This window comes from Synechococcus sp. CS-1326, from assembly GCF_025128115.1.
In the GTDB taxonomy this organism is placed as follows: Bacteria; Cyanobacteriota; Cyanobacteriia; order PCC-6307; family Cyanobiaceae; genus Regnicoccus.
This window is the reverse complement of sequence record NZ_JAHLYV010000021.1, coordinates 55231-165492: the sequence shown is the minus strand read 5'-3', so window position 1 is coordinate 165492 and position 110262 is coordinate 55231. Positions and strand designations below refer to the sequence as shown.

Sequence of the window (110262 nt, the reverse complement as noted above, 5' to 3'; positions counted from 1 at the left end):
CGATCCCTGTGATTCCGCCTGATCTGCGGCCGATGGTTCAGCTCGACGGTGGCCGCTTCGCCACCAGCGACCTCAACGATCTCTACCGCCGGGTGATCAACCGCAACAACCGCCTGGCGCGGCTGCAGGAGATCCTGGCCCCGGAAATCATCGTCCGCAACGAAAAGCGGATGCTGCAGGAGGCCGTTGATGCCCTGATCGACAACGGTCGCCGGGGCCGCACCGTGGTGGGTGCCAACAACCGCCCACTCAAATCGCTCAGCGACATCATCGAGGGCAAGCAGGGTCGCTTCCGCCAGAACCTGCTCGGCAAACGGGTCGACTACTCCGGCCGGTCGGTGATCGTGGTGGGCCCCAAGCTGAAGATGCATCAGTGCGGTCTGCCCAAGGAGATGGCGATCGAGCTGTTCCAGCCGTTCGTGATCCACCGCCTGATCCGCCAGAACATCGTCAACAACATCAAGGCGGCCAAAAAGCTGATTCAGCGCGCCGATGATGAGGTGATGCAGGTGCTGCAGGAGGTGATCGAAGGTCACCCGATCCTGCTGAACCGGGCCCCAACCCTGCACCGCCTCGGCATCCAGGCCTTTGAACCAAAGCTTGTTGATGGTCGCGCCATCCAGCTTCACCCGCTGGTCTGCCCAGCCTTCAACGCTGACTTCGACGGGGACCAGATGGCCGTCCACGTGCCGTTGGCGATCGAAGCCCAGACCGAGGCGCGGATGCTGATGCTGGCCAGCAACAACATCCTCTCCCCCGCCACCGGCGAGCCGATCATCACCCCGTCCCAGGACATGGTGCTGGGCATCTATTACCTCACCGCCGTGGATCGCAAGGAAGCCAAACCGGAGTTCGGAGACCGAAGCCGCACGTTCGCCGGTCTGCCGGATGTACTCAATGCCTTCGACGAACGGCATCTGGCCATCCACGAATGGGTGTGGGTGCGTTTCAGTGGCGAAACCGACGACGACGACGAAGGCGATGCCCCCATCAAGCAGGAAACCCTCAGCGATGGCACCCGCATTGAGCAGTGGAAGTACCGCCGCGATCGCCGCGATGAGGAGGGTGGATTGATCAGCCGTTACATCCTCACCACGGTGGGTCGGGTTGTGATGAACACCACGATCATCGCGTCGGTAGGCGCCGCCTGATTTTCTGCCCGCCAGGCACAGCACGCTTCCTTGTTTTCAGCTCTCTTCATCTGCGCGACGCCATGACCACCACCCCCGCCAAATCCTCCGCTGATCTGGGCCGCATCGCTCCGCTGAGCAAGGAGGCGCCACGCTTCCGCAACCGGGAGATCGACAAGAAATCCCTGCGCAATCTGGTGGCCTGGGCCTACAAGCACCACGGCACAGCGGCCACCGCAGCGATGGCGGACGACCTCAAGGACCTGGGTTTCCATTACGCCACCCAGGCAGCAGTCTCGATTTCAGTCGACGATCTGCGCATTCCGGGCGACAAGGCCGCCCTGCTGGAGCAGGCGGAAGAACAGATCACCGCCACCGAAGAACGTTATCGCCTCGGCGAGATCACCGAAGTCGAACGTCACACCAAGGTGATTGACACCTGGACTGAAACCAACGAACGGCTTGTGGCGGCGGTTCGCCGGAACTTCAACGAGAACGATCCGCTCAACTCGGTGTGGATGATGGCCAACTCCGGCGCCCGGGGGAACATGTCCCAGGTGAGGCAGCTGGTGGGGATGCGTGGGCTGATGGCCAACCCCCAGGGCGAAATCATCGACCTGCCGATCCGCACCAATTTCCGCGAAGGACTCACGGTCACCGAATACGTGATTTCCTCCTACGGAGCCCGCAAAGGCCTGGTCGACACCGCCCTGCGCACCGCCGACTCCGGCTATCTCACCCGCCGGCTGGTGGATGTAGCCCAGGATGTGATTGTGCGCGAAGACGACTGCGGCACAACCCGGGGGATCCCGATCCACGCCGATGAGAAAGGTCGCTTTTACGCCAAGCTGGTCGGCCGCCTCGCCGCTGAGCCGGTGCTTGTGGGTGGTGGCAAGAACCAGGAGGTGCTGGTTGAGCGCGATGGCGAAATCGATATCGAGCTGTCGGCAAAGATTGAAGCGGCCGGTGTGAAAACCGTGGTGGTGCGCTCTCCGCTCACCTGCGAAGCAGCCCGATCGGTTTGCCGCAAGTGCTACGGCTGGGCGCTGGCCCACAACCAGCTGGTCGATGTCGGCGAAGCGGTGGGCATCATCGCCGCCCAGTCGATCGGCGAGCCCGGCACCCAGCTCACGATGCGCACCTTCCACACCGGCGGTGTGTCCACCGCCGAGAGCGGCGTGGTGCGGTCCCACAAAACAGTCGAGGGTGTCGTTGAGTTCGATGCCAAGGCTCGGCTGCGGCCCTTCCGCACACCCCATGGCGTCGAAGCCCAGATCGCCGAAACCGATTTCACCCTGCAGGTGAAGTTCGCCGGCAAACTCAAGGCCCAGAAACTCGACATCACCTCCGGCTCGATCCTGTTCGTGGCCGACGGAGAACCGGTGCCCGCCGACAGCGTGCTGGCCCAGATTTCCTCCGGCTCCTCCGTCAAGAAGAGTGTGGAGAAGGCCACCAAGGATGTGATCTGCGATCTGGCCGGGCAGGTGCGCTACGAGGAGGTGATTCAGCCCCGCGAGGTCACCGACCGCCAGGGCAACATCACGCTCAAGGCCCAGCGGCTTGGTCGCCTCTGGGTGTTCGCCGGCGACGTCTACAACCTGCCACCCAACGCCATGCCGGTGGTAAAGGCCAATTCCGCCGTCACCAACGGCGACGTGCTGGCGGAAAGCAGGCTGGTCAGCGAGCATGGCGGCGCCGTGCGGCTGCGCGAATCAGCCGGTGACTCCCGCGAAGTACAGATTGTCACGGCGAGCCTCACCCTCAAAGACTGCAAGCTGGTGGGTGAATCGACCCATTCCGGTGAAATCTGGCACCTGGAGGGGAAGGACAACATTCGCTACCTGCTCAAGACCATGCCTGGGAGCAAGATCGGCAACGGCGAAGTGATCGCTGAGCTGGCTGACAACCGCTTCCGTACCCAGACCGGGGGCATGATCAAATACGCACCAGGCCTGTCAATCAAGAAGGCCCGTTCCGCCAAGAACGGCTTTGAAGTGTCGAAGGGTGGAACGTTGCTGTGGATTCCCCAGGAAACCCACGAAATCAACAAAGACATCTCCCTGTTGATGATCGAGGACGGCCAGTGGATTGAAGCCGGGACTGAAGTCGTCAAGGATATCTTCTCCCAGACGGCCGGTATCGTCACCGTCACCCAGAAAAACGACATCCTGCGCGAGATCATCGTTCGATCCGGCACTCTTCACCTCGTTTCCGACAGCAAGGTGCTGGCCCGCTACAGCGATGATGGCAAGATCCACAACCCTGGCGAGGAACTCGCCCCCGGGCTCACCATCGACAAGATGGTCTACGCGGAAGCGGTTGAGACACCGGAGGGAGGCGCCCTGTTGCTTCGTCCGGTTGAGGAGTATGCCATTCCCGATGAGGCGCATCTGCCCGATCTTGGCAGCGTCAAACAGAACGGCGGACCTTCCCTGGGCCTCAAGGCTGTTCAACGTCTCACCTACAAAGACGGAGAGTTGATCAAATCAGTCGAGGGCATCGAGCTGCTGCGCACCCAGTTGATTCTCGACACGTTTGACACCACCCCGCAGATGACTGTCGATGTGGAAGCTGTGCCCGACAAGCGGGCCAAAACGATCGAACGGTTGCAGCTGGTGATTCTCGAAACGCTGCTGGTGCGGCGTGACACCCTCTCTGATGCCAGCCACGGCTCCACCCACACCGAGCTTCAGGTGGAGGATGGCGCCACGGTCAAGAGCGGTGATGTGGTCGCCACTACCCAGATTCTCGGCAAGGAGAACGGCCTGGTGCAGTTCCCGGATCCCCAGGAAGGCGAACCGGTGCGCCGGATGATCGTGGAGCGGGCCAACGACACCAGACAGCTGGAAATCGGAGACCGTCAGCCCAGTGTTGTGATCGGCCAGCGACTGGTGGATGGGGAGCTGCTGAGTGAGGGCGTCGAGGCACCCTGCTGCGGCCAGGTGGAGGCGATTGAGAACGGCATCGTCACCATCAGGCTCGGAAGGCCCTACATGGTTTCTCCCGACTCGGTGCTGCATGTGCGCGATGGTGAACTTGTGCAGCGGGGAGATGCCCTCGCCCTGCTGGTGTTCGAGCGCCAGAAAACCGGGGACATCGTTCAGGGGCTGCCGCGGATCGAAGAGCTGCTGGAGGCCCGCCGGCCACGCGAGTCCGCCGTTCTCTGCCGGAAACCGGGCACCGTCGCGATCAAGCTCGGTGAAGACGATGACTCCGTCAACGTCACGGTGATCGAGCACGACGACGTGACCACCGACTATCCGATTCTGCTCGGCCGCAACGTGATGGTGAACGATGGTCAACAGGTCACGGCCGGTGAAATGCTCACCGATGGGCCGATCAATCCCCACGAGTTGCTGGAGTGCAATTTCGAGGATCTGCTGAGCCGCAAGCCCTCGATGGAAGCGGCCCAGGAGGCCATCTCCAAGTTGCAGTTCCGGATGGTGCAGGAAGTCCAGAACGTCTACAAGTCGCAGGGGGTCACCATCGATGACAAGCACATCGAGGTGATTGTCCGCCAGATGACCAGCAAAGTGCGGATCGAAGATGCCGGTGACACCACCCTGTTGCCCGGCGAACTGATCGAGTTGCGGCAGGTGGAGCAGGTGAACCAGGCGATGGCGATCACAGGAGGGGCCCCAGCTGAATTCACTCCGGTTCTGCTCGGCATCACCAAGGCCTCACTCAACACCGACAGCTTCATCTCCGCCGCCAGCTTCCAGGAAACCACCCGGGTGCTCACTGAGGCCGCGATCGAAGGCAAGAGCGACTGGTTGCGGGGCCTGAAGGAGAACGTGATCATCGGCCGGCTGATCCCGGCCGGCACCGGCTTCAGTGGCTTCGAGGAGGAACTCCGCTCCGAGGCCGGTCCCCACCCCGACATCCTCGATGAGGAAGTCGGCGGCTATCGCCGGATGGCCAACCTGCGCCCTGATTACACCGTGGAGATGCCTGCGGCTCCCACCATCAACGCCACGGCGGTGCTGGACGACCCATCGGAAGCCCAGCTCGATGCCGTGCGCAGTCTGCGGGGGATCGAGGCCTCGAAGAGTTCCTTCGCGGCCTTCGCCCGCCCCGTGACCGAAGAGGGGCTGGAAGAGGAGTTGATCCCTGATCCTGCTGCACTTGAAGGGTTGCAGGAAGAGGGCCTGCTCAGCGAAGACTGATGGCGACCACTGAACCACGGGCACCACGGCCACCACTGGTGCCGAAGCTGGTGCCGCAACGGCGGCTGCCGCGCTTCGGCTTCCACACCCACACGGAGCGGCTGAATGGCCGCTTCGCCATGCTCGGTTTCCTGGCACTGCTGGCGGTCGAAAAGGTTCTCGGTCACGGGCTGCTGGTGTGGCCCTGAGTGGTCGGCCCCTGCTGGGCCAACGGCTGGAAGCACTGGAGAACCTGGCGGTGGCCCAGGGCCAGCCCCGGTACCGGGGCCGTCAGCTGCACGATGGGATCTACGCCAAGGGCGCCCGCAGCATTGATCGGATCAAGGGCCTGCCGAAGCTGTGGAGCGAACAACTGAGCCAGGACTGGCCGACCGCGGGCGCGGAACCGATCGGCCGTTCCACAGAGTTGAAACGCAGCGTGGCCCGGGATGGCACCACCAAGTTGCTGCTCTCCACCGCTGATGGTCTCAGCCTCGAAACGGTAGGGATTCCCAGCCGGGATCGTCTGACGGTCTGTGTGTCCAGCCAGGTGGGCTGCCCGATGGGCTGCCGGTTCTGCGCCACGGGCAAGGGGGGCCTGGAGCGTTCCCTCCAGGTGCACGAGATCATCGACCAGGTGCTGGCCATCCGTGAGGTGATGGAGCAACGCCCCAGCCACGTGGTGTTCATGGGCATGGGTGAGCCGCTGCTCAACACCGAAGCCGTTCTTGATGCCATCGACTGCCTCTGCACCGATCTGGGCATGGCCCAGCGCCAGATCACCGTGAGCACGGTGGGGGTGGCCAGCCAGATGCCGAAGCTGGCCAGCCTGGCCATGGAGCGACTGGGTCGCGCCCAGTTCACCCTGGCCGTGAGCCTGCATGCACCCGACCAAAGACTGCGCGAAGAGTTGATCCCCACCGCCCACGCTTATCCGATCACCGAGCTGCTCGATGATTGCCGCAACTACGTGGCCACCACCGGCCGGCGGATCAGCTTCGAGTACATCCTGCTGGGCGGACTCAACGATCACCCGCGCCAGGCGGCGGCACTGGCGCAGTTGCTGCGCGGCTTCCAGAGCCACGTCAATCTGATCGCCTACAACCCGATCGACGAGGAAGATTTTCAACGTCCAAGTCCGGAGCGGGTCGCAGCCTTCAAGGCGGCCCTTGAGCTGCGCCATGTAGCGGTGAGCGTGCGCGCCAGCCGTGGCCTGGATGAGAATGCCGCCTGCGGTCAGCTGCGCAGGCGGGTGTCTGCGGGGTGATTTCAGTCCCCGAAGTCGCCCTTGAGCAACCTTGCCGCCAACCAGAGACAAACGGACTTTGCAGCCACCTCTCAGCCTTTGCAGAAAGAACTTAGGCAGCAAAAGATCATTTTTGCATGGATAAAGTGCCCGCAGACTCCCTTGCCCTGCCACTCTTCACTCCACTGTGCTGCGATCACGATCGTTCCAGTGAAGCCATGGCAGAGTTCAATTCAGCACGGGGTAAACCCCAAACCAAACAGTGAACTATTCGCCGCAGATGCGTCAAGGAGTTGTGATGCTGGAGAGAAGAAATGTCGGGGGGCCGTGATTATCGCGATCAGGATTTCCAAAGTGCGAACCAGAACGCCAGCCCGTAGGTTCAAGTCAGCCACATCGCGTCCAGCCAAGGGAACCCTCAGCTGGAATCCCGCGCCGGATCAAACGCGCCGATCACCCCACTGCCGCTCCAGGGGGTGAGCCGCAGCATCAACAGGAAGGCCGGCAGTGATGCCACAGCTGTGAACAGGAAAAAGCTCGGCCAGCCCACCTGTTCAGCCACCACGCCCGCCGGGGCCGCCAGCACCGATCGGCTCAGGGCATAGACCCCGGAGAGCAGGGCGTATTGGGTGGCGGAGAAACGTGGATTGCACAAGCTCATCAACAGAGCCACGAACACCGCTCCCACCATCCCACCGGCCAGGTTCTCCAGGCTCACCGCCACCAACAATCCCACCACCCCGCCGCCGAAGCGTGCCAGCGCCCAGTAACTCAGGTTGCCGATCGCCCCGGCCACCGCGAACAACCAGAGCGAGCGGTTCATGCCCAGCCGCGCGAACAGCACGCCCCCCAGCACCGTGCCGGCCATGGTGGCGGCGATGCCCCAGCCGGCCTGCACCGTGCCGATCAGCTCCGGCGCAAACCCCTGCTGGATCAGGAACGGCACCGCCATCAGCCCCAACAGCCCATCAGGCCAGCGGTAAAGCAACACCAACAGCAGGATCAGCAGGGCCCGGCCGCCGCCCGTGCGGCCCAGGAACTCCCTGGCAGGCCCTACCACCGCCTGGCGCAGGCTCGACACCGGATGGACGATCGGGTCGAGCCGCGGCGCCGCCAGGGTGAACGGCACCACCGCCAGCATCAGGGCTGCGGCGGCCAGGAACGCCAGCGGCCAGCCGAAGCGACCGGCCAGCACAAAGCCACCGGCACCGATCGCCAGCATCGCCCCCCGGTAGCCCAGCGAGGCGGCGGCGGCACCGCCGCCGCGTTCAGCGGCCGGCAGCAGGTCGGTGCGGTAGGCATCCACGGCAATGTCCTGGCTGGCACTCACCACCGCCAGCAGCACAGCCATCACCCCGATCAGCGTCAGGCTGGCCGGGTCGGTGCTGGGCCGCAGCAGGGCCATCGCCCCGATCACCGCCACCAGGGTGAGCTGCAGCACGAGCAGCCAGCCCCGGCGTCGATCGGGCCAGGCCAGCGGCCAACGGTCGAGCAGCGGCGCCCAGAACATCTTCAGGGTGTAGGGCAGCTCCGCCAGCCCGAGCAGGCCGATCAGGCCGAGCGGCACGTTGCTGGCTGTCAACCAGCCCTGCAGCAGTTTGCTGCCCACCATGTAAGGAGTGCCGCTGGCCACCCCCTGGGCCGCGACGGCCACCAGCCGCCGCCTGGCCTGGGCATCAAAGCGCGCCGGGGCTGAAGCGTCGCGGTTGGGATCGGGCGGCACGGAGGGGACGCATCTGGGCGAACCCTATGCCTTCAGAATGACCTCAATCCCGTCGGCGGTCCGTGTCCTTCTTTCGCTCCACTCTTCTGCCGGCCGCGATCGTGCTGTTGTTCGGCCTTGCTCTGTTCGTGGTGAGTGCCCGTCTCTGGCTGCCTGGCGACATGCTGGCGCCAGCACCGCTCAACTGAGCTGGAACCACCGAGCTGAAACCACTGAGCTGGAGCAAGGAGAAACCCATGGCGGAAGCCAACCCACCGTTTTCCTCCAGCCCCGCCGAGCTGGGCTTTGATCCCGAGCTGCTGGCCGGCGAGCTGGCCGAAGAACTGGCCGGCGATCCACTTGAGGCCCTCGATTCGATCGAGCTCACCGATGCCGACATCGCGATCGAGTGCGACCTGGGGCTGGAATTGCTGCGTGCTGGTCGTCAGGACGATCGCCTGCAGGGTCTGCGAATCTTCTGTGAGCATCGCGATCCCCGGGCGATTCCACTGCTGCTCCCCCTGCTGGAGGCCAGCTGCCCGATCGTGCGGATGAGTGCCGTGTACGCGCTCGGACGCAACCCCGATCAACGGGCCGTGGAGCCGCTGCTGGGCCTGTTGCAGAACGACAGCAACGGCTACGTGCGCAAGGCGGTGGCCTGGAGTCTGGGCAACTATCCCGAGGCCCCGGTGCTCAATCCCCTGATCCGAGCCCTTCAGGTGGATGTGGCGGCGGTGCGGCTCTGGGCGGCCGGTTCCCTGGCCGACGCAGGCGGCACCGGCGTGGCCAAGGCCGACCAGGCGGCGGGCCAGTTGCTGATCAGCCTGCGGATCGACAGCGAGCCGGTGGTCCGCAGCAACAGTGCCTGGTCGCTGGGCCGGCTCTACGACCACCTGGTGGAACCTCGCCAGAAAGATCTGGTCGAGGCACTGGTGCTTGTGATGCTCCACGACACGGACACAACGGTGCGCGACGAGGCGCGAGTGGCCCTGGAGCAACTGGAAAGCCCCGCCGTGCTGGAGAGAATCCAGACCCTGGTGGAGGAGGGACTGCTCAGCTGAGCCAGGCTGGTCGCCACGGGCCTCGGACCCAGGAAATGCTGGCTAAAGTGCACTTCCACGCCTGATCTGGTTGATGTCCCAGCACACCATCCGTTTTCGCATCCGGCCCGATGGCCGCGTCGAAGAACTGGTGGAAGGGGTGCTCGGGGCAGGCTGCGAACAGCTCACCGAGCGGATCGAAGCCACGCTCGGTTCGGTACAGCAGCGTCGCAGCACCTCGGAAGCCTTCCAGTCCGAATCCAGGCTCGTGGTTCCAGCGTTGCCACTCCAGCAGCAAAGCCCCTGATTCCGTCCCCCTTCATCCTGGATCCGATGTCCCATTTCAGCATCGTCAAAACGGAACTGCGCAACCGTGGCGCCCTGCTTGATGCCCTTCGCGACCTCGGCCATGAGCCCGAGCAGGGTGAGCGCCAAGTCCGCGGTTACCGCGGCCAGACGGTCCTCGCCGAACTGGCCCTGCCCCAGGCCAACGGCGGCGACATCGGCTTCCGCTGGAACGAAAGCAGCGGCAGCTACGAGCTGGTCACCGATCTTGATCTCTGGAACCAGCCCGTGCCCGTCGAACGCTTCCTGGCCCAGCTCACCCAGCGCTATGCCCTCCAGTCGATCCTGGCGGCCTCCACCCAGGAAGGATTCCAGGTCAGCTCCCAGACCGAGCACCATGACGGCAGCATCGAACTGGTGGTGACCCGCTGGGACAGCTGAGCGGGGCATGGATCCTTCCCTCGCCTTCTCCGTCTCCGCCAACCCCAGGCCACGGCCAAGCGGCACAGAACCTCTGCTGGGTGGCAGCCTGAGGGAAAAGGCGGTGTGGGTGGATGAAGCGGTCTGCATCGGCTGCCGCTACTGCGCCCACGTGGCAGCGAACACCTTCCTGGTCGAGCCGCTCTGGGGACGCTCCCGCGCCATCCGCCAGGACGGTGACAGCACCGAAACGATCCAGGAGGCCATCGACACCTGTCCGGTCGATTGCATCCACTGGGTGGCCTACGAAGAGGTGGGCGCCCTGCAGGAACGGCTCAAGACCCAGGAACTCCAGCCCCTCGGCCTGCCATGTCCCTCACGGCTGAAGCGAACCCTGCCCCGCCCTTGAGGCTGCCGACCCGGCGGTTCGGACGCACGGGCCTGGCGATGCCTCTTCTCTCCCTGGGCGGCATGCGCTACCAGCAGAGCTGGAGCGATCTTCCGCCGGATCAGATCAGCACCGACAGCCAGGCGAACCTGCGGGCCACCCTCGAGCGGGCGGCTGCCTCAGGCCTGAATCACATCGAAACCGCCCGTCATTACGGCAGTTCCGAGCGGCAGCTCGGTTGGCTGCTGCCCCAGCTGAACGACCGACGACGCATCCTGCAGAGCAAGGTTCCTCCCCAGGAGGATCCGGCTGATTTCGAGGCGGAGCTGGAGTGCAGCTTCGAGCGACTGGCGGTGGAGCGACTGGATCTGCTGGCCATTCATGGTCTGAACCTGCCGGAGCACCTGGAGCAGACGCTCCGACCGGGTGGATGCCTGGCGGTGGTGCGCCGCTGGCAGGAGCAGGGCCGCATCGGTCATGTCGGCTTCTCCACCCATGCCCCGCTCCCCTTGATCCTGGAGGCGATCGAATCCGATGCCTTCGATTACATCAATCTCCACTGGTATTTCATCCGCCAGGACAACCTGGCGGCGATCGAGGCCGCCGCCGCCCATGACATGGGTGTGTTTGTGATCAGCCCCACCGACAAGGGGGGGCATCTCCATACCCCCTCCACCCGCCTGCAGGAGCTCTGTGCACCGCTCCACCCGATCGTGTTCAACGATCTGTTCTGCCTGACGGCCCCGGGGATCCACACAATCAGTGTCGGGGCGGCGAACCCGGCCGACCTCGATCTGCACCTGGAGGCGGTGCAGCTGCTGCCCCAGGCCAGCGAACTGTTGCCACCGATTCTGGCGAAACTCGAGCAGGCCAGGCTCCAGGCGCTCGGTGAAACCTGGCTGAGCAGCTGGCAGGAGGGTTTGCCGGAGTGGTCCCAGACCCCTGGAGGCATCAATCTGCCCGTGCTGCTCTGGCTCCACAACCTGCTGGAAGCCTGGGACCTGCAGAGCTACGCCCAGGCCCGCTACAGCCTGCTGGGGCAGGGCGATCACTGGTTCCCCGGCGCCAATGCCGATGCGCTCGATCAGACCGTGAGCGAAGCAGAGCTCCTCGCCGCTCTCGGCGGCAGTCCGTGGGCGCGGCGGATCCCCGACCTGCTGCGGGAACTGCGCCAGCAGCTGGGGGGTTCATCAACCCGGCGGCTGATGGCCGCCGAGTGAGCCCGCCGCGGCCAGGCGAACTCAATCATTCACTGCCCAGCGGAAGCTTGGCGGGCACCCCCACCGGCCTGGGGTAGGTCAGTGGACATGGCCCCACTGGCTTGAGCAAAACGGCATGGCGCACTCCCCGACCAGCCGGAAGCTCCCGTCGTTCCACCCGCTCGACGGTGGCCTGGAGCGGCAGCAGGGCCCGCGTCAGCGTCTGCTGATCGTCAAGCTCCCACTGGCCGCGATAGAGCAGGGCCCGCCCGGATGGTTGCAACAGAGGCACCAGATACTCCGCCACCACCGGCGCCGCCGCCACCGCCCGGGCCATGGCCCAGTCGAAGCGGCCGCGGCAGGAGGGGTCCTGACCGGTCGTCTCGACCCGCTCACAGCGGACGATGACGCGCTGTTCAAGGCCGAGGCCGGCCGCCATGGCGCGCACGGCCTCGGCCTTGCGCCCCACCGAATCCACCAGGGTGACCCGCGCTGCGGGAAGAGCGATCGCCAGGGCCAGGCCGGGGAAGCCACCGCCGGTGCCGACGTCGATCAGGGAAAGCGGGCCCTGCTCCCCCCGGAGCTGCTCCCGCCAGGGCCAGAGGCTGTCATAGAGCTGGGCGATCCAGTAGTCGTCGCCCTCAACCAGGCGTGTGAGGTTCAGGCGGCGGTTCCAATCGCGCAACAGCTCCTGCAAGGCGAGGAACTGGGCCAGCTGCTGCGCGGCAGGCTGCCAACCCAGGCTGGGCCAGAGCCCATCCCCTTGTCCGTGGGACAGATCTGCTTCGATCGAGAGGTTCGGCTCAGCAGCCATCCAGGCAGGCACTCAGGGAAGAGTTCTCTAGGATCTCGCAGTGTTGGTACAGGCGTGGTGGCAGGGAGAGACACCGAATCGACCCCTCCGAATCACTACCAATTGCTGCGCCTGGGCCCCTCCGCCACAGCTCAGGACCTGCGGCAGGCTTTCCGATCACTCAGCAAGCTCTACCACCCGGACACCACCAAGCTGCCGGTGGCCGAGGCCGAGGAGCAGTTCCGCCATCTGCAGCTGGCTTACCTCACTCTCAGCGATCCGGAGCGCCGCCGGGCCTACGACAGCCAGCTCCTGCCGGTGCCAGCCAAGCCCCTGCTGAAGCGGCGGGTGGAGCGCACCCAGTCGGTGCGGAGGGCCCTCTCGGGGGGCGAATGGTTCGCCCTGGTGCTGCTGGCGACGGCCCTGGTGCTCAGCCTGGTGCTCGGGGTGAGCCTCGCCTGGTGGCGAGGAATGGAGCTGGTCAGTCCGCCGATCAGCTGGCTGGAGGCCTCAGCGGTGCAGACTGCCCTTCCTTCGGACCACGAACCTGGGGATGACCGCCCTGCCCTCCTTGCAGACCCCGCTCTACAACCATCCCCTGCCGGCCCTTGAGCAGTGGCTCATGGTGCTTGGAGCCACCCGGGACAAGGCGAATCCCTGTCGCTGGGACCTGCACCACACCGCCTGGAGTGCCCTGATCGAGCTCGAGGTGGAGGAGCTCAAGGTGAGCTGGCACCAGGAAGGCCGCACCACGGTGCGGTTGTTCTCCTACGGGCTCTCGAGGGCCGACGTGGAAGCCGCCATCCTCGCCGGCCCCTGAGCCGATCGACTCCGCCGCTTCAGAGCTGGTCGAGCCCTGCCTCGATCACCTGATAGCACCGATCCAGCTGGGCCTCGCTGAGACACAGCGGAGGCAGCAGATAGACCACCTGGCCCAGGGGCCTGATGAACACACCGTGGGCCAGGGCATGGCGCTGCAGGCTGCGGCCCGCCCTGTTCAGGTAGCCCGGTGAATCCACGACAAGGTCGAAGGCGGCGATCGTGCCGATCAGCCGCGGCCGGCAGACCAGGGGATGGCGGGCCAGCTGGGCAAGCCGGGGGCGATGGCGCGCTTCGAATCCTTCGTAGCGATCGGGACTGGCACACAGCAGAGCCAGGCTGGCGTTGGCGGCGGCGCAGCCGAGCGGATTCGCCGTGAAGCTGTGGCCGTGATAGAGGGTGTGATCGGGGTTGTCGCTGATGAAGCCCTGATAGAGAGCCTCCCTGGCCAGGGTCACTCCCATCGGCAGGAAGCCGCCGGTGAGCCCCTTGGAAAGCGCGACCAGGTCGGGTTGAAGGCCTGCACCCCGGCTGGCGAAGAGGCTGCCGGTGCGGCCGAAGCCCGTCATCACCTCGTCGGCGATCAGCAGTGCCCCGGCCTGGCGAACCCGCCGCTCCACCTGCTGCAGAAACTGGGACCGCACGATCGCCATGCCGCTGGCTCCCTGCACCACCGGCTCCAGGATCACGGCGGCGGTCGGCACGGTCAGCAGCTCCTCCAGCCGGTCCAGGGCCGCCGCTTCCTTGGCTTCCACCGCCCCGTCGTCCCACCAGGTGGAGGGCCAGGGCGCCCGGGCCACCGCACACAGCAAGGGCTCGAACGGGGCGGAGAACAGACCACGCTCTCCCACGGCCATCGCCCCGAAGGTGTCGCCGTGATAAGCGCCCTCGAAGGCGATCAGCTGACGCCTGGGGCTCGCCTGGTTCCGCCACCACTGCCAGGCGATCTTGAGGGCCACCTCAACGGCGGTGGAGCCATCATCGGAAAAGAACAGCCGCTCCAGGCCACTGGCGGCGCTGAGGCTCTCCGCCAACCGCTCGGCCTGGGGGTGGCGGAAGTTGGCGAAGATCACCTGCTCCAGCTCCAGAGCCTGGGCAGCGATCGCCGCGGCGATGCTCGGTTCAGCATGGCCATGCAGGGTGACCCACCAGCTGCTGATCGCATCGATCAGCCGGCGCCCATCAGCCAGTTCCAGCAGGGCGCCATCACCGCGCAGCACCGCCAGAGGGGGATCGCTGCAGGCCACCTGGGTGGTGGGATGCCAGAGGTTGGGGTGCCAGGACAAGGGAGGGGAAGGGGTGATCTGGAGGGGGCGCTCAGCGGCAGCGCTTTTCGAGCCTGGCGGCCTCGGCGGCCAGCGGGCCGCAGTTCACCCAGCGCACCAGCGTCAGCTCAAGATCGGTGAACACCACCAGGATTCCGCCGCAGATCAGCGCCACGACGGCACTGACCACCAGATTGGAGCGCGTCATGGAGCCAGGCTAAGGGCCAGTGGATCGGCCAGGCGGTCGGCCAGACGTTCAGCCAGATTCGATTCCTGCCAGAAGGTGGCGAGGGCCGCAGCTGTCAGTGCCGGGAGCGGCGGCAGGCAGGCGAGAACCGGAACGCCCGTGAAGGCCTCCAGGGTGGCGGGGTTGTCGGGGTGAAGCGGCCCGTTGAGTACAAGACCGAGCAGGGGAATCCGCCGCTGGCGCAGCGCCTCCACCGACAGCAGGGTGTGATTCAAGGTGCCCAGGCCGCTGCGGGCCACCAACAGCACCGGCAGGCCCCAGCGGCGGATCTGCTCGATCTGGAGCAGGTCGCGGCGAAGGGGCACCAGCAGCCCCCCCGCCGTTTCCACCACCAGGGGGCCTTCCCCGCCGGGGAGGCTCAGTCGGTCAGGATCCAGCGGGCTGTTCTCCAGTTCGGCGGCCCAGTGGGGAGACACCGGGTTGGAGTAGCGGTAGGCCTCGGGCAGGATCCGCGCGGCGGTGGGCTCCGCCGCAACACCCAGCAGTTGGCTCACCCTGGCGCTGTCACCGCCATCCTCCAGACCACACTGCACGGGCTTCCAGTAACGCGCCCCCAGGCCCTGCACCAGCAGGGCACTCACCACCGTCTTACCCACATCGGTATCGGTGCCACAGACCACCAGCTGCTGCATCATCGAGATCGGCCATGAATCATCTCGCTGGCTTCTGGCCAACGACAAGCAGCATCTCCCAGGAGAGCAGCTTGCCGCCACCCTCCCGGTCGGGGAGGGTGGCCCAGTTGGCTTCCAGCCGTCGCCATTCTCCCGGTGCCAGGCCGGGAATTGGGCTGGCACCGGCCCCGAGCCCGCTGATCCGACGCAGAAAGCTGAGGCCGCTGGCGGCGCGGCGGCTGAATCGCAGCCGCTGCAGGCGGTGAATACGGAGATGGCCCTCAGCCACGCCGATCAGGTCAGCGGCCTCGGGCAGGGGCAGGGCGGTGCAGGCCACCTGGGCGCCGGCAGCGGCCTGGTGCCACTGGGGGAAGCTGCCGGCGGTGGGCAGGGCCAGGACCAGCCAGCCGGCCGGGCGAAGCATCCGGCACCAGTGCTCCAGCTGCTCGGCGGGATGCTCGAGCCAATGCAGGGCAAAACTCGAGGCCAGCAGGGCCGCCTGCCCCAGCTCGGGTGGCAGACCCTGGTTCAGATCCCAGCTCAGGGTGGGGGGTGGGCTGGCCGGATCGACGGCATCGGCGTCCAGCCCGCGTTGAAGCAAGGCGGGGCAGACATCCAGCCGCAGCAGCTCCAGGCCTGGACGCTGCTGGGCGATGGCGCGGCTGAGCAGGCCCGTTCCCGCCCCCAGATCGGCGCACGGGCCTTCCACCAGGGGCAACGCGCGGCAGAGGCGAGCCAGGCGCCAGGCCACCCCCCTCTGCAGGGATGCTTCCCGCTCGTAGCTGGCGGCCTGGCGCGTGAAACTGGCCCGTACCTGGTCCGGGATGGCCGCCGTTCCCATCACTCGGTCTCCAGCCAATTCAGCACCGGCTCCACCAGATTGGCGCCCAGCAGGCTGTGGCCCGCCGCCTCGATCAACCAGCGCTCGGCCTTCGGCAGAGCAAGACACAGCTGCTGGCGGGCGTTCGGCGCCACGATCCCATCCGCTCCAGCCTCGATGATCAACAACCTCGCCCTGGCTGGAAAGCCCGCCGGCAGCCCGCTCGTCCGACCCAGCAGCAGCAGATCGTGGCGTAACCGCTCCAGCGAACAGGCTGCCAACGGCTCATGGCCGGGCCCTGCCGGCAGCAGGGCAACTGGATCCGGGGCGGCGGCAGCGGCCAGAAAATCCTGAAGCACACGTTCGCCAGCACCGGAGGCGATCCTGGATTGCATCACCCGCAGAGCAGCCCGCCAGGCTCGGCCGGCCTCACCTGGCGGGACGAAGCGGCCGAAGCTGGCCAGCAGCACCACCGCATCGGCCTGCTCCAGCACGGCCCTCGGCAACAGGTGCAGGCCGAGCGAGTGAACCAGCACCGAACGTGGACCCCGGCCCTCTGGCCAGCTGGGCTCAAACGGTGGCAGGGGCCCGTAGCCCCGCTCGCCGCTCTGCCAGTTCCAGCCACGCCGCTGGGCGGCATCCCGCCAGGGCAGCCAGGCCCGGCTGTCCCCACCCCAGCCATGCATGGCGATCAGCTGCTGGCCGTACGCAGTGGGGGTGGTCATGGCGTGGTCCCGCTGGGGGGAGGGCCGAGGGCGAGCAGGAGGCGCTCCAGGCTTCCCGGCGGCAGGCTGCGACGCAGCACCAGCCGCAGGCAGGCACGCCCGGTGGGAACGGTGGGGGGGCGGATCGCCACGCTGAGCAGACCACTGCCCTCCAGCCGCTCCTGGAGGGCGAGGGCGGCGGCATCGTCACCGACCACCAGCGGCAGGATCGGGCCCTGCCCGGCTGGCCGGCTCCAGCCGGCCAGCTCCAGCGCATCACGCCAGCGCGACGCCCTCGAGAGAAGCTCCAGCCCCATGCCGGGCTGCGCCTCCAGCAGCTCAAGGGCGGCCAGGGCGGCGGCGGCCAGGGGCGGGGCCAGGGCCGTGGAGTAGCGAAAGGCGCCGGAACTCTGCAACAACCACTCACCAACGACCCCACTGCCGGCCAGGAAGGCGCCGCCGCTGCCGAAGGCCTTGCCGAAGGTGCCACTGATCAGGCTGATCCCCTCCAGGCCATGGGCCAGGCCCCGCCCACCGGCCCCCAGCACCCCGAGGGCATGGGCTTCATCCACCAGCAACAGAGCCCCGTAGGCCCGACACAGGGAGGAGATGGCGGGGAGATCGGGGCTTGTGCCCTCCATGCTGAACAGACTTTCGGTGAGCACCAGCAGGCGGCGGCGCGGTTGCGCCTGGCGCTGGATCTGCAGCCGTCGCTGCAGGTCGGCGCAATCGTTGTGGCGGAATCGCTGCAGGGTGGCTCCACTGGCACTCACACCAGCCAGCAGGGAGTGATGAATCAGACGATCAGCCAGCACCAGGCTGTGGCGATCGGCCAGGGCAAGCACCGCCGCCAGATTGGCCTGAAAACCGCTTGGGAAGAGCAGCACCCGCTGCCGGCCCAGCCAGGCCGCCAACCGCTCCTCCAGGGCGGCATGGACCGGGCGGCTGCCGGTGATCAGAGGCGAGGCGCCAGCCCCCACCCCGACGGCATCGATCGCCGCCTGGGCCGCTTCGCGCAGCTGGGAGTGGTGGCTGAGGCCGAGGTAGTCATTGCTGGCCAGATCCAGCAGCAGATCAGAACCGGGCGGATCCACAGGCCTGAGCAGGCCGGAGCCGGCAGGACTGAAGCTGCGCAGCTCACGCCGCCGCACGGCTGGAAGCCGGGCAAGGGCCTGGCTGAGGGGGGCGAGGGGATCCTGATCCACCCAGTCGGTCGCGGTGGAGCCGGCCGCCACGGTCGGCCCCACTGCGGACGGACCCGTTTCGGTGGCCTTCACACCCTTCACTCTGCCCAACCGGCACGCAGCCCATAGGATTCCAGCATGCTGATTGCCGGCACTGAGACTGATTCCACTGCGGCTGCGGGCCAGACCGCAGCGCTCTCCACCGACGAGGCCCCTGCCGATCGGCTGGTGGACGCGTCAGTGCCGGCTCTGGATCAGCTGTTTCCCTTTCCCCTCGACCCCTTCCAGCTGGAGGCGATCGACGCGCTCAACCAGGGGCATTCGGTAGTGGTGAGCGCCCCCACCGGCTCCGGCAAGACCCTGGTTGGCGAGTACGCCATCCATCGCGCCCTGGCCCATGGCCAGAAGGTGTTCTACACAACACCGCTCAAAGCACTCTCCAACCAGAAGCTCCGGGATTTCCGCCAGCAGTTCGGCAATGAGAACGTCGGCCTGATGACCGGTGACCTGAGCGTCAACCGGGACGCCCCGATCGTGGTGATGACCACCGAGATCTTCCGCAACATGCTCTACGCGGAAGTGGATCGCGGCGACGATCCCCTGGCTGATGTGGAGGCGGTGGTGCTTGATGAGTGCCACTACATGAACGACTCCCAGCGCGGCACGGTCTGGGAGGAATCGATCATCCACTGTCCACCGCCTGTCCAGTTGGTGGCTCTCTCGGCCACGGTGGCCAACGCCGGCCAGCTCACCGACTGGATCGAGCGGGTTCACGGGCCCACCACCCTGGTGCTGAGCGATCACCGTCCGGTGCCGCTGGCCTTCAGCTTCTGCAGTGCCAAGGGTCTCCACCCCCTGCTCAACGAGGAGGGCACCGGGCTGCATCCCAACTGCAAGGTGTGGCGGGCCCCGAAGGGCGACCGTCGCAAAGGCAAGAGCCCCAAACCGCCCCAGCCCGAAGCGGCACCCCTGCCATTCGTGGTGGCGCAGCTGGCCGAGCGCGACATGCTGCCGGCCATCTATTTCATCTTCAGCCGCCGGGCCTGTGACAAGGCGGTGCGCGACCTCGGTCGCATCTGCCTGGTGAACGAACAGGAGCAGGCCGTGATCCGCTCCAGGCTGGATGCCTTCGTGGCGACCACGCCGGAGGCCGTGCGCGACGGAGGCCATGCGGAGGCCCTGTTGCGCGGCATCGCCGCCCACCACGCCGGCGTGCTGCCGGCCTGGAAGGAATTGATCGAGGAACTGTTCCAGCAGGGCCTGGTGAAGGTGGTCTTCGCCACCGAAACCCTGGCGGCGGGCATCAACATGCCAGCGCGCACCACGGTGATCTCGGCCCTCTCCAAGCGGACCGAGCGGGGCCACCGGCCGCTGATGGGCAGCGAGTTCCTGCAGATGGCGGGCCGGGCCGGTCGGCGCGGGCTGGATGTGCAGGGCTATGTGGTCACGGTGCAGAGCCGTTTCGAGGGGGTGCGCGAGGCGGGGCAACTGGCCACCAGCCCCGCCGATCCGCTGGTGAGCCAGTTCACCCCCAGCTACGGCATGGTGCTGAATCTGCTGCAGCGCTATGAGCTGGCCAAGGCCAAGCAACTGGTGGAGCGGAGCTTCGGGCGGTACCTGGCCACCCTTGATCTGCTCGACGACGAAGCCAGGATCACCGAGCTGCGTCAGCAGCTCGACTCCCTGAGCGGACCGGCGGCCGATGTTCCCTGGGACGACTTCGAGGTCTACGAGAACCAGCGCGAGCGCTTGCGGGAAGAGCGGCGGCTACTGCGGATCCTCCAGCAACAGGCCGAGGAAACCCTGGCCCATGAACTCACCCTCGCCCTGCAGTTCGCCAGTGAAGGCACGCTTGTGAGCCTCAAGGCACCCCAGCTGAAGGGGCGGGTCACCCCGGCGGTGATCGTGGCCAAACTCCCCGGCTCCGGCCAGTTTCCGCTGCTGCTCTGCCTCACCGATGACAACGTCTGGATCCTGGTGCCCTGCCACGGGGTGGTGAGCCTGCACGCCGAGCTGAGCTGTCTGCAGGTGGCTCAGCTCCAGGTGCCCGAGCTGCGCCACGCCGGCGAACTGCGTCACGGCGATCAGCTCAGTGGCGGCCTGGCCCTGGCGGTGGGCTCGATGGCCAGCCGCCATGACATGGTCACGCCCCAGTACGACCTGGCCGGCGAAGTGAGAGGCCAGGCCGAACACGTACGGGCGCTGGAAGAGGAGCTGGAGCTGCATCCAGCCCATCGCTGGGGTGACCGCCGCCAGCTCAAGAAGCAACGGCGACGCATGGAGGAGCTCGATCTTGAGATCGAAGAGCGCCAACGGCTGCTGCATCACCGCTCCAACCGTCACTGGGACACATTTCTCTCGCTGATCGAGATCCTCCGCTTCTTCGGGTCCCTTGATGGAGCCGACGGCCTTGTGCCCACCGAAGTGGGGCGCACCGTGGCGGCCCTGCGCGGCGACAACGAGCTCTGGCTGGGCCTGGCGTTGATGAGCGGCCACCTCGATGAGCTCAACCCAGCCGAACTGGCGGCCGTGTTCGAGGCGATCAGCACCGAGGTGAACCGTCCGGATCTCTGGAGCGGTTTTCCAGCACCTGCCAAGGCCGAGGAGGCCCTGCATGATCTCGGCGGCCTGAGGCGGGAACTGCTGCGGCAGCAGGAAAGCGCCGGCGTGGTGGTGCCGGCCTGGTGGGAGCCGGAGCTGATGGGGCTGGTCCATGCCTGGGCCAGGGGAACCAGCTGGAGTGACCTGATTGCCAACACCTCCCTGGATGAGGGGGATGTGGTGCGGATCCTGCGCCGCACCGTGGATCTGCTCGCCCAGGTGCCCTACGCCGAGGCGATCAGTGAGCGGCTCAGGGCCACAGCCCGCCAGGCGCTCAAGGCGATCAACCGTTTCCCGGTCTGCGAGCTTCAGGATGTGCTGGCCAGCGCAGGTGCACCAGGCAACCTCCCGGCCGCTGAGCCGATCCCACCAGGCTGAGGCTCAGTCGTTATGGGATTCCTGCCGCGCCGGCCCGGGCTGCCCATCGCCGAAACGGTCGCCCACTGAGGCACCCAGCTGCTGGATCAGCCCCTGCCGCTTCGAGGCACCCTTCCCCTCCAGCTGAGCTTCACAGATCAGGAGCGGGCAGCCACCGGTGGCCACCACAAGCCCCAGATCAGGCACGATCTCCAGGATGGTCCCCGGTTCAGCCGGGCCGGAGTGAGCGGAGCAGGGTGTTCCAGGAGCCCGCACGCTCCAGGCCTGGGCCAGCTTCGCCGCCGGAGCGCTGAGTTGCTCGCCCAGCCTGGCCACCAGTGGTTCGGTGGCGAGCAGTTTCAGCCGCTGGCCCTGCCAGCGGCACCAGGCCCCGGGGAAAAGCCCCATCACCCGGCGGTGGAGCGGCAGGGCCTGGGCACTCCAGTCGATCTCGAAGTCCTGCTTGCTCAGCAATCGGGCGTAGTGGGGAGTCGTCTCGGGCTGATGCCACACCCCCAGGCGACGCAGCCGTTCCTGCTCAGGCCCTGGGCCAGCACGTTCGATCAACGGCATGGCCTCCACCAGCAGCTCGGCGGTGAGCTGGCTGAGCCGTCCCGTCAACTGCCGGGCGTTCTCCAGCAGGCCGATCGTCAGCCGCCGTTCCAGCAGGACAGGGCCCGTATCGAGACCCGCCTCCATCGCCATGATCCCAACGCCAGTCTGTGAATCGCCATCGATCAGGCTCCATTGGATCGGGGCTGCTCCGCGCCAGCGGGGCAGAAGGGAAGCATGGCCGTTCCAGCAGCCCAGGGGCGGTTGGGCCAGCACCGCCGGGGGCAGGATCTGGCCGAAGGCCACCACCACCGACAGATCCGCCCCCCAGGTGGCAAGGAGGTCCTGAAGATCCGGTTCGCGGCGGATGCGCTGGGGGGTGACCACCGAGAGCCCAAGCGCCATGGCTCGTTCCTTCACCGGAGATGGCACCAGGGCGCTGCCCCGGCCCCGGCGCCGGTCCGGCTGGGTCACCACCCCCACCAGCTGGTGGCCTGCAGCCACCAGAGCCTCAAGGCTGGGGACGGCATAGGCGGGTGTCCCCCAGAAGAGGATCTTCATCGGCAACAACCGTCCGGGTGGCTCAGGCGTCGCCGGTGATCGACAGGCCCTCCACCCACACATGGGGGCAGAGCCCATCGGGGGTGATCTTGCCGGGGCCCTCGAAACCGAGCAGGCTGTTCAGCACCGTACGGATGTCACCAGCCACGGTGGCGGCTTCGATCGAGCGGGGTTCGCCGCCCTGGATCAGCCACCCATCGAAAGGCAGGGAGAACGAGCCCTGGCTGGGCTTGACACCGGCATGCAGGGCGGAGAGTGAATCGATCCAGACCACCCCATCAGCCTTGTGCCGATCCAGGCCGCTGCTGCCGCCACTGCTGCCGCCACTGCTGCTGCCAGGGCCGATCTCAAGCCAGTTGGTCCCGACCGACACCTTGGCGCCCAGGCCGGCATGGCCGGTCGGAGCGACGCCAAAGGCCCGGGCCGTCGCCTCCGAATGGATGAACTGGCGGAGGACGCCGCCATCCACCAGGGCGAGCCGCTGAACCGGGGTGCCTTCACCATCGAAGGCGGAGGCACCGATGTTGCCGGGATGGAGGCCGTTGTCGTGGATCGAGAGGAACGGAACCGCCAGCTGTTCGCCCAGCGACTCGCGATTGCTCAGGCTCACCCCATCGAGCACGGCTCGCGCATTGAACAGGCTGCTGAACGCTCCGATCAGATCGAGGAACGCCTCGGGGCTGAACACGCAGGTGTAATACCCGGTATCGATCGGGGCGTAATCGAGGTGGGAGATGGTCCGCTCGGCGGCCTCCTCGATGCAGCCGGCCAGATCGAGCTGACTGGCGCCATAGGCAAGCCGCACGGCGCCGCTGCTGCGCGGTTTGCGGCCAGCCTGCTCGGCCCTGGCATAGAGGTAGACACTGGCGGTGCTGAGCCGCTGCTGCCGGCAGGCCCCAGCACTGTTCAGATAGATCCTGTCGCTGGAACGCTGGGCCAGGCCGTTGTAGGGAACCGTGCTGATCGCCTCGTGGCGGCTGAGCAGGACCCGCTCCGCCTCCTTGAGGGTGTCCAGCAGGCTGAGAATCCCGACCGGCTCCAGCAGTGGCTGATCGAGCGGTTGCAGAGCTGCGGTGGCCAGCGGCGAGAACGAGGGGGTTTCATCGGCGTTGCCATAGGCACTGGCTTCGTGGGCGATGCCAAGGGCCCTGGCCAGCCCTGCCGGCGAAAGATCGGAGGTGCTGGTGATGCCGACCAGGCCGTCGCCGTTCCAGACCCGCACCGTGATCGAGCTGCGCTGAGCGCCTTTGAGCTGCTTGGCCTCGCCCCGATCCACCTGCACTGAGGTGTCGGTGCTGCAGGCGGCCCCCAGGTCCCAGCGCTCGATCCCCAGACCTGCAGCAAGCTGCTCAAGCTGATGGCCCAGGCGGCTGGCGTCCAGGACCGCCACGGAAGCGGTGGAGCTGGTCATCGCCCCCCCACAGTGATCGAATCCACCTTGATGTGGGGCTGGCCCACCGTCACGAAGATGCTGCCGCTCACCGAGCCGCAGAAACCGGCCGCCAGTTCCAGGTCATTCGCACACATCGAGATGCGGGGAAGCACGTCCTTGGCCTCACCGATCAGGGTGGCGCCCTTCACCGGCTTGCCGAGCTGGCCGTTCTCGATCAGGTAACCCTCCTCCACGGCGAAGTTGAACTGGCCGGTGGGGCCGACGCTGCCGCCACCCATTGATTTGCAATAGAGCCCACGCTCCACCGAACCGATCAGATCGGCAGGGCTGTGGGGACCAGCGGCGATGAAGGTGTTGCGCATGCGACTGGCGGCTGCGAAGGCATGGCTCTGACGGCGACCACTGCCGGTGCGGGCATGGCCGGTGCGCAACTCTCCGGCCCGATCGGAGAGGAAGCGCTTGAGCACGCCGTTCTCGATCAACACCGTGCGCTGAGGCTCCATGCCCTCGTCGTCCATCGAAAGGCTGCCGAAGGCACCGGTACTGAGCCCCTCGTCGACGGCGGTGACCGCCGGATGGGCGATCGGGCAGCCCACCTGGTCGGCGAATGGAGTGGTGCCCCTCTCGAGCTGGGTGGTTTCAAGCAGATGGCCGCAGGCCTCATGGAAGATCACACCACCGAAGCGGTTGGCGAGCACCACCGGGTAACTGCCCGCCTCGACGTAGTCGGCTCGCAGCATCGCCTCGGCACTGGCACAGAGATCACGGGCCGACGCTTCCGCATCCCATTGGAGAAGATCGTCGGGTCGGTCCGTGCTGCCATAACGCCGGCCCTGGCTGGCCCGATGCTCACCGTCGGCAGCAAGGGCGTTCAGCCCGACCGACTGATGCAGGCGGATGTCCCGGGCGAAGGTGCCGTCACTGGCGGCCACCATCACTTCCTGCCAGTCGCGGGCATAGCTGCCCCGACGGGACTGGAGGTGGCTGCCATGGCGTTCCAGCAGGCCCGTTCCCTCCAGCAACCGGCCGGTGGCGTCCCCCAGGCTGGGACAGCCGGAGAGCCAGCTGTTCTTGGCGGTGCCGAAGTCCCGGAGATCACCAAGGCCCTCGAAGCCACCGTGGCCAGCACTGCCGAGCTCCAGGCCAAGCATGCCGAGTGCTTGCTCCAGAGCGGAGTTCAGGCCGCGATCACTGAGATCGTTGGTGGAGACGAAACCATCCTGATCACCGCGAAACACCCGGATGCCTGCCCCTTTCCCGAAAGCGGGGCTCACATTGGTGATGGTGTCCTGCTCAGCAAGCAGACCGATGTGGTCGGTGCTCTCCAGAAACACCTCGACAAGAGTGGCTCCGGCAGCACGGCCCGCAGCCAGCACCGTTTCAAGCCGCGATCGCCAGCTGAGGTCGAACGGCTCGATCTGGACAAGGGAAAGCGGCAGGGAAGCGACCAAAGCTGGCGACAGAGAGAAAGGAATGGGAGAAAAAATGGACGCTGAACTCAGCTTCAGCGCACGGCCGGCTGAAAATTCTCACTGCGGATCGGTGCCATCAGAAACAGCTTGGCCATCTCCAGGCCATTGCCCAACCAGAAGGGAAGTTTGCGGATCGCTTTGATCACTTGAATCGAACTGGATTGATCCGCTGCGTTGAGCGCATTGTTGTTGGTGACGATTCGCTCCAGGCGGGTATAGAACTTGGGATGCTCCACGTTCAGCACCACAGGGAACACCCTGGCAGAGGTTTCATTCGTCTTGGCGATCACCAGCTTGTCGTACTCACGGGCATCAAGGCCGAGGGCTTCGTAGAACTCCTTGCGAGCCACATCACGCACGTACATGGTGGCGAAGACAGCAAGCAGGAAGAACCGGCACCAGAGCCGTGCCTGAAAGCCCCGCACCGTGCTTGGCTGAGCCTTCATCAGAGCGTCAAAGAAATCGCCATGGCGATTTTCGTCCTGACACCAATTTTCGAAAAAATTGAAGATCGGGAAGATCTTGCTTTCCGGGTGTTGCTGAAGATGGCGATAAATGGCAATGTAACGCCAGTAACCAATCTTCTCAGAGAGATAGGTGGCGTAGAAAATGAATTTCGGCTGAAAGAATGTGTACGCTTTGTTGGCAGTCAGGAAGCCCAGATCGAGCTGCAGACCAAAATCACCCATTGACTTGTTGAGGAAACCGGCATGGCGGGCCTCATCCCTGGCCATATGGGCGAAGCATTCGGCCAGCAATGGATTCTTGGTTTTGATGCGGCGGCTCAGTTCCTTGTAGAGCAGGAATCCGGAGAACTCGGAGGTGCAGCTCTGCTCCAGGAACTCAACGAACACCTTGCGGGTGTCCGGATCAAGCTTGTCGGCGGCACCGACGAACTCCTCATTGCGGACAAAGTGATGGCGGTTGTAATCCTTGCGGAACTCCTCGCAGATCGCCTCCAGTTCCACCTCATTGGGACGGAGGTCCATCGCCGCCATGGCGTCGAAGTCGGTCGTGTAGAAGCGAGGGGTCAGGATCGTGTCCTTGACAGGATCCTTGAAGGCCGGTGACCCATCAGCAGTGCTGGTTGCCCCTGACTCACGCAGCGTGCCAGGGGCACTGGGGGCGGCGATCGGAGGCACCATGGGCACTTCTCGGCATAAGAGTGACTCCATCGTAGGAGGATGAAGCGCTGGATCGCCTGGATGTGAAGCAGCCCGGCGGGGTTGTGGCGGCCCGCTCGGCGGGGCTCAGTTCGGGCCGAGCCACTTCTGACCGTTGAGCCGGGAGACAACCCGGGACACCAGCAGAGCAAGGGTGGTCTTGCGCTCATCGATCAGGAAGGATTCCAGCAGGCTGGGATCGCATCCGGATTCCGCCACGCTGAAGGTCTTGGCTGCGTTGATCTGAGCCGCCGTGAAGCAGAGCCAGAAGCGTCGGCCACCGGGAAGCAAGCCGATCACCTGCCAGCAAGGGGTGGAGACCACGGGCATCGGCGCCTCAACGAAGCTCAGCTCCGTGACCGGGCCGCCATAGGCCTGAATCTCCTTGGCCAGGGCCGGCAGAAACAGCTGGGAAATGAATTCGTCAAATGGCTTGTCCTCCGGGGCGGGAGGCTTGACCTTGACGGCCGGAGCCGGCTTGACCGCAGGTGCGGGCTTGGCCTCTGCTACGGGCTTGGCCTCTGGTGAAGGCTGGGGGGCAGAACCGGCGGAATCACTCACGGGCGCAGATCTCAACCTCGTACCTTGCCGGAACTTTACGGCTGCCTCACCACTCCTCGCGCAGCAGATCCTCCCAGCCTTCGCCGACAGGGGTGGCCAGGCCTGAAGTGATCGGGCCGGTCGGGCTCGGGGCGGCGGCCTCGGTCCGCCGGATCACCCGGAATGGAATCGAGATGGTCGGGAGGGGGTCCTGGGGAGCCCGCTCCGGCACCGGCACGCCTGGAGGCGGTGCCGGCCTCTGCCTGCGGGTGGGGGGTGGCGGCGGCTGAAACGATTGCTCGTCTCGTGCTCGTCGCAATGGGATGACAGCCTGCTGGAGCGCCAGGGCAGCGAAACCGGCGCTGAAGGCGGCACCACCCCCGGCTGCCATCGCGATCCAGGCCCCGAGTGGCAGGGGGGGCAGGCGCCAGATCAACAGCCGCATCCCGTACGACGGGCTCGGATTGAGAGCCGCGATCAGCAGCACCAGCAGCAGCGGTGCCAGCAGGGGCAGGAGCAGGAGGCGTTGCAGCACGGATCGGGTGGGACGGAACGAAGCGGATGAGCCGCCGCCTCAGGGAGCGGCGGAGAGGCCGACGGGCCCCTGCCAGCGCCCCAGGGGGCCGAGTTGATAGCCCAGACAATCGAACACCCGGATCACCAGAAAATCCACCATCTCCTGCAGGGTGGTGGGGCGGTGATACCAGGCAGGAATCGGCGGAGCAATCCTGGCCCCGGCCTCGGCCAGGGTGGTGAGGTTGCGCAGATGCACGAGGTTCCATGGCATCTCCCGCGGAGCGATCACCAGGGGCCTGCCTTCCTTGAGATGAACGTCGGCCACCCGCTCGACCAGATCGAGGGCGACGCCGCTGGCGATCCGGCCCACGGTGCCCATGCTGGCCGGCAGGATCACCATGCCTCGGGTGGGAAAGCTGCCACTGGCGATGGCGGCGGCCTGGTCATTCCAGCGGTGGCAACGCAGCGAACCACCGCTGGCCCCGGTCCGCTCGCGCCAGAACAGGGCCTGACTGTCCGGGTCAACAGGGATCCGCACTCCCTGCTCCGCCAGCCATACGGCGATGGCGCCGCGACTGACGATCAGTTCAATCGACTCACCTTCCTGCAGCAGCAACTGCAGCGCCCTCTCGGCCAGGGGCATGGCCGAGGCGCCCGAAACGGCCAGGACCAGCGGTGGCATGGCTCAGCTCTCCCCGTCGCCGGGATCCCCCTTATCAGGCTCGCTCGGTTCACCGGGCCCGTCCTGATCGGAGGGAAGCAGGATCGCCAGATCGATCTGGTGACGCAACACATCCACTTTCTGGATCTCCACCTCCACCTGATCGCCCAGCAGATAAACGCGGCGATTCTTGCGACCCACCAAGCGGTTCTGGCGGGAGCGATATTCGTACCAGTCGTCCTTCAGCGAACTCACGTGAACGAGCCCCTCCACCCGGGAAGGGGGGATCTCCACGAAGAAGCCGTAGCTCTGCACACCACTGATCACGCCGGTGAGGGTCTGGCCCACCAGCGGCTCCGCTGTCCGGGCCTGGGCCATCGCGACCAGGTCGGACTGGAGCTCCAGCACGAAGCGGGAGCGGTTGTTGAGCCGTTGAATGAGGGCGCTGCTGCGGGAGGCCTCGATCTCTGTGAGTTGGCTGGGTGGGAGCAGGGGCCAGTCGATCGTGCCGTGGCAGAGATCCGAGGCCAGATCCACCCTGACCTTGTGCCGCACGCTGGGCCGGTCCTTGCCATCCGTGAGCAACACCACCAACAGGTGCTGATTCCAGAGATCGGCGTAGTGGAGCGAGGGAAAGCACCAGGAAGCAAAACCCAGTTCGGTCGCCGCCAGGCTGTTGGCCCCGGGTTGCTCACTGAGCTGAACCATCGGAAGCACATCGCTGAGCTGACGCTGCAGCACGCGGCTGCGATCGGTGGCGGCGAAGGCCACGGCCAGGGCCGCTGCCGCCGGAGCATTGCCGTCGTCGGCGAGCTCAAGGGGAATCTCCAGGGCCAGGGCGGCCTTGGCGACCTCATTCACTTCAGCTGGATCAGCGGCGGGATTGACGGCGAACAGACCTGGCAACTGCAGGGCTGCCAGATGCTCACCCAGGGCGCGACCGGCCGGGAGCACCAGCTCCCGCAGCAGACCCAGAGGATGGTGAAGCGACCATTGAACCAGCCAGCCACGGCGGCTTTCATCCGGCTCGGGCGTGGCCAGATCCCCCAGACAGTCGAGGGCAGGGAGGGGGAGATCCAGGTCGATCGAGCCGTTGGCCAGGCGGTGGCTGCGCAGCTGAGCGGCCAGATCCAGAAGCTGCTCCAGCATCGGCAGCTGATCCTTGAGGGGCTTCAAGGCCGCCGGTACCGTCCGGGCCTTCGGCTTGCGGTCGGCAAGGGCCTGAAGCACCGTTGCATCGACGCTGGCATCGGCCTGGATCGTGGTCAGGGCGAATCGGTAGTGGATCAGCTGACCATCGGCACTGAAATCAAGGGCGACGGAGACCGCCTCAGCCGCCACTCCCTGCTCGAAGCCGGCGGCCTTGCTGAGGGGTTCGCTGAGCAGCGGCAGCCAGCGGCGACCGAAGCAGAGCGCTTCTGATTTTTCACGCAGCCAGAGATCCAGGCTGCCGCCAGGGCTGAACCGTTCCGCCACGGCCGGGGCATGGACCCAGAGCCTCGGGCCCACCTCGCCCGCTTCGATGGAGAGGGCGGGAAGGATCGGTGCGGCCACCCCACTCCAGCCAGCCAGCAACAGGGTGGGGAGAGCCGTGAGATCGGTGCGCCCCTTCGTCGTGGGGGCGCGCAGGGTGGTCCGGGGGGCCGGGTCGGGATTGCGCAGACCGTGCTTGGTGAGCAGAAGGTCGAGATCGGCCTCTTCGCCGCCATTGATCGGCAGGCGACGGGTGACATGGCCGCAGGCGGGGAACTGGGCGACGGGATAACGATCCAACCGCACCTCAACGACCGATTCCCGGGCCGGATCGAGGAACGATCCATCCTCCGGTGGCAAGTCCACCGTGGTGAGCAGGCGGTCGTCCAGGGGAACAGCCACAAGCCTGTCGTCCTGCTGCTCCACCTGGGCAAGCAGCTGGCGGGTGGCCCGCTCCAGGATGCACTGAACACCACCTTCCGGTGAACGCCGCCTGCCCCCCTCGCGGGTGATGCGAACCAGAACCCGATCGCCATTCCAGGCGTGGTTGAGCTGGTGGTCGCGGATGTAGATGTCTTCGCCCCCATCCTCACGCAGGGCGAAGCAGAAGCCCTTGCTGGAGCAGCGCAGCCGGGCCTCGATCAGGCTGTCATCCTCTCGCCGCTGAACCCCCGTTTCATCCTGCTGAAGCAGACCGATCCTGCTGAGCCCGTCCAGGGCGATGTGAAGCAGTTGCTTGTCCGGTTTCAGGGTGAGGCCGAGGGCCTTTTCCAGCTTGGCCAGAGGCAGAGCCTCGGCGTTGGGGAGCTGGTCAAGCAGATCGGCGACCGTGAACTTCATCGGAGCTGGATTCAAGGGAGGTTTGGGGCGCTGTGGACGCCCATCAGGCGGTCAGATCAGCGGCAGGAAAACCCTGGAGTTTTCCAAAACGAGGATCCCGGGCGCGTTGCGATACCCACGACCATCGTTGCCATCCAACCACTTTACGAATCTTCCCTTGAGGCCCGAAGGATCAACCTGCCGCCGATCAGCAGAAAACCGAGCGAGGCGGCGAGCTGGAGAGCATCGGCAGGGATCAGGCTGGAGAGGGATCCACCCGCGAATGCCCCCAGCAGACTCGCCAGCACCAGCGCTCCCGCGCTGCCCAGAAACACCGCCACCGGTCTGGTGGAGGTGCCGCTGATCGTCACGATCGTGAGCTGGGTCTTGTCGCCGAGTTCGGCCAGGAAGACCGTGACGAAGGTGGAGGCAAGCAGTGGCAGATGCATCGGCCCAGGGGGTTCGAAGGATCAGGATCAGACTCAGGGATTGAGCAGGCCAACGCTGGCCTGGGCGCCGAGCCAGAGGCCCAGGCCCACCATCAGCGCACCGGAGATCCGCTCCAGTCGCTGGGGCGGCAGCAGCGCCGCCAGCCAGCGACCCAACAACACCCCCACCAGGCTCGAGCAGATCAGGGCAAGGGCCGCCCCGGCGAACACCAGCAGGGGCCGGCCCGACTCGGCAGCCAGCAGCAGGGCGGCGAGCTGGGTTTTGTCTCCGAGTTCGGCCAGGAACACCGTGGTGAAGGTGGTCAGGATGATCGAAAGCAGGGTGGCCTCACCCTTGGCAGGGGGGGCCTCCATCGGTTCGGACGTTTCGCCCTTGGCTGCGCTGTCGTCGCTCATGGCTGCCCGGTGGCCTGCTCGAACCGCCGCAACACCCTGCTGCGTCCGCCGAACTCCTGCCTGATCTGCTGACTGCAGCAGGCGATCGCGAAAGCATCGGCCTGCTCGATCGGCACGTCAAACAGCTCAGCCAGGCTGCTGACCCGGCAGAACTCGGGGCGTTCGTCGTAAATGCGGCAGCGACGTCCACCGGTGTCGAAATGGATGCACCAGCCATCGCTGCCCACCATCGCCAGATAGCGACTGCGCTGATCGGCACTGAGGGCTTCCAGGGCCTCGCTGCGGCGCTCCGGATCCAATCGACAGCAGGCTCCGCAGCCGCCGATGCACCTCCATTCACTTCCGCAGCCCATCAGCTCCACCGGTGATGCTGTGACAAGCCGTCACAGTGGCATGGGTGGAACCCGGGCGAGCGGGGCCGCTTCCCGTAACCTGATCCGCAGACCGTCCCGTTCGTGAGCTTGCCGTCCATGGGTATCGACATCCATCTGATCGCCAACTTCATGGCTCTGGCGTTGATCACCCTGGCTGGTCCGGCTGTGGTGTTCATCCTCTTCTATCGCCGTGGTGCCCTCTGACCTCTGAGGCTCAGGCGGCAAGGCCCAGGGCAAGGGCCGCCTCCTCGAACAGCCCCTTCAGATAGGGATGCCGCTCGGCCCCACCCTCCATCCCTGAATTCAGCCCAGAGCCGAGTCCGATCTCACCTGAGCTGATTTCCTCGCCGGCTTCATTGCGGATCTTCACGGCTTGTCCCGCCCGGCGACACCAGTAGGTGCGCTGCTTTCGGCGCAGCACCACCTCGCCCGAGCCGCTCGGTCGCAGGCCCACCACTTCAAGCTGGAGCCGCTCCTCCCCCTGCCAGTGATTGCTGCGCAGGCGGTAGGCCACATCCACCAGCTCAGGAACCATTCCCTCCCCTTGCCAGCGCCAGGCGATGGCCCTTTGGCCGATGTCGTTCTGGCTCAGCTTGAGTTGGAGATGGCCGCCACGCAACAGCCGCTGCTCCACCACCTGGCAGCGGGCACTCCAGAACACCGGCGCGGCGAAACCGGCTCCCATCGGCTCCAGCCGCTGCAGGCTTTTCCAGAACGCCCAGTTGATCTGATCGAGGCTGAGCCTGGCCTCAGGCTCCACCGCGATGCCGCTGCCCTGGCCAGAGAGCCAAGCCGCCGCCAGCGCATTGAGACTTTCGTGGAGCGAGGCCACCTTCTCGGCCCGCACCGTGAATCCACCGGCGGCGGGGTGGCCGCCGTGGCGTTCCAGTAGTTGGTGGCAATGGCGCAGGGCCGCATCGACGGCGAAACCGCGGGGTGCACGCACCGAAGAGCGCAGGCGCCCGTTGCCTTCGCTGGCCAGCAGGGCAACCGGCAGGCCATAGCGTTCCACCAGCCGGGCGGCCACCACACCGATCACGCCATGGTGCCAGTGGCCCTGCGCCAGCAGCAGGAAGGGGGGGCGCTGCGGCCCATCCGCCTCCACCAGGGCCACCGCCTCCGCTTCGATCGCATCGCAGAGTTCGCGGCGCTGACGGTTGAGCGCTTCACACTCCTGGGCCAGCTCCATCGCCCGATCCCGATCATCGGTGGTGAGCAGCTCGACGACCAGCTGGGGATCACCGAGGCGTCCGACCGCGTTGATGCGCGGGGCCAGTTGAAAGGCCACGGCGGTGGCATCAAGGGGGGTGTCCCCGACACCGGCGAGCCGTTGCAGGGCCTGCAGGCCGGGCAGGGTGGAGCCGTGAAGGCGTGGCAATCCATCCTGGAGCCAGCGTCTGTTCACCCCCAGCAGCGGCGCCATGTCAGCGATGGTGCCGATGCAGAACAGATCAAGGGCCATGGCCGTGGCGTCAGCACGATCAAAACTGCCGGCCAGGGCCACGGCCAGCACATAGGCCAGGCCGACACCGGCCAGACCGCGAAACGGCGAATCGGCCGGGGTACGGGCCGGGTGCAGCAGGGCCAGATAGGGCGGCTCCTCCGGTGGCAGGGTGTGGTGGTCGGTGAGGATCACCTCCACCTGCAGCTCGCGGGCACAGGCGAGAGCCTCCGTGGCGGCGATGCCGTTGTCGACGGTGACCAACAGGGAGATTCCATCGCCTGCCAGCCGTTTGACCATGGCGGGATTGAGGCCATAGCCATCGTCCTGGCGGCTGGGAATCGCGGCGACCGGCCTGGCCCCCAGCCGTTGCAGCACCCCCATCAACAGAGCCGTGCTGGTCATGCCGTCGGCGTCGTAGTCCCCACAGATGGCCACCGCCTCGGCCGTACGGCAGGCGCGGCGGAGGCGGTCCACGGCCTTGCCGAGATCGTTGAAATGGGTTCCGGGATCAGGTGCTGCTGCCGGAACCAGCAAGGCATCGATCGCTTCGGCGCTTTCGTAGCCGCGCCGCCGCAGCACGGCCAGTAGCTCCGGCGGCAAGCCCAGCCGGCTGAGGGCAAGGGCTTCAGCGCCCGCTCCGACGGCGTCGAGCGGCCTGGGCAACTGCCAGCACTGCTCGGGCAGGCGATTCAGCACCAGGTTCTCACCGGAATCGGAGCATTCTGGGCTGTTCCTCCCCATCAAGGCCTCTTACGCTGCGCGCAAGCGTGATCGATCCATCCAGTTTTCCCTTCACAACCCCGTCTGTCCCCTCGATGAGCCGCCAGCCCTTCCAGGCCACCCGCTTCCAGCTGTTGCTGGAGCGGCTCAATCACCTGGTGCTCGACTGGCTGCGCGGCAATTGGCGAGAACGCAGCCTGGCCTGGCTGGCTCTGCTGGTCGGGCTTTTTGCCGGCAACAATCTCACCACCTATGTCCTGTTCCGACTGGGCCTGCGGCCGCTGGTGGTCCTGGCCATGGTGGTGCTTGTCGAGCTGCTGGTTCGGCTGCGGAGCCACTGGGTGAAGGGGAAGCCTTCGCTGGGCTGGGTGCTCTGTGACAACGCCAGGATCGGCCTGGTTTACGCCGTGGTGCTGGAAGGCTTCAAACTCGGCTCCTGAGCGTCGGGCGCCGACCTGAGGCTTGAGGCGGAATGATCGGCAGCCACTTGCCGGTAAGAAGCCGATTTCCGCCCTGTGGACAGATCTTCAGCCTCGGACGCAGCCAGAATCCTGCAATCAGTACGTCTGTCTGCAATCCGGGCGGACTGGGTGCAGTGAAGGCTGAAGAGAGCTGTCCAAGCCGCCCAGGGGCTCAGCTGGCTTCGTCTTCGGCGGCGTCATCGATCGGATAAACGAATCCCTGGGCCCGGCCACTGAGCACAGCCTTGCCGAGCGAGAGAGCCTTCCTGGCCGCAACGGTGGCCTGGGCTTTCCAGTGGGCATGACGCTGGTTGCGCTTCCCCTTCGAGGTTTTCTTCTTGGGAGCGGCCATTCCCTTTCCTGATCCAAACAATGATCATCCGCTTCGGGGAGGCCTTTCGTCAAATCGTTAAACTGAACAGAAGTGCCAGTCCTGTGAGCAGCACATCTGCCATGTATCCGCTCTGGCCATCCGGCCAAGGCCCTGTTCCGGCGATTTCCACCGATCTCTCCAGCTCAGCCAGCTCCGGTGAACCCACCATCACACCCCCGCTGACCCCCCCGGTGCAGCCGGCAGCCGAGCCTTCCCGCCCCAGCCTGCTGGGGGGTCTTGGCCAAAGAAGCTCACCGCCACCCTCCTACAGCGAGCTGCTGCAGCTGATCCGCACCGGCAAGGTCAAGGAGCTCGATCTCTCACCGCGTCAGCGGGAGGTTTCCGTTGCCTTCACCGATGGAACCCGGGCGGACGTTGCCGTCTTCGCCAATGATTCGTTGCTGCTGAGCACCGCCCAGCAGGCCAACGTGCCGCTCAGCGTCCGTGACGAGCGCGCCCAGGATGCATCGGCCGGCCTGTTGGTGAACGTTCTGCTGGTGGTTCTGCTGGTCGGCGGGCTCACCCTGCTGATCAAGCGCTCATCCCAGGTGGCCAACAAGGCCCTTGGCTTCGGCCGCAGCCAGCCGCGCCTTCAGGAGGAAGGCACGATGACGGTGCGTTTCGAGGATGTGGCCGGCATCAATGAGGCCAAGGAGGAACTCCAGGAGGTGGTCACCTTCCTGAGGCAACCGGAGAGGTTCACCTCGATCGGCGCCAAGATTCCCAAGGGGGTGCTGCTGGTCGGTCCGCCCGGCACGGGCAAAACCCTGCTGGCCAAGGCGATTGCCGGTGAAGCGGGCGTGCCTTTTTTCTCAATGGCCGCCTCCGAATTCGTCGAGATGTTCGTTGGCGTGGGGGCAAGCCGGGTGCGTGATCTCTTCAAACGCGCCAAGGAGAAAGCCCCCTGCATCATTTTCATCGATGAGGTCGACGCGGTCGGGCGCCAGCGTGGGGCCGGCATCGGTGGCGGCAACGACGAGCGGGAGCAGACCCTCAACCAGTTGCTCACGGAGATGGATGGGTTCGAGGAGAACTCGGGCGTGATTCTGCTGGCCGCCACCAACCGCTCCGATGTGCTGGATGTCGCCCTGACCAGGCCGGGTCGATTCGATCGGCAGATCAACGTCGACCTGCCGGACCGCCGTGGCCGCGAGGCGATCCTGGCCGTCCATGCCCGGACGCGTCCCCTTTCGCCGGAGGTGTCTCTGGCGGCCTGGGCTGCCCGGACGCCAGGTTTTTCAGGCGCCGACCTGGCCAACCTGCTCAACGAGGGAGCCATCCTCACCGCCCGGCGGCAGATGAGCTGCATCGACGATCTCGCCCTCAACGACGCCCTGGAGCGCATCACCATGGGGCTTTCCGTCGCGCCGCTCCAGGACAGCGCCAAGAAGCGGTTGATCGGCTACCACGAAGTGGGCCACGCCCTGCTGACCACCCTCCTCCCCCATGGCGATCAGCTCGACAAGGTCACCCTGCTGCCCCGCTCCGGCGGAGTGGGTGGATTTGCCCGGACCACCCCCGACGAGGACATCCTCGATTCAGGCTTGATCAGCCGGGCCTACCTCCGCGACAGGCTGGTGGTGGTGATGGGGGGAAGAGCCGCTGAACTGGTGGTGTTCGGCCCCGGCGAGATCACCCAGGGGGCCTCCGGAGACCTGCAGATGGCCACGCAGATCTGCCGTGAGATGGTGACCCGCTACGGCTTCTCCGGCCTGGGGCCCGTGGCACTCGAAGGCGATGCCGCCGAGGTTTTCCTCGGCAGAGACCTGATCCACACCCGCCCGAGCTACGCCGAAAGCACCGGCCGCAGGATTGATTCCCAGGTGCATGATCTGGCCCAGCAGGCCCTTGATCAGGCCCTCGATCTGTTGCGGCCTCGGCGCGAGCTGCTGGATCTCCTCGTCGAGCGCCTGATCGAGCAGGAAACCCTCGGTGGCGATGCGTTCCGCCAGATCGTCGAGGCCTACGAAGCCTCCCAGCTGCTCAACAAGGCCGGCGGCGACCCATCACCATCACCAGGCTCAATCCCCTTCCAGACCACTGCTGAAGCGGATGTCCAGGCTGCGCAGATAGGTGTGTAGGCCGGCGTCCTGGATCGGCAGCAGCAGGGCTGGGTGGCCGCTCTCGTTGACGTGGGAATGCCAGTGTCCCGGCGGGGTCACGAAGGCGGCGCCCGCTTCCCATTCCATCCGCAGGGGGTTGCGGATCGTGCCGTCCGGATTGAGATCGGGCCCCGAGAGGGTGGTGCAGCCCGGCTGACAGTCGATCACCAGATCGAGCGCCACGGACTGGTGACGGTGTGGCGGCTGAACCGCGCCGGCCGGGAGCAGTCCGTACATGGCCCAGAGGGTGTGGGTGACGGTGCGGCTCAGGGGGAGATCGGTGTTGGCCAGGAGCAGGCTGAGCCGGTTGCTGCGGGCGCTGGTGGGATCGGCCGCCAGAGCCTCCAGCTCCTGGCGCAGCCAGGCCGCCGGATAGTGGGTGGGAACAAAACGGGGGCTCTCTGCCCTGGCCCCCAGGAAGCTGAGCAGGGGTTCGTCATGGACCCAGTACAGAACGCTTTCGGCTGTGGCTTCAAGCCGGGGAGCAACTCCGGCCGGCAGCACGAACAGGTCGCCGGTGGCCCAGGCCTGCTCGAATGCACCGCTCTGGCCAGCGCTCGGGCGGTGGCAACGCCCTTGCCCTCGCAGCACGAAGAAAAGGGAACTGGTGGCATTGACACCCACCGGGAGGCCTTCCCCCGGGAGGATCCGCACGAAGTTGGCCGAGAGAGCAGGGCTGGTGGCCGGCCCCTGGCAACCCAGCCCGGCGCTGAGATCAAGAGGAATGATGGCCGTCGGCCCCGCGGCATGGAGATCGGGCCCCCAGCGACCTTCCGGAATCGGCTCGGTGAGGCCCCGGCGGACCGGATTGGCCGCCAGGCGATAGTCGAACAGCAGGGCCTTGCCATGGACCGGCTGGCTGGAGCCGGTTGCCGGGGGACGGGTTGCCTGGGTCATCGTTCCAGCCAGATCAGAACAAAAGCCTATGGGGCTGGAGGGAAGGATTGCCGGATCGCTGTGTTCTCAGACTGACTGGCCCGGTGGGGTTCAGCCACCAGCCACGGCGGGAACGATGCTCACTTCATCGCCATCGCTGAGGACGGTGGCCTGATGATCGAGAAAGCGGATGTCCTCGCTGTTGACGTAGACGTTCAGGAAGCGCCGCAACTTGCCGTTGTCATCGGTGAGACGGGCCAGGATGCCGGGGAAGTGAACGTCGAGAGCCTGAAGCATCTCCTCGACCGTGCCGGCTTCCAGATCCACACTGGATTGATCGGCGGTGAACTTCTGGAGCGGAGTTGGGATCAGAACCTGAATCGACATCGGCGGATGGGTGGGGGGTGAAAACAACAGCGGCCTGATCTCTAAGGCAGAACGGAGCGCAGAACCTGGCAGGGATCAGACCCCCATCGGCTCCCAGCTGGCCCGTTGCAGGGACTGGGCCCGCTCCCAGGCCGCGTTGAAGCTGGCCAGCTGGGGTTCGATTGTGTGGGGCTGACCCACCACCCCGCTGATCGCCTCGAGGGTTTTCAGGCCATTGCCGGTGATGTAGGCCACGGTGGTTTCCTCTGGATCAATCGTGCCCTGCTCGGCCAGCTTCTTCAGCACGGCGATCGTGGTGCCACCGGCGGTTTCGGTGAACACGCCCTCCGTTTCGGCCAGCAGCTGGATACCGGCCACGATCTCCTCATCGGTGACCGAGCTGATCGTGCCGCCGCTGCGGCGGGCCAGATCCAGGGCGTACGGACCGTCTGCGGGATTGCCGATCGCGATCGATTTGGCAATGGTGTTGGGTTTCACCGGGGTGATGAAATCACGACCGGCGGCAAAAGCCTGGGCGATCGGCGAGCAGCCTTCGGCCTGGGCACCGCTGAAGCGGACTGATTTCTCCTCGACAAGCCCCACCTTGATGAAATCATCGAATCCCTTACGGATCTTGGTGAACAGGGAGCCTGAGGCCAGGGGAGCCACGATGTGGTCGGGGAGTTGCCAGCCGAGCTGCTCGATCACCTCGTAGCCCAGGGTTTTGGAGCCCTCCGAGTAGTAGGGCCTGAGGTTGATGTTCACGAAGCCCCAGCCATAGGTATTGGCCACCTCTGAGCAGAGCCGGTTCACCTGGTCGTAGTTGCCCTTCACCGCCATCAGGGTGGGGTTGTAGATCAAGGTGCCCAGCACCTTGCCGAGCTCCAGATCGCTGGGGATGAACACACAGCATTCGAGCCCGGCATGGGCGGCGATGGCGGCGGTGGAATTGGCCAGATTCCCGGTGGAGGCGCAGCTCACCGTGGTGAATCCCAGTTCCCGTGCCCTGGTGAGTGCCACCGACACCACCCGGTCCTTGAAGGAGAGGGTCGGCATGTTGACGCCGTCGTTCTTGATGTAGAGGTGCTTGAGACCCAGACGGCGTGCCAGCCGGTTGGCCCGCACCAGGGGGGTGAAACCGGTGCCGACATCGATCGGATCCCCCTCGATCGGCAGGAATTCGCGATACCGCCAGATTGAGCTGGGGCCAGCCTCGATCGAGGCCCTGCTCACCCGCGCTCGAATCGCCTCGTAGTCGTAGACAACCTCAAGCGGTCCGAAGCAGACGTCTTCGCAGACATGCAGAGCGCTGGCGGGGTAGGGGTGGCCACACTCCTTGCAACGAAGGCCTGTGAACGTGGCGCGGGAGAGGGTGGCCGTCACGGTCCCACAGCAGCAGAAGAGCAAGCTAGCAGCGCCGTTCAACCGGCCAGACAAATCCCGACTTTGCAGATCTGGATAAAAGGTAGTTGCTGGATTCCAGGCTGACGGCCCATTCGCCGAACCACTGTCTAGCCTCAGGCCGTGGCCTTGCGTTCTCCGCCCCGCTTGCTGCTGGCCAAGGCCGCGGCACTCCTCTCCCTCGCGGCCTTCCTGCTGGGGGTCGCTGTTCCACGCCTGGGAATCGAATGGGAGTGGTTCGCCCAGTTCGGCTTCGAATCCGTGGCGCTGCGCCGCTGGCTGCTCCAGCTGGTCGCCTTTCTGCTGGTGATGGGGCTGGGAGTGCCGCTCCAGCTGCAGCAACTCAAACGCTGCTGGATCCTGAGGCAACGGGCCGGGTCGAAACCCCTGCCTGCCGTGGCGCTGCTCCAGCTGGACAGCGGCTCGCTTCTGGCCATTCTGGCGGTCCTGCTGGTCATGCTCGTGGGTGGGCTGGCCTATCTGGGGGTGCAGGCGAGGGGATTGATCGCAGCTCCGTTCAGCGGTGATGTGATCAGCGGGTTCCCCGTTGTTGCCGACCTGCCGCCCCTGCTACTGGCCGGCCTTGGGGCTGCCCTGCTGCTGCCGCTGATGGTCTGGCCCCTCACCACTCTGCGGTTGCTGCTGTCCGCGGCCCTGGCCGGATCGGCCACGGCCCTGGCCCGCGGCTGGAGCCTCTGGGTTCCGGCTCTGCTGGCTGTCCCCTTCGATGCCAGCGACCCGCTCACAGGGTTCGACCTCAGCTTCACGGTGCTGCAATTGCCGGCCCTGAGGCTGTTGCTCAGCGTTCTGTTCGCCCAGGCGACCGTTGGCCTGGCCGGTTGCCTCTGGCTCACCTTCACCGAGGGCAGCACGTTGAGTGATCTGCACTTCGTCGGGCTCAGCCTCGACCAGAAAGCGGTGCTCAAGCCCCAGATCGCCGTTCTGGCGGCTGTGGCTGCGCTGAGCGCGGCCCTGTCCCCCTTTGATCTGATGGTGCACGGCAGTGGGGTGGCCTCCGGGGCCGGTTTCGTTGATCTGCATGTGCGCTTGCCGTTGCGGCTGCTGCTTTCAGTGTTGCTGGCGCTGACGGCGTTCGGCCTGGTGGTGCCGATGCGACGCCACTGGTTGCGCCAACTCACCCTGCTGCCCCTGGTGGGAACCGCCCTGCTGCTGCCGATCGCTGAATTCCTGGTGGCGCCACAGGTGCAGCGGCTCTGGGTGGAACCCAGGGAGCTGGTGGTGGAAACGGAGTACCTGAAACGGAGCATCAGCGCCACCCGAAAGGCCTTCGGTCTGAACAACGTCAAAGAGCTCACCCTCAAGCCCAAACAACAGCTCACCCAGGCCGATCTCGATGCCGCGCCGGGAACCCTGGCCAACATCCGCCTCTGGGACAGCCGACCACTGCTGGCCGCCAACCGCCAGCTGCAGCAGCTCCGGCTCTATTACACCTTTCCCTCAGCGGCGGTCGATCGCTATGTGCTCGGGGATCCGAACCAGAACACGGTGTCCCAACAGGTGCTGATCGCGGCGCGGGAAATCGACACCAGCGCCTTGCCGAGCGGCTCACGCACCTGGCTGAACCGGCATCTGGTCTTCACCCATGGCTACGGCTTCACGGTGTCACCTGTGAACGTCTTCGGGCCCGATGGGCTGCCCAGTTTCCTGGTGAAGGATCTCGGGCCCAGCGCTGTTGTCCAGGGCATCGCCGCCCTGGGGATCAGCGATGCGAGTGCCAGAAGGGCTTTCCCGGTGGGCCGTCCACGCCTCTACTACGGCTCGGCACCAGCGTCCTACGCCATTGCGCCGACCCAGGTGGAGGAGTTCGACTATCCGTCGGGAGAGCTCAACGTCTGGAACCACTTCGAAGGGACGCTGGGCATTCGACTCGGCAATGCCTGGCAGCGGTTCAAGGCGGCCACCTACCTCAGCGAGCCCAGGGTGCTGTTCAGCGGGTCCTTCACTCCCCGATCGCTCCTGCTGATCCGGCGCCAGGTGAAGGAGCGGCTCCGGGCCCTGGCCCCCTTCCTCTCCTTCGAAAGCGAGCCATATCTCGTCACCGTCGACCTGAAGACCAGCCCGGGTCACCGGCCCGGCCAGCACCAGTACTGGATGCTCGATGGGTTCACCACAAGCCGCAGCTACCCCTACAGCGAGGCCAATGCCAGTGGAATCCGCTACCTGCGCAATCCGGTCAAGGCCGTGGTGGATGCCCATGACGGCCGCCTCTGGCTCTACGTGAGCGACCCTTCCGATCCCATTCTCCGCACCTGGCAACGGGCCTTCCCCGAGCTGTTCAGACCGATCGCGGCGATGCCGAAGCCGTTGTTGCAGCACATCCGCGTGCCGCTCAGCCAGTTCGCGATTCAATCGGAGCGGCTGCTGCGTTATCACGTGACCGACGTGCGGACCTTCTACAACAGTGAGGACGAGTGGGCGGTGCCTTCGGAGATCTACGACTCCAAATCCGTACCGGTTCAGCCGTATCACGCCACCCTGCAGCTGCCGGGGGAACAGAAGCCGGAGTTCGTCCTGCTGCTGCCCTTCTCGCCGGTGAAACGCTCCAATCTGGTCGGTTGGCTGGCGGCCCGGAACGATCCACCCAACTACGGAGAGCTGCTGCTCGTGCGTTTTCCCCAGCAGCGCCTCCTGCTGGGCCCCGAGCAGATTTCCTCCCTGATCGCCCAGGATCCGCAGATCAGTCTTCAGTTCGGCCTCTGGGGCCGGGCCGGCGGCTCCCAGCTGGTGCGCGGCAACCTGCTTGTCCTGCCGGTGGGGGAGGGATTGCTGTATGTGGAGCCGATCTATCTGCGTTCCAGCAGCAATGATCTGCCGACCCTGGTGCGGGTGGTGGTGACCGATGGTCGCCGCTTCGTGATGGAACGGGACCTGGCCACGGCCCTGAAGAAGCTCGTTTCGGTGGCTGGTTCCCCGGCCTTCCAGATCCCGGGCTTCGCAGCGATCCCGTGAGCCGGCGGCCCTTGAGGCTGGTCCTGCGAGCCTGGCCCAAAAAAATGGGGAGAGCTAACGCTCTCCCCGGACTGATCGGCCTGGCCTGCGGCCCCGACTCGGAGCTCAGACCGCCACGGCTGTTTTGGGGTCGAGCAGGCCCTTGGCGTAGAGATCGGCGTAGAAGTTGATGTTCTGCTGCTTGATCTTGCTGGCCTGGCCGGCACACCAGAATTGCTGATAGCGATCAAGGCAGACCTGCTTCATGTAGGCCCTGGCCGGCTTGTTGAAGTGGCGGGGGTCGAAGTTGGCAGGATCCTTGAAAGCGGCCTCCCGGACGGCAGCGGTGAAGGCCAGGCGGTTGTCGGTGTCAATGTTGATCTTGCGCACACCGTTCCTGATGCCGTTCTGGATCTCTTCCACCGGCACCCCGTAGGTTTCGGGGATCGAGCCGCCGTACTTGTTGATCATGTCAAGCCACTCCTGGGGGACGGAGCTGGAACCGTGCATCACCAAGTGGGTGTTGGGGATGGCCTTGTGGATCTCGGCAATCCTGGAGATGGCCAGCACTTCGCCGGTGGGCTTGCGGGTGAACTTGTAGGCGCCGTGGCTGGTGCCGATCGCGATCGCGAGGGCATCCACTTTGGTCTTGGCCACGAAATCGGCCGCCTCGGCAGGATCGGTGAGCAGCTGGTCACGGGAGAGGGCGCCATCGAAGCCATGGCCGTCCTCGGCCTCACCCTTGCCGGTTTCCAGGGATCCCAGGCAACCGAGCTCCCCTTCCACACTCACGCCGATGGCGTGGGCCACATCCACCACTTCCTTGGTGACAGCGACGTTGTAGTCGTAGCTGGCGGGAGTCTTGGCGTCTGCTTCCAGGGAGCCATCCATCATCACGGAAGTGAAGCCGTTGGCGGCGGCACCGAAGCAGGTGGCCGGGCTGTTGCCGTGGTCCTGGTGCATCACCACCGGAATGCCCGGATAGGTTTCGACAGCGGCCAGGATCAGGTGGCGCAGGAAGTTTTCTCCGGCGTACTGGCGGGCGCCACGGGAGGCCTGCAGGATGACGGGACTGTCGGTTTCGTAGGCAGCCTCCATGATCGACTGCACCTGCTCCAGGTTGTTGACGTTGAAGGCGGGGATGCCATAGCCGTTCTCAGCGGCGTGGTCGAGCAGCAGCCGAAGCGGAACGAGGGCCATGGTGAAAACCTCTGGAGGAAGTGGTGGATGGAGCGTCGGTGGAACCGGCTGGGCCGGACTGCAGACGATCGTGGACCCAACGGTGTTGGAGCAAAGACCCAACCGGGTTGGGGGGATTCTAGGTGATGCTCTGGCGCTGACCTGATTCCGCCGCGGCCAGGGCCAGATCGCAGCATCGCTGACTGTGATAGCCCTCTCCGAGACCCGGCACCATCGGCCTGCCCTCGCGCACGCTGGCACTCCAGGCCGCATGGATCCTGGCCACTGGAGCAATCCGGCCATCAGCCCAGGTGCGGGAGAACGCAAAACGGGGATCCACGGGAACCGGCTGCAGGGAGGCCGTCCCAGTCGAGCGCCAGAGTTGGAAGCCATGCACATAGTCGGCCTGGTTGTCGCTGCCGAGCACCAGGGCACCCTTGCTGCCATGCAGCTCGAGCCAGCAGCCCCGCCCTGGCCGCGTCACCGAGGCCAGGCTTAGCTGAGCGGGGACCCTGCCGGCCGCACCGGCCTGCAGATCGATCGACAACAGAGCGATGTCGTCGGCATCCACCACGCCCTGGCCACCGCTGCCGTCGGCCAGGGGCCTGCTCGCAATGGCGGTGGACAGGGAGGCCGAGACGGATGTGGACGGTCCGATCAGCCAATGCAGCATGTCGAAGGCATGGGTGCCCAGGGCTCCGAGCACCCCGCCCCCTTCCTGACGCTGGGAATACCAGCTCCAGGGCCGGCCGGCATCGGCACGGCTGCCCATCAGCCAGTCCAGCTTCACCAGCCAGGGCTCACCGATCACCCCGCCCGCGAGCAGCGCTTCGAGCTGCAGGAACATCGGCACGGCCCGGTACTCGAAATCAACCGCCACGCTCAAGCCGGCCGTCACGGCCAGTCGTTGCAGATCAAGGATCTGCTCGGCATGGAGGCAGACGGGTTTTTCGAGCAACAGGTGTTTGCCCGCTGCGAGGGCGGCGCGGGCGAGGGCAAACCGGGGTGCGGGTGGGGTGGCGATCACCACCGCCTCGATGCTCGGATCGGCGAGCAGCGCCTCGAAATCGCTGAACCCCGGCAAGCCGGACGATCGGCAGGCGGCCTCCAGCCGGGCCGGGCGGGGATGCCAGAGCGCCACCGCTTCGGTGTTCGGGCAGGCCTGCAGGGCGGGCAGATGGACAGCGGCGCCGAAACCCAGACCTGCGACCGCGACCTTCAGAGGTGGGGAGGATGCTGAGGCCACGTTCATCCGGAGGCCAGCAGGGGAAGGCCGGCCGCACAGGCCTCTTGCAGCACGGCACGGATCAGGGCGTCGCCATCGGCGGGCTGCCAGGCCGCCCTGAAACGGGGCAGACCATTGACGGAGGTGTCGCGGAAGCGCTGCTGGAGACAATCCACCTCCATCACATAAAGCTCTCCCGCCTGGCTGGTGTCGGCTGGTTTGTAGCGGCTCAGGACCGACAGGTAGCCATCCCGGCTGCGCCGCAGGCTGCCCTCATCCCACCACTGCCGGCCCTCCGCACTGGCGGCAACCTCCTTCCAGCTGACGGGGGAGGCCAGGAGCGGGGCCGCTCCCACCAGAAGGCTGACCGCCAGGGAACAGGCCAGGGCCAGCCTGAACCACCAGCCTGCTGGGCCCTGGGATCTCCAGCTCAGCGGTCGACGTCCGTGCATGGCTCAGGCCGCCACCGGACAGCCGCAGCCGTGCAGACGGAGCAGGCTGGCCAGGATGGTCTTCTGCCGGGTGCGAGGCACGATCAGATCGATGAAACCGTGATCCTGGAGGTACTCGGCTGTCTGGAAGCCATCGGGAAGCTTCTCCCGCAGGGTCTGCTCGATCACACGACGGCCGGCAAAGCCGATCAGCGCCTTCGGCTCGGCCAGAATCAGATCACCGAGCATCGCGAAGCTGGCCGTCACCCCGCCGGTGGTGGGATGGGTGAGCAGGGGGATGTAGAGGAGTTCAGCCTGGCGATGGCGCTGCAGGGCACCGGAGATCTTGGCCATCTGCATCAGGCTGAGCATCCCCTCCTGCATGCGGGCACCGCCGGAGGCGCAGACGATCACCACCGGGACCCGCCGATCCGTCGCCGCCTCGATCAGTCGGGTGAGCTTCTCCCCCACCACCGACCCCATCGAACCGCCCATGAAGCGGAAATCCATCACCCCCAGGGCCAGAGGGATCCCATCCAGGCGGCCGAAACCGGTGACGACGGCATCCCGCAGTCCGGTGCTGCCCTGGGTGTCGAGGATGCGATCGGCGTAGCTGCGGCGATCCTTGAAGGCCAGCGGATCCGTGGGGGAAAGCTCACGATCGATCGGTTCGAAACTGCCCTCATCGGCCATCAGCCGCAGCCGGGCGGCGCTGTCAATCCGATGGTGATGGCCACATCCGCTGCAGACACTGGCGTTGGCGATCAGATCCTTGCGGTAGACCACCAGGGAACATTCCGGACATTTGCTCCAGAGGCCATCGCCGTCCTCGACGTCCTGGGCGGCACGCACCACCGGTGTGGTCTTGCGGCGATCGGCGAACCAGTCGAACAGCGACATCGATGATCAGCGGGATCGGAGCGATCCCTCCATTAAAGGCTGAAGCCGCTGAAGAAAGCTTCCTGCTGCCGCAGCCACCAGGCTTCACCGGCCAGCCAGACAGCAAGGCCACCGAAGGCCAGAAACGGCCCGAATGGAAAGGGTTGCCTGGGCTTGAGCCATCCGCACAGCCTGGCCACCCCGCCGACCAGAGCTCCCGCCAGCACCGCCAAGCTCACCGCCAACCCCATGCCGAGCAGGCCCAGCCAGGCCCCCAGCAGGGCGGTGAGCTTGGCATCGCCGAGGCCAAGGGCGGGTTGGCCGATCAACCGCTCAGCCAGGGCACTGAGGCCCTCGAAGGCCAGAAGCCCGATGGCCGCGGCGAGCAGGTGATCGAACAGCTGGGCGCGGGCAAAGCCCGCCGACTGACTCAGCCCCAGCGTGGTGGTGATGGCCAGGCCCAGCAGCAGGCCCCAGCGGCAGAGGGGTTCCGGCAGCCAGAGGTGATCGCAGTCGATCAGCACCAGGGGAATCAACCAGCTCACCAGCAGCCAACCGGCCGGCAGCAGCAGCCAGGGGGAAACCGGTCCCATGGCGTCCGGCCTGGCCAGCAGCACCGCCACCCAGAGCCCGGCCGTGAGCAGTTCCACCAGGGGATAGCGCACGGCGATCGGCCCCTGGCAGTGGCCGCAGCGGCCGCGACGCCGGAGCCAGCCCAGCACCGGCAGATTGTCATGCCAGGCAAGGCTGCTGCCACAGCGAGGGCAGCGGCTGGCAGGGAAGAACAGGGATTCCTGGCGGGGCAGCCGCCAGGCCACCACATTGAGAAAGCTGCCGACGCAGGCACCCAGAAGGGCGACCAGCAGGGCCAGGGCTGGATCGGTCATGGCGAGCGGAAGCCGCGGGGCCGTCCGCCCCGGCTGCGGATCAGATCCAGGGGGATGAATTGCTCCTCGGGCAGAAGCACCGGTGTTTCGAAGACCACCCGACCCTGGGAGCTGTGACCCTGCAGAACAATCCCGATCGGGGCCCCGCCGGCCGGGCACTGCTCAACGTAATGAAAATAGATCTGACGAGCCCTCCTGAGCACATCTCCACTGTTGATCTGATCCCAGCGCAGGGGGCTGACGCCCTGGCCACCGGCTCCGCGGATCACGAAGGATGGAGCGGAGCAGGGGGTGCTGGGTTCAGGGGGTGTGGTGAAGGAGATTGGCCTCACCAAAGACAGATCGATGGTGAGAGCTTAATCGGTCAGGTCGCTTTTTCCTTCTCCTCGATCATTCGATGGATGATCGGGGTGAGGATGATCTCCATGGCGAATCCCATCTTGCCGCCATTGACGACGATGCTGGTGGGGCTGGACATGAAGGAGTCGTGGATCATCCGGAGCAGATAGGAGAAATCGATCCCCCACTTCTCCCTGGCCCCCTTGCGGAAATGGATGATCACGAAGCTCTCATCCGGAGAGGGGATGTTCCGGCAGATGAACGGGTTGGAGGTGTCCACCGTGGGCACGCGCTGGAAGTTGATATCCGTGCGGCTGAACTGGGGACAGATGTGGTTGATGTAGTCGGGCATGCGCCGCAGGATCGTGTCCACGATCGCATCGGCTGAATAGCCCCGCTCAGCGTTATCCCGGCTGATCTTCTGGATCCACTCCAGGTTGGCGATCGGCACCACACCGATCAGCAGATCCACCAGGGAGGCCACGTCATAGCCCTCACCGACCACGCCACCGTGGAGGCCCTCGTAGAAGAGCAGGTCGGTATCGGGGGGCATCGCCTCCCAGGGGGTGAACTGACCCGGTTCGAGGCTGGTGCCGAGGCGGCTGTTGTGCTGGGCGGCTTCCTCCGGACTGTGCAGGTAGTAGCGCTTTTCACCCTGGCCGGTTCCGGCATAGGAGTGAAAAACCTCCTGAAGCTTTTCGAACACGTTCGCTTCCGGTCCGAAGTGGGAGAAGTTGACACCCGCTGCCTGGGCCTTGGCCATCTCCTGCTTCATCGGTCCCCGTTCAAAACGGTGGAAGCTGTCGCCCTCCACCACCACCGGAACGATGCCTTCACGCTCGAAGATGTGCTCGAAGGCGCGTTTGACGGTGCTGGTCCCGGCGCCGGAAGACCCGGTGACAGCCACAATCGGGTGACGCTTGGACATCGGCGACAGGGGAAAGGCGAGTTCGAGTTTCGCAGGTCACCGGTCAGAGGGCGGCCAGCACCAGTTCCCCCATCCGCCGGCAGCCCACAGTCGTCTCGCCGGGACCGGCCAGGTCGGCGGTGCGATGCCCGGCCGCCAGCACCCGGGCCACGGCCTCCTCCAGGTCGGCGGCGGCGGCCGGCTGCTTCAGGCCCACCCGCAGCAGCATGGCGCCGGAGAGCACCATCGCCAGCGGATTGGCCTTGTCCTGACCGGCGATGTCCGGCGCCGAACCATGCACCGGCTCGAACACCCCCGGTCCGCTGGAGCCCAGCGAGGCCGAAGGAAGCAGGCCGATGCTGCCGGTCAGCATGGCGGCCTCGTCGCTGAGGATGTCGCCGAACAGGTTGCTGGTGAGCAGCACATCGAACTGCTTCGGGGCCCGCACCAGTTGCATCGCGGCGTTGTCGACGTACAGATGGCTGAGGGCCACTGATGGGTACTCGGTGCTGATCGCCTCGACCCGGTCACGCCAGAGCTGGCTCACATCCAGCACGTTCGCCTTGTCGACGCTGCAGAGTCTGCTGTCGCGTTCGCTTGCCAGCTGGAAGGCCACACGGGCGATCCGATCGATTTCATAGTCGCTGTAGGCCATCGTGTTGAAGGCCCGCACATGGCCGTCGGCCTCCACCCGCCCCTTCGGTGTGCCGAAGTAGATGCCGCCGGTGAGTTCCCGCACCACCATCAGATCCACACCCTCGATCACCTCGGGCTTGAGGCTGCTGGCGCCGACCAGGGCCGGGATGACCTTGACCGGGCGCAGATTGGCGAACAGCTCCAGGCCGGATCTCAGCCCCAGCAGGCCGCTCTCCGGCCGCTGGGCCCTCGGCAGGCCGTCATAGCGGGGGCCACCGATGGCGGCCAGCAGCACCGCATCACTCTCTCGGCAGGCCTCCAGGGTGCTGGCGGGAAGCGGCTCCCCGTGGGCATCGATGGCGGCGCCACCGATCGGATGGGCGTTGTAGTTCAGCTCGAAGCCATAGCGCCCGCTCACAGCATCGAGCAGTTGACAAGCCACGGCCGTGATCTCCGGTCCAATGCCATCACCGGGCAGGAGGGTGATCCGGTAGCTGGTCATGGCTGGGGGGGTGTGGCGGATGGTGCAGCCGGAGGCTACCGCTGCCCATCACCCTGACCCGTCGGCATTCCGGCTGAGCTGGCGCACCGTACGGGCCAGCTCGGGCAGCTTGTTGAAGGCGGCTGAACAGCGCAGCCAGAGGCGATTGGGGATGGCCGGGTAGCCGCTGACCACCTCGCCGGCAGCCACCTCGCCGTGGATCCCCGACTTGGATGAAGCGATCGCGCCGTCACCGATCCTGGCCCGGTTGGCCACCCCCACCTGTCCCGCCAGGATGACGCCATTGCCGAGGCGGGCTCCACCGGCGATGCCCACCTGGGCCGCCAGGGCACAGCCCTTGCCGGTGACCACGCCATGGCCCACATGGACCAGGTTGTCGATCTTGGTGCCGGCGCCGATGCGGGTTTCACCCACCGACGGCCGATCGATCGTGCTGCCGCAGCCCACCTCCACCCCGTCTTCCAGCACCACCAGCCCGGTCTGGGGCATTTTTCGCCACCCCGCCGCGGTGGGAACGAAACCGAAGCCTTCGGAGCCGATCACGGCGTTGGAGTGAACGACGCAGTGGCGGCCCAGGCGACTGCCGGAATGGAGCACCGCATGGGCGTGGATCTCGCAACCCTCAGCGATCTGAACATCCGGGTAGAGCACTGCCCCGGGGTGGAGGGTGCAGCCAGCACCGACCACACTCCCCTCACCCACCACGACATGGGCACCGAGATGAACATCGGCGCCGAGCCGGGCATCGGCTGCGACGACGGCGCTCGGGTGGCGACCGGGCGGCAGGATTCTGGCGGGATGGAGGGTTTCGAGGGCCTCCGCGAAGCCGAGGCGTGGATTGCGCAGACCGATCCAGGCCATGCCCCGCTGGCTGGCGAGCTGCTGCAGGGCCGGATCGTCGGGCAGGAGCAGGGCCGAGGCTGCGCAGGCTGGGAGCAGGGCAGCGAGGCTGTGGCCCGGCTCGAGGAAGGCCAGTGCACCCGGACCGGCCTGGTCGACGGCGGCACAGGCACCGAGCTCGGGATCGTCGGCCAGATGGACGGGACTGCCGCCACTGGCCTCACTCAGGTGGGTGAGCAGTTCGCTGAAGCGCATCTCCGGGGACCGGGGGCGGCCGGATCGTAGGCCCGCAGTCCTAGGGGAGGATCGCCGCTGCTGCGGTCAGCACCAGATGGTCGCGGTGCACCACCGCATCTCCACTCGGCTGGCCGAGGGCCCGCTGGGCCGCCTCACTGCTGAGGCCCTGCACCTTCCTCAGTTCATCGCTGCTCAGAGCCGTGAGGCCCCGGCCGATCTCCTCACCCTGCAGCGAGAGCAGACGCACGGCATCACGACGCCCGAAGCTGCCCTCCACCCGCTGAATGCCCACGGCCAGGAGGGAAGCACCCCGCTCCAGCAGGGCCCGCTCGGCCCCTGCATCGATGATCAGGTTGCCGCGGGGAATCAGGGCATGGGCCAGCCAGCCCTTGCGATCCGGCAGGGGAGTGGAACTGGGCTGGAAGACGGTGCCCAGCCGCTCCCCGGCCAGCAGGGCATCGAGCACCGCCGGGTCCCGGCCATCGGCGAGGCGCACGCGGACGCCGCTGGAGGTGGCGATCCGGGCGGCGGTGAGCTTGGTGGTCATGCCGCCGGTGCCCCAGCGGCCACCGCCGCTGGCGACGCCGCTGAGCCGGGCGAGTTCGATCAGATCACGCACCTCCTCGATCGGCTCGGCGGTGGCATCGCTGCGGGGATCACCGGAGTAGAGATGATCCACATCGGTGAGCAGCACCAGCTCATCGGCGCCGATCGCCACCGCCACCAGAGCCGAAAGGGTGTCGTTGTCGCCGAAGCGCAATTCATCGGTGGCCAGGGTGTCGTTCTCGTTGACCACCGGCACCACACCCCAGCTGAGCAACTGCTCCAGGGTGCGGCAGGCGTTCTGATACCGACGGCGTGACGCCAGATCGCCGCGGGTGAGCAGCACCTGGGCCACCGTTTCGCCGTGGCGGGCGAAGGAGGCTTCATAGAAGCCCATCAGCCGCCCCTGGCCGATGGCGGCGGCGGCCTGCAGCGCCACCACTTCGCCGGGCCGCTGGGCCAGCTTCAGGGCATGGCAACCGAGCCCCACCGCACCACTGGTGACCAGGGTGATCGCCTCACCGCAGCGACGCTGGCGACTGAGGCTTTCAGCCAGCCCATCAATCACCTGGGCGGTGTCACGGCCCGCCGTGCCACGCAACAGGCTGGTGCCCACCTTGATCACCCGCCGGAAGCTCATCGACCCAGGCTGGCCCCCATCCAGCGGGCCAGGCTCAGCTCGGCGCGCTGCAGCCGATCCCGCTCGCAGGTGAGGCCCTGGGGATCCACAGGCTTGACCAGCACTGTGAACAGCCCCAGCCGATTGCCGGCCAGAACATCAGTGAACAGCCTGTCCCCCACCATCGCCACCTGGTGGGGGGGCAGACCCAGCTCGGCCAGCACCTTGCGGAGGGCACGGCGGCGGGGCTTTCCCGCCAGGGTGGTGAAGGGCAGATCGAGCCGGTTGGCGACGGCACCGATGCGGCGCCGGGAGGGGTTGTTGCTGAACAGGTGCAGACGCAGGTGCTGCTGTGCCTCGCGCAACCATTGCTCCATCGCCGGGGGCAGTTCTGAGCGGTGGCGGGGCAGCAGCGTGCGATCCACATCCAGGATCAACGCCTTGATCTGTCCATTGAACAGACGCTCCAGAGGCAGCTGGGCCAGGCTGGTGTCCAGCATCCAGCTGGGTTGGAGCAGTCGCTGAAGCTTCACCCAGCCAGCTCCCGATCATCGAGTTCAGCCTCGATCAAGGGCTGCACCCGCTCGAATTCCTCTCCTTCCACCACGATGGCGTCACCGTCCTGCATGCGGGCGACCACAAAGAATGGGTCAAGGGGGATATAAAGCCCGTACTCGCCATTGTCGACCATGAAGCTGACCAGGAGTTCATAGGTGTCGGTCTCGTCATCCGCCTCCTCGTCGTCGAATTCATCGAGATCAGGCTCCTCCAGCTCACCGCTCACGGTGAGGGTGACGGCGGAGCGCACCAGCAGCAGATCATGTTCCTGCAGGACCACGTCGGCCACCGAGAGAATCGGTTCGCTGGTGTGGATCGTTTCGATCAGCTCAGGCTCCTCGTCGTCCCCGTGCATGCGGAACAGACAGACCGGGGTGTCAACGGGGGTGAGCAGGGCGTAATCCCGGCCATCGAGAGGGATGAGCTGCTCCAGGTAGCAGAGAAGCTGGCGTCCCATGTCATCCCGGACCACCACCGTCGGAATGTCACCGGATCCGGCGTTCAAAGGTCCTTCAGCACTCATGGGCACATGGCAATCCCCCTCAGGATGTCGCAGCGTCGGCCGGCTGGCCGCCCGGCTGGGTCGAAAGCCTGACCGGACCCGGCTCCGGTCCTTCACTCAACCACTGCTGCAGCAGCAGGGCAGCCGCTGCGGAATCGAGGCGACCGCTGCGGTCGCCGTGCAGGCCGTGCCGTTCGCCGGCTTCCCAGCTGCTGCCGTACTCGTTCACCCAGGCCAGGGGCAGATCGAGCGCCCTGGCAAGGCTTTCGCCATAGCGGCGGCAATGGAGGGCCTGGGGGGTGGGGCGCTGCCGGGAATCGAGGGGAAGCCCGACCACAAGAGCTGTGACCTGGCGCTGCTGGATCAGGGGCAGCAGCTGCTGGAGGTCTTCCTCGAGGCTGCGGCGCAGCAGGGCCGGCAGGCGGATCACCGTCAACCCGAGTGGATCGCATCCGGCCAGGCCGATCCGTCGCCGCCCCACATCAAGGGTGAGCACGGAACGGGGCCGGGGTGCCTGGCGCGGGCTCAACCGAAGCTCACCGCGACGAGCCCAGCACGGTGGGGCCGTGACGCAGGCCAGGATTCGGCAGCAGGGGTGTCGGCACTGGGCGGCGGCGGGGCTTGAAGGTTTCCAGCACCGTGTCGAGCCGCCAGCGGGAGGATTCGGCGGGGGCCAGGGACTCCTGGCGCCGCCAGACGCTGCGGCCCATCAGCAGCTCTTCCCCCTCTGCCACCGCGCCGATTCCCTCCAACCAGAGGGAGCGTTCGCAATCAGCCGTGTCACTGCGGAGCCAGACGCGGGGTGCCTGCCGGGCCGCCTCGACCAGGAGCCTCTCGAGGGGAGGGCCGAGCAGGTGGGACCAGCCAGGATGGATGGTGAGCTCCAGTTCCCGCTGGCCCTGACCGTGGGCGCGCAGACCGCGAACCCCCGCCACCGCCTGCTGGCGGGTCGGATCGACCCAGAGCAGGCCGGGGCCCTGGGTCTGGTCGAGCAGATCCTCACTGCGGCGATCCAGCAACTGACGCAGCTGGGCCGGGCAGGCCGCCTGCTCGAGGTGCCAGAGCAGCGCAGCGGTGCGTCGGTTCAACGGACAGAGCTCCAGCTCGCCGGCCACCTCCTTGCCGGGGTGGGGGCGGCCAGCTGGCTCCCAGCGCCAGACGGTCTGGTTGCGGAGCGGCTGAAAGCCCTGTTCACGCAACAGGGCCAACCGATCACAGCGATCGGTGGCCGCGGAGGCGATCCAGCTGGTGGCGCCAAGGCGGCGGTGGAGGGCCTCCTTGACCAGGGCCGTCTCGACCTGCCGGACAGTCGGGCTGCCGGGCTGGACCAGGGCTTGCCGACAGGTGCGCAGCTGATCGATCCCCCAGCAGGTACCGCTGCGGTTGAGGCGACGCACGATGGCCAGGCCGATGATTCGCTGCGGTCTGCGGAAGGCCACCAGAATCTCCGGTGCCAGCGGTGGCCTGCTGATCCAGCGGTTCAGCAACCGCTCCGGCTGCTGAAGCAGCAGGGAACGCTGCAGCAGGGGCTGGAGGTCGACGAAGGCTTCCGACTGGAGCAATGGCAGACACCAGCCCTGGAGCGGCTCGATCCTCAGATCGCCCGGTTCAGGGAGCGCATCAACTCCCGTGGGACCAATGGGAGCGGGGTGATGCACAGGGAACGGCCACTGTCAGAACTGTATCGGCAGCTCAAGCGGGCCTGACAACCACCAGGGGGGTGCGTTCATTGGCATTGCCGGCCGGGTTGGGACGCAGGGCACGCTGCAGCAGGGCGTGATCACAGCCCGGGCTCGAAGCCAGCACCTTGACCCGGCCCAGATCGTTGACGTCGACCACGGCGACGGGAACACCGAGGCTGGCCGCCAGATCGCGGCAGGCGCGTTCAGGCTGATCCGGGCCGAGCACGATCGTCTGGTCGTAGGGGGGAGTGGTGCCGGTGATGTCATCAATCAGGCGGGCCTGCTCGCCGGCCAGCCGGTAGAAGCCCCCACGGCTGCCGACCAGCTTCATCAGGCTGCCGGCCAGCCAGGCGCAGAGCACCCTGGCCGGACCGACATCGTCGATCAATGTCTGCAGACCGCAGGCGGTGGCCAGGCTGCTGGTGGGGTGAAAGACGCGACAGAGCAACCGGGCCAGGCCGGATGGCTCGACCATGGCGGGATGGTTGTAACGGCCCTGGATCACCGCCAGTGGCGTTTCACCGATCGTGAGGATGTCGCCGGCCTGGAGGATGGCGCCGGCATAACGACGCAGCACTTCGGCCGGATCATCGAGCACGCCGAGCAAATGGGTGGGCACCGGCAGGACGCGACAGCCCTCGCCACTGCGCCACTGGGCAGTGGCCGGATCCAGCGGCTCGGGCCGACGCAGCGGGATCAGCACCCCATCGCGACGTTGCAGCCGGCCGAAGGGTCCGTAGTTCACCCAGAGAATCTCCAGCCAGAGGTTGTCGAGTCGATCGGCGAGGGGGCTGATGGCTTCCCCGCTGCTGGAACGGGAAGGATCCGCCTGGATGCGCAGGTGGAGCTTGGCCCGGGTGGTTTTATGGCCCTTGACGATGTATGCCGCCCAGTAGCCGTCCGGGCGGGCCGGCTCATCGGGGTGCTCCGCGACGACGCGGCTGCTGATCCGAACACCATCCAGATCGCCGCGACCCAGCAGGGTGGGCAGGAGACTGATCTCCGGCACCATCACCTCCATGCGGGCATGGGGGTTGTGGATGGCGATGGCGAGCTCCACCTCCACGGTCGCTGCCGCGGGGGTCACCGTCCACACCCCCGCCTCGAGCCGCAGGGGTGAGGCGGGCCGGAGCCGATGGCGGAGCTCCAGCCACAGCAGTGTGAGGCCGAACAGCAGGGTGGCGATCAGCAGCCAGCAGAGCAGAGAAGACAGGAAGGGCAAAACGAACGCCGTGCAGCCGGAAACAGCGGGAGCGTAAGCGTTGACAGAAGCTCGGACCTAGGTTCTGGCCTGAGATCTCCCCTGGGATGGAATGAAGAAGACCTTCGTTCTCGACACGAACGTTCTGCTCCATGACCCGGGCGCCCTGAACCGATTCGAGGACAACAACGTCGTGATCCCGATCGAGGTGGTCGAGGAGATCGACCGGTTCAAACGGGACGCCACCGAGAAAGGACGCAACGCCCGCCTGGTTTCCCGTCTGCTGGACGGACTGCGGGAGAAGGGAAATCTGGCCGAGGGGGTGGAGATCGAAGCCACGCACCGGGGGCGGCTGAAGGTGGTGTTCTGTCGCAGCCAGACCCTCAGCCAGCTGCCGCCGGAACTCCAGAGCGGCAATGGGGACAACAACATCCTGGCGGTGGCCCTTGAGCAACGCCTCCACGGAGTGATGGGCAGCGATCCCCCGGTGATCCTGGTGACCAAGGACACCAACCTGCGGATCAAGGCGGATGCGGTGGGGCTGATCGCCCAGGACTACAGCACCGGCAAGGTGGCGATCGCCGATCTCTATCCCGGCCTCACCGAGTGGTGGGTGAGCGCCGCCCAGATCGAACAGTTGCACCGGGAGGGTGGTCTGCCCCTGACACGGCTCACCCCGCGCCCCGCCGACCAGCCACCGCTGCAGGCGAACGAAGGCGTGACCCTGGTGGATGGAGCCAACCCCGCCCATACCCTGCTGGCGCGCTACAGCGCGGCAGGCGGGAGCCTGAGGCCGTTGCAGAAGGGAGGCCGGATCAAGCTGGGGCGGGTCATGGCCCGCAACCGGGAGCAGACCTTCGCCCTCGATCTGCTGCTGGATCCCAGCATCCAGCTGGTGACCCTGGTGGGCAAGGCCGGCACCGGCAAGACCCTGCTGGCCCTCGCTGCCGGCCTGAATCAGGTGGCAGACGAGCATCTCTACGACCGCCTCCTGGTGACCCGACCGGTGATCCCCCTCGGCAAGGACATCGGCTTTCTGCCTGGTGACCTGCAGGAAAAAATGGGCCCCTGGATGCAACCGATCATCGACAACCTCGACTTTCTGCTGGGCAGCGAGGAACCCGCCAACGCCGCTCCCCGTCAGGGCCGGCCGCCACGCAACAACTGGGCCGATCTCAAGGGGATGGGCCTGCTGGAGGTGGAGGCGATCAGTTACATCCGCGGCCGCTCGATTCCACGCCAGTTCATGGTGGTGGACGAGGCCCAGAACCTCACCCCCCATGAGGTGAAAACGATCGTGACCCGGGTGGGAGAAGGCACCAAGATCGTCTTCACCGGTGATCCTTATCAGATCGACAATCCCTATGTGGATGCCGACAGCAATGGCCTCACCTGGCTGGTGGAACGCTTCAAGGGCCAGGAGCTGGCCGGTCACGTGACCTTGCGCAAAGGGGAACGCTCAGCCCTGGCGGAGCTGGCGGCCAATCTGCTCTGACCAGCTGGGTTGCCATCCGCCGGAAGGCGGCGAGCATGATCCATGAACCACCGCTCTCTGCTGCAGCCATGCCGGAACGGTTTCCAGGAAGCGCGTCCACAGGCAGGCGTGAGCAACTCGAACGATTGTTCGGTGCTGCACTGGGATTCACTGCGGCTTATCTGATCAGCAGCCATCTGGACACCGTTCCCTCCACCCTGCTGAGCTCGATCACCCTGGCCGGTGGGGCCACCCTGGCCGGGCGGATGGCCAGCCCACTGCGCTGGTGGGCCCTGCTGGGCTCGGCGGCCGGCTGTCTGCTCGGCAATGCCACCGTGCTGGCCAGGGCGCTGCAGGAGATTGAGCCGCAGGCCAACCTTGCGACGCGGGTGGTTTCCGTTGTGCTTCTCGCCGCAGCCGGCAGCCTGGCCGGCCTCGCCCTCAGCACCAGACACTCCCTGGTGGATCGCCAGCCCAAGGATCTGCTGCGCTCGGCCAGCGCCCTCACCACCGGGCTGTTCGCCGTGCTCGTCACCTTGGCCTTCCTGCATGGGGGGCTGGATACCGCCCGCACCTTCTCCAGCCGACTGAGCACCTCACTCACCATCCTGGTGGCCTCCCTGAGCGTGCCGGGCTGGCTGACCCACCTGATCACCCACCCGCGCCACCCCCAAGCCGATGATTGAATCCGCCGAAGATCTGTTACTGCAGGTGGCCGGTGGGCTGCGCTTCGTTCTGGAGGCGCTCTCCGTTGCCACCGTGCTGCTGGGCCTGCTGGCCTGCGTCTCCCAGCAGTTCAACCAGCGGCCAGGGCGCCGGGGCCAGCGCCGCTCCCTGGCCGCCGCCAGGATCACCTTTGGCAGCTGGTTGTCGATGGCGCTGGAGTTCCAGCTTGGAGCCGACATCGTGGCCACCACCACCACCCCATCCGGCCCGAACCTGGTTCAGCTGGCGGTGGTGGCCGTGATCCGCACCTTCCTCAACGTGTTTCTGGCACGGGAGCTGGAGGCCGAGACCCGGCTGGAGCGGCAATCCGCTTCTGGACAAGATTCTGGAGAATCGGCCGCATGAACATGACCAACGAGCTGGCCAAGCAGCGCAACCGCGACGCGGCGGAGCGCACCTTGATGGCCTGGATCCGCACCTGCCTGTCGCTGATCAGCTTCGGCTTCGGCCTCGACAAGATCGTGGCCGCGATCCAGAGCCAGCAGGGGGTGGCCGGGCATGCGGGGATCGGGGTGCGGCTGGTCTCGATGGCCTTCGTGGTCACCGGCATGGTGGCGATGGCCGCCGCCACGTTCCAGCACCGCCGCGACCTGCGCCGCCTGAACGGCGATACCTTCGTGTATCGCGAGCAGCGCTCGATCGCCACCGCCACGGCGGTGAGCCTCACCCTGATCGGTGGTGTCGCCCTGGCGATGCTGGCCTACGGGGCGTTTTAAGCCGCACAGCCCTTCCACCCACTCCCCCTGATCGCCATGGCCCAGGCCAGCGCCCTGCTCGTCAGCCTCACCCTGTTCACGATCATGTTCGCCCTCGGGCTGGGCCTGCGCAGCGAGGCACTCGCGCAGATCCGCCACCGGCCGGCCCTGGTGATCCGGGTGCTGATCGGCTCCTGTGTGCTGGTGCCCCTGGTGGCGCTGCTGCTGCTGAAGCTGCCCCTGAGCTTCGCCCTGTCGCCCACGGCCCGCTTCGGGATCGCCCTGATGGCGGTCTGCCCAAGCGCTCCGCTCACCCTGCGCAAGGCCGGCAAGACGGGGGGCGATCGCCAGCTGGCAGCGTTGCTGCAGGCCTGCGCGGCAGTGGCCGCCATCGTGTCGATCCCTTTGTTGGCTGATCTGTACCGGGCCTCGTTCGGCATCGATGGTTGGAACATCGGCCCCCGCGAGGTGGCCCTGCAGGTTGGGAAAGCCCAGGTGCTGCCACTTCTGGCCGGCTTGCTGCTGCGGCGCTGGCGGCCAGGCTGGGTGGCGCGGCTGGAGGGTCCGCTCGACAAGATCGCCAATGGGCTGTTTCTGCTGTTGATCGTGGTGGTGCTGGTCAAGGTGGGCCCCCTGCTCCTGCCGTTCGCGGCCACCAACGGCCTGGCGCTCGGCTTCATGGCGGTGATGGTGGCGGCGGCCCTGGCGATCGGCTTCCTGCTGGCTGGCCCGACGCCCCAGGAGCGCACCACCGTGGCGCTGGTCACCTCGATGCGGAACCCGGGGCTGGCCCTGCTGTTCGCCTCCACCTACGGCGGCAGCAGCATGCCCGGCCTGAAACTGGCCGTCCTGGCCTATCTGCTGGTCACGGTGCTGGTGTCGATTCCCTTCCTGAAGTGGCAGAAAAGCCGCCTGGTGCAGGCATGAGCGGGCTGGCTCACCACGGTTCTGGCCGCCTGTCACGCCGGTTGGCACTGAAGATGGCCGTTCTGTTGCCCGTTTGGCCGGCTCTCGCCGGCGCTGCCCAGCTGTCCAGCAACCCCACCACCGGCGCCCCTGGCGGATCCACCGATCCATTGCCCTCCTGGCGAGCAGGAGAGGCCCGCCGGCGCATTCTTGCCTTTCTCGAAGCCGTCACCACGGAGGGAGGAGCGGGGTACGTTCCGCCGGAGCAACGCATCGCCGTCTTCGACAACGACGGCACGCTGTGGTCGGAGCAGCCGATGTATGTGCAGCTGGCCTTCGCGATCGATCGTGCCCGCGCCCTGCTGCGGCAGCAGCCGGAGCTGGCCGCCAGTCCGGTGATCGCGGCAGCGGCGTCCGGCGATGGGAAGGCCGTGATGGCCCTCGGCAGCCGGGGCGTGCTGGAGCTGGTCGCCCAGACCCACGCAGGCATGAGCACCGAGGCCTTCGCGCTGCTGGTGCGCCGGTGGATCCACACCGCCCGCCACCCGGTGCTGGGGGTTCCCTACACCCAGCTGATCTACCAGCCGATGCTTGAACTGCTGGCGCTGCTGCGATCCAGGGGGTTCCGCACCTGGATCGTCTCCGGCGGCGGGGTCGATTTTCTGCGGGTGTTTGCCGAGGAGACCTATGGCATTCCCCCGGAGCAGGTGATCGGCAGCTCGATCCAGCTCCGTTACGGCGAGTCCGGAGGAGAGCCGGAGCTGCTGCGCCTGCCGGAGATCGACTTCATCGACGACGGAGATGGCAAACCTGTTGCCATCCACCGCCAGATCGGCCGCCGTCCGATCGCCGCTTTCGGCAACTCCGACGGCGACCTGGCCATGCTGCGCTGGACCACCGCCGGTCCGGGCGAGCGGCTGGGCCTGATCGTTCACCACGATGATGGCGAACGGGAAGTGGCCTACGACCGACTGTCCGCCTTCGGCAAGCTCGACGTGGCCCTGGATCAGGCCGGCTCGCGGGGCTGGACGGTGGTGAGCATGCGACGGGACTGGGGCCGCGTCTTCGCTGGGGCCGCCAGGGTGAAGCCGGGCCGCTCACCGAACAGCAGCCGGTAATCCCGGGCGAAATGTCCGCCGCTGAGCAAGCCGAACCGGGCCGCCACCGCCGTGATCGTGGTCCGCTGCGGGTCGGCCGCCAGCAGGGCCTGGCGCACCATGTGCAGCCGCTGGAGTTTGCGGAAGGCCATCGGGCCCATGCCGAGGTGGTCCTGAAAACCCTGAATCAGGGTGCGCCGGCTGGCACGGAGCTCCTGACAGATCCCATCGAGGCTGGTGTTCCGATCCGGGTGGCGAACCATCCAGTCCTGGGCCTGCTTGACGACCTCGATCCGCGCCGGAGCTCGCCGCAGCTGCGGCCCGGCATCGCAGGCAGCAGCCAGGATCTCCACCAGCAATGGCAGCAGATCCGCCTGCAGATCCGCCTGCAGTGCCATCTGCCGATGAACGGGGTCCAGTCCATCGCCACGCAGCGGAGGGGAGAGCTCCGAGAGTGCAAAAAGCTGGAGCAGATGGCGACGCAACCGCTGATAGTGCCTCGGCTCGATCGGCAACCAGTTGGATCGGCACAGCTGGTCAGCAAAGCGGCCATGACCCAGGGCCGTCGCCACCTGCTGGAACGAGGCTGGATCGATCACCAGCACAGCCAGCGACCGCTTTCCGCCTGTGGTGAGATGCACCTCCCCGGTTGTCGCCATGCCGAACACCACATCGGCGGGAAGCGACTGGCCGTGGGAGCGGAGCTGGCCGCTCAGGGGAGCGGGACCCAGCTCGAAGCTGAACAGCTGTCGCTGCGCCGGCTTGGCACCGGCGATGTGCAGCGCCCGGTCGAAACGAACCCGCAACAGCTGCTGCGAGCCGAAGCTCAGGGCGAGCAGGTCGCCGTGCAGCGGGCCTGGTTCCAGCTGAATGAGATCAAAGCGGAGTCCAAAGCCGGCAAGGGCTGTGGCCAGTTCCTCGACACAACCGAAACGGATCATGCCGCTGGCCTGAAAACCGCACTTTTTGAATGCCCCAATTCTGCCTTGCTGGGCAAACTGGGCAGCAGGCACTCGCTCCTCTCTCCTCGCCATGCCCAACGGCCAACCCAACATCCTCATCCTCTGGGGCGACGACATCGGCCAGAGCAACCTGAGCTGCTACAGCGACGGCCTGATGGGGTATCAGACCCCCAACATCGATCGGGTGGCCAAGGAAGGCGGCCGCTTCATCCACTACTACGCCGAGCAGAGCTGCACCGCCGGCCGCGCTGCCTTCATCAGCGGCCAGAGCGTGTTCCGCACCGGCCTCAGCAAGGTGGGCCTGCCCGGCGCTCCGGTGGGTTTCCAGGCGGAGGATCCCACCATCGCCGAGCTGCTCCAGCCGCTGGGCTACCGCACCGGCCAGTTCGGCAAGAACCACTTCGGCGACCGCGACGAGCATCTGCCGACGATGCACGGCTTCGATGAGTTCTTCGGCAACCTCTATCACCTCAACGCCGAGGAGGAGCCCGAACTGCGGGATTACCCCAAGGCGGATGATCCGGAGTTTCCCAACTTCCGCAACCGCTTCGCCCCCCGCGGCGTGCTGCACTGCTGGGCCAACGGGGACGGCACCCAGCGGATCGAGAACACCGGCCCGCTCACCAAGAAGCGGATGGAAACCGCCGACGACGAGTTCATCGTGGAGGCCAAGCGCTTCATCCGCGATGCGGTGGCCTCCGGCGAGCCCTTCTTCGTGTGGTTCAACACCACCCACATGCACTTCCGCACCCATGCGCGACCCCAGGATGTGGGCCAGTCAGGGCGGTGGCAGTCGGAGTACCACGACGTGATGATCTATCACGACAACTGCATCGGCCAGATGCTGGATCTGGTGGATGAGCTGGGCATCGCGGGCGACACGATCGTGATGTACAGCACCGACAACGGCCCGCACATGAACAGCTGGCCCGATGCCGGCATGACCCCCTTCCGCAACGAGAAGAACTCCAACTGGGAGGGGGCCTACCGGGTGCCCGCCCTGGTGCGCTGGCCCGGCCAGATCGAGCCCGGCACCCTGTTCACCGGCGTTGTCAGCCATCTCGACTGGCTGCCCACGCTGCTGGCCGCCGCAGGCGAACCCGAGATCAAGCAGAAGCTGCTCGACGGCCATCAGGTGGGAAGCAAGAACTTCCACATCCACCTCGATGGCTACAACATGCTCGACTACTGGACGGGCAAGGCAGAGAAAAGCCCGCGGGTGGAGTTCTTCTACTTCTCCGACGACGGCGATCTCACCGGCCTGCGCTTCGACAACTGGAAGTTCGTGTTCATGGAGCAGCGCGCCGCCGGCACGCTGCAGGTGTGGGCCGAGCCCTTCACCGCGCTGCGGGTGCCCAAGATCTTCAACCTGCTCACCGATCCCTACGAGCGGGCCGATATCACCTCGAACACCTACTGGGACTGGATGCTCGACCACGCCTTCATGCTGGTGCCGGCCCAGGCCTTCGTGGCTGAATTTCTGTCTACCTTCAAGGCGTATCCACCCCGCCAGAAGGCCGCCAGCTTCACCGTCGGCGATGTGCTCGAGAAGATGATCTCAGCCGGCGGCGCTAGCTGAACTCCAGATCACCGTTGCTCCCAGCTGCTGCTGGGAGCAGCTTTTTATTGGTTGGCGATCATCCATCAACGAAGGAATTCAGGATGAGTGAATCAAGCAGGCCCAATATCCTGATCATCTGGGGCGACGACGTCGGCATGTGGAACATCAGCGCCTATCACCGCGGCATGATGGGTGGCAGCACGCCGAACATCGACCGCATCGGCAAAGAAGGCCTCATCTTCATGGATCACTACGGCGAGGCCTCCTGCACGGCGGGACGCGCGGCCTTCATCACCGGGCAGTATCCGATCCGGGTGGGTCTGGCCACCGTCGGCCTGCCTGGGGCGGAACAGGGCCTCAGCAAGGCGGATCCAACCCTGGCCAGCCTGCTCAAGCCGCTCGGCTACGCCACAGGGCAGTTCGGCAAGAACCACCTGGGCGACCGCGATGAGCACCTGCCCACCGCCCACGGCTTCGATGAGTTCTTCGGCATCCTGTATCACCTCAATGCCGGGGAATACACCGAACAGTACGACTTTCCGAAAGACCCCGAAGTCGCCAAACAGTTCGCCCAGCGCGGGGTCATTCACTCCTGGGCGAATCCGGATGGCACGCAGAAAATTGAAGACAAAGGCCCGTTCGGGCAGCAGCGCCAGCGGACGCTGGATGCTGAAATCCTTGTGGAATCCAAGCGCTTCATCAACGACGCGGTTGAGGCCGACACACCATTCTTCGTGTGGCATAACACCACGCGGATGCACTACCGCACCAACCTGTCGCCCGAGTACGAGGGCAAGAGTGGCTATGGCCTCTATGCCGACGGCATGATGGAGCTCGACGACACAGTCGGCGAACTCCTCAAACAGCTCGACGACTTGGGCGTTGCGGACAACACGATCGTGATGTTCTCCACCGACAACGGTCCGGCCATGAACAGTTGGCCCGATGGCGGCAACACCCCGTTCGGCGGTGAGAAAGGCGTCGGCGGCAAGGAAGGCGGCTTCCGCGTGCCGATGCTGGTGAAGTGGCCCGGCACGATCCCCGCGGGCCAGACGACCGGTGAGTTCATGACCATGCAGGACTGGATTCCCACCCTGATGGCCGCTGTCGGTGAGCCGAACGTGAAGGAGAAGCTCCTCACCAGCTACCAGGCCGACGACCAGACCTACACCCGAATTCACCTGGATGGTTACGACCAGAGTGAGCTCATCACAGGCAAGGGCAAGTCCAAGCGCAAGGAGTTCTACTACTTCACAGAAACCAAGCTCCACGGCATCCGCTACGGCGACTGGAAGTTCCTGTTCGTCAAGCAGGACAAGTGGTTCAACGGCGTCCAGCAGGACATGCTGACGCCGCTGGTCACCAACCTGAAGCTTGATCCGTTCGAGCGCATGCATGAGGCACGGGGTTTCGATGAATGGCAGGAGAACCACGCCTGGACCTATGCGCCCGCCTTCGCTCAGGTCGGCGTGCTGATGCAATCGCTCAAGGACTATCCACCGCGCATGGCGAGCCTCGACTTCAACATCGACGAAGCCATGAAGGCGCTCACGCCCAAGGGGGATTGAGACCGCTCCCGGTTATTGTCGTCTTGTCAATAGCCACGGTGGGTGAGCTGGCTCATTGATCTAGGGTGATGAAGGTGAAAGGAGTAAACAGGATGAATCTCACCACCTTGAATGGCACGACCCTTGCTGGCGTTTTGATCGCGCTGTACGGGGCGAGCGTCGCCCAGCCGGTCTGGGCGCAGAGCTCTGTTCCCAACCAGACAATGACGCAACAACGTCCCGCTGACGCTGGCGTCAAAGTGACGCCGAAGACCTACATCCGAGCGGAAACAGATCGGCAGTTCGCTGAGATCGTAAAAATGGCGGGGGGCATCAATCGCTTCTATCACTTCCGCACTCCCACGCCGCTCGACAAGCAGAACGTCGTGAGGATGAATCGCGATACGCTTTATTCCATGGGCGTTGTTGATACGTCCAAGGGCGCAACGATCACGGTCCCAGAACTGCCAAAAGGTCGCTACGCCTCGGTGTACCTCGTGGACAACGACCACTACACACCATTCGTGATCTACACCGCGGGAACTTACGAACTACCGAAAGACACCAAATACCTGGGCGTCGGAGTACGCATCCAGGTGCTCAATCCGAAAGACCCAGGCGAAATCGCCTTGATCAATACGTTGCAGAATCAGTTCATCATCAAGGCTGGCAGCGCCGATCCACTGCCCACATTCCAGTGGGACCGCCAGTCGCTGAAGACCTTGACCGCTCAGTATGAAAAGGATTCCGCGCAATACAGCAGTTGGAAGGGAATGCAGGGGCCGCGCGGCAAGGCTGATGAAAAGACCCGTCACATTGCTGCCGCGGCGGCATGGGGGCTCTTCCCCGAATGGGATGCCACTTACCTGAACTACAGCGGGGGACATGATCCAAAGGTTTGCCACAAAGCCACCTACGCCGTGCCGGAGAACAAAGCCTTCTGGTCTATTTTGATTTACGGCAACGACGGCTTCATCAAGAGTGAGAACAGTCTGGTCAATTCCTCGAATGTGAAGCTGAATGCCGATGGCACGTTCACCGTGTCTTTCGGATCGAAGAAACTGTGTGGCGCCGTTCCGAATCGGCTGGACGTCACCGAAGGCTGGAACTTCCTGATGCGTGTGTACCGGCCGGGGCCGTCTGTTCTGGACGGAACCTACAAGCTGCCCGAGGTCATCTGATGGCCATAGAAAATGCAGAGGCAAAACTCCCAACCTTCGCTTCACCGGCCGATTTTGGAGTCACGGACACCGCTTACAAAGTCTCGGAGACAGATTTCAACATCAAGCGAAGCCTTGCCAAGGCTGGCATCAACACCTGGGCGCACCAACGTGATGTCAGCAACGTCAAGACACAGCAGGTTATTCGGGAAAATCAAGATGTCATCTATTCCAGCGCCGTCGTTGACGTTCGGAGTGGAGCGACCTTCTCCATACCCAAAAGCACTACCTATCACATCATCGAGATCATCGATCAGCAGAACTACATCGTTGGCGTGGTCTATCCCGGCGAAACTTTCTCTCTTACACCCGCCCATCTGACCTACGGCAATTACGTTTACATCAACATGCGCATCCGAAAGCTTCCGGATGCGCAAGGTGGACTGGCTGCCACCCACACACTTCAGGAGATGGCAGCCATCGAGGCGACCTCAGCGATTCCCTATACGACTCCAAACATTGTGATCGATCAGCAGCAGATGGAGGCGATCCGTATGGCGCTGATCAAGGACGTTCAGGCTGGAAAACTGCCTGATACCAGCAAGGCCCAAGGTGGAGTGTTGGATACCGAGCCGCAGGCTCATCTCTATGCCACCGCCTACGGATGGGGTGGTCTCTCGGTGGAGCATGCCGCCTACGCTCCGATCGCGAACCAGACGGAGATCAAGGAGGGCAAGGCTTCGCCATCGAGCCTATCCTTCATGCCGCCGGAAATCGACGCTGAGCGAGGTGGTTTCTGGTCGATCACCACGTACAACAGTGAGGGCTGGCTGGCCAGGGACAAAGCCGCCATTTCGAATTCTGAGGCCATCCCTAACCCAGACGGTTCTTGCACGATTCGGTTCAATTCTTCGGGCAGCCCGAACAACGTTGAGACAGCTTCACCCTTCACGGCGCTGTTGCGAATCTACGTTCCCAAGACAAAAGAGAGTGCGATTCACTATCTCAAGAATGTGGCCAAGGATATGGTGATCAAGTAAGCACTTGCCCTGATCCTGTTACCCGATGCCGTGCAGACTGGATGTGACCGCAGAAGACAACTTCCATAAGCAGACCCATCACTCTCAATGCACCGTTCTGTATGGAAGTGCCAAGGGATTCCATTGCATTGGCACTTCCAGAGCGCAGGAAAAGCCGGCTGAGATGGCCCAAGGTCTGATTCTGGTTGCCAGAGAAAGCTTGATCAGAATGAGAGCTTTCAAGCCATTTCTCGATCTGGATCGGTTGCTGCTGTTCTGTTGGCGGCTTGAGCCAACATCGATCTCATGCCCCGGTCCGCATCCAGATCTCCCGCCGACCAATCCCCTCTGCAGCCGGCCGCTTTGAAGTCGGTCGCCCCGCGTGGGCCGGGTCGTCCCCCGGCCCGGGAGATGGTCTGGATACCGGGGGGCAGCTTCGTGATGGGCTCCGATGCCCATTACCCCGAGGAGGCCCCGGCCCACCGGGTGGCTGTGGAGGGGTTCTGGATAGACCGTTCACCGGTGACCAACGCCCAGTTCCGCAAGTTCGTGAAGGCCACGGGTCACGTCACCGTGGCCGAGTGTCCGGCCGATCCGGCGGCCTACCCCGGCGCCGTGCCGGAGTTGCTGGTGCCGTCCTCGATTGTGTTCCTGCCGCCGGGCGGGCCGATCGGCACCGGCGATCACTACCGCTGGTGGCAGTACGTGGCCGGAGCCAACTGGCGCCATCCGGAGGGGCCGGGCAGCTCGATCAAGCAGCGCGATCACCATCCCGTGGTGCATGTGGCCCATGCCGATGCCGTGGCCTATGCCGCCTGGAGTGGCAAGCAGTTGCCCAGCGAAGCGGAGTGGGAGCGGGCCGCCTGGGGCGGGCGTGAAGGGGCCGAGTATGCCTGGGGGGATGAACTGCACCCGGGAGGTCGCCCGGTGGCGAACACCTTCCAGGGCGATTTCCCCCACCACAACAGCCTGCTGGACGGCTATGCGGGCACCTCGCCGGTGGGTGTCTTTCCAGCGAACGGCTACGGCCTGTTCGACACCATCGGTAACGTGTGGGAATGGACCGACAGCTGGTACGGCAGCCATGCCGCCAGCGCCGCACTGGCGGCAGAAGGTGCGGGGAACGGCGGTTGCTGCGCGCAGGCCGCCGCTGCCCGTGAGGCCAGCATCGATCCCGGCAGCCAGCACGGCACCGTGCCACGCAAGGTGGTGAAAGGTGGCTCCTATCTCTGCGCCCCCAGCTACTGCCGCCGCTATCGGCCCGCGGCTCGCATGGCCCAGGGCATCGACACCTCCACCTGCCACATGGGCTTTCGCTGCATCGTGCCTTCAGACACCCAGGGGCCAGCAGAGTGAAAGTGGCGACCCGCCGAAAGGCTGAGGGCCTCCGTGGGTCGCCAGCCCAGCTCAGGCGTTGCCGAAGGCAACCTGGCAGGCGGCATTGAGCAATTCAGCCTCAGCGGCGCTCTGCGGCTCCTGACCATTGAGCAGGCCGCCCTGACAGTCGGCGGTCAGCTCATAGGTGCTGTCACCATCGGTGGTTGCAAAGCTGATCGCGGAACTGCCGCTGGGCTGCACAGAGCCGTAGAGCAACTGGTAGTTCGAATTGGGAACCACGATGTAGGTGCTGTTGTCGTCAACGGCGTTGTTGACGGCGTCGTTGATGATCGCCGCCGTGGCCAGGGTTCCCACACCCCAGGCCGCGGCACGGGCTCCCCACCAACCCCAGGTTGGGGTGGACCAGCCGCCGTACCAGCCGTGGTTCCAGGGACGGGCCACGCCCCAGCCGGCTCGGGCCCAGCCCGGGCGCACGTTGACGTTGTTGATGTTGACGCGCCGATCCCAGTTGCGATTGACGTTCAGGTTCCGATCAAAGTTGCGATCAATGTTGCGGCTGACGTCTCGGTTGATGTTGCGGGTGACATCCCGGTTGATGTTGCGGTTGCCGACATTGGCGCCGCTGAGATTCCGGTTGCCGGCATTGGGGCGGCTGCTGAAATCGCGGTTGCCGGCGTTGGCACGGTTGCCGGCGTTGGAGCGATCCAGGGAGGGTCGTGACCCACCGCTGCCCACTTTGTTGCTCCAGCCACCGCTCGGTCGGGAATCGCCGCGGTTGAGACCACCGCCTCCACTGAAGCCTGTGCTCGCACGGGCACCACCACCGCCCCGATTTCCGCCGCCCACCCGATTTCCGCCGCCACCGCCTCGGTTGCCGCCACCACCGCCGCCTCGGCTGCCACCGCCACCGCCGCCTCTGCCGCCACCGCCACCACGGGCGATCTGTTCCGTTGCACCAGCCACCGAAGCAGAGGAGCTGCGATCAATCGTGAGGCCGGCACCTGCCGGCAGGGCGATCACAGCGCTCAGCAGCAGGCCGCCGAATCCTGCCAGGACTTTCATTTCTTCACCGGGGCAAGTTTCTGAATCAGGGCGCAACCGTCGTCGTAGCAGGTGATGTCCACCCTGCCGTCGGCTCCGAAATGAACCCGCACCAGGTCACGCTGGGCCGTGGCCGTGGCATTGCTCTGGCTGACGCTGTTGAGGTAGTTGGGGTTGACCACGCAGAAGTCGAGACCGTTGAAGCAGACCGTGTTGGTGGAGAAACGGGCCCCCGCCTGGGTCAGGGGTTTCCACTGCTTCGTGGCGGCCAGCCAGCGATCCATCCGGATGGGTGAGTCCGTGACGCGGAACGTTTCGGTGCCCCCGGCCCAAGTGTGCTTGTAGATCGTTTCCGTGCCCTGATCGGTGGCCTCCACGGTGCAGGGAAAGGGGTCGCCCCCTTTGATCGAGCAGGTGGTTTCCAGCTTGTAGAGCACTTCTGCCCGACCGGGAGAAGGGGCTGACAGCAGGCCGAGGGCGAGGCCGCCCAGCAACAAGCCGTTGCGAATCATCGACTTCCGGTTGAGCATGGAGCGTTCAGACATGGGTGTAAAGCTTGAATCCACCATGCAGGAGCGGCTTCACCCAAGAGCTTGGTGGATTCTTGATTGAAACAATTCTGCGAGCCAGAATGGAGATGGATCTCACAGAATTATACTCAACAGCCCGGTGGCTGGCACCAACACGATCGGTTCCAAGGCCTGGGGCCGGTGCCTGGTTGGTGTGATTCACAGCCGTGGCTGTGGCGTGGTGGAGATCGCCAGACCCGGGTCCAGCCTGGCAGCTGTGAGGTCTGCTCCAGTGAAGCTGGCCCCCTCCAGGTTGGCTCCGCGCAGGTCGACATTTCTGAGAATGGCGTGAGCGAGCTGGGCGCCGCGCAGATCGGCATCACGACAATCGGCACCGCTCAGATCCGCCTGCCGAAAAATCGCTCGTTGCAGATCAGCTTCCCGGAAATCGGCTGCCTTGAGATCGGAACCGGTGAAATCAGCTCCTCTCCAGCGGCTCCGGGACAGCTTCAATCCAACCAGGTTGATGCCGCTCAGATCGAAATCGTCCTGAAAGAGACCAGCGGCGGAAAGATCCTCAACAGCACGGATCCGGCCAAGGCTCACCCTCGCACCGGATTCACGGGCGCGCAGGATCAGTTCAAACGCCTCCTGGTGCTCCCGCTCCTTGCGCCGGCCGGCCTCCAGGATGTAAACCAGCCCGGCTGCCACGATGCTCAAGGATTCAACATTGCCGACGCTGACGATCTCGGCAAAGCTGCTGGTGAGGCAGTGTTGATCGGCTTCGGCTCCATGGCAGTTTTCGAACCGATTCACCAGGGCTAGCAGCGTGAACGAGGTAAGACCCGCCACCAGCACCCGAAAGCCGAAGGAGCGATCCAGCAGCCGGTAGAAGGGTGAGGAGCGGCGGCGCAGTTGCCGTTCGTACCAGGTTGAGCGTTCGATCAGAGCCATGGGGAGAACGGTGCAGGGGCGCTCGGAGCAGGAGAGATCACGACAAAGGCAATGACGGCGCCACCGCTCAGATCATGGTGGCGGGCTGAACCCACTGGTCGAAGTCGTCAGCACTGATCTCGCCGAGCACGAGGGCCGCTTCCCGCAGGCTGAGCCGGTTGTCGTGGGCGTGCCTGGCGATCGCGCAGGCCCGGTCGTAGCCGATCGCCGGGGTGAGCGCCGTGACCAGCATCAGGCTCTGGTCGAGCAGGGTTTCGATGCGGCCGCGGTTGGGGACCAGGCCATCGAGACAGAAGCTGCGGAAGCTGCGGCAGGCTCCCGTGAGCAGACCGATGCTTTCGATCAGGTTGCGGGCGATCAGGGGCTTGAACACGTTCAGTTCAAAGTTGCCCTGGCTGGCCGCCATCTGCACGGCGGTGTTGTTGGCGATCACCTGCACCGCCACCTGGGTGAGGCTCTCGCACTGGGTGGGATTCACCTTGCCCGGCATGATCGAGGAGCCCGGTTCGTTCTCGGGCAGCACCAGTTCGCCGAGGCCGCAGCGGGGACCGCTGCCCAGCCAGCGGATGTCGTTGGCGATCTTGAACAGGCTGCCGGCCAGCACCGTGAGCGCTCCGTGGGTGGCCGCCAGCGGCTCATGGCCAGCCAGGGCCTGGAACTTGTTGGGGGCACTGCAGAAGAGCAGGCCGATCCTTGCGCTGAGGCGTTCGGCCACCGCCTCCCCGAAGCCCGGCGGGGCATTGAGGCCGGTGCCGACAGCCGTGCCACCGATCGCCAGCTGCCGCACCTGGGGCAGGCTGTGGCACAGACCTTCGAGACCCAGCTCCAGCTGGGCCGCGTAGCCCCCGAACTCCTGGCCGAGGCTGAGCGGCACCGCGTCCTGCAGGTGGGTGCGGCCGATCTTGATGATGCCGGCAAAGGCGCTGGCCTTGGCGGCCAGCGAGGCGATCAGGGCTTCGATGGCGGGGATCAGCGCCCGTTCCAGCTCGATCGCCACCGCCAGATGCAGGGCGGTGGGGAAGGTGTCGTTGCTCGACTGGCTCAGGTTCACATGGTCGTTGGGATGCACCGGGCTCTTGCTGCCCAGCACCCCACCGGCGGCCTCGATCGCCCGGTTGGCAATCACCTCGTTGAGGTTCATGTTCGTCTGGGTGCCCGATCCCGTCTGCCACACCTTGAGCGGGAATTCCGCATCGAGGGCACCAGTGGCCACCTCCTCGGCGGCGGTCACGATCAGCGCCGCCAGCTCGGGCGACAGCCGCCCCCTGTCGCGGTTCACCTCGGCGCAGGCCGCCTTGAGCTGGCCGAAGGCGTGCACCAGCTCTAGCGGCATCAGCTCGCCGAACGGGAAGAAGTGGATCGAGCGCTGGGTCTGGGCGCCCCAGTAGTGCCGGGCGGGCACCTCAACGGCACCGAGGCTGTCGGTTTCGATCCGCAGGCCAGGGGCGGGGATGGACATCAGCCGGCGGGCACCACTTCGCTGTTCAGTTCATTGAAACTGCGGGTGATGCTGGTGCCAGCCCCGGCGGTGGGATCCAGGCCGGTGGCCTTGGTGAGAGCGGCGTTGATCGCATCGATGTCCACCTGGCCCTTGCCTTCAAGGATCACTGCGCCGCTGGGATCGAACACCACCACCTGGGGAATCTCCCCCGTCCAGTAGTGGGCGGGATCGGTGGGCCCGGTGTCCGGCCGGTTCTGCAGGGCATCGGTGGTGAGAGGGATCAGCTCCACGGATCGCCCCCAGAGCCGCTGCAGTTCGTTGAGCACCGGCGAGAACTGCTTGCTGTCAGCGCTGTCATCGAGGTAGTACACCACCACGGCGGCGCGGTGATCGGCCATGGCCTGCTCCAGGCTGCTGCGGGGCGGCACCAGGGACCCGTTGCCGGCGTACAGGGCGTAGATGTTGCCGTCGTAGCTGTTGGTGGTGAGAGCGGCCCTGGCCGGATTGGCGGGAAGCAGGCCGATCAACAGCACCAGCACCAGAGCGAGCAGGCGAGCGGGCAGGTGGGGGGCAGGGCTGGGAGGCACGCGCAACCGGTAGGTGGGGAGCTGGCGCCATTGTGACGCTCCAGCTGCAGGCAGGGCCTTCAGCTGCGGCTGACCCCGCGGCCCATCCCCTGAAGAATGCCGCGGCCCACCAACCCGATCGCCCGGCCGACCACCTGGGTGAGCACCACCACCAACAGGTCGCCGAGCCGACGCAGCAGGGCCTGAAGCTGGGGGGCGAGGGCATCGCGGGTTTCCAGTGACAAGGTGACGACCTGCTGCAGCCAGCCCAGTTGGCGCAGCTCCTGATCCCGGGGTTCGGTGAGCAGCAGCGGCTGGATCCCCCCCGCTTCGAGGCGATAGAGCAGCCGACGGCTCTCGTAGAGCTGGATCGGCCGCTCGAACCAGACACTCCAGCGCTGCTGGGCATTGAGCTGGTTGCGCAGCCGCTCCAGGCTGCGGGTGGCCAGCAACTCCTGAACCAGCAGATAGCGGCGCAGTTCGGGCCAGTCGCCACAACAGGCGAGCACCTCGGCGCTGATCAGTTCGGCGGTGCGGACCAACCAGTTGCTCACCAGGGCCTCGAGGTGCAGCAAGGCCTGGGGCTCATCCGGCGCCAGCAACCGACCATCGACCAGCAGCGGCTGGGCCGTGAGCAGGGCCGTGAGCATCGGCAGGCAGGGGGGCAGCTCGGGATCAGCGAGGCCCAGATCGCTGCTGCCGCTGAGGGTGTCTGCCACCGGCAGCATCAGCCCCTGCTGGGGCAGCTGAACGTAGGGTCCGGCCATCTGGCGGAGGGCGTGGCGCCGCAGGTCGGGCTGCAGCTGCTCCCAGCGACCCTGGAGGTCTTCACCACGCAGGCGCTCCTCCCGCAGCCGTGTGAGCAACTGGTCGAGCTGGCCAAGCAGGGCCAGAAGAAGATCGCGACGACGCTCCGGGCTGAGCCCCTTGAGGGCGAACAGGGCACCCTCCGCCTGGGGGGCCATGGCGCTGCCGCTGGCTGTGGCCAGCCGCTCGCGGATCACCTGCCAGATCCCATCGGCGGTGCGGTGCCGCAGGGTGATCGCCGTGCTGCCGCTCACCGGTGGACGAGGCAGCCGTTCCCCACTGCTGGACGTGGAGCCGCCGGGCGCCGCGCTTTCCGGCTCGCCCCAGGCCAGGCTGAGGGGACCCCAGAGCCAGAGCAACAGGGCGCGGGCGGCCTCCAGCTCCCGGATCCGGCCCTCCAGCAGGAGAGCCTCGATCGGATGGAGCGAAGGCCGGCCGAGCCAGTGATCACAGAGCCTCAGCTCGGCATCGATCTGCTGGAGGCCATTCCTGAGCAGCCCCTGGGCCAGCCCGGGCTGAGACAGGGCTGATGCGCCGCTCTCCTCCGGCTCGTCTTCGCCACGCAACTGCACCACCCGTCCCCCGGCAAGCAGGGTGGCCACGGCAGCGCGGAGCGGCTCGGGATCGGGCTGCTGCAACAGGCCTGCCACCGGCAGCTGCAGCAGCCAGTCGCGGCGACAGCCCGGCGTGGCAGGCAACAACAACAGCAGGGGGGCAGGATGCCAGCGCTGCTCGAGCTGCTCAAGTTCCCGCAACAGGATGGCGGGCTCCAGGGGGGCGGAGAGCGCCCAGATCACCAGCTGGGGGGCGCCGCTCAGGGCATCGACAGAGCTGGCCAGGCGGTAGCCGGGTGGCTCGGTGTCCAGCAGCCGGATCAGACCCTCCATCAGGAGTGGCTCGGCAAACAGCAGGAGCTGGGGAGCCTGGCTGGATCGGGAACTGGGGGACACGGCGGCTTTGCTGGGGTTCCTGGGCTGGCCGATGTTGCCAAGGTAACGAGCCTGGACCAATTGACCAGCTCAGGCCTGGATCCGGCCGTGCTGCGGAAGGTTCATGGCCGCCGCCGACCGCTGAGCTGCAGGGTGTACGACTCGATGGCGAAGCCGGTGAGTGCTTCGATCTGCTGGATCAGCTCGCTGGGAAGGACGACATCGAGATCGTGGATGTCGCCGGACTCCAGGCAGGTGAGGTGGCTGTGCGGATCACTGCGGTACCCATACAGGCGTCCGTTGGCCTTCTCCAGGCATTCGATCACCCCAGCCGACTGGAGCGCTTCGAGGTTCTGGTAGACGGAAGTGTGACCGATGTTGCGGCCCTGGCTGTTGAGCCGCTCAAAAATGTCTCGGGCGCTGAGGTGGTTGCGCTCGGCCCAGAGCAACTCCAGCACCATTTTCCGCTGGCGGCTCAGCCGCATCCCGAGATCACGGCAACGTCTGAACGCTTCCGTGACATTCACCTGGAAGGTGTCGGGTGGTGGCGAAACGACCACGTTCAGGGTCAAGAATGATTGTCATGCTATCGGCAGGGTCAGTGATCAGGCCACCTGCCGCTGGAATGGCCCTGTTCCGGCTCAGCCGACACTGAGCCGGAGTGGATCCTGGAGCCGCTGGGGGCCCACCGCCTGCAGGGCTTCCCGCAGGTCGACGCTGCCGTCATAGAGCGCCCTGCCGACGATCACCGCTTCGACGCCCAGCGGCTCAAGGGCGAGCAGGGCGAGCAGATCGGTGAGCGAACCCACCCCACCGGAGGCGATCAGCGGAATCGAGCTGGCTGCCGCCAGCTGCCGCAGCGCCTCCAGGTTGGGACCGGCCAGGGTTCCGTCGGTGGCGATGTCGGTACTGATGATCGCTGCCACGCCACTGGCCTCGAAGCTGGCTGCCAGGTCCGTGGCCTCCACGGTGCTCTCGGTGAGCCAGCCGCGGGTGGCCACCTTGCCGTTTCTGGCATCGATGCCCACCAGGATGCGGCCGGGGAAGCGACGAGCCAGTTCTCGAACCAGCTCCGGCTGCTCGATCGCCACGGTGCCGAGGATCACCCGATCGAGGCCGCAGGCCAGCAGCTCACAGGCCCGCTCAGCCGTGCGCACGCCACCGCCCAGCTGCACCGGAATCGACAGAGCGGCGGTGATCGCCTTCACCGCCACATCGTTGATCGGCTTGCCGCTGCGGGCGCCATCAAGGTCGACGAGATGGAGCCGCTCGGCCCCCTGCCGCTGCCAGTCGAGGGCCTGGGCCACCGGGTCGTCGTTGAAGCGGGTCACCTGGTCGTAGTCGCCCTGGTGGAGACGCACGCAGTGGCCGTCGAGCAGGTCGATGGCGGGAATGATCTGCATGGCGAAGCCGCTGGAGCCGTGGTTGGGCTCCATCCTCGCTGGCCGGGCTGATGGGGTGGGGATTCTGCCTGGCTTCGGTGGGAGCGAACAATGGCCGCATCGCCATGATCTGGCTAGAGAGTGCCTGGAAGATCATTTTTCTGCCCCAGGGCAGGAAGACAAGATCGCTCCATCCCATTCGCCGGTCATGTCATGTCCAATCGTTTTGATGCCAAGGCGAAAGAAGCGGAAGGCCGCCTTGAATCCGCCTTCGGTGAACTCACGGGAGATGCTGGGCATCAGCTCCAAGGCAAGGCCAAACAGGCCCAGGGAGCGGCGATGAATGCCGCCGAAGACCTGAAGGCAAAAGCCGGATCAGCTGCCAGAAAACTGGACGAGACCATCAAGAAGTCTGCCGAGAACACGGATTGATCTTCTGGTTCAGCAGGTGAGTGAACAGCTTCGGAACCGGAGTTTCTGAGGCTCACCTGCGAACTTTCCGGTGCCGGTGACCTCCCATTCCGGGGGGTTGCCTCCGAAGCGGCGGCGAATCATGACAACCGGAAAGCTGGTAACAAAAGTCCGATAAAGCAACCAGAAAAAATGACATTCTGTTGCATCCATTCAACCCCACTACCAAAGAATTCCCATGAGTCTTCTTTCCCTGGTCACAACACTCATCGTTGTTGGCATTCTGCTCTGGCTGATCAATAACTTCGTGCCAATGGACGGCAAGATCCGGCAGATCCTCAACATGGTTGTTGTGGTCGCGGTGATTGCCTGGCTCCTGAATCTGCTTGGGCTGATGGATTCAATCCGCGGCATCCGCGTCGGGAGATAGAGGTCCGGCGGGCATCGGTCGCTTGAATGGCGTCCAGTTCGATCGAGCCCGTCTTGAAAATCCTGGTCATGGGTGGCACCCGCTTCATCGGCAAGCCGTTGGTGGCGCAACTGCAGGCCTTCGGCCACGAGCTCAGCCTGTTCACCCGCGGCCAGAATCCCCTGCCGGCCGGGGTGGAACACCTGGTGGGGGACCGGAGCAGCGAGGAAGCCCTTTCCCAGCTGCAGGGCCGCCGTTTCGACGTGATCATCGACAGCAGCGGCCGGACCCTCGCCGACAGCCAGTCGGTGCTGGAGCGCACCGGTGAACCGAAGCATCGCTTCGTCTACGTGAGCTCAGCCGGGGTCTACGCCGACAGCGAGCAGTGGCCCCTCGATGAGAACGCCCCCACCGATCCAGCCTGCCGCCATGCCGGCAAGCTCGAAACCGAGAGCTGGCTGCGGCGCCAGGGCATCCCCTTCACCAGCTTCCGGCCCACCTACATCATCGGACCAGGCAACTACAACCCGGTGGAGAGCTGGTTCTTCGATCGGATCGTGCACGGCCGCCCGGTGCCCTTGCCGGGCGATGGCAGCACGATCACCCAGCTCGGCCACGTGGGGGACCTGGCGATCGCCATGGCCCGTTGCCTGGAGGTGGAAGCGGCCACCAACCGGATCTACAACTGCACCGATCGAAAGGGAATCAGCTTTCGCGGCCTGGTGGCGGCGGCGGCGCGCGCCTGCGGCAAGGATCCGGCCACTGTGGAGATCCGCAGTTTTGATCCGGCCGGGCTGGATCCCAAGGCCCGCAAGGCCTTTCCGCTGCGGCTGGCCCACTTCCTCACCGATGTGCACCGGCTGGAGCGGGAGCTGGCCTGGAAGCCCGTCTTCGATCTCGATGCCGCCCTGGCCGACAGTTACGCCAACGACTACGCGCTGCGACCGACCGGCAACCCGGATTTCAGCGGTGATCAGGCCCTGCTGGGCGGAGCGGAATGATCAGGGGGCATAGGAGACTGGATCCACCATCGATGCGTTCCGATGCCCAACTCCAGCGGATCCATCAAGTCGGTGATGGCCGCCTTGCTCGTGGTGCTCGCTTCAATCGGAGGCCTGGCTCTGCTGGGTTGGCTCACGGTGGTGCTGCTCGATCTCAAACACCTCAACACCAGCGGGTTCACCCTGCCGTAGCGGCAGGGGTCTGAAGCCTGGAGCGGAACCTGCCCAGCCGGCAGAGAGGATCCATACGATCTTGTCCGCAGCGTTCCTGGGCACCGATGCAGAACAGCTTGCTGACGACGGTGCTGCTGCCCGTCGCCCTGGCCATCGTGATGCTGGGGATGGGGCTGAGCCTGGTGCCGGAGGATTTCCGGCGCATCAGCCGCTATCCGCGGGCCGTGGCGCTGGGCAGTTTCTGTCAGATCGTGGTGCTGCCGCTGATCGGCGGCCTGCTGGCCTGGCTCTGGCCGATGGAGCCGGCGCTGGCGGTCGGTCTGGTGATCGTGGCGATCTGCCCCGGCGGCCCCTCCTCCAACCTGATCACCTACCTGGCGAAGGGGGATGTGGCCCTCTCGGTGACGCTCACGGCGATCAGCAGCGTGGTGACGGTGTTCACGATCCCCGTGCTCGCCAATCTGGCCCTGCAGTTGCTGATGGGATCCGGCGCAGAGATCAGCCTGCCTGTGCTGCCGACGATGCTGCGAATCGTGCTGATCACCCTGGTGCCGACGGTCATCGGCATGGGGATCCGGCAGCGGTTCACCGCCACAGCGCTGCGGCTGGAGAAGCAGATGGGGCGGCTGGCCGCAGGTCTGCTGGCGTTGATCATCCTGCTGCTGGTGATCAAGGAAGCCGGCAGGCTGCCCGGCTTCATCGCCCAGGTGGGCGCGGCAGTGGTCGTGCTGAACCTGCTGGGAACGGCGGCCGGCTTCCTCTCGGCCCGGCGGCTGGGTCTGCCCCTCGCCCAGCGGCTCAGCATCGCCATCGAGGTGGGCATCCAGAACGGCACGCTGGCGATCGCGATCACGGCCGGCCTGCTGAACAACATCGACATGGCTGTGCCGGCTGCGATCTACAGCCTCTGGATGAACATCACCGGATTCGCCATGGTCGCCTTCGTCCGCCGCAAGCTCGCCGCCGCCCAGGGGTCGGGCCGTTGAACGCCGGACCTTTTGAGCGAATCATGGTCTGGGCTGACTAACCGATCGCGGCCTCACCACGCCTGTGAATCTCGCTGGCGTAGCCGGTCCAGGCGCCCTGGCCCCAGTAGCGGAAGCAGCTGGTTTCCAGCAGCAGCAGGTTGAGCAGGGCTTCCTGGTAGTGGGGGGTTCTGGTGATGGCGGGATCCTGCGCCACCAGGGGATCAAACACCTGGTGGAAGCGGGCACTGAGCCGGTTCATCGGCTCCAGCACGTTGCCGTAGCCCTCCACCCAGCTGAGGTCGTTGGTCCAGGAGGCACCCGCCATCGAGAAGTGGGGATCACCGGCCTGGAGTGCGGCGATGGCCGCTTCGGTGGCCGCCGGGGTGGGCGGGTTGCCGTTGGTCTGGCGGCTAACGGCCTCCCAGAGCTTGTGTTGCTGAACCGCCTGAATGGCTGGGTAATCGGCTGCTTGGACCCCGGCGGCTTCCAGCAACTCCAGATACTCGGTGCCATTGATCGCCACGGTGGCTGAATCGCCGCCTGAATCAGTGGTTGGGTCGTCACCCGAAGCGCTCGCCTGGGCGGCGATTTTCTGATGGGCCCGGATGAAGGCGGAGGGGAATTCATTCATCATCACCCCGCCATTTTCGCCGTCGGCAATCTGCGACACGAGCGAGGGGATCGTGGTGCCTCCCAGCGCCTGGCGTCCCAGCCCGAGGGCGTCGTAGCAGGGCTGCATCTGGCCCACCAGCTTGGTATCGGAGCCCTGGGTTTTGATCAACGCCGTGATACTCACCGACTCACCGCTGGAGTTGCGCGCCACGAGTTGATTGGGGCCGTATTTCTGCGCCTGGCTGAGGCTGGAGCCATCGAGGTTCTCGACGCTGTGCTCCTGCACCAGCAGCCACTGGTAGCCGCACTCCCTCAGAGCCTTCAGCAGGGCATGGAGGGTGTCGGGGTGGTTGGGCAGGTGCATTTCAGGCGGCGAGAAACCCTTCACCCGTTGCAGTGCCTCAGGCCCGAAGAGGGCCGCGAAATGGTGTTGCCAGGCCAGGATCTGCAACCTGAGATCGGGAATCGGCGTGGAGGGTGCCACGGCATGGCTCCAGAAGGTGCCGAGCCATTCCACATGGGGTTGCAGGCTGGGATCGCAGGCGAGACGTTTCAGGGCATCGAGTATGTCGTGGCGACCCATCTGCTCGAATCCCCAGAGCAGGTTGCCGGAATAATCCAGCATGATCCGTGGGTTGCAGCCCTCTGAAATCAGCTGGGGGATGATCTCAGCAAGACGCTTGTAGCAGTGGGCGAAGGGTTCGGCGTTGTGGTTGTCACCCTCGCCGGGGTGCTCGAACATGTACTGCAGATGCGAAATCAGCTCGCCATTCGCCCCGGCGGGAATCGTGGGCTGGTGCATGTGCAGGGCGCAGGCGAAGCCTGAGCGGATCTGCGCCAGGTTGAGAGTGGTGCGCGGCAGAAAAACGGGGCCGGCCTGCTGCATCAAGGCGAGGATCCCGGCTTCATCACCCGCGATCGGCGGAAGTGCGGAGTTGGGCATCAGGTGGGCAGGTCGTGCAGGGTCAGTCTGGGCCTGGGGCATCGTCCTGGCACTCGATACCCTTCTGAACACAGCTGAGCAGGGTGTCCGGGCCGAACGCTCACCGCTCAGCCGAACGCTCACCGCCAAGATTGGTGGCCATGGTGCCCTCTGCCACCGTCCTGATGATCCTGGCCTCCGCCGACCGCGCCGCCTTTCAGCTCGATCCCTGCCTGCCGGGCCATCCCGACCCCTACCCGATCTATGGCGCCCTGGGCGCCGAAAGCCCGTTGCATTGGTGCGAGGGGCCGCAGATGTGGATCATCCTCGGCCACCCAGAGGCGGTGGCGCACATGCACGATGCGCGCTGCAGCCGCCAGCTCCATCTCGACAAGCTGATCGAGCGCTTCGGCAGCGGCCACATCTTCCACGACCAGAAGCTCGACATCCCCTACATGGATGGCGACCCCCATGCGCTGGTTCGTCACCATGTGAACGACGCCTTTCGCGCCATCAACATCCCGAGCCTTGAAACGTTCACGCGGAGCTTCATTGCCGAGCGGCTTGAGTCGATCACCGTGGGCGAACCCTTCGATCTGGTGCCGCTGCTGGCGGATCCGCTGCCGGTGGCCGTCACCAGCGAGCTGCTGGGTGTTCCCGCCGATCTGCAACAGGAGGTGCTTCGCCATGTTCCCTCCTTTGTGCGCTCCCGCGGTCTGACGCAGACCGAGCAGACGACCGCCAGCGGCGACGATGCCATCGCCCTCTACAGGCAGTTCTTCCTGCCCTTGATCCATCAGCGCCGCGCCAACCCCCAGGACGATCTGCTCAGCCGCCTGATGGTCGATCCCCGCGATGGCAGCCACATCAGTGATGAGCAGTTGCTGCTGTTCATCTCCAGCAACTTCTACAGCGCCAGTGTGTTCACGCTGCGCCTGCTCGTGGGCACCCTGGCCGTCGCGATGGCGCGCCACCCTGAGGCTTTCGAGCGGCTGCGGGGCGACGGCTCCCTGGTGGGGCCGGCGCTGGAGGAGGTGCTGCGCTGGGATCCACCGGCCCAGGCCCTCAACGCCAGTGCCGCCACCGAGCCGATCGAACTGGCCGGCCACACCATCGCCACCGGTGATTCGCTCACCGCCCTGGTGGGAGCGGCCAACCGTGATCCGCGCGTGTTCGACGATCCACACCAGTTCCGGATCGAGCGCGATCCCAATCCCCATCTGAGCTTCGCGCCAGGGCTGCATCAATGCCTCGGGCGGCAGCTGGCCCGTCTGCAGGGCCGGGCCTTGCTCGAGGCCTTGCGGGAACGCTTCAGCGCCATCCATTGTCAGGAGCAGGCCTGCCATCGCTTTGTGGGTGATCGCTTCCGTGGCTTTGATCGGCTGATCCTCGAGGTGGAGTGAGCGGTTGAAGCAAAGCGGATCCAATCCCGGGCCCCTGCCGCCGCTGGCGCTGCTGGCCCTGGCCGTGGGCGTGAGCGTCGCGAACCCCTTTTACAGCCAGTCGCTGCTGCCGCCGATCGCCGCCGAGCTCGGCCTGGCCGCCGGCACCGCCGTGCTGGTGCCGGCGGCCACCCAGTGGGGGCTGGCCGCGAGCCTGCTGCTGCTGCTGCCCCTGGGCGACCGGCTGGATCGGCGCCGCCTGCTGGTGGGTGCGGCCGCCGGCATGGCGCTGGCCTGCCTGGCGATCGTGCTGGCCCCGGGGTTCAGCCTGCTGCTGCCCGCCTTCTTCGCGCTCGGCCTCTGCGCCCTGGTGCCCTACCTTCTGCCGCCGTTCGTGGCTGAGCTGACGCCTGAATCGCGACGCGGCCAGGTGCTCGGCACCCTGTTGAGCGGCCAGTTCAGCGGGTTGCTGCTGGCGCGCAGCTTCAGCGGCGTGCTGGCCGAGCTGGCCGGCTGGCGAACCATCTACGCGGTGTCGGCCGTGCTGATGCTGGCGGTGGCGATCCTGTTCCGCAGCCGTCTGCCCCACCAGCGCCCGCCCCGCCCCCTGGGCTACCTGGCCCTGCAGCGTTCCCTGCTCCAGCTCTGGTTCCGCTACCCGGCCCTGCGGCAAGCGTGTCTGCGCCAGGCCCTGCTGTTCGGGGCCTTCATGGCCACCTGGAGCGCCCTGGCCCTGCAGCTGGCGGCGCCGCCCTGGGGGTTCGCACCGGCGGCGATCGGCGCCTTCGGCCTGGTGGGCCTGGTGAGCATCACCGCCGCCAGGCCGATCGGTCGCCTGGTCGACCGCCATGGCCCCGACCGGATCGTGCGGGCGGGCTGCCTGCTGGGCTTGGTCGGTCTGTTGCTGCTGGCCATCGGATCCAGCTCCCTGCTCGCCCTGGTGCTGGGCATGGCCTGCCTCGATCTTGGCGTGCAGGGCGCCTTCGTGGCCCATCAGACCACCGTGTTCTCCCTCGATGCGGAGGCCCGCACGCGCCTGGGAACCTGGCTGTTCTTCACCGCCTACCTGGGCGCCGCGCTCTGCTCGGGGCTGCTGGCGCACTACTGGGCGAGCTGGCACTGGCATGGCAATGCACTCTTCGCCGCCAGCCTGGTGCTGCTCGCCCTGCTGATCCCGACCTCCGGCCGACCCGCACGCTGACCACCAGGGGAACCGCAGAAGCTGCGACACTCTGTTCAGCAAATGTTGGCCGCCTTGCCCGATCCGGTGCCCACGCCACCAGCCCCAGCTCTCGATCTCGAGCGGCCCTGGCTGTCGGAGCGGCTGGTGGCCTGGCCGATCCTGGCCAGCGGGGAACTGGCGCCGGAATCGGCGCTGAGCCTGCGGGTGTTCGGCTTGCCCCTGCTGCTGGTGCGGGGCGCAGATGGGCGCGCATCGGCCCACATCGATGCCTGCCCCCACCGGCTGGTGTCCTTCTCCTGCGCCGGCACGCCGCCACGGGTGCAGGGTTCAGTGGTGCGTTGCCCCTACCACTACCAGGAGTTCGATCAGGACGGCCGCTGCGTGCACACCCTGCATGGCGAAACCGGTAGCGCCGAGCATCTCGTCACGCTGCCGCTGCGGGAATGGGCTGGTTTCCTCTGGCTGCCGGCGGGACGCCGCCTGTTCGCCGCAGCTGATCCCGCCGCCTGGCAGGCGGCGGAGGTGGAGGCGGCGCTGCAGGCGGCGCGGCTGCCGGCCGAGTTCGAGCGCGAGCTGCTCGATCCGGCCACCGATGCCCTGCCGCTGTTCCACTACCGCTACCCGGTGGGCCCCTGGGGCCTGGTGCTCACCAGCGGCATCGACCACACCCACGGCTTCCACGTGCACGCCATCGCCCGCACCGTGCATCAGCTGCGGCGCTGGCTGGGCCAGGAAACCCTCAGCGGCATGCACATGGTCTGCGACGACGACGAGCGCTCGGTGCTGGTCACCTATGAGCAGTACCGCAACAACCTGCAGGCCTACTGGAAGGTGGGCGGCGCCCCCAACCTCTGGCTCAACAAGCTCGATGAGGGCCTGCATCTGGCGGTGCTGTTCGTGCCCGACGATCAGGGCAGCACCACCCTGCGCGGCACCCTGTACGCCGCCGGTCGCTGGCGCTCCCTGCTGGAGAACGGTCCTGCGCTCAAGGCGTTGCGCGATCTCTCCAACCACAACAACGAGGAGGACCGCCCCTTCATCGAAAGCCAAGCGGCCCTGCTGGGCGGCGGCCGCATTCCGGTGGGCAATGCCAGCATCAACGATGCGCCGGTGTACCGCTTCTTCCGCTACCTGGAGGCGATCACCGGCACGCCGATCGCCTTCGGGGCCAAGCCCCACCCCCGCGACCTGCTGGTTCAGCGCGGCTGAAGCAGCTCCCGCAGCCGCTGGCGCATCAGGGCGATCGGCTGATCCGCCTCGATCAAATGCTCGCCGCTGGGCCAGGGCTCAAGGGCGGCGGTCATGGCGGTGAGGATCGCCCGGTCCTGATCGATCAGGCCCCGCTCGAAGCGCACCATGGCGGCGGCCGGCACCTGCTCTTCCGTGTCGTTGCGAAAGTAGAAGCGGCTGATCTGGGTGGCCTCCCCGCCTGTGGGCACGGCGTGGAGCCCGATGCGTTGGCGCAGGCCGTTCGGCCACTCCAGCTTCAGGCTGAGGCCGAGCGGCGCGATCCAGCTCTCCTGCCGCTTCACCGTCAGCGTGCCGGCGTCGCTGGCCAGGGTGTCCTGCAGCACGGTGTTGTTGTGCACCTGCAGGGGGATACGGAAACGGAAGCCATCGGCGGTGTCTTCGATCGGCCCCTCGATCGGATCGGGCCTGGCCGTGGTGGCCTCCAGCAGGCCGCGGTGCACGAAGAAGTGGTGGAAGTTGTCGAGGCCGTTCTCGATCACCCGGAACGGGGAGCAGTTCCAGCGCTCCCAGAAGCCGTCGATGCGCCGCTGGGCCGGGTCGTGCTCCTCCGGGAAGCTGGGCAGCGGCAGCTGGGGCTGGTCCGCCAGGCACACCCACACCCGGCCATAACGGGCCTGGGCCAGGAAGGTGCGCAGCCGGCAGGCCTCCGGGATCGGCCGCTCCGGCTGCTGGGGGATCGCCCGGCAGGCGCCGTCAGCGGCGAACCCCCAGCCGTGGTACGGGCCCTGCAGGTTGCCGTCCGAGCTGAGGCTGCCGCCCGAGAGCCGCGCCGAGCGGTGCGGGCAGCGGTCGGGAGCGGCGTGGGGCGCCCCATCGGCCCCGCGCCAGATCATCAGGGCTTCCCCCAGCAGCTCCACCGCCACCGGCGCCTCGCCCAGCTGATCGAGCGGCAGCACCGGACACCAGCAGGGGCGCAACCGGGAAACGTCAAGCGGCATGGCCAACCAACTCACTGACTGTTGTGTCTCACCACCTTGGTGCGCGGAGCCGCTCAGAGAGCCGATGCCGAGGGGATCGGCCCCGCCCGGTGCTGAGCGCTTCCTGAGACGGCTGCAGATTGGCAGAGACCGGAGCAGCCAGGGGTTGCGCTCTACCGAGAAGGAGCAATTCTGCCAGTGGATTTCCCTGCCACGTGGCGCTTTTCCCCCACGAGACAACCCAGCTCAACACAAGGTTGATCCGCAGACTCTCAAGGTTCATTGGATAGCCTTTACGGCGGCTCCACCTGATGGAGCTCCGCCAGGCTGCCGCTCCAGCTCTGCTCAAGGAGTTGGCGCTGGCTCTCATCAACTTGTGCCAGGAGATTCGGATTGTCCAGTACTGGTATGCAGGTGACTTCGCCGGGAGTGAGCCCCTTCAGCGAGGCCTCCAGCACCTCCTCAGGCGTCATGACGATCCCGCTTGGAAAGGAATGCGGATCGACGCCATCGTGTTCATGACATTCAGTGTTCACAACACCTGGACAGAGTGCTTGAGCACGAACTCCAGTGCCGAGAAGCTCACTCGCCAGGATTTGGCTGAACCTATTGACAGATGCTTTGCACCCAGCGATGCCGCTCTCCTGAGCAATGAGAGCGTGGCCAGGGACCCACTGAAGGGCAGCCGCGAAGATCCATTGATCACTCCAAGGTGATCAGGCGCGAGCATCCCTGGAGGGCTGCCCGTTTGAGGGGGGTCAAACCCACAAAACGCAGACGGATCAGGTCTTCCGGCTGGTCAGGCACTACCAGCCACCACGATGCCTGTCGTCAGGGCCGGTAGGGTGGTCAGAGTCCTGGCGGCATGGATGTCGAGCGGCTCCAAACCACCTGAGCACGCGGCAGTCCAACCCGCGACAGCCTCCCTGCCGGCCCAGCTGATCCAGCGCTATCGGCGCCTGTTCGCCTTCTACGACCGCGACGGTGACGGCCGCCACACCCTGGGCGGTGACTTCGAGCCGGTGGCAGCTCGCCTCGCTGCGCGCTGGCAGGGCAGGCCCACCCCCTTGCCTGATCTGCTGCGGCTGCTGCTCGATACCTACCGACACGAGAACGAACGCCGCGACGGCAACCATGACGGCCAGGTGGATCGGGAGGAGTTCGTCGCCTCCCATGGCCGGGTGTTCGCCTCCTTCATCGCCGACCCCGAGGCCGCACGGGGCTTCATCGCCCGCTCCGCCGGCGGCTTCTTCACTGTGCTCGACCTCGATGGGGATGGCGTTCTCGGGCTCGACGACCTGGCGGCCTTCGCCGCCGCCTATGGCCATCCGAGAGATGGCATCGCCGCCAACCTCAACGCGATGCTGAGTGGCCTTGGCCTGCCACCGGACCGCCTGCCACTGGCGGCGTTCCTGACGCTGGTGGAGCAGTACTGGTTCGATCCATCCCCCGACGCGCCCGGCCGCCATCTGTTCGATGGGCTGGCTCTGGTGGAGACCGGCCAACCCCAGCACCAGCTCAGCAATCTGGGATACGCGTTGTGAAAGCCGACGACTTGGTTGGTTCCTGGCGGCTCCGCTCATGGAGGAATGTCGGCAACGACGGCGTGGGCGTTGACCCACTCGGTGAGCATCCCGTGGGGTTCATCTTCTACAACCACGACGGCTACATGTCAGTGGAGATCATGGCCAGCCACCGTTCGCCTTATCACAACCCCGACGTTTTTGGAGGCACCCCCGCGGAGCGCTCTGATGCGATCAGCTCCTATCTTTCCTACTCCGGCCCTTTCGAAGTGCTCGAAGATCAGGACGCCGTTGTGCATCACATCGAGGTTTGTTCGTATCCGAACTGGATCGGCAATGCGCAGGTGCGCTTCGCGAAGCTTGACGGTGACGTGCTGGTGCTGAGCACGAAGCCGATGCTGTTTCAGGGGGTGGAGCGCCGGGCGGAACTCGTCTGGGAGCGCATCGGACACGACTGACCCCCACCGCTGAGGTGGATGGGTTTGATTGGACAGCCTGGCCCCCTGAAATCGTTCACCCAGGGCGAGAGGTACACAGGGCTGGCGAACACAGCCTCCAGCCAGTCGTAAGCACGCTGGTGGAACAGGGAGCGGGCCGTCTCCTCGCAGTGGCCGCCGGCGCCCTCGGCGGCGGTGAAGCGCACCAGGGTGCGGGGGCACTGCAGCGCGTCATGCAGTTGCTCCGCGAAGCGGGCGATCGGATCGCCGTCCGCCCAGGCCACCAGCGTGGGGCAGCGGATCCGTTCGGCGCGCCCCCGGAGGCTGTACTTGCCGGCGATCCGGATGTAATCGGCGAAGGAATCGAGGCCGTGCACCCAGAGGGCCCGCCGGACGGTCCAGTGCAGCGAGGGGCTGGAGCGCATCTGGGCCTCGACGGCCTCGAGATCGGCGGGGGCGATCTCGGGCAGGCGTTCGCGTACGGCCGGGGGCAGCGGCAGGAGCAGGCGCAGCGCCTCGAGCAGGTCCCACTGGCCAGGGTCAGCGATGCAGGCCGCGAGGCGGTGCTCGCCGCTGGCGGCGCGGGGTGCCAGATAGCCGCCGAAACTCCAGCCGATCAGCGCGATCCGCTGGGGGTCCACGTCGGGTCGGGAGAGGGCGTAGTCCACCACTGGACGCACCACAGCCTCCCAGTCGGGGCGGAACACCAGGCCCTGGTGGATGAGGGGACGGCCCTGGCCGGGGCCATCGAAGCTGAGGCAGTGGTAGCCGCGGCGCACGGCGGCCACGGCATGGGCGAAGTGCGCCTCGTGCACGGTGGCGTCGTAGCCGTTGGTGGCGATCAGCAGGGGCCGCGGCTGGCACGAATCATCGGCGCGGTGGAAGTAGCCGGGGAGGCTCGTGCCCTCGTACGGGATCTCCACCGCCTCCACGGCCGGCGTCATCAGCGCAGCTGCCCGGGCAAACGCCTCGGCTTCCCGATCGAAGGCTTCCACCAGCCTGGGATCCACGGGCGCACCGAAGAGCGGCAGCCAGGAGGTGCGGTAGTAGTTGCTGGCCCGCAGCCAGGCCTCGCGGGCGCTCACCGCGTGACCGTCCGCGGCAGAGGATTCTGCGATTTGGACCAACCGATCGGCGGTGGCGGTCCAGGCGCGGAACCAGCTGTCTGCATCCCCGGGGTTGATCTGCGACGCCGCCACGAAGCACTCACCGAAATCGGCTCCGCCATAGAGGGCGTGCGACAGGGCACGCATAGCAAAGCGCTCAAAGAGGGGGTCGGCGAAGAAGAGGCCCATCGGGAGAAGCTCAGGGGGCGTGCAGGATGTCCGCCGCCAGCTGGCACAGGGCCAGGCGATCGGTCTTGCCCACCGGGGTGAGGGGCAGCTCGGGCAGCACGCGGATCTCCTCCGGCGCCTTATAGCCGACGCGGGCCCGCGCGAAGGCGATCAGTTCGGCCTCGCCGGGGACGGGCTGATCCGGGCGCAGGGTCAGGTAGGCCCGGACGTTCTCGCCATGCACCGGGTCCTGGATGCCGATCACCCCCACCAGATCCACCGCCGGATGCTCCGCCAGCGCCTCCTCCACCTCCTGGGGGCAGATGTTGGAGCTGTCGTGCACGATGATCTGCTTGCGGCGGCCGCAGAACCAGAAGTAGCCGTCGGCGTCGACGCGCATCTCATCGCCGCTGTCCAGCCATCCCTCCACGATCGTCTCGGCGGTGGCCCGGGGGTTGTCCCAGTAGCCCACCATCAGCGAAGGCGCCTGAATCCAGAGCCGCCCCTCTTCGCCGACTCCCACCTCGGTGCCGTCCTCATCGCGCAGGCTGGCGCGGAACCCCGGGCAGAGCCGGCCCACCGAACCGATCCGGTTCGGCCCCGACGGCGGCGCCAGGGTGGCGTAACCGGTCTCGCTCATGCCGAAGCATTCGTCAATCCCGAAGCCGGCCGCCCGGCGGAACTCATCCTGCAGCTGGTGGGGCACCTTGTCGCCGCCGCTGATGCAGAGGCGGATGGATGCCAGATCCGTCGGCTGGAGCCGTTCATCGCGGATCAATTCGAACAGGGCAGCGGGCAGCATCAACAGCAGCGCCGGCCGGTGGCGCCGCAGCAGGGTTTCCACGGTGGCCGCATCGATGCGGCTGGCGATCGCGGCGGAGGCCCCGGCGGCCAGGGCCGCCAGCACGAGGGCGGAGGAGGCGATGTGGGCCACCGAACTGCCGGCCAGCACTTCCTCTCCGGCCCGCAGTTCGGTGGCCTGGATCAGGGAAGTGAGCACGGCAGCGAAGCTGGCCCGGCTGTGGGTCACACCCTTGGGCCGGCCGGTGCTGCCGGAGGTGAAGTAGAGAAAGCAGGGGTCGTCCGCGGCCAGCGCCGGCCAGGGCGGCGGGGCGTCGTCGCCGGCGGGCGCCGCGGCCAGCAGGGCGTCGAAGCCGGTGGGATCGTCAAGCCGATGGCAGCCCAGGGGCAGCCGGGGCGCGACGGCGCTGGCCTGCACATCGGCCAGCCGTTCGCCGTGGAACACCAGGGCCGACGCCCCGCTCACCGCCAGCGCATGGTCGATCTCCGGCGGCACGTAGCGGTAATTGAGCGGGGTGAGCACCAGACCGCTGCGCAGCCCGGCCAGGTAGTGGACGACCAGCTCCACCCGGTTGGGGATCAGGGAGGCGAGCCGGTCACCCTGTTGCAGGCCGAGCCGCCGGTAGGCCCGGGCGAGCTGTTCGGCCCGGCGATCGAGCTCGGCCCAGGTGATGGCGTGGGTGAGATCCTGCAGCGCCGCTGCCGCCGGGTCGCGCCCGAGGCCGGCCTTCAAGAGGCGGTTCAGGTCGATCGGGGTGGCCAGGGGCGGGCCGTGGGTAGGCATGGGACACCGCAGCCCGGTCACTCTGGCAGCCGCCGACAGGACCAGGGCGAAGGGGCTGGCAGGAGCTGGCGATCGAAGCGCGTCATTCTCTGGCAGTGGCGCCGTCAGGCGATCACGCCAGAGGGGATTCCAGCAGGGGTGCCCGCCGGATGGGCCACCCGATAACAACCATGCCCCGCCCCAGCGCATGGTGCTCACCGCCTGCCGCAACGGCGCCACCAGCCTGATCGGCGGGGACGACATGAGCGCCGGGGGTATGTGCTGCTACTCAGTGCCTGACGAAGAGCGCACGCTGATTAAGTTCGATCAAAACATGCGATTCAAACAGCTTGATCAACTCCGGCAACACACCAAGCAGCAGGTCAGACAGACCCTTGTTGCTGATATTGCCAGTGGTCACGATCAGAAGCCTGGCAGGACTTCCACGCAGGAGATGACTCTGGATGAAATCAGCGTCCTTGCTGAACACCACACGTCCGTCGTGATCGGCGATCGAGGAGATTGTTTTGTCTGAGCTGCGATTGCCTTCGGGAAGATCAAGGGTATGAAGAACATCGCAGCCCATGGACTCCAGTTGGGTCTTGAGGGCTCGAGGCAGCTGGGCATCCAGCAGGATCTTCATGCAGGCAGAAGCTCAACCCGCTGAACACGGGCCAGATGTGCCGCGTACTGAAGCGCCGCAGTGACGTCTTGGGCTTCGAGATCGGGATAATCAGCCAGGATCTCAGCCGTGCTCATGCCGGCGGCCAACAGGTCAAGCACCATCTCCACGGGGTAACGCAACCCACGGATCGTTGGTTTCCCGTGGCACACCTCAGGATTGAGGGTGATACGGCTGAGCTGATCTCCCATGGCACTCGCTGGCGGTCCCCACGTTAGACGGCACAAGCGCTCTCGGCCTTGAAACGGCTGGGGGGATGCCATGGCGACTGAGCTTCTCCTCCACAAGTGCCACCCCCGTCACACCCCAGCGAGGATGAGCCCATGCACCCATCCCCCACCTACGAACGCCTGCGCGACTACGTGACGCGGCGCATGCGCATGAGCCACATTGACCAGCCGCTGATGCTCTAGCCGAAGGCTTCCGCGTAGCGGTTGGAACTGCTCGGCCACTGATTTGCCAAGCAACAGCCAGCCCCGCCCCGCCCAGGACATTGCCCGGCGAATCCTGGGGGAAGACGTGACCCAGATCGACTATTACGTGCACCGGGTGAAGCGAATGGTGGGGCGGGTGCTCACCGGCAACGGCATCACCCGCTGCGAGAAAGGCGGCTACGCCCTGGTGGGGGGCGGTAAAGCTCCCTCAGGGGCTCGAGGCACGAGGTTGAGTTCCAGGTCGCAGCCGAGCACATCGGCGTAGCGGCGGAGCGTGGACAGTGCCGGCAGGTGCCGGCGGGATCCCTCGAGCCGACTGATGGCGCTGCGCGTGGTGCCCGTCCGCAGGGCCACCTCCTCCTGGGTGAGACCGGCCCGCTTGCGAGCATCAAGGAGCTGCCGGAGCAGGCGAAATTCAACGGCAGCCTCCTGCCGCGCTTCGGTGTCGCCCGGAGCCTGATCGAGCCTGGCGCGTTCGGCACCACGATCGCGGATGTCAGCTGATGGTCTCTGGGCGCCCGGCCGTTGGGCGTGAAGGAGGGCGGGTGAGTTTCACGGCCATAAAGCTTCTTCCCTACCAATGCCACCCCCGTCTCAGGCCGCCAGGAGGCCCCCATGCTCATCGGAGGATCCTTCTTGCATCCTTAAGCAGCAGAAGCAGTTGCTGCTGGCGCAGCGGCGATGGGATGAATCCGAACCGGGTGTAAAAGCGGGCCGCGTCTTCGTCGATGGGATGGGTCAGGATTGCCCGAATTCCGGCCTGCTCGGCGATCACCAGCGTCCGACGGATCGCGTCCTGAAGCATCCCGAGACCAAGACCACGTCCATGGTTCTCGCCTGACACAGCGAGCCTGGCCAGGATGACCACAGGCAGTGGAAATCGCCCCATTCCCTGACGAATCCGCTCTGGCGCCTCCACAGTGTCGACCTGGCCCACGGTGAGGCTGTAGTAGCCGGCGACCCGGTTCTCCTCATCGGCAACGACGAACGTTCTGGCCGAGCCACCGGTCTGCGCCTGGCGGGCGTGGTGCAAGAGCCAGTGATTGAGTGTGAGCTTGCCGCAGTCAAAGCCTTCCAACCGGTGCTGGACGGCCAGCGGCTCCGGCGGCCGCCAGATCACTGGGCATCCCAGGGAGCCTGCCTGGCGAACAGATCACGCAGACCCTCGTTGGCCTGGTCGGGACGCTCCAGCAGATCGATCAGGGCCTGAGCCTGCGAGCCGGAAACCATGAACAGGCGCTGATCCAGGAGCGTCTGCTCGGCAGCGAGGCAGGCACTGTCGAGGATGAAGTCGGTGAGCGACTTGTGGGTCACCTCGGCGGCACGGCGCAGCACGGCTTCCTGTTCCGGCGTGGCGCGGAGGCCGAGCCGGGCCGAGCGGGGGGGAGGTGAAGACCCGATGGCAGCCATGGCGATAACCCCCCCTGCTGGAGCGACTGACCGATGTTAGTACAAATGACGCACACAGACGGCGAAGAGGCCACCATGCCCGGCCCCCGCGCAGGACGTGGCCTGCCGGATCCTGGGGGAACCTCACTCAGGCCGTTGGCTGGTCACGGTGACCTTTCCGCCAGGCCTGGAAGTCGGCACTGAGCTCGTCTTCGCTGAGGCCGAGGCGCTCCAGTTCAGCCTGCATCAGCCGGCCAGCCTGGAGGTGAGTTCACGGAAGCCAATCCGGGTCGCCGCGTGTTCATCCAGGCCGTGACGATGGTGTGCCTGCAACCAGCCGAAGCCCGTGGCCGCCGCCACAATCACCGATCTGCCGAGCTTGCGCTCAAGCAGACATCCGCTGCTCCAGCCGCTCTGCCAGCCACACCTTGATGATTGACTGACGCGTGACGCCGAGGCGGCTGGCTTCGCGATCGAGCTGATCGATCATCCACACGGGGATGTCGACATTGACGCGTTTCTGCTCCAGCCGACGGCGACGGGCACCGCCGAGGTCGAGGGCGTCGAGCACGGACTCGCCGTCATCGAAACGTTGATCGAAATCAGAACTGTTCATAGAGCTCCACCTCTTCTGGTCTGGACCGCCGAACGGAAATCAATCGGATGCACTGATCGCGGTAGGTCATCACAGCCGACCAGTGCCTGAGGCCAATCCTGCCAACCACCAGAAATCTTGGCTCCCCGGTGGTGCGGGCCGGAAGCTCCAGAAGCTCCGAATCGCTCCAGAGCTGCTGGGCAGAATGGAAGTCGATGCCGTGATTGGCAAGGTTGGAGGCACTCTTGACCGGATCGAAAGCGAACTCCACACGGTGCTGATTCTATACCTTTTCGGCGGGCCAGGCTGCTGGTTCACGCCGCTTTGCTTGAGGCCTGCCCATCGGCTCTGGAGATCGGAGGGGACTGGGGCGGCACACCAACACCACAAGGGATCCCAGCAGGGGCGATGGCCTGACGGGCCGCCCAACAACAAACATGCCCCCGCCCCAGCGCAGGACGTACCCCGGCGGATCCTGGGCAGCGAGGAGCTGAGCGAGGCCGAATCTCAGGGATTGGCCGTAGCCAATGAACGCACAGCGATCAGATCCTGATCACCAATCGCTCGAAGACTGGCTGATGAAAGCGTCAGTAGGGATTGCGTGCGTCCGGATGCGGCGACAAACTCAACCTCATAGGTTTCAGGATCGTGAATGGCAACGACAGCACAGAGATCGCCCGACTGAAGACCAGTCTCGGGAAGGTCCTGGGTGAGAGCTGCTGTCTGGTGCAAGGCAAACATGACTTACTCCGGAACTGCGGTGATGAGCCTTGGCTGACTGGAGTGATCGGCAATCAGCCAGATTGAGCGGAACTGCTTTGAAGTTCCAGTAGGGCCTTCTAATTTAGCACTGATCACAACTCTCATCCCGTAGGCGCTTCGCTCGATCCGCTCAACCACTCCGGTCTGCCCATGGAGAAGGAGGTCGTCAGGAAGTCTTGTCCAGGCTCCGAGGGTGTAGCCGAGGGAGAGGAACACCCTGGCCTTGAATCTTCCGACAGGATGCACGCTTGAGAGCAGGTCGTCGCAGATCTTGGCCTTCTCGACAACCGCTTGGTCTGCATGGGGGAGCATTCGTGGGCCAGGAGATCGCCGGAGCTTCTACCCCACAAGTGCCACCCCCGTAACACCCCGGTGAGGATGCGCCCATGCACCCCGCAGCCACCGACGAGCGTCTTGGCGACTACATCGCGAAACGCATGCGCATGAGCTACATCTACCAGCCGCTGATGCTCATGGAACTGCTGGGCCACGGTATTGCCTGGCAAAAGCCTGCCCCGCCCCGGCGCAGGACATCGCCCGGCGGCATCGAATGACGGTTGTGTCAGGGTGCTTTGGGCGGATTGATCAGAAAAGGTTGATCAGGCTGCCCAGGGAGCTTGATCACGGCTTCAGCGAAATCTTCTTCCGTAATCTCTGGGATCTCTTCATATTCCTCGGGCTGGATGACATGGGCATCCACGCGCTGAAGATCAGAGTGAATCTCACCTGGAGTAGAGGTGCGGGAGAAAACGACGTTGTTCTCGTTCATTTGCCTTACGCATGGAGATGATGTGCCTGATGCCGTTCCGCTCCGTGTAGACCACGATCACGGCACGGCCTCTCAGCAAACCAAAGCAAATTATTCTGACCTCACCATAGTCTTTCCTGCGATCGGAGGCTTCGATCGTGGGGCCGGCGAAGACGCTCTCCGCGTCGAGAAAGTCCAGGCCTCGCTGTTCGAGTGTGCCGAGGCGCTTGAGGGGATCAAAGCGGATCACCAGCCTGCAGCCGAGGGCGGCATGCGATGGCAGGGGCCTGATGGCGGCTGGGCACGTCCGAAGCGAGAAGGGAGCACAGTCCACCAGTGCCACCCCCGTCTCACCCGGCCAGGATGCCCCCATACTCCTCGCCCCGGCGCAGGACGTGGCCCGGCGAATCCTGGTCAGCGGATGGCGGGAAAGGTACTCACCGGCAATGGCATCACCGCCTACGGCAACGGCGCCTACAGCCTGATCGGCGGCCTGCCTGGGCTCACGGGTTGGGCCGATCGGTCTGTAGCCGTGAGCGAATCCAGAACGGATCGCGTTGACAATCGAGGATGGCGTAGATGTCGATGCTTGCCTCCTCCACCAAGTAATAGAGCGCGAATGGGAATCTTCTGATCAACAGCCGATGGAAACCGTCGACCTGCGGATGGATGCCAGCGCACAGAGACAAAGACCGGACATCGGCTTCAATGGCGTCAAGAAAGCGGTCTCCGAGGCCGAGGAGCTGGCACTCATAAAATATCCAGCCATTGCGGAGATCATCCCTGGCGGCGTCAAGAAGTCTGATGTCCACGAAGCTCAGATCTCAGCTCAGCGATGGCAGCATTCCAGGGCTGAAAACGGTCAGGATCTTGCCGTACCTGCTCACGGCGTCGCTCTAATTCATCGCGATGCCAGGAAGGGGAATCGACCTGATCGGGCGTAGCGGAGAGATCTGCCCAGAGGAGTTCCATCGCCTCGAGCTTCTCTTCCAGACTCATCTTGGCTAGAGAGAAATGTGCCGCCATCAGCCGAGGCCTACGAGGGAGCAATGTCGCCACTGTAGAGCTGATGCAACGACGAAAACGATCCAGACCACACGTACAGAGGTTTGCTGTTCAACTCACCAGTGCCACCCCTTGTCCCATCTCCCACCGGCACTGGCCTGAAAGCGCCAGGACACCCCATGCCCCCGCACCCCTCCCCCACCTACGAACGCCTGCGCGACGACGTGACGCGGCGGATGCGCATGAGCCCCATCGACCAGCCGCTGATGCTGTAGCCAAAGGCTTCCGCGCAGCGGTTGGAACTGCTGGGCCGCTGATTTGCCAAGCAACAGCCAGCCCCAGCCGAGGACATCGCCCGGCGGATCCTGGGGGAAGACGTGACCCAGATCGACACCTCACCATCAACGGCGTGACCAGCTACGCCAACGACCACTACCGCCTGTTGGGCGGCGTAGCCGAAGGCTGTGTAGCAGTAGAGCTCAGCATGCCGAGCGCGATGAGCTGCTGCAGCTCTGCCGCCAGCGCCTCAAAGCCTTCCGCGCCCAGCGCGGCGAGGAGGTGTTCGCCCACCGCAGCCGACACCGCACGCCCATCAGTGGCTCCATCAAGTACCGCGTGCTCACCCGCACCAGCGGACCCTGGAGGTGGATCACATCATCCCGAGAAACCAGGGAGGACCCGACGACCTCTCCAACTTCCAGGCCCTCTGCTTCCGCTGCAATGCCGGCAAGCGGGACACGGATCGCACCGACTTTCGCGGACTCCTCGCCAGCTACCAGCAAAGGCAGGAGGCCAGAAGCCGGGTGCTGCTGAAGAACGAGCCACAGAGCTGAAGCAGGCCTCCAGAATGGGCCCATGACCGCCGCAACGTCGCCACCACCGATGGACCGACGCCTCCAGGGGATGGCGGCTCTGATCCAGCAGAGGATCCCGGGTGCGGAAGTACGCCTGGACGGCTCCCGGGCCCGTGGCACGGCGGGGCCGGAGTCGGACATCGACCTGCTGATCACCGCACCGGATGCCTGGCTGGAGCACCACCACCGCTTTGAGGTGCTCAACGAGCTCTGGGGCCGCCTGGCCCAGGCGGATGTGTCGCTGCATCTGCTGCTTTATTCCCAGCAGGAGTGCGCGGAGCGCAGCCATGTGATCGGCAGGGCTTACCGGGAGGGGCGGTTGCTGGATGGTGCTCTCTGAGCCGGAAGGCCTGCTGCTGATCGCTTGCCGATGAACCGCTACACAGTTGCTGGATCGGCCGCGGAGTGTGAGCCCGGCTCCAATGGCTTGGTTCTGCGTAACCGATTGGGAATCACAGATCCAGAGGTCATGGAGTCTGTGGAGCAGGATCTACTACTTCATCTCTATGAGGGAATCTTCATCAACGGGGCTGAACCTCATCGAATCACTGTCGCGGAAGTGATCGAGTGGCATCGGCGCTGGCTGGAGTCTGTCTATCCATGGGCAGGAGCGGTGCGCCGGTTCAACCTGAGCAAAGGGAACTTTGCATTTGCGAGCGCCCATCTCCTGCCCGATCTTCTGGAGGCGTTTCAACGCGAACAGCTGAACAGACGCACACCCCTGGATCCCAAATCCGTCGATGAACTGGTTGAGGCGCTGGCTGAGGTGCATGTTGAATTTGTGCTCATCCATCCATTCCGCGAGGGCAATGGCCGCCTCTCGCGGCTGCTGGCGGATGTGATGGCGAGCCAGGCAGGCATCGGCCCTCTCGACTATTCAGCCTGGGATCTGCAGCGTGAGCAGTATTTCGCCGCCATCCGTGCTGGGGCTGTGTTGAACAACGCTCCGATGCAGCAGCTGTTCAGGCAGGTGTTGCCTGGTGGGGGTGATCAGCAGGGGTTTGCCGAGCCACGAGCTGGCCTTCAATAACGGAGATGGACTGGCCCGTTTCGATGGCTGTGGAGCTGGCCACTGCACGGATGATCCGCGACCGAAGCGGCACGCGTCCAGCCTCCTGACGGAGGCGCTGGAGCCCTGGATCGGAGCTGGCCATGGCCTACAACCTGTGAACTCAATTCTGACACCAAGCACGGCAAGCTCGCCCCCGCCGCCACCAATCAGAGCCTGCGGGTGTTCATCGCCCAGCTGTTCCGCCTCACCCTTCGGTTGGAATCCTCAGAAGACGTCGTCAAACAACGGCGTTGGTCCCTTGCTTTTTCCACCATCCTTCTGCCGGCCCTCTCGGACCTCGGCATCGCAGGTGGTCCAGGCGTTGCCATGGCTTGCCCATCGGCCCTTCGGATGAACGGAACTGGGGCGGCACAGCCACACCCGGAGCCGGGTTGGCTGCAGCCGCCACGCGCCCACGCCAGAAGGGATCCCAGTAGCAGCGACTGCCTGACGGGCCGCCCAGGGCCCGAAGTCCACCGAATCATTATCTTTGCCGCAACGCCCGAACAGCCGCGATCAGTTCAGGCAGGGATTGCTCACAGATCAGCAACACCTGCTCACTGTCAAGATCGAAGTACTGATGGGCAATCACATCGCGAAACCCCATAGCTCCCTTCCAATCCACTGATGGGAATTCGGCCTGCAGACGACCAGGCCAGTGGCGTTCAAAACGCTTGAGAGCCTCACCGATCGCGAGGAACTGCATGCAGATCACGTCAAGCAGATCCCGGCCCACCTCCGTATCAACTTGAGATGGGTCCGCCTTCCGTCATGGCCGCAGGCCTTCGTCAAGGATGCGCTGCTTGAGGGAAGGGTTCATGCGCTCGCGCAACCGCACCACATCCACAGACGTGCTCAGCAACGTTTCCAGCTCCTGCTTGAGGTGCACCAGGGCATAGGGGGTCAGCGGATCCAGCCGCACCCACACGTCGACATCGCTGTCAGGGCGGGCGTCGCCACGGGCAATGGAACCGAAGACGCCAATATCGACCACGTGGAAGCGCTCTTGCCAGTCGCCACGATGGAGCCTCAGGGTGCTGAGCACCTGTTCGGTCCGTGGGCTGGTGCTGCGCATCGTGGTTCTGATCTCAAAGCCATTCTGCCGGGAGGATGCCCGTGCTGCCCCGCAGGCTGAAGCTGCCGTGAGCACTGGATGGAGCCCTTCTTCCCTTGGCCCTGGGTTGCTGCGAGCACGGGTCGGAGCCGGGTTGGCTGCAGCCGCCACGCGCCCACGCCAGAAGGGATCCCAGCAGGAGCACCAGCCTGACGGGCCGCCCAAAACTCAACCTGGCCGGAGCGCCCGGCAACCGCCACCATCGCTCCATGCCCCCATGCACCCCTCCCCCACCTACGAACGCCTGCGCGACGACGTGACGCGGCGGATGCGCATGAGCCCCATCGACCAGCCGCTGATGCTGTAGCCGAAGGCTTCCGCGCAGCGGTTGGAACTGCTGGGCCGCCGCAGCCCGGCCCCAGCCGAGGACATCGCCCGGCGGATCCTGGGGGAAGACGTGACCCAGATCGACACCTACGTGAAGCGGGTGAAGCGGATGGTGGGGCGCGTGCTCACCGTCAACGGACTGACCAGTTGTGCCAACGACCACGGCCGCCTGATGGGCGGCGACAAGCAGAGCGACGCCGAGCCGCCAGCCCTGCTCACGCCATTGGCTGAATGGGCTCGATCGCCGGCAGCACGCTTTCCAGAGCCTGCTTGGCCAGCTTCAGATCATGGCTCCCTTGCATCCGCAGCCAGAAGCCCTCGCTCAGACCAAAGAACCGGCAAAGGCGCAGATCGGTATCTGCCGTGATAGCGCGCCTGCCCTTCACAATCGCGTTGATGCGGCTCTCGGGCACATCGATCGCCTGCGCCAACCGGTACTGGCTGATCCCCAATGGCCGCAGGAACTCCTCAAGCAGCACCTCGCCCGGGTGAACGAGCATCACGTCAGTGATAGTCAACGATTTCGACATCCTCTGGCCCGGCTTCCGTCCAGTGAAAGCAGAGCCGGAACTGGTCGTTGATGCGGATGCTGTGCTGGCCATGGCGGTCTCCCCGGAGCGGCTCCAGGCGGTTGCCTGGTGGAATCTGCAGATCGTTGAGGCATGCGGCGGCATCAAGAATGGCGAGCTTGCGGAAGGAGAGCTTGCAGAAGGCAGTGCGAGCGATGCTCCCAAAGCGCCGCACCGGCTTTCCCGAAAACAGGGCCTGGGTGTCTCGGCAACGAAACGACCTGATCACACCGCTACCTTACCACCGCCAGACGTAGGCACGCCAAGCGGTGGGGCAGGGCGAAGGCGATCACGAGCTGACATGGCGGCCTGGCTTGCCTGTGTTCTTCCGCTTACAAGTGCCACCCCCTGTCACACCCCAGCGAGGATGCGCCCATGCACCCCCCCCGCCAGCGCAGGAGGTGGCGCGGCGAATCCTGGGCAGCGGCGCCTGGTGGGCCTTCCGCCCAGCGGTGGAAGCAAGGCGGCTTGGACGACGACAGCAACCTTCAGGCACTCAGCTTCCGATGCAACGCCCTCAGCCGCGACACACAAGTGGGGGGCTCCCCAGAGGCTCGAGGCGGATTCCGGCTTCAGCGATAGCTGAGGAACTCCTCCACGGTCATGCCGATGTCCTTGGCGATCTGACGCAGCAGCGGTGGCGCAATGTCGCGACCTTTGTGGGAAGGAACGGTGGTGCAGCGTCCGCCCGCATCACGGAACTGCTGATGGGAGCCCCGCTGACGGACGAGCTTGAAGCCCAGTGTCCGGAGGATGTCAGCCACCTCCGATGGAGTGAGAACCGGGATTGAGCCCACGGTCAGGCCTGTACCACGATCTGCTGCAGGCCGACGAAATCGCTTTCCAGGACAGGCTCGCCGTCCTCCAGCAGCATGGCGATCACCTCCTGGAGGTTGGCCTGCAGTTCATCGAGGGTCTGTCCCTGGCTGTGGGCGCCGGGGAAGCCAGGAACGTGGCCCACGAGAAGCCCTGTGTCAGGACAGCGCTCGATCACAGCGGAGAAGGTGCGCACAGTCACAACCGCTTGGCGTGGATTCATCGTAGGCAGATGGCCAGTGGTGTCCGAGAGGGTGAGGGGGGGCAAAGCATCGCGAGGTGGCTTCCGCTCCACCAGTGCCACCCCCGTCACACCCCAGCGAGGATGCCCCATGCACCCCTCCCCCACCTACGAACGCCTGCGCGACGACATGACGCGGCGGATGCGCATGAGCCCCATCGACCAACCGCTGATGCTGTAGCCAAAGGCTTCCGCGCAGCGGTTGGAACTGCAGGGCAACTGAGCGACGCCGAGCGCGAGGAGCTGCAGAAGCTGTGCCACGAGTGCAGCCCGGTCAGCGGCTCGGTCAAGGTGTGGATGGGCTCAGTCCCGTGATCACAGCTCAGCCTCAGCCACCTGGTCCAACTGTGCGGCAAGGGCTGGCAGGCTATCGGAAACAATCTGCCAGATGGTGTCGTCTTCCAGGCCAAAGTAGGCATGGGCCAGAACATCACGGAGACCAGCAATTCGCCGCCAAGGAACCTGCAAATGGCGCTCCCGGATCTCCGCAGGGATCTGCTTAGCCGCTTCGCCCAGCACCTCCAGATTCCGCAGCACGGCATCAAGCGTCAGCTCATCATCGAGAAACTGTTGCTTGGTGAGGCCACTGCTGTAGCGGAGCACCTTGGTGCAGCACTTCCGCATGTCCTGAAGAAACAAGGTCCAGTCGCGACCCTGGTGCTGCTCAGGCAAGCGGAAGGGCCTCCTGCTCGATGCGTTGGCGTAATTCCGGGCGAAGTCCGCGCCGGGTGACCAGATCCACGCGAGCGTTGAGCAGATCTTCCAGGGCCAGCTTGAGATCCATGTACTGCTCAAAGCTGGGGCTGCCTGAGAAATCCACAAGCAGGTCCACATCGCTATGGCCCGCTGCCGTGCCGTGGAGCACAGAGCCAAAGACCCGCAGATCCCGACCACCGTGGGCAGCGATGAGCGCCTGCAGCTTGGGCGCCAACTGCGACAGCTGCTTGAGAGTTGGGGGTTGGCTGGCGGTCATGGTGCCCATTCTGCTGCCCCTCGCCAGTACCGCCCCGATCCCAGTCCGCGCGGCTCCAGGGCCCGCAGCACGTCTTGCCATGGCCTTCCCATCGGTTTTGGGTATGGAGGGGACTGGGTTGGCTGCAGCCGCCACGCGCCCACGCCAGAAGGGATCCCAGCAGGAGCGCCAGCCTGACGGGCCGCCCAAAACCAAACCTGGCCGGAGCGCCCGGCAACCGCCACCATCGCTCCATGCGCCCATGCACCCCTCCCCCACCTACGAACGCCTGCGCGACGACGTGACGCGGCGGATGCGCATGAGCCCCATCGACCAACCGCTGATGCTCATGGAACTGCTGGGCCGCCGCAGCCCAGCCCCAGCCGAGGACATCGCCCGCCGGATCCTGGGGGAAGACGTGACCCAGATCGCCACCTCACCGTCAATGGCGTGACCAGCTACGCCAACGACCACTACCGCCTGTTGGGCGGCGTAGCCGAAGGCTTCTGCGTAGCAGTAGAGCTGAGCGATGCCGAGCGCGATGAGCTGCTGCAGCTCTGCAGCCAGCGCCTCAACACCTTCCGCGCCCGTGGCCGCTGCGAATGCTGCGGCGCGGGCTGTTGCTCAGCAAATCCCTCACCAGCGGGCCCTGGAGGTGGACCACATCGTGCCCAGGACGATGAGCGGCTCCGACGACCTCAGCACAACCTGCAGGCCAGCGACACCCTGCGCCGCTCAGATCAGAACGGCAAGGTGGCCGCCACATCCGAGAGACGGATCAGCAGGGTGTCGGGGTCGATGGGTGAGGGATCAAAACCCATGTGGAGATAGAAGCTGCGGGCTTCAGTGGACGCTGCATGAACCACGATGCCGCGCACGCCGATCTGTGTGCTGGCCTGCAGCACCCGCTCAAACGCATCGGCGAGCAGTGCGCGAGCGATGCCTCGTCCCTGGACACTGCGGCAGACCGCCAACCGCGCCAACACCACCACTGGAATGGGATCGGGCATGTTGCGCCTGAAACGCCCAGGGGCTGAGGCCACGGCCACCGAGCCGGAGGCCAGGGCTACAGAGGCCTTGACGATGTCGTCGCCATTGCAGACCACGAAGCTGCGCGTCGCACCGCCCTTCTGGTTGGTCAGTGCACGCTGCTGAAGCCAGTGGTCAAGGCTGGAATCGCCACAGTCAAAGCCGACAGTGCTGTGATGCTGCGCCAGCGGCTGCGGCGCCTGCAGATCCATCAGCGCTGCCAGGGCTTCGGTGCCGTCATGGTGCGTTGTAGACGATCCGATGGGGTGGGCGGAGCGTCGAGCTGGCGAAGAAACAAGTCGAACTGTTCAGGCGAAATGGCCTGCCAGGCCTGCTGCACCAGCAGCTCACGGGCGGCATTGCGGGCCGCCTGCAGAACGAAGTCGGTTCGGGTGAGGCCAGAAGTACGGACCGCGCGATCGATCAGCGCCTGATCGTCGGGCGTGACCCGCAAGTTCCAGCTGAGTCGAGGAGTGGCAGCCACGGATCAACAGCAGGCGTTAAGCAACCCTAGCCCTTTCAGGTAGACGTTGTCTATCCACATGATCATGGTGCAGGCCGACAGGGGCATCACGCTGGGACTCCGTGGTGGTGGACGTGATGGCAGCGCGAGTGGGCAAGGGTTGGAGCGGATGCTCTTGTCCGTTCCCCCGCTGGATGAGGCCCAAGTGTTGCCGTGGCCTGCCCATTGGTTCTGCAGATGAAGGGGACTGGGGCGGCATAACCACACCCGGAGCCGGGTTGGCTGCAGCCGCCACGCGCCCACGCCAGAGAGGATCCCAGCAGGAGCGCCAGCCTGACGGGCCGCCCAAAACCCAACCTGGCCGGAGCGCCCGGCAACCGCCACCATCGCTCCATGCCCCCATGCCCTCATGCCCCCTGCCCCCTCCCCCACCTACGACCGCCTGCGCGACGACGTGACGCGGCGGATGCGCATGAGCCCCATCGACCAGCCGCTGATGCTGTAGCCAAAGGCTTCCGCGCAGCGGTTGGAACTGCTCGGCCGCCTCAGCCCAGCCCCAGCCGAGGACATCGCCCGGCGGATCCTGGGGGAAGACGTCACCCAGATCGAAACCTCACCGTCAACGGCGTGACCAGCTACGCCAACGACCACTACCGCCTGTTGGGCGGCGTAGCCGAAGGCTGCGTAGCAGTTGAGCTGAGCGACGCCGAGCGCGATGAGCTAGCCCTCTGCCGCCAGCGCCTCGATGCCTTCCGCGCCCAGCGCGGCGAGGAGGTGTTCGCCCACCGCAGCCGCTATCGCAGCCCGATCAGTGGCTCCATCAAGTACCGCGTGCTCACCCGCACCAGTGCGCCCTGGAAGTGGATCACATCATCCCCAGAAACCAGGGAGGACCCGACGACCTCTCCAACTTCCAGGCCCTCTGCTTCCGCTGCAATGCCGGCAAGCGGGACACGGATAGCACCGACTTTCGCGGACTCCTCGCCAGCTACCAGCACAGGCAGGAGGATTGTGTGTTCTGCGCGCTGGAGGGCAGCGGCCGGGTGCTGCTGGAGAACGAACTGGAGATCTGCATCGTTGATGCCAAACGATCCGGAGACGTTAGTGAAGGGCAAGACACTAATGAGCCAATTCACCTGTTTAATAAAGACAAGACAGAGATGACAGCCTTGGGATTACACGGGATGCATGCAAGGTTTAAACAAATCCTAAGAGGCAAGACTAGAGGAAATTCCAAACGCCTCATCTAGCAATCGCGAAAGCTGCTGAACGGAAATATCAGACAGACTTCTGATCTCATTCAGTATACGAATGCGAAGAACCGCCCTGCGCATAAGTGGTTGCATAGCAGACTTTCCATAGTGATCGGCTGCACGAAGCCACGCCTCGCCACATGCCAGAGCCAGAATCGAATCTCCGCCTATAATTGGACGTTCCATAATCTGCACAAAAGCATCTTCTGTTAGTTCATCGAGGAGCTGCCAGCGGTGCGTGTGATCTATCCCTCGGTCAAGTGCACGCCCACGCATCCAGAGCCGCTGGAAGGTGTTTCTTACGCCGCCGGTATATCTTTCCATAGCTGTGCCGAATCGCCAGTAAGCAATATCCGGGGCAAGCACAGCAGCGACGAAATTCCATACATCATCCCGTAGCGCTTCTCCACTGTCGAGAATTTGCTCCTGCGCGAGCCATTTAGAAGCTTCGGCGTCGAATCGGGCAAATGAACCACGTTCAGATGAGGCACCAAGTCCATGTCTTATTGCAATGTCTTCAAGGCCAGATCGAAGGTAATTCAATTGCGAACTTGTAATACGAGATCCTCCAGTTGCTGCAAAGCGAACAGCATCTGGCAGATCCAGAATCTTGTAGCAGGTCGGGTTATCGAGCCCATGGTCCAAAAAACGCCGAACGAATAATTCTGCAGCAGGGCCAGGGAGACGGGGTAGCAAGACAACCATCTAAGAGTCTCCCAGTTCCGCAAGTGCGAGAAAAGCCGAATGGAACACTCCAGGCCTATTTTCAAGAACAGACCGGAAGAACGCTGTATCCTTTCCTGGCCAAGCCTTGCGCAGCCAAGTAACCGCTTGCGCACCAAGAGAGCCTGCTTCGGCTCGATCCATCATCTCCGCAGCTTCGGGATCAAGAATGAAACGTTCGCAGATTTGTCCCATAATGTCTGCCAAAAGAACTTGGAGGGTGGGTCCGTCCTCAATCTTGACCCGTTCGAGGAACGTAGTCGAACTTTCGTTAAGATAGAGGCAGACAGCACCATGGAAGTCGCGGTCCCAGTGCAAAGGAGTCCAGTGGAGATGCCACGGTGCTGAAGCTGAAACAGTGTCTCCCAAAAGTGTAGAGAAGTCGGCTGTCTCAATTGGGAACCGAGGTTCCTCTCCCTCGAGGCGAACACGCATACTGTCTGCCCAAAGCCGATCGCCATCGGCTCGCGGGGCAAGAGCAGCTGTAGAATTGATCGGGGTCGTTAGAGTGATCTCACTCAGCAGATCAATGACACTTGAAAGAATTCCACCTAATAGCTCGATTTCAACATCTCGATCCCAGACATCTTGGCCCAATACATACCGATGCCTCGAAAGGACCTTCCGAGGCAATCTTCCTTGACCAGTGCCGATGCGGATGCCCATGGCGAGATGTAGCTGATCTCTCGGGATCGAAAGATCAAAGACAGCAAGCTGCGGGTCAAGCCTGATCGTCCTGCGAAGCTTCATCGTGCACGAATGATCCCAATTTGTCAGAAACTCACCTGCCTCGGTCCATTCTTCTCCATCTAGGGAGATTTGCCACGCAGTCGCTGAGACGGCAGCGGTGGAAAGGGTTAAGAAGGGAAAGGCAACACGGCGGTTCATACAGCCGACTCCGGCAGAACTTCAGCATCGACGGTAACCGCATACTCGCCTGGAACTAATATCCATACCTCGAACCATCCCTCCCGACCCTGAAGGTTAAGTCTTGATCCGAGTGCCATAAGCTCTCCTTCCACTTCCTTGATGCACAGAACGACCGGCTGCCTGATCTCGTCATCAATAAGACCAACGCTGACACCATCGATTGCGATCGATGCTGAGGCATGAAGTGAGCAGACAGTGCGATTGGTAGCTTGGATCACTTCTGTCCTGAATACGGCGATGCGGCCTTCGTCACCAAGCTCCAGCCGTTCGAAGAAGGGTTTTACTGCGCGTGCACGCTGCGATCTAGGGCTTCCGACACCACCGCCAGCTGATCGTCGCCGACGTGCTCCGTCGCCTCCGACATCTTCGAGAACAGCCCCAAGCCTGCCGGCAAGACGCGCAAGAGGAAGTGCAGAATTAGATACTATAGGTCGCACAAGTGGAATAACTCCCATTTCTACTGCGATAGTTCGAAGTCTTTTTAGCGCAATGTTCACATAGCTCTTGGCACTACCTTTAGGTAGATTGTCGGGAATCCAGTCATCATGAGCCGGTGGTTCCGCGTCAGCGAAAGCGTTCTCAACCTCGTCCTCGCTACTTACAATGAATACCCCGGCCCATTCCAGCCGTTCATCAGGCAAAGGGCTACCAGCGAGATACTTCACAACGAGTTCGACTGGTCGCATCAGCGCTATGTGATGAATGACAGGAGGCACGACAGAGTTGGGCTCAACAAGTGGTCTACGAGGCGACCTAAGCCCCCTTTCGATAGCAAGGGTGCCGAGAAACTTTGCCGGCCGTAGTGCCTCTATAGGCCTCACGTCATTGCCCGATCGCCCTCGTGCAGCCCGCATTGCCTTGCAGAATAAATCGAATGGTGCTAATTCCTCAGGTGCTGGAATATGTATCTCGGAACCGTCTGCCTCGACCCTGCATTTAAATCTATTATTTGCGGGAACATCGCGCATCATTCGGGGCCAAAAGTTCCAAAGGAGTGTTTCAGCGACGCGATTTCCCACGGCACGAAGATCATCATTCTCAATATCAAAGTCAAGAATCATGATCGACGTGCCGCTGCAGGTGCGTACCGGAAATCCCAATTCAGCAGCAAGTTTAGCAGCTACATATCCGGTCACGGGATCAGTAATACCATCCTCTTCATCGGCAACTCCCCACCAATGTCGGCCGGTGAATCTCCTATGCATTCCGTTCTCCGGAACATCAAACGAGCGTCCGACATGGCATCCGATTAGGAGCCTGCCATCAGTGCCGCAGCCGTGGGGTAGCGAATCGACGAGGATGGAACTGCAGCGACTTGCACGATACAACGCAACCTTTCCGAACCCATAGGTACCGCCTGCACATTTAGAATCCCTCGGAGTTCCAATGTTGCGCATAAAGTCTATGAAGTCGGTGCGTTCCGTTCCGATGGGAACTCGGTCCGACCTAGTCGGTCCGCCAAGTCCAGTTGTATAGAAGTCACAGATCTCTAAGACGGCAAGGGCCCGTCGGCTAAACATGGCCTGCAACAATTCACGAGAACTGCTCTCAAAGGGCATGTTATGCAAAGCGATATTGCTGAGGATTTCTCTTTGATCTTGCGACAGGATTCTGAGGCGGATAAGAATCTCTGGTTCGCGCCCGAATACTGCTGCATCCGCTATGTTTTGCACAGCCTCCCTGATCACGGTCTGAAGTGGATCCAACGATGGCGCACCTAAAAGTCGACGGAAGTTTTCCCCGATGTTTCCAGTTGAGCCATATGGTTCGGAATAAAGATCCAGCGGATTCATCATTGCGCAAGGATCCAAAGTACTTCCGCAAGGCTGCTAGGCAGGCACTTGCAGCCCAATGCAAAGGACAGATCAATCAGATAAGTTACATCCATTATCCCGGCCGGTGAAATACCACTAGAAAAGCCAGAAGGCACGATGCGCGGGAATTCCCCGTCGACCCTATAGATGCTCTCGCCTTCGACCCTGAAGCTGTGCTGATTCCACTTGCTGTCTCTGACATCTAGACATCCGAGGCCAGCAAAAAGCAAGCGCAATCCAGCTGGGTCGTCTGCACGAGCAAGCGCCCGTTCACCAAGGCCTGCAATCGTAAGAAGTCCACCAGAGACAGGCTCCAAGATGAAATGGGCAAGATGCAGCGACCCGCCCGAAGGTGGCTCCAACTGGTCGAGACCATTGATTGTCACAATGACAGAGCCAGCGCGCTGGGAGGCCTTGACTTCGAGCGAAGTATTGGCAGCACGGAAGTCGTGCCGATCACCTGCGGGGCCCCTCCAAGATCGCCAAGCAATAGGAGACATATCCAAGAGCCTGTTAAGGATGATTAGTTCACCCACTAACCCTGCGATACGACTCCGATCGACTTGATCTGATACCTCATGTTCCAACAAGGTCCGAAAGTCGACAACTGTGGCCCGCGCGGCCTCTATGCAGCCGGCGCCCTCCGATACCCGCTTAACAATTTCGTCAACAACCTCGCTGAAAACCGGCTCTAGCTCTACTGAAAGGCACATTAAATCTAAGAAGCGATGTGCCCTGCCGTTCTGCATGAATGTCGAATCAGCCACTGCAAGTGCGTTTCCGCTATCAATTCCAAAAGCTTTTTCATCGTGCGTGAGCGGAAGCAGCAGCCTTGCCTCACCTTTAGGTCCTACAGCCAGACGAATTTGACCAAAGGCAGTTGCTATGCCAAGTGGAATTGATGGAACCTCGAGGCCATCCGTATCGCGCGAGCCTTCCCGCAGCAAAGCCCATTGGCCAGCAACCGTTTGCAACGCTGCTTCACTGGACACCTGCCGCCTCCGCTTGAACTGCCTCCTCCTCCTCAATTGCAGCGATCTCTTCCGCAGATATCGGGATCAACTGGACAGATACAGAATTGCCTCCTTCGGTCACCGAGCCCGGAAAGACTATGCCAATACCAAGAACATCGTGCGCTGCATTGAGAGCCTGTCGAACGCGTGGACGTCCAATCCTTGGAGGATCTGGTTCCGAGACTTTATCGATCGGATAGAGCAACAACAAAGGCACTTGTCCAATCTCTACTTCGCGCAATGACTTCAATTCATCCCAACTGCCGTCAGCATCTACCGTAAGACAGTCTATTAGTAAATCACTTTTTGTCATTAGAGCCTTGATGTCAGCGACTCCACTCGCGTCTATGAGTTTTGATCTGCGAACCGTTCTAACGGGGCCCAGCACACCCAAAGCCTTCTCGGACAAGTTCCCCCTCCCCGACTCGATAATGCCGAGGTTCCAGAGATCTAGGCGTGAATCATCAATATTAAGAAAGGGAAGCAGCATCTCCGGAAGGAGACCTGCATGAGTTCGTTCAATGCTATAATTCTCGATAAAAATACGGATCAACCGTCTTGGTACGGACCGCCATAATTTACGTTCCCCAGCCAGCTGATCTCGGAGCCCCAATTGCTCTGCTTGATCAACCAACATTGCGCCAGCAGACCAGTTGCGCTCGAGAAGCCCTACATCCTGATGAGAGAATCGGAATGTCTGGCGATGTGTACCCCAGTAGCTGACGGCACAACGACGCGCCCCAGTCATCTTGTTAGCTGCTGTAATTGCCATCCCTGGAATTGCACGGATGCGCACGGCTATTTCAAGTGGGGTTAAATCCATTAGTCTATATTGCTGAATCTCGTCGCGGATTTCTTGCTCAATGGCTGCAAGTGCGCGGAATTGAATCCTCAATTGATTAGGCATCCATATTCGAGGAAGATCCTCATAGCGAGGGCGGTAGCCAAACCAACGCCCCATCTGCAATAGCGTGTCATACTGATTAGCTGTACGCAGGAAATAGCTGACCATTAGACCTTCTAGCGTCAACCCGCGTGCAAGTATCGAGCCCCCAACCACGATGTAAGTACGGGGTTGAGCGGAATAATCTATCCTGTCCTCACTCGAACCATTCTCGATAGGAAACTCAAGCCGTTCTATGACCGCTGGAAGATGTATGAAGATGTCTTCTATCGAAACATGCGGAAGTTGCGTGATACCTAAAGGCAGTCGTGCACTCTCGCAACTCCAGATTTCAGCGATCTTGTGGCCAAGCGCTGAATTGCAATCGAGGATTTCGCCATGCTTCTCTGCTACCCACGCTTCAATAAGGGTTGACACACGATTATGAACGGTTACATAGGCCGACGTATGGACAAGCATCGTCATGTGCTGATTCGAGTCCTCTCGGGCAATTCGCGCTGCACAGGTCGCGAGGAAGTAGAGGATTGCTCTCCTAAGGCTCGGAGTCATTCGTGGCTGGAAGGTTTCTCTATCGCGCCGATTCGGCGGCTGCAGCCAAGCCTCCTCTTGAGGCCGCACAATTCTTATCATGTCGAGGCCCTCTTCCTCTTGACGCAGATTATCCGGATCCGATGGTGGCCGGCCGAAGAGCCTCTCAGTTCCAAAATATCTATCCGGTACCGGAAGTGCCGTTATAAAATCTTTCGGATATAAATCATCTAGTACCTGCCCTTCACGCCTGTAGGGGTTTATAAGCACGTTTGCGAATGGGGTAGCCGTATAGCCCACATAGGACACATAGGGCAAAATCGAAAGTATTCCGCGAATGCGTTGGTTAATGGCGGTCATATTTAGCTCTCCCCGCGCTGAATTAACACTCGCTTGGTCGCATTCATCATCAATCACAAGTATCTTGAGAGACTGAAGAACGGCAGGAAGAGTCCTATGGATTGCTAGAGATAGATGATGAAGCGGCGAGACGTTCTTTTTGATGACAGCGAGTTGGGCTTTATCAGAGTGAGAAAGAAACCCGCCTTGTGCTGGTGCACGAAAATCGCCATTCATATCGTTGGGAGTCAGCACCTGCCAGTTCAATTGATTCCTCAAGACGAGATCATTGAATAGCCTCTGTTGCGTCTGATGGCGCAGCTTGTTTGTTAGACCAGAGAGAACGATCACCGTGTCGTAGCCGACATCAAGTGCCTTGGCGATCACCGCCGTCATGTTCG

Annotated in this window: 128 protein-coding genes (2 of these 128 cut by a window edge); 47 read left to right on the top strand and 81 right to left on the bottom strand. The window is 64.9% G+C overall.

All coding sequences use genetic code 11. From position 1 onward, the window contains the following. The 4 genes from KQ307_RS07895 to rlmN all read left to right on the top strand — a co-directional run. On the top strand, positions 1-1151 hold the 3' portion of the coding sequence (locus KQ307_RS07895) for a DNA-directed RNA polymerase subunit gamma (RefSeq protein ID WP_259703099.1). The gene continues 754 nt to the left of window position 1, outside the view; the window shows 1151 of its 1905 coding nt (coding positions 755-1905); its start codon lies off the left edge, out of view; it ends in the stop codon at positions 1149-1151. Between the two features lie 62 nt (positions 1152-1213). Next, positions 1214-5296, top strand: a complete 4083-nt coding sequence (locus tag KQ307_RS07890) for a DNA-directed RNA polymerase subunit beta' (RefSeq protein WP_259703098.1) — start codon at positions 1214-1216, stop codon at positions 5294-5296. After that, complete coding sequence (locus KQ307_RS07885) at positions 5296-5484, top strand: high light inducible protein (protein WP_259727584.1); 189 nt, start codon at positions 5296-5298, stop codon at positions 5482-5484. Before KQ307_RS07890 ends, KQ307_RS07885 begins: the two co-directional genes overlap by 1 nt. After that, entirely contained in the window at positions 5481-6542 is a 1062-nt protein-coding gene (gene rlmN, locus KQ307_RS07880) for a 23S rRNA (adenine(2503)-C(2))-methyltransferase RlmN (protein WP_259727646.1), read from the top strand. The genes KQ307_RS07885 and rlmN overlap by 4 nt, the downstream gene beginning before the upstream one ends. Before the next feature lie 397 nt (positions 6543-6939). Here the strand turns inward: rlmN and KQ307_RS07875 are convergent, their stop codons facing one another. Next, positions 6940-8244, bottom strand: coding sequence for an AmpG family muropeptide MFS transporter (locus KQ307_RS07875; protein WP_259727583.1), 1305 nt, complete (start codon positions 8242-8244; stop codon positions 6940-6942). A gap of 62 nt (positions 8245-8306) precedes the next feature. Between KQ307_RS07875 and KQ307_RS07870 the strand changes: the two genes are divergently transcribed. The 6 genes from KQ307_RS07870 to KQ307_RS07845 all read left to right on the top strand — a co-directional run bounded on the left by KQ307_RS07870 (position 8307) and on the right by KQ307_RS07845 (position 11576). Then, positions 8307-8432: a hypothetical protein gene (locus KQ307_RS07870; protein ID WP_259703094.1), complete on the top strand. Its 126-nt coding sequence runs from the start codon at positions 8307-8309 to the stop codon at positions 8430-8432. Between the two features lie 48 nt (positions 8433-8480). Beyond that, complete coding sequence (locus tag KQ307_RS07865) at positions 8481-9284, top strand: HEAT repeat domain-containing protein (protein ID WP_259727582.1); 804 nt, start codon at positions 8481-8483, stop codon at positions 9282-9284. 73 nt (positions 9285-9357) lie between these two features. Then, positions 9358-9570 (top strand): DUF2997 domain-containing protein, encoded by a 213-nt coding sequence (locus KQ307_RS07860; protein WP_259703092.1) that lies wholly within the window; start codon positions 9358-9360, stop codon positions 9568-9570. A gap of 26 nt (positions 9571-9596) precedes the next feature. Beyond that, entirely contained in the window at positions 9597-9989 is a 393-nt protein-coding gene (locus KQ307_RS07855; RefSeq protein WP_259703091.1) for a DUF1257 domain-containing protein, read from the top strand. A gap of 7 nt (positions 9990-9996) precedes the next feature. Continuing rightward, the gene (locus KQ307_RS07850) at positions 9997-10377 is read left to right on the top strand and encodes a ferredoxin (protein WP_259703090.1); all 381 of its coding nucleotides are present in this window, start codon (positions 9997-9999) and stop codon (positions 10375-10377) included. Continuing rightward, on the top strand, positions 10338-11576 hold the full coding sequence (locus KQ307_RS07845) for an aldo/keto reductase (RefSeq protein WP_259727581.1): 1239 nt from the start codon (positions 10338-10340) through the stop codon (positions 11574-11576). Before KQ307_RS07850 ends, KQ307_RS07845 begins: the two co-directional genes overlap by 40 nt. A gap of 25 nt (positions 11577-11601) precedes the next feature. On the opposite strand, the gene rsmG is transcribed toward KQ307_RS07845, so the two are convergent. Next, positions 11602-12369 (bottom strand): 16S rRNA (guanine(527)-N(7))-methyltransferase RsmG, encoded by a 768-nt coding sequence (gene rsmG / locus KQ307_RS07840; protein WP_259727580.1) that lies wholly within the window; start codon positions 12367-12369, stop codon positions 11602-11604. 102 nt (positions 12370-12471) lie between these two features. Here rsmG and KQ307_RS07835 point away from each other — a divergent pair, with 102 nt between their 5' ends. Both KQ307_RS07835 and KQ307_RS07830 read left to right on the top strand, forming a co-directional pair. Next, on the top strand, positions 12472-12960 hold the full coding sequence (locus tag KQ307_RS07835) for a J domain-containing protein (protein ID WP_259727579.1): 489 nt from the start codon (positions 12472-12474) through the stop codon (positions 12958-12960). Beyond that, complete coding sequence (locus tag KQ307_RS07830) at positions 12902-13168, top strand: DUF3143 domain-containing protein (RefSeq protein WP_259703087.1); 267 nt, start codon at positions 12902-12904, stop codon at positions 13166-13168. Before KQ307_RS07835 ends, KQ307_RS07830 begins: the two co-directional genes overlap by 59 nt. 19 nt (positions 13169-13187) lie before the next feature. On the opposite strand, the gene bioA is transcribed toward KQ307_RS07830, so the two are convergent. The 6 genes from bioA to KQ307_RS07800 are packed head-to-tail and all read right to left on the bottom strand — an operon-like array spanning position 13188 to position 18019. Next, complete coding sequence (gene bioA / locus KQ307_RS07825; RefSeq protein ID WP_259727578.1) at positions 13188-14453, bottom strand: adenosylmethionine--8-amino-7-oxononanoate transaminase; 1266 nt, start codon at positions 14451-14453, stop codon at positions 13188-13190. A gap of 31 nt (positions 14454-14484) precedes the next feature. Beyond that, positions 14485-14640, bottom strand: a complete 156-nt coding sequence (locus KQ307_RS07820) for a hypothetical protein (RefSeq protein WP_259703085.1) — start codon at positions 14638-14640, stop codon at positions 14485-14487. Beyond that, a complete protein-coding gene (gene bioD / locus KQ307_RS07815; RefSeq protein ID WP_259727577.1) occupies positions 14637-15311 on the bottom strand; it encodes a dethiobiotin synthase in 675 nt (224 codons plus the stop codon). Before bioD ends, KQ307_RS07820 begins: the two co-directional genes overlap by 4 nt. 19 nt (positions 15312-15330) lie before the next feature. Then, positions 15331-16131 carry a methyltransferase gene (locus tag KQ307_RS07810; protein WP_259727576.1) on the bottom strand — a complete coding sequence of 267 codons (801 nt, stop codon included), beginning with the start codon at positions 16129-16131 and terminating at the stop codon, positions 15331-15333. Further along, positions 16131-16835: an alpha/beta hydrolase gene (locus KQ307_RS07805; RefSeq protein WP_259703083.1), complete on the bottom strand. Its 705-nt coding sequence runs from the start codon at positions 16833-16835 to the stop codon at positions 16131-16133. The genes KQ307_RS07810 and KQ307_RS07805 overlap by 1 nt, the downstream gene beginning before the upstream one ends. Continuing rightward, on the bottom strand, positions 16832-18019 hold the full coding sequence (locus KQ307_RS07800; RefSeq protein ID WP_259727645.1) for an aminotransferase class I/II-fold pyridoxal phosphate-dependent enzyme: 1188 nt from the start codon (positions 18017-18019) through the stop codon (positions 16832-16834). Before KQ307_RS07800 ends, KQ307_RS07805 begins: the two co-directional genes overlap by 4 nt. 117 nt (positions 18020-18136) lie before the next feature. On the opposite strand from KQ307_RS07800, the gene KQ307_RS07795 reads away from it, so the two are divergent. Then, positions 18137-20977 (top strand): RNA helicase, encoded by a 2841-nt coding sequence (locus KQ307_RS07795; protein WP_259727575.1) that lies wholly within the window; start codon positions 18137-18139, stop codon positions 20975-20977. A gap of 3 nt (positions 20978-20980) precedes the next feature. Here KQ307_RS07795 and KQ307_RS07790 read toward each other — a convergent pair whose 3' ends face one another. The 11 genes from KQ307_RS07790 to KQ307_RS07740 form a co-directional block, all read right to left on the bottom strand. Beyond that, a complete protein-coding gene (locus KQ307_RS07790; RefSeq protein WP_259727574.1) occupies positions 20981-22069 on the bottom strand; it encodes a methionyl-tRNA formyltransferase in 1089 nt (362 codons plus the stop codon). Between the two features lie 22 nt (positions 22070-22091). Beyond that, positions 22092-23480: a TldD/PmbA family protein gene (locus KQ307_RS07785; RefSeq protein WP_259727573.1), complete on the bottom strand. Its 1389-nt coding sequence runs from the start codon at positions 23478-23480 to the stop codon at positions 22092-22094. Then, entirely contained in the window at positions 23477-24880 is a 1404-nt protein-coding gene (locus KQ307_RS07780; protein WP_399241778.1) for a TldD/PmbA family protein, read from the bottom strand. Before KQ307_RS07780 ends, KQ307_RS07785 begins: the two co-directional genes overlap by 4 nt. Positions 24881-24966: 86 nt before the next feature. Continuing rightward, positions 24967-26079, bottom strand: a complete 1113-nt coding sequence (gene acsF / locus KQ307_RS07775) for a magnesium-protoporphyrin IX monomethyl ester (oxidative) cyclase (RefSeq protein ID WP_259703079.1) — start codon at positions 26077-26079, stop codon at positions 24967-24969. Positions 26080-26184: 105 nt separating this feature from the next. Further along, positions 26185-26658 carry a DUF2996 domain-containing protein gene (locus tag KQ307_RS07770; protein WP_259727572.1) on the bottom strand — a complete coding sequence of 158 codons (474 nt, stop codon included), beginning with the start codon at positions 26656-26658 and terminating at the stop codon, positions 26185-26187. A 46-nt stretch (positions 26659-26704) separates the two neighbouring features. Further along, positions 26705-27172, bottom strand: a complete 468-nt coding sequence (locus tag KQ307_RS07765) for a hypothetical protein (protein ID WP_259727571.1) — start codon at positions 27170-27172, stop codon at positions 26705-26707. A gap of 39 nt (positions 27173-27211) precedes the next feature. After that, positions 27212-27835 (bottom strand): flavin prenyltransferase UbiX, encoded by a 624-nt coding sequence (locus tag KQ307_RS07760; RefSeq protein ID WP_259727570.1) that lies wholly within the window; start codon positions 27833-27835, stop codon positions 27212-27214. A gap of 3 nt (positions 27836-27838) precedes the next feature. Then, entirely contained in the window at positions 27839-30127 is a 2289-nt protein-coding gene (locus KQ307_RS07755) for an RNB domain-containing ribonuclease (protein ID WP_259727569.1), read from the bottom strand. Positions 30128-30270: 143 nt separating this feature from the next. Continuing rightward, complete coding sequence (locus KQ307_RS07750) at positions 30271-30555, bottom strand: TMEM165/GDT1 family protein (RefSeq protein WP_259703074.1); 285 nt, start codon at positions 30553-30555, stop codon at positions 30271-30273. A 33-nt stretch (positions 30556-30588) separates the two neighbouring features. Beyond that, the gene (locus tag KQ307_RS07745; protein ID WP_259703300.1) at positions 30589-30909 is read right to left on the bottom strand and encodes a TMEM165/GDT1 family protein; all 321 of its coding nucleotides are present in this window, start codon (positions 30907-30909) and stop codon (positions 30589-30591) included. 38 nt (positions 30910-30947) lie between these two features. Further along, positions 30948-31304, bottom strand: a complete 357-nt coding sequence (locus tag KQ307_RS07740; protein ID WP_259727568.1) for a YkgJ family cysteine cluster protein — start codon at positions 31302-31304, stop codon at positions 30948-30950. 102 nt (positions 31305-31406) lie between these two features. Between KQ307_RS07740 and psb30 the strand changes: the two genes are divergently transcribed. After that, a complete protein-coding gene (gene psb30 / locus KQ307_RS07735; RefSeq protein WP_259703073.1) occupies positions 31407-31529 on the top strand; it encodes a photosystem II reaction center protein Ycf12/Psb30 in 123 nt (40 codons plus the stop codon). Between the two features lie 10 nt (positions 31530-31539). On the opposite strand, the gene recJ is transcribed toward psb30, so the two are convergent. Beyond that, positions 31540-33510, bottom strand: coding sequence for a single-stranded-DNA-specific exonuclease RecJ (recJ, locus tag KQ307_RS07730; RefSeq protein ID WP_259727567.1), 1971 nt, complete (start codon positions 33508-33510; stop codon positions 31540-31542). A gap of 26 nt (positions 33511-33536) precedes the next feature. Here recJ and KQ307_RS07725 point away from each other — a divergent pair, with 26 nt between their 5' ends. Next, positions 33537-33929, top strand: coding sequence for a DUF565 domain-containing protein (locus KQ307_RS07725; RefSeq protein WP_311133737.1), 393 nt, complete (start codon positions 33537-33539; stop codon positions 33927-33929). A gap of 193 nt (positions 33930-34122) precedes the next feature. Here KQ307_RS07725 and rpmF read toward each other — a convergent pair whose 3' ends face one another. Further along, complete coding sequence (gene rpmF / locus KQ307_RS07720) at positions 34123-34302, bottom strand: 50S ribosomal protein L32 (protein WP_259703070.1); 180 nt, start codon at positions 34300-34302, stop codon at positions 34123-34125. Between the two features lie 101 nt (positions 34303-34403). Between rpmF and ftsH the strand changes: the two genes are divergently transcribed. Next, on the top strand, positions 34404-36404 hold the full coding sequence (gene ftsH, locus KQ307_RS07715) for an ATP-dependent zinc metalloprotease FtsH (protein WP_399241780.1): 2001 nt from the start codon (positions 34404-34406) through the stop codon (positions 36402-36404). Here the strand turns inward: ftsH and KQ307_RS07710 are convergent. From KQ307_RS07710 to thrC, 3 genes are all read right to left on the bottom strand, one after another. Next, positions 36345-37322, bottom strand: coding sequence for a cupin (locus KQ307_RS07710; protein ID WP_259727565.1), 978 nt, complete (start codon positions 37320-37322; stop codon positions 36345-36347). The genes ftsH and KQ307_RS07710 overlap by 60 nt on opposite strands. A gap of 90 nt (positions 37323-37412) precedes the next feature. Beyond that, a complete protein-coding gene (locus tag KQ307_RS07705) occupies positions 37413-37688 on the bottom strand; it encodes a MoaD/ThiS family protein (protein WP_259703067.1) in 276 nt (91 codons plus the stop codon). Positions 37689-37763: 75 nt separating this feature from the next. Continuing rightward, positions 37764-39050, bottom strand: coding sequence for a threonine synthase (gene thrC, locus KQ307_RS07700; protein WP_259703066.1), 1287 nt, complete (start codon positions 39048-39050; stop codon positions 37764-37766). A gap of 141 nt (positions 39051-39191) precedes the next feature. On the opposite strand from thrC, the gene KQ307_RS07695 reads away from it, so the two are divergent. Further along, a complete protein-coding gene (locus tag KQ307_RS07695; protein WP_259727564.1) occupies positions 39192-42038 on the top strand; it encodes a UPF0182 family protein in 2847 nt (948 codons plus the stop codon). A gap of 105 nt (positions 42039-42143) precedes the next feature. Here the strand turns inward: KQ307_RS07695 and fba are convergent, their stop codons facing one another. The 15 genes from fba to KQ307_RS07620 all read right to left on the bottom strand — a co-directional run bounded on the left by fba (position 42144) and on the right by KQ307_RS07620 (position 55205). Continuing rightward, positions 42144-43217 carry a class II fructose-bisphosphate aldolase gene (gene fba, locus KQ307_RS07690; protein WP_259703064.1) on the bottom strand — a complete coding sequence of 358 codons (1074 nt, stop codon included), beginning with the start codon at positions 43215-43217 and terminating at the stop codon, positions 42144-42146. A 118-nt stretch (positions 43218-43335) separates the two neighbouring features. Continuing rightward, the gene (locus KQ307_RS07685; RefSeq protein ID WP_259727563.1) at positions 43336-44448 is read right to left on the bottom strand and encodes a Gfo/Idh/MocA family protein; all 1113 of its coding nucleotides are present in this window, start codon (positions 44446-44448) and stop codon (positions 43336-43338) included. After that, a complete protein-coding gene (locus KQ307_RS07680) occupies positions 44445-44873 on the bottom strand; it encodes a hypothetical protein (RefSeq protein ID WP_259727562.1) in 429 nt (142 codons plus the stop codon). Before KQ307_RS07680 ends, KQ307_RS07685 begins: the two co-directional genes overlap by 4 nt. A 3-nt stretch (positions 44874-44876) precedes the next feature. After that, on the bottom strand, positions 44877-45752 hold the full coding sequence (gene accD, locus KQ307_RS07675) for an acetyl-CoA carboxylase, carboxyltransferase subunit beta (RefSeq protein WP_259703061.1): 876 nt from the start codon (positions 45750-45752) through the stop codon (positions 44877-44879). A 32-nt stretch (positions 45753-45784) separates the two neighbouring features. Further along, a complete protein-coding gene (locus KQ307_RS07670) occupies positions 45785-46618 on the bottom strand; it encodes an A24 family peptidase (RefSeq protein ID WP_259703060.1) in 834 nt (277 codons plus the stop codon). After that, on the bottom strand, positions 46615-46950 hold the full coding sequence (locus KQ307_RS07665) for a hypothetical protein (RefSeq protein ID WP_259727561.1): 336 nt from the start codon (positions 46948-46950) through the stop codon (positions 46615-46617). Before KQ307_RS07665 ends, KQ307_RS07670 begins: the two co-directional genes overlap by 4 nt. A 32-nt stretch (positions 46951-46982) precedes the next feature. Continuing rightward, positions 46983-47885, bottom strand: coding sequence for a phosphoribulokinase (locus KQ307_RS07660; RefSeq protein ID WP_259703058.1), 903 nt, complete (start codon positions 47883-47885; stop codon positions 46983-46985). Between the two features lie 43 nt (positions 47886-47928). Next, positions 47929-49002, bottom strand: coding sequence for a 3-isopropylmalate dehydrogenase (gene leuB / locus KQ307_RS07655; protein WP_259727560.1), 1074 nt, complete (start codon positions 49000-49002; stop codon positions 47929-47931). Between the two features lie 48 nt (positions 49003-49050). Next, positions 49051-50097, bottom strand: coding sequence for a UDP-3-O-(3-hydroxymyristoyl)glucosamine N-acyltransferase (lpxD, locus tag KQ307_RS07650; protein WP_259727559.1), 1047 nt, complete (start codon positions 50095-50097; stop codon positions 49051-49053). Between the two features lie 40 nt (positions 50098-50137). Beyond that, complete coding sequence (proB, locus tag KQ307_RS07645) at positions 50138-51262, bottom strand: glutamate 5-kinase (protein ID WP_259703055.1); 1125 nt, start codon at positions 51260-51262, stop codon at positions 50138-50140. Then, on the bottom strand, positions 51259-51774 hold the full coding sequence (locus tag KQ307_RS07640) for a YqeG family HAD IIIA-type phosphatase (protein WP_259727558.1): 516 nt from the start codon (positions 51772-51774) through the stop codon (positions 51259-51261). The genes proB and KQ307_RS07640 overlap by 4 nt, the downstream gene beginning before the upstream one ends. After that, on the bottom strand, positions 51771-52322 hold the full coding sequence (locus KQ307_RS07635; protein ID WP_259703053.1) for a DUF3727 domain-containing protein: 552 nt from the start codon (positions 52320-52322) through the stop codon (positions 51771-51773). The genes KQ307_RS07640 and KQ307_RS07635 overlap by 4 nt, the downstream gene beginning before the upstream one ends. Positions 52323-52341: 19 nt before the next feature. Then, positions 52342-52830, bottom strand: a complete 489-nt coding sequence (gene ruvX / locus KQ307_RS07630) for a Holliday junction resolvase RuvX (protein ID WP_259703052.1) — start codon at positions 52828-52830, stop codon at positions 52342-52344. Between the two features lie 7 nt (positions 52831-52837). After that, a complete protein-coding gene (locus KQ307_RS07625; RefSeq protein ID WP_259727557.1) occupies positions 52838-53959 on the bottom strand; it encodes a hypothetical protein in 1122 nt (373 codons plus the stop codon). Between the two features lie 34 nt (positions 53960-53993). Continuing rightward, positions 53994-55205: a F420-0:Gamma-glutamyl ligase gene (locus tag KQ307_RS07620; protein ID WP_259727556.1), complete on the bottom strand. Its 1212-nt coding sequence runs from the start codon at positions 55203-55205 to the stop codon at positions 53994-53996. Between the two features lie 91 nt (positions 55206-55296). On the opposite strand from KQ307_RS07620, the gene KQ307_RS07615 reads away from it, so the two are divergent. The 6 genes from KQ307_RS07615 (at position 55297) to KQ307_RS07590 (ending at position 60103) form a co-directional block, all read left to right on the top strand. Further along, the gene (locus KQ307_RS07615; protein WP_259703049.1) at positions 55297-56679 is read left to right on the top strand and encodes a PhoH family protein; all 1383 of its coding nucleotides are present in this window, start codon (positions 55297-55299) and stop codon (positions 56677-56679) included. A 68-nt stretch (positions 56680-56747) separates the two neighbouring features. Then, a complete protein-coding gene (locus KQ307_RS07610; RefSeq protein ID WP_259727555.1) occupies positions 56748-57344 on the top strand; it encodes a hypothetical protein in 597 nt (198 codons plus the stop codon). Next, positions 57337-57729 carry a DUF1622 domain-containing protein gene (locus tag KQ307_RS07605; protein ID WP_259727554.1) on the top strand — a complete coding sequence of 131 codons (393 nt, stop codon included), beginning with the start codon at positions 57337-57339 and terminating at the stop codon, positions 57727-57729. Before KQ307_RS07610 ends, KQ307_RS07605 begins: the two co-directional genes overlap by 8 nt. Before the next feature lie 2 nt (positions 57730-57731). Then, positions 57732-58100 carry a YidH family protein gene (locus tag KQ307_RS07600; protein WP_259727553.1) on the top strand — a complete coding sequence of 123 codons (369 nt, stop codon included), beginning with the start codon at positions 57732-57734 and terminating at the stop codon, positions 58098-58100. 36 nt (positions 58101-58136) lie between these two features. Then, a complete protein-coding gene (locus tag KQ307_RS07595; RefSeq protein ID WP_259727552.1) occupies positions 58137-59006 on the top strand; it encodes a bile acid:sodium symporter in 870 nt (289 codons plus the stop codon). Between the two features lie 65 nt (positions 59007-59071). Beyond that, positions 59072-60103, top strand: coding sequence for an HAD family phosphatase (locus KQ307_RS07590; RefSeq protein WP_259727551.1), 1032 nt, complete (start codon positions 59072-59074; stop codon positions 60101-60103). On the opposite strand, the gene KQ307_RS07585 is transcribed toward KQ307_RS07590, so the two are convergent. Beyond that, on the bottom strand, positions 59992-61023 hold the full coding sequence (locus tag KQ307_RS07585) for an AraC family transcriptional regulator (RefSeq protein ID WP_259727550.1): 1032 nt from the start codon (positions 61021-61023) through the stop codon (positions 59992-59994). The two genes, KQ307_RS07590 and KQ307_RS07585, sit on opposite strands and share 112 nt — an antisense overlap. A 91-nt stretch (positions 61024-61114) precedes the next feature. On the opposite strand from KQ307_RS07585, the gene KQ307_RS07580 reads away from it, so the two are divergent. From KQ307_RS07580 to KQ307_RS07560, 5 genes are all read left to right on the top strand, one after another. After that, positions 61115-62623, top strand: coding sequence for an arylsulfatase (locus tag KQ307_RS07580; protein WP_259727549.1), 1509 nt, complete (start codon positions 61115-61117; stop codon positions 62621-62623). An 83-nt stretch (positions 62624-62706) separates the two neighbouring features. Beyond that, entirely contained in the window at positions 62707-64173 is a 1467-nt protein-coding gene (locus KQ307_RS07575; protein WP_259727548.1) for an arylsulfatase, read from the top strand. 92 nt (positions 64174-64265) lie between these two features. Beyond that, on the top strand, positions 64266-65333 hold the full coding sequence (locus tag KQ307_RS07570) for a DUF1254 domain-containing protein (protein ID WP_259727547.1): 1068 nt from the start codon (positions 64266-64268) through the stop codon (positions 65331-65333). After that, complete coding sequence (locus KQ307_RS07565) at positions 65333-66352, top strand: DUF1254 domain-containing protein (RefSeq protein WP_259727546.1); 1020 nt, start codon at positions 65333-65335, stop codon at positions 66350-66352. Before KQ307_RS07570 ends, KQ307_RS07565 begins: the two co-directional genes overlap by 1 nt. Before the next feature lie 390 nt (positions 66353-66742). Then, positions 66743-67687 (top strand): formylglycine-generating enzyme family protein, encoded by a 945-nt coding sequence (locus KQ307_RS07560; RefSeq protein WP_259727545.1) that lies wholly within the window; start codon positions 66743-66745, stop codon positions 67685-67687. Positions 67688-67738: 51 nt separating this feature from the next. Here KQ307_RS07560 and KQ307_RS07555 read toward each other — a convergent pair whose 3' ends face one another. The 8 genes from KQ307_RS07555 to hisA all read right to left on the bottom strand — a co-directional run bounded on the left by KQ307_RS07555 (position 67739) and on the right by hisA (position 75319). Further along, a complete protein-coding gene (locus tag KQ307_RS07555; protein WP_259727544.1) occupies positions 67739-68731 on the bottom strand; it encodes a hypothetical protein in 993 nt (330 codons plus the stop codon). After that, a complete protein-coding gene (locus KQ307_RS07550; RefSeq protein ID WP_259727543.1) occupies positions 68728-69255 on the bottom strand; it encodes a hypothetical protein in 528 nt (175 codons plus the stop codon). The genes KQ307_RS07555 and KQ307_RS07550 overlap by 4 nt, the downstream gene beginning before the upstream one ends. A 183-nt stretch (positions 69256-69438) precedes the next feature. After that, positions 69439-70173, bottom strand: a complete 735-nt coding sequence (locus KQ307_RS07545; protein WP_259727542.1) for a pentapeptide repeat-containing protein — start codon at positions 70171-70173, stop codon at positions 69439-69441. Between the two features lie 67 nt (positions 70174-70240). Continuing rightward, positions 70241-71632 carry a class II fumarate hydratase gene (gene fumC / locus KQ307_RS07540; protein ID WP_259727541.1) on the bottom strand — a complete coding sequence of 464 codons (1392 nt, stop codon included), beginning with the start codon at positions 71630-71632 and terminating at the stop codon, positions 70241-70243. Continuing rightward, positions 71632-72207: a thylakoid membrane photosystem I accumulation factor gene (locus tag KQ307_RS07535; protein ID WP_259727540.1), complete on the bottom strand. Its 576-nt coding sequence runs from the start codon at positions 72205-72207 to the stop codon at positions 71632-71634. Before KQ307_RS07535 ends, fumC begins: the two co-directional genes overlap by 1 nt. A 53-nt stretch (positions 72208-72260) precedes the next feature. Beyond that, complete coding sequence (locus tag KQ307_RS07530) at positions 72261-73937, bottom strand: DUF3685 domain-containing protein (protein WP_311133738.1); 1677 nt, start codon at positions 73935-73937, stop codon at positions 72261-72263. A 101-nt stretch (positions 73938-74038) separates the two neighbouring features. Next, positions 74039-74401 carry a Fur family transcriptional regulator gene (locus KQ307_RS07525; protein ID WP_259727643.1) on the bottom strand — a complete coding sequence of 121 codons (363 nt, stop codon included), beginning with the start codon at positions 74399-74401 and terminating at the stop codon, positions 74039-74041. Positions 74402-74557: 156 nt separating this feature from the next. Then, positions 74558-75319: a 1-(5-phosphoribosyl)-5-[(5-phosphoribosylamino)methylideneamino]imidazole-4-carboxamide isomerase gene (hisA, locus tag KQ307_RS07520; protein ID WP_259727642.1), complete on the bottom strand. Its 762-nt coding sequence runs from the start codon at positions 75317-75319 to the stop codon at positions 74558-74560. 192 nt (positions 75320-75511) lie between these two features. Between hisA and KQ307_RS07515 the strand changes: the two genes are divergently transcribed. The 5 genes from KQ307_RS07515 to KQ307_RS07495 all read left to right on the top strand — a co-directional run bounded on the left by KQ307_RS07515 (position 75512) and on the right by KQ307_RS07495 (position 78279). Beyond that, on the top strand, positions 75512-75730 hold the full coding sequence (locus KQ307_RS07515; RefSeq protein ID WP_259701633.1) for a CsbD family protein: 219 nt from the start codon (positions 75512-75514) through the stop codon (positions 75728-75730). A 217-nt stretch (positions 75731-75947) separates the two neighbouring features. After that, positions 75948-76139, top strand: a complete 192-nt coding sequence (locus KQ307_RS07510; RefSeq protein ID WP_259727539.1) for a Thivi_2564 family membrane protein — start codon at positions 75948-75950, stop codon at positions 76137-76139. Positions 76140-76192: 53 nt separating this feature from the next. Beyond that, complete coding sequence (locus KQ307_RS07505; protein ID WP_259727538.1) at positions 76193-77119, top strand: NAD-dependent epimerase/dehydratase family protein; 927 nt, start codon at positions 76193-76195, stop codon at positions 77117-77119. Between the two features lie 42 nt (positions 77120-77161). Beyond that, complete coding sequence (locus KQ307_RS07500) at positions 77162-77311, top strand: hypothetical protein (protein WP_259727537.1); 150 nt, start codon at positions 77162-77164, stop codon at positions 77309-77311. Positions 77312-77397: 86 nt separating this feature from the next. Next, on the top strand, positions 77398-78279 hold the full coding sequence (locus KQ307_RS07495; protein ID WP_259727536.1) for a bile acid:sodium symporter family protein: 882 nt from the start codon (positions 77398-77400) through the stop codon (positions 78277-78279). A gap of 37 nt (positions 78280-78316) precedes the next feature. On the opposite strand, the gene KQ307_RS07490 is transcribed toward KQ307_RS07495, so the two are convergent. Then, positions 78317-79816: a glycosyl hydrolase family 57 gene (locus tag KQ307_RS07490; RefSeq protein WP_259727535.1), complete on the bottom strand. Its 1500-nt coding sequence runs from the start codon at positions 79814-79816 to the stop codon at positions 78317-78319. A 143-nt stretch (positions 79817-79959) separates the two neighbouring features. Here KQ307_RS07490 and KQ307_RS07485 point away from each other — a divergent pair, with 143 nt between their 5' ends. Genes KQ307_RS07485 through KQ307_RS07475 form a run of 3 tightly spaced genes read left to right on the top strand, consistent with a single transcriptional unit; the run spans position 79960 to position 83569 of the window. Continuing rightward, positions 79960-81198 (top strand): cytochrome P450, encoded by a 1239-nt coding sequence (locus tag KQ307_RS07485; protein WP_259727534.1) that lies wholly within the window; start codon positions 79960-79962, stop codon positions 81196-81198. A 4-nt stretch (positions 81199-81202) separates the two neighbouring features. After that, entirely contained in the window at positions 81203-82378 is a 1176-nt protein-coding gene (locus KQ307_RS07480) for an MFS transporter (protein ID WP_259727533.1), read from the top strand. Between the two features lie 45 nt (positions 82379-82423). Next, complete coding sequence (locus tag KQ307_RS07475; RefSeq protein WP_259727532.1) at positions 82424-83569, top strand: Rieske 2Fe-2S domain-containing protein; 1146 nt, start codon at positions 82424-82426, stop codon at positions 83567-83569. Here KQ307_RS07475 and KQ307_RS07470 read toward each other — a convergent pair. Next, positions 83557-84549 (bottom strand): aromatic ring-hydroxylating dioxygenase subunit alpha, encoded by a 993-nt coding sequence (locus KQ307_RS07470; protein WP_259727531.1) that lies wholly within the window; start codon positions 84547-84549, stop codon positions 83557-83559. The genes KQ307_RS07475 and KQ307_RS07470 overlap by 13 nt on opposite strands. Before the next feature lie 272 nt (positions 84550-84821). Next, positions 84822-85001 carry a hypothetical protein gene (locus KQ307_RS07465; RefSeq protein ID WP_259727530.1) on the bottom strand — a complete coding sequence of 60 codons (180 nt, stop codon included), beginning with the start codon at positions 84999-85001 and terminating at the stop codon, positions 84822-84824. 396 nt (positions 85002-85397) lie between these two features. On the opposite strand from KQ307_RS07465, the gene KQ307_RS07460 reads away from it, so the two are divergent. Together KQ307_RS07460 and KQ307_RS07455 are read left to right on the top strand one after the other, a co-directional pair. After that, positions 85398-86072 carry an EF-hand domain-containing protein gene (locus KQ307_RS07460; protein WP_259727529.1) on the top strand — a complete coding sequence of 225 codons (675 nt, stop codon included), beginning with the start codon at positions 85398-85400 and terminating at the stop codon, positions 86070-86072. Beyond that, on the top strand, positions 86069-86509 hold the full coding sequence (locus KQ307_RS07455; protein WP_259727528.1) for a lipocalin-like domain-containing protein: 441 nt from the start codon (positions 86069-86071) through the stop codon (positions 86507-86509). The genes KQ307_RS07460 and KQ307_RS07455 overlap by 4 nt, the downstream gene beginning before the upstream one ends. Here KQ307_RS07455 and KQ307_RS07450 read toward each other — a convergent pair. The 4 genes from KQ307_RS07450 to KQ307_RS07435 form a co-directional block, all read right to left on the bottom strand. After that, positions 86455-87783 (bottom strand): S9 family peptidase, encoded by a 1329-nt coding sequence (locus KQ307_RS07450; RefSeq protein WP_259727527.1) that lies wholly within the window; start codon positions 87781-87783, stop codon positions 86455-86457. The two genes, KQ307_RS07455 and KQ307_RS07450, sit on opposite strands and share 55 nt — an antisense overlap. A 10-nt stretch (positions 87784-87793) precedes the next feature. Beyond that, complete coding sequence (locus tag KQ307_RS07445) at positions 87794-89347, bottom strand: class I adenylate-forming enzyme family protein (RefSeq protein WP_259727526.1); 1554 nt, start codon at positions 89345-89347, stop codon at positions 87794-87796. Positions 89348-89615: 268 nt separating this feature from the next. Continuing rightward, positions 89616-89969, bottom strand: coding sequence for a DUF5615 family PIN-like protein (locus KQ307_RS07440; protein WP_259727525.1), 354 nt, complete (start codon positions 89967-89969; stop codon positions 89616-89618). Further along, complete coding sequence (locus tag KQ307_RS07435; protein WP_259727524.1) at positions 89966-90199, bottom strand: DUF433 domain-containing protein; 234 nt, start codon at positions 90197-90199, stop codon at positions 89966-89968. The genes KQ307_RS07440 and KQ307_RS07435 overlap by 4 nt, the downstream gene beginning before the upstream one ends. 265 nt (positions 90200-90464) lie before the next feature. On the opposite strand from KQ307_RS07435, the gene KQ307_RS07430 reads away from it, so the two are divergent. Continuing rightward, positions 90465-90707: a hypothetical protein gene (locus tag KQ307_RS07430; protein WP_259727523.1), complete on the top strand. Its 243-nt coding sequence runs from the start codon at positions 90465-90467 to the stop codon at positions 90705-90707. Here KQ307_RS07430 and KQ307_RS14890 read toward each other — a convergent pair. After that, positions 90620-90796, bottom strand: a complete 177-nt coding sequence (locus tag KQ307_RS14890; RefSeq protein ID WP_399241767.1) for a helix-turn-helix domain-containing protein — start codon at positions 90794-90796, stop codon at positions 90620-90622. The two genes, KQ307_RS07430 and KQ307_RS14890, sit on opposite strands and share 88 nt — an antisense overlap. Between KQ307_RS14890 and KQ307_RS07425 the strand changes: the two genes are divergently transcribed. Next, entirely contained in the window at positions 90734-90946 is a 213-nt protein-coding gene (locus KQ307_RS07425) for a hypothetical protein (RefSeq protein ID WP_259727522.1), read from the top strand. The genes KQ307_RS14890 and KQ307_RS07425 overlap by 63 nt on opposite strands. A 115-nt stretch (positions 90947-91061) precedes the next feature. Here KQ307_RS07425 and KQ307_RS07420 read toward each other — a convergent pair whose 3' ends face one another. From KQ307_RS07420 to KQ307_RS14885, 6 genes are all read right to left on the bottom strand, one after another. Then, positions 91062-91562 (bottom strand): GNAT family N-acetyltransferase, encoded by a 501-nt coding sequence (locus KQ307_RS07420; RefSeq protein WP_259727521.1) that lies wholly within the window; start codon positions 91560-91562, stop codon positions 91062-91064. Beyond that, a complete protein-coding gene (locus KQ307_RS07415) occupies positions 91559-91852 on the bottom strand; it encodes a DUF1778 domain-containing protein (RefSeq protein ID WP_255093884.1) in 294 nt (97 codons plus the stop codon). Before KQ307_RS07415 ends, KQ307_RS07420 begins: the two co-directional genes overlap by 4 nt. A 364-nt stretch (positions 91853-92216) precedes the next feature. After that, positions 92217-92447, bottom strand: coding sequence for a type II toxin-antitoxin system BrnA family antitoxin (brnA, locus tag KQ307_RS07410; protein WP_259727520.1), 231 nt, complete (start codon positions 92445-92447; stop codon positions 92217-92219). Next, positions 92434-92697: a BrnT family toxin gene (locus tag KQ307_RS07405; RefSeq protein WP_259727519.1), complete on the bottom strand. Its 264-nt coding sequence runs from the start codon at positions 92695-92697 to the stop codon at positions 92434-92436. Before KQ307_RS07405 ends, brnA begins: the two co-directional genes overlap by 14 nt. A 236-nt stretch (positions 92698-92933) precedes the next feature. Then, positions 92934-93167, bottom strand: coding sequence for a DUF4926 domain-containing protein (locus tag KQ307_RS07400; protein WP_259727518.1), 234 nt, complete (start codon positions 93165-93167; stop codon positions 92934-92936). Between the two features lie 3 nt (positions 93168-93170). Continuing rightward, positions 93171-93500 carry a DUF6883 domain-containing protein gene (locus KQ307_RS14885; protein WP_399241770.1) on the bottom strand — a complete coding sequence of 110 codons (330 nt, stop codon included), beginning with the start codon at positions 93498-93500 and terminating at the stop codon, positions 93171-93173. Positions 93501-93574: 74 nt separating this feature from the next. Between KQ307_RS14885 and KQ307_RS07395 the strand changes: the two genes are divergently transcribed. Continuing rightward, on the top strand, positions 93575-93742 hold the full coding sequence (locus KQ307_RS07395) for a hypothetical protein (protein WP_259727517.1): 168 nt from the start codon (positions 93575-93577) through the stop codon (positions 93740-93742). Between the two features lie 8 nt (positions 93743-93750). Here the strand turns inward: KQ307_RS07395 and KQ307_RS07390 are convergent, their stop codons facing one another. The 4 genes from KQ307_RS07390 to KQ307_RS07375 form a co-directional block, all read right to left on the bottom strand. After that, positions 93751-93957, bottom strand: coding sequence for a hypothetical protein (locus KQ307_RS07390; protein ID WP_259727516.1), 207 nt, complete (start codon positions 93955-93957; stop codon positions 93751-93753). Continuing rightward, positions 93911-94309 (bottom strand): BrnT family toxin, encoded by a 399-nt coding sequence (locus tag KQ307_RS07385; protein ID WP_259727515.1) that lies wholly within the window; start codon positions 94307-94309, stop codon positions 93911-93913. Before KQ307_RS07385 ends, KQ307_RS07390 begins: the two co-directional genes overlap by 47 nt. Positions 94310-94439: 130 nt before the next feature. Next, positions 94440-94748 (bottom strand): type II toxin-antitoxin system RelE/ParE family toxin, encoded by a 309-nt coding sequence (locus tag KQ307_RS07380; protein ID WP_259727514.1) that lies wholly within the window; start codon positions 94746-94748, stop codon positions 94440-94442. Beyond that, positions 94729-94908 (bottom strand): addiction module protein, encoded by a 180-nt coding sequence (locus KQ307_RS07375; protein WP_259727641.1) that lies wholly within the window; start codon positions 94906-94908, stop codon positions 94729-94731. Before KQ307_RS07375 ends, KQ307_RS07380 begins: the two co-directional genes overlap by 20 nt. A 545-nt stretch (positions 94909-95453) precedes the next feature. Between KQ307_RS07375 and KQ307_RS14795 the strand changes: the two genes are divergently transcribed. The 3 genes from KQ307_RS14795 to KQ307_RS07360 all read left to right on the top strand — a co-directional run bounded on the left by KQ307_RS14795 (position 95454) and on the right by KQ307_RS07360 (position 96825). Next, positions 95454-95774 (top strand): HNH endonuclease signature motif containing protein, encoded by a 321-nt coding sequence (locus KQ307_RS14795; protein WP_311133840.1) that lies wholly within the window; start codon positions 95454-95456, stop codon positions 95772-95774. 22 nt (positions 95775-95796) lie between these two features. Beyond that, on the top strand, positions 95797-96135 hold the full coding sequence (locus KQ307_RS07365) for a nucleotidyltransferase domain-containing protein (RefSeq protein WP_259727513.1): 339 nt from the start codon (positions 95797-95799) through the stop codon (positions 96133-96135). 129 nt (positions 96136-96264) lie between these two features. Beyond that, positions 96265-96825, top strand: coding sequence for a Fic family protein (locus KQ307_RS07360; RefSeq protein ID WP_259727512.1), 561 nt, complete (start codon positions 96265-96267; stop codon positions 96823-96825). Between the two features lie 505 nt (positions 96826-97330). Here the strand turns inward: KQ307_RS07360 and KQ307_RS07355 are convergent. Further along, a complete protein-coding gene (locus tag KQ307_RS07355; RefSeq protein WP_259727511.1) occupies positions 97331-97582 on the bottom strand; it encodes a DUF86 domain-containing protein in 252 nt (83 codons plus the stop codon). Between the two features lie 33 nt (positions 97583-97615). After that, the gene (locus KQ307_RS07350; protein ID WP_259727510.1) at positions 97616-97921 is read right to left on the bottom strand and encodes a nucleotidyltransferase family protein; all 306 of its coding nucleotides are present in this window, start codon (positions 97919-97921) and stop codon (positions 97616-97618) included. A gap of 106 nt (positions 97922-98027) precedes the next feature. Here KQ307_RS07350 and KQ307_RS07345 point away from each other — a divergent pair, with 106 nt between their 5' ends. Continuing rightward, a complete protein-coding gene (locus KQ307_RS07345; RefSeq protein ID WP_259727509.1) occupies positions 98028-98267 on the top strand; it encodes a hypothetical protein in 240 nt (79 codons plus the stop codon). Positions 98268-98502: 235 nt separating this feature from the next. Here the strand turns inward: KQ307_RS07345 and KQ307_RS07340 are convergent, their stop codons facing one another. From KQ307_RS07340 to KQ307_RS07315, 6 genes are all read right to left on the bottom strand, one after another. Next, on the bottom strand, positions 98503-98817 hold the full coding sequence (locus tag KQ307_RS07340; RefSeq protein ID WP_259727508.1) for a HigA family addiction module antitoxin: 315 nt from the start codon (positions 98815-98817) through the stop codon (positions 98503-98505). Continuing rightward, complete coding sequence (locus KQ307_RS07335) at positions 98792-99031, bottom strand: type II toxin-antitoxin system RelE/ParE family toxin (RefSeq protein WP_311133839.1); 240 nt, start codon at positions 99029-99031, stop codon at positions 98792-98794. Before KQ307_RS07335 ends, KQ307_RS07340 begins: the two co-directional genes overlap by 26 nt. Positions 99032-99428: 397 nt before the next feature. After that, positions 99429-99620, bottom strand: a complete 192-nt coding sequence (locus KQ307_RS07330) for a type II toxin-antitoxin system HicA family toxin (RefSeq protein ID WP_259727506.1) — start codon at positions 99618-99620, stop codon at positions 99429-99431. A 35-nt stretch (positions 99621-99655) separates the two neighbouring features. After that, entirely contained in the window at positions 99656-99874 is a 219-nt protein-coding gene (locus KQ307_RS07325) for a type II toxin-antitoxin system HicB family antitoxin (protein WP_259727505.1), read from the bottom strand. 354 nt (positions 99875-100228) lie between these two features. Continuing rightward, positions 100229-100585 carry a DUF86 domain-containing protein gene (locus KQ307_RS07320; RefSeq protein ID WP_259727504.1) on the bottom strand — a complete coding sequence of 119 codons (357 nt, stop codon included), beginning with the start codon at positions 100583-100585 and terminating at the stop codon, positions 100229-100231. After that, a complete protein-coding gene (locus KQ307_RS07315) occupies positions 100578-100886 on the bottom strand; it encodes a nucleotidyltransferase family protein (protein WP_259727503.1) in 309 nt (102 codons plus the stop codon). Before KQ307_RS07315 ends, KQ307_RS07320 begins: the two co-directional genes overlap by 8 nt. Positions 100887-101127: 241 nt before the next feature. Here KQ307_RS07315 and KQ307_RS07310 point away from each other — a divergent pair, with 241 nt between their 5' ends. After that, a complete protein-coding gene (locus tag KQ307_RS07310; protein ID WP_259727502.1) occupies positions 101128-101319 on the top strand; it encodes a hypothetical protein in 192 nt (63 codons plus the stop codon). Positions 101320-101605: 286 nt separating this feature from the next. On the opposite strand, the gene KQ307_RS07305 is transcribed toward KQ307_RS07310, so the two are convergent. Next, on the bottom strand, positions 101606-102106 hold the full coding sequence (locus KQ307_RS07305; RefSeq protein ID WP_259727501.1) for a GNAT family N-acetyltransferase: 501 nt from the start codon (positions 102104-102106) through the stop codon (positions 101606-101608). Next, positions 102106-102378, bottom strand: coding sequence for a DUF1778 domain-containing protein (locus KQ307_RS07300; protein WP_071800440.1), 273 nt, complete (start codon positions 102376-102378; stop codon positions 102106-102108). Before KQ307_RS07300 ends, KQ307_RS07305 begins: the two co-directional genes overlap by 1 nt. A gap of 839 nt (positions 102379-103217) precedes the next feature. Here KQ307_RS07300 and KQ307_RS07295 point away from each other — a divergent pair. After that, positions 103218-103607, top strand: coding sequence for an HNH endonuclease (locus tag KQ307_RS07295; RefSeq protein ID WP_259727500.1), 390 nt, complete (start codon positions 103218-103220; stop codon positions 103605-103607). Here KQ307_RS07295 and KQ307_RS07290 read toward each other — a convergent pair. The 5 genes in view from KQ307_RS07290 to KQ307_RS07270 are tightly spaced (each overlapping or abutting the next) and all read right to left on the bottom strand, a layout consistent with a single transcriptional unit that may run on beyond the window. Then, positions 103566-104315, bottom strand: a complete 750-nt coding sequence (locus tag KQ307_RS07290; protein ID WP_259727499.1) for a hypothetical protein — start codon at positions 104313-104315, stop codon at positions 103566-103568. The genes KQ307_RS07295 and KQ307_RS07290 overlap by 42 nt on opposite strands. Further along, positions 104316-105221, bottom strand: coding sequence for a hypothetical protein (locus KQ307_RS07285; RefSeq protein WP_259727498.1), 906 nt, complete (start codon positions 105219-105221; stop codon positions 104316-104318). After that, on the bottom strand, positions 105218-107056 hold the full coding sequence (locus KQ307_RS07280; RefSeq protein WP_259727497.1) for a hypothetical protein: 1839 nt from the start codon (positions 107054-107056) through the stop codon (positions 105218-105220). The genes KQ307_RS07285 and KQ307_RS07280 overlap by 4 nt, the downstream gene beginning before the upstream one ends. Next, positions 107056-108069: a PD-(D/E)XK motif protein gene (locus KQ307_RS07275; RefSeq protein WP_259727496.1), complete on the bottom strand. Its 1014-nt coding sequence runs from the start codon at positions 108067-108069 to the stop codon at positions 107056-107058. The genes KQ307_RS07280 and KQ307_RS07275 overlap by 1 nt, the downstream gene beginning before the upstream one ends. After that, positions 108059-110262: the 3' portion of a Z1 domain-containing protein gene (locus KQ307_RS07270; RefSeq protein ID WP_259727495.1), read on the bottom strand. Its footprint extends 499 nt past the window's final position; 2204 of the gene's 2703 nt are visible here — the last part of the coding sequence; the start codon falls outside the window, past its right edge; the stop codon is at positions 108059-108061. The genes KQ307_RS07275 and KQ307_RS07270 overlap by 11 nt, the downstream gene beginning before the upstream one ends.

What these genes read in the sequence shown, in the direction of transcription:
- KQ307_RS14885 (WP_399241770.1), bottom strand. Translation starts at nt 93,500, where the DNA reads ATGCTCCCCCATGCAGACCAAGCGGTTGTCGAGAAGGCCAAGATCTGC.
- KQ307_RS07490 (WP_259727535.1), bottom strand. Translation starts at nt 79,816, where the DNA reads ATGCCCAACTCCGCACTTCCGCCGATCGCGGGTGATGAAGCCGGGATC.
- KQ307_RS07460 (WP_259727529.1), top strand. Translation starts at nt 85,398, where the DNA reads ATGTCGAGCGGCTCCAAACCACCTGAGCACGCGGCAGTCCAACCCGCG.
- leuB (WP_259727560.1), bottom strand. Translation starts at nt 49,002, where the DNA reads ATGACCAGCTACCGGATCACCCTCCTGCCCGGTGATGGCATTGGACCG.
- KQ307_RS07605 (WP_259727554.1), top strand. Translation starts at nt 57,337, where the DNA reads ATGATTGAATCCGCCGAAGATCTGTTACTGCAGGTGGCCGGTGGGCTG.
- KQ307_RS07685 (WP_259727563.1), bottom strand. Translation starts at nt 44,448, where the DNA reads ATGAACGTGGCCTCAGCATCCTCCCCACCTCTGAAGGTCGCGGTCGCA.
- KQ307_RS07395 (WP_259727517.1), top strand. Translation starts at nt 93,575, where the DNA reads ATGCACCCCGCAGCCACCGACGAGCGTCTTGGCGACTACATCGCGAAA.
- KQ307_RS07805 (WP_259703083.1), bottom strand. Translation starts at nt 16,835, where the DNA reads ATGACCACCCCCACTGCGTACGGCCAGCAGCTGATCGCCATGCATGGC.
- KQ307_RS07845 (WP_259727581.1), top strand. Translation starts at nt 10,338, where the DNA reads ATGTCCCTCACGGCTGAAGCGAACCCTGCCCCGCCCTTGAGGCTGCCG.
- KQ307_RS07635 (WP_259703053.1), bottom strand. Translation starts at nt 52,322, where the DNA reads ATGAGTGCTGAAGGACCTTTGAACGCCGGATCCGGTGACATTCCGACG.
- KQ307_RS07280 (WP_259727497.1), bottom strand. Translation starts at nt 107,056, where the DNA reads ATGAATCCGCTGGATCTTTATTCCGAACCATATGGCTCAACTGGAAAC.
- rsmG (WP_259727580.1), bottom strand. Translation starts at nt 12,369, where the DNA reads ATGGCTGCTGAGCCGAACCTCTCGATCGAAGCAGATCTGTCCCACGGA.
- KQ307_RS07375 (WP_259727641.1), bottom strand. Translation starts at nt 94,908, where the DNA reads ATGGAACTCCTCTGGGCAGATCTCTCCGCTACGCCCGATCAGGTCGAT.
- KQ307_RS07365 (WP_259727513.1), top strand. Translation starts at nt 95,797, where the DNA reads ATGACCGCCGCAACGTCGCCACCACCGATGGACCGACGCCTCCAGGGG.
- KQ307_RS07850 (WP_259703090.1), top strand. Translation starts at nt 9,997, where the DNA reads ATGGATCCTTCCCTCGCCTTCTCCGTCTCCGCCAACCCCAGGCCACGG.
- KQ307_RS07525 (WP_259727643.1), bottom strand. Translation starts at nt 74,401, where the DNA reads ATGCGGCTGAGCCGCCAGCGGAAAATGGTGCTGGAGTTGCTCTGGGCC.
- KQ307_RS07315 (WP_259727503.1), bottom strand. Translation starts at nt 100,886, where the DNA reads ATGACCGCCAGCCAACCCCCAACTCTCAAGCAGCTGTCGCAGTTGGCG.
- brnA (WP_259727520.1), bottom strand. Translation starts at nt 92,447, where the DNA reads ATGAACAGTTCTGATTTCGATCAACGTTTCGATGACGGCGAGTCCGTG.
- KQ307_RS07760 (WP_259727570.1), bottom strand. Translation starts at nt 27,835, where the DNA reads ATGCCACCGCTGGTCCTGGCCGTTTCGGGCGCCTCGGCCATGCCCCTG.
- KQ307_RS07710 (WP_259727565.1), bottom strand. Translation starts at nt 37,322, where the DNA reads ATGACCCAGGCAACCCGTCCCCCGGCAACCGGCTCCAGCCAGCCGGTC.
- KQ307_RS07670 (WP_259703060.1), bottom strand. Translation starts at nt 46,618, where the DNA reads ATGACCGATCCAGCCCTGGCCCTGCTGGTCGCCCTTCTGGGTGCCTGC.
- KQ307_RS07465 (WP_259727530.1), bottom strand. Translation starts at nt 85,001, where the DNA reads ATGACGCCTGAGGAGGTGCTGGAGGCCTCGCTGAAGGGGCTCACTCCC.
- hisA (WP_259727642.1), bottom strand. Translation starts at nt 75,319, where the DNA reads ATGCAGATCATTCCCGCCATCGACCTGCTCGACGGCCACTGCGTGCGT.
- KQ307_RS07595 (WP_259727552.1), top strand. Translation starts at nt 58,137, where the DNA reads ATGGCCCAGGCCAGCGCCCTGCTCGTCAGCCTCACCCTGTTCACGATC.
- KQ307_RS07885 (WP_259727584.1), top strand. Translation starts at nt 5,296, where the DNA reads ATGGCGACCACTGAACCACGGGCACCACGGCCACCACTGGTGCCGAAG.
- KQ307_RS07705 (WP_259703067.1), bottom strand. Translation starts at nt 37,688, where the DNA reads ATGTCGATTCAGGTTCTGATCCCAACTCCGCTCCAGAAGTTCACCGCC.
- proB (WP_259703055.1), bottom strand. Translation starts at nt 51,262, where the DNA reads ATGAGCTTCCGGCGGGTGATCAAGGTGGGCACCAGCCTGTTGCGTGGC.
- KQ307_RS07660 (WP_259703058.1), bottom strand. Translation starts at nt 47,885, where the DNA reads ATGTCCAAGCGTCACCCGATTGTGGCTGTCACCGGGTCTTCCGGCGCC.
- KQ307_RS07890 (WP_259703098.1), top strand. Translation starts at nt 1,214, where the DNA reads ATGACCACCACCCCCGCCAAATCCTCCGCTGATCTGGGCCGCATCGCT.
- KQ307_RS07820 (WP_259703085.1), bottom strand. Translation starts at nt 14,640, where the DNA reads ATGACGCGCTCCAATCTGGTGGTCAGTGCCGTCGTGGCGCTGATCTGC.
- fba (WP_259703064.1), bottom strand. Translation starts at nt 43,217, where the DNA reads ATGGCCCTCGTTCCGCTTCGGCTGCTGCTCGACCACGCCGCTGAGAAC.
- KQ307_RS07560 (WP_259727545.1), top strand. Translation starts at nt 66,743, where the DNA reads ATGGTCTGGATACCGGGGGGCAGCTTCGTGATGGGCTCCGATGCCCAT.
- KQ307_RS07500 (WP_259727537.1), top strand. Translation starts at nt 77,162, where the DNA reads ATGCCCAACTCCAGCGGATCCATCAAGTCGGTGATGGCCGCCTTGCTC.
- KQ307_RS07435 (WP_259727524.1), bottom strand. Translation starts at nt 90,199, where the DNA reads ATGGGAGATCAGCTCAGCCGTATCACCCTCAATCCTGAGGTGTGCCAC.
- KQ307_RS07570 (WP_259727547.1), top strand. Translation starts at nt 64,266, where the DNA reads ATGAATCTCACCACCTTGAATGGCACGACCCTTGCTGGCGTTTTGATC.
- KQ307_RS07290 (WP_259727499.1), bottom strand. Translation starts at nt 104,315, where the DNA reads ATGGTTGTCTTGCTACCCCGTCTCCCTGGCCCTGCTGCAGAATTATTC.
- fumC (WP_259727541.1), bottom strand. Translation starts at nt 71,632, where the DNA reads ATGTCCATCCCCGCCCCTGGCCTGCGGATCGAAACCGACAGCCTCGGT.
- rpmF (WP_259703070.1), bottom strand. Translation starts at nt 34,302, where the DNA reads ATGGCCGCTCCCAAGAAGAAAACCTCGAAGGGGAAGCGCAACCAGCGT.
- KQ307_RS07615 (WP_259703049.1), top strand. Translation starts at nt 55,297, where the DNA reads ATGAAGAAGACCTTCGTTCTCGACACGAACGTTCTGCTCCATGACCCG.
- KQ307_RS07790 (WP_259727574.1), bottom strand. Translation starts at nt 22,069, where the DNA reads ATGAAGATCCTCTTCTGGGGGACACCCGCCTATGCCGTCCCCAGCCTT.
- KQ307_RS07385 (WP_259727515.1), bottom strand. Translation starts at nt 94,309, where the DNA reads ATGGGGGCATCCTGGCCGGGTGAGACGGGGGTGGCACTGGTGGACTGT.
- KQ307_RS07305 (WP_259727501.1), bottom strand. Translation starts at nt 102,106, where the DNA reads ATGGATCTGCAGGCGCCGCAGCCGCTGGCGCAGCATCACAGCACTGTC.
- KQ307_RS07400 (WP_259727518.1), bottom strand. Translation starts at nt 93,167, where the DNA reads ATGTTTGCCTTGCACCAGACAGCAGCTCTCACCCAGGACCTTCCCGAG.
- ftsH (WP_399241780.1), top strand. Translation starts at nt 34,404, where the DNA reads ATGTATCCGCTCTGGCCATCCGGCCAAGGCCCTGTTCCGGCGATTTCC.
- KQ307_RS07285 (WP_259727498.1), bottom strand. Translation starts at nt 105,221, where the DNA reads ATGAACCGCCGTGTTGCCTTTCCCTTCTTAACCCTTTCCACCGCTGCC.
- KQ307_RS07340 (WP_259727508.1), bottom strand. Translation starts at nt 98,817, where the DNA reads ATGTCGAAATCGTTGACTATCACTGACGTGATGCTCGTTCACCCGGGC.
- KQ307_RS07745 (WP_259703300.1), bottom strand. Translation starts at nt 30,909, where the DNA reads ATGGAGGCCCCCCCTGCCAAGGGTGAGGCCACCCTGCTTTCGATCATC.
- KQ307_RS07740 (WP_259727568.1), bottom strand. Translation starts at nt 31,304, where the DNA reads ATGGGCTGCGGAAGTGAATGGAGGTGCATCGGCGGCTGCGGAGCCTGC.
- KQ307_RS07610 (WP_259727555.1), top strand. Translation starts at nt 56,748, where the DNA reads ATGCCGGAACGGTTTCCAGGAAGCGCGTCCACAGGCAGGCGTGAGCAA.
- KQ307_RS07830 (WP_259703087.1), top strand. Translation starts at nt 12,902, where the DNA reads ATGACCGCCCTGCCCTCCTTGCAGACCCCGCTCTACAACCATCCCCTG.
- KQ307_RS07470 (WP_259727531.1), bottom strand. Translation starts at nt 84,549, where the DNA reads ATGCCGCTTGACGTTTCCCGGTTGCGCCCCTGCTGGTGTCCGGTGCTG.
- KQ307_RS07580 (WP_259727549.1), top strand. Translation starts at nt 61,115, where the DNA reads ATGCCCAACGGCCAACCCAACATCCTCATCCTCTGGGGCGACGACATC.
- KQ307_RS07810 (WP_259727576.1), bottom strand. Translation starts at nt 16,131, where the DNA reads ATGGGAACGGCGGCCATCCCGGACCAGGTACGGGCCAGTTTCACGCGC.
- KQ307_RS07600 (WP_259727553.1), top strand. Translation starts at nt 57,732, where the DNA reads ATGACCAACGAGCTGGCCAAGCAGCGCAACCGCGACGCGGCGGAGCGC.
- KQ307_RS07545 (WP_259727542.1), bottom strand. Translation starts at nt 70,173, where the DNA reads ATGGCTCTGATCGAACGCTCAACCTGGTACGAACGGCAACTGCGCCGC.
- KQ307_RS07585 (WP_259727550.1), bottom strand. Translation starts at nt 61,023, where the DNA reads ATGATCCGTTTCGGTTGTGTCGAGGAACTGGCCACAGCCCTTGCCGGC.
- KQ307_RS07750 (WP_259703074.1), bottom strand. Translation starts at nt 30,555, where the DNA reads ATGCATCTGCCACTGCTTGCCTCCACCTTCGTCACGGTCTTCCTGGCC.
- KQ307_RS07860 (WP_259703092.1), top strand. Translation starts at nt 9,358, where the DNA reads ATGTCCCAGCACACCATCCGTTTTCGCATCCGGCCCGATGGCCGCGTC.
- bioD (WP_259727577.1), bottom strand. Translation starts at nt 15,311, where the DNA reads ATGCAGCAGCTGGTGGTCTGTGGCACCGATACCGATGTGGGTAAGACG.
- KQ307_RS07785 (WP_259727573.1), bottom strand. Translation starts at nt 23,480, where the DNA reads ATGACCAGCTCCACCGCTTCCGTGGCGGTCCTGGACGCCAGCCGCCTG.
- KQ307_RS07680 (WP_259727562.1), bottom strand. Translation starts at nt 44,873, where the DNA reads ATGCACGGACGTCGACCGCTGAGCTGGAGATCCCAGGGCCCAGCAGGC.
- KQ307_RS07310 (WP_259727502.1), top strand. Translation starts at nt 101,128, where the DNA reads ATGCACCCCTCCCCCACCTACGAACGCCTGCGCGACGACGTGACGCGG.
- lpxD (WP_259727559.1), bottom strand. Translation starts at nt 50,097, where the DNA reads ATGCGCTTCAGCGAACTGCTCACCCACCTGAGTGAGGCCAGTGGCGGC.
- KQ307_RS07755 (WP_259727569.1), bottom strand. Translation starts at nt 30,127, where the DNA reads ATGAAGTTCACGGTCGCCGATCTGCTTGACCAGCTCCCCAACGCCGAG.
- KQ307_RS07495 (WP_259727536.1), top strand. Translation starts at nt 77,398, where the DNA reads ATGCAGAACAGCTTGCTGACGACGGTGCTGCTGCCCGTCGCCCTGGCC.
- KQ307_RS07855 (WP_259703091.1), top strand. Translation starts at nt 9,597, where the DNA reads ATGTCCCATTTCAGCATCGTCAAAACGGAACTGCGCAACCGTGGCGCC.
- KQ307_RS07510 (WP_259727539.1), top strand. Translation starts at nt 75,948, where the DNA reads ATGAGTCTTCTTTCCCTGGTCACAACACTCATCGTTGTTGGCATTCTG.
- KQ307_RS07795 (WP_259727575.1), top strand. Translation starts at nt 18,137, where the DNA reads ATGCTGATTGCCGGCACTGAGACTGATTCCACTGCGGCTGCGGGCCAG.
- KQ307_RS07350 (WP_259727510.1), bottom strand. Translation starts at nt 97,921, where the DNA reads ATGCGCAGCACCAGCCCACGGACCGAACAGGTGCTCAGCACCCTGAGG.
- KQ307_RS07565 (WP_259727546.1), top strand. Translation starts at nt 65,333, where the DNA reads ATGGCCATAGAAAATGCAGAGGCAAAACTCCCAACCTTCGCTTCACCG.
- KQ307_RS07450 (WP_259727527.1), bottom strand. Translation starts at nt 87,783, where the DNA reads ATGGGCCTCTTCTTCGCCGACCCCCTCTTTGAGCGCTTTGCTATGCGT.
- KQ307_RS07390 (WP_259727516.1), bottom strand. Translation starts at nt 93,957, where the DNA reads ATGAACGAGAACAACGTCGTTTTCTCCCGCACCTCTACTCCAGGTGAG.
- KQ307_RS07415 (WP_255093884.1), bottom strand. Translation starts at nt 91,852, where the DNA reads ATGGCTGCCATCGGGTCTTCACCTCCCCCCCGCTCGGCCCGGCTCGGC.
- KQ307_RS07440 (WP_259727525.1), bottom strand. Translation starts at nt 89,969, where the DNA reads ATGAAGATCCTGCTGGATGCCCAGCTGCCTCGAGCCCTCAAGACCCAA.
- recJ (WP_259727567.1), bottom strand. Translation starts at nt 33,510, where the DNA reads ATGGGGAGGAACAGCCCAGAATGCTCCGATTCCGGTGAGAACCTGGTG.
- KQ307_RS07515 (WP_259701633.1), top strand. Translation starts at nt 75,512, where the DNA reads ATGTCCAATCGTTTTGATGCCAAGGCGAAAGAAGCGGAAGGCCGCCTT.
- KQ307_RS07575 (WP_259727548.1), top strand. Translation starts at nt 62,707, where the DNA reads ATGAGTGAATCAAGCAGGCCCAATATCCTGATCATCTGGGGCGACGAC.
- KQ307_RS07865 (WP_259727582.1), top strand. Translation starts at nt 8,481, where the DNA reads ATGGCGGAAGCCAACCCACCGTTTTCCTCCAGCCCCGCCGAGCTGGGC.
- KQ307_RS07445 (WP_259727526.1), bottom strand. Translation starts at nt 89,347, where the DNA reads ATGCCTACCCACGGCCCGCCCCTGGCCACCCCGATCGACCTGAACCGC.
- KQ307_RS07360 (WP_259727512.1), top strand. Translation starts at nt 96,265, where the DNA reads ATGGAGTCTGTGGAGCAGGATCTACTACTTCATCTCTATGAGGGAATC.
- KQ307_RS07550 (WP_259727543.1), bottom strand. Translation starts at nt 69,255, where the DNA reads ATGTCTGAACGCTCCATGCTCAACCGGAAGTCGATGATTCGCAACGGC.
- KQ307_RS07555 (WP_259727544.1), bottom strand. Translation starts at nt 68,731, where the DNA reads ATGAAAGTCCTGGCAGGATTCGGCGGCCTGCTGCTGAGCGCTGTGATC.
- acsF (WP_259703079.1), bottom strand. Translation starts at nt 26,079, where the DNA reads ATGGTGCCTCCGATCGCCGCCCCCAGTGCCCCTGGCACGCTGCGTGAG.
- accD (WP_259703061.1), bottom strand. Translation starts at nt 45,752, where the DNA reads ATGTCGCTGTTCGACTGGTTCGCCGATCGCCGCAAGACCACACCGGTG.